Source organism: Aeromonas sp. TW 6, from assembly GCF_013168745.1.
GTDB classification, from domain to species: domain Bacteria; phylum Pseudomonadota; class Gammaproteobacteria; order Enterobacterales; family Aeromonadaceae; genus Aeromonas; species Aeromonas caviae.
On sequence record NZ_JABERS010000008.1, the window covers coordinates 1 to 114,549 of the forward strand.

101 protein-coding genes and 2 pseudogenes (1 of these 103 only partly in view) are annotated in these 114,549 nt (G+C 62.7%); 44 read left to right on the forward strand and 59 right to left on the reverse strand.

The window, feature by feature from the left end; genetic code table 11:
* Nucleotides 1–127 precede the first annotated feature (127 nt).
* The 7 genes and pseudogenes from HKD46_RS05605 to HKD46_RS05635 form a co-directional block, all read right to left on the reverse strand.
* Nucleotides 128–940, reverse strand: a pseudogene (locus HKD46_RS05605) (M48 family metallopeptidase); the annotation flags it as partial.
* A gap of 152 nt (nt 941–1,092) precedes the next feature.
* Nucleotides 1,093–2,067, reverse strand: a complete 975-nt coding sequence (locus HKD46_RS05610; RefSeq protein WP_039039286.1) for a PstS family phosphate ABC transporter substrate-binding protein — start codon at nt 2,065–2,067, stop codon at nt 1,093–1,095.
* 272 nt (nt 2,068–2,339) lie between these two features.
* Nucleotides 2,340–3,635, reverse strand: coding sequence for a phosphate regulon sensor histidine kinase PhoR (gene phoR / locus HKD46_RS05615; RefSeq protein ID WP_161470785.1), 1,296 nt, complete (start codon nt 3,633–3,635; stop codon nt 2,340–2,342).
* Between the two features lie 72 nt (nt 3,636–3,707).
* Nucleotides 3,708–4,397 carry a phosphate regulon transcriptional regulator PhoB gene (phoB, locus tag HKD46_RS05620; protein WP_010673471.1) on the reverse strand — a complete coding sequence of 230 codons (690 nt, stop codon included), beginning with the start codon at nt 4,395–4,397 and terminating at the stop codon, nt 3,708–3,710.
* A 102-nt stretch (nt 4,398–4,499) separates the two neighbouring features.
* Nucleotides 4,500–4,909: pseudogene (locus HKD46_RS05625) on the reverse strand (VOC family protein).
* Nucleotides 4,910–4,977: 68 nt separating this feature from the next.
* Nucleotides 4,978–6,264 carry a diguanylate cyclase gene (locus HKD46_RS05630; protein ID WP_171865011.1) on the reverse strand — a complete coding sequence of 429 codons (1,287 nt, stop codon included), beginning with the start codon at nt 6,262–6,264 and terminating at the stop codon, nt 4,978–4,980.
* A gap of 283 nt (nt 6,265–6,547) precedes the next feature.
* Nucleotides 6,548–8,224, reverse strand: coding sequence for a sigma-54-dependent Fis family transcriptional regulator (locus HKD46_RS05635; protein WP_141116534.1), 1,677 nt, complete (start codon nt 8,222–8,224; stop codon nt 6,548–6,550).
* A 290-nt stretch (nt 8,225–8,514) separates the two neighbouring features.
* Here HKD46_RS05635 and HKD46_RS05640 point away from each other — a divergent pair, with 290 nt between their 5' ends.
* Nucleotides 8,515–10,032 (forward strand): aldehyde dehydrogenase family protein, encoded by a 1,518-nt coding sequence (locus HKD46_RS05640; RefSeq protein ID WP_171865012.1) that lies wholly within the window; start codon nt 8,515–8,517, stop codon nt 10,030–10,032.
* 62 nt (nt 10,033–10,094) lie between these two features.
* On the opposite strand, the gene HKD46_RS05645 is transcribed toward HKD46_RS05640, so the two are convergent.
* A complete protein-coding gene (locus HKD46_RS05645; protein ID WP_171865013.1) occupies nt 10,095–10,901 on the reverse strand; it encodes a helix-turn-helix transcriptional regulator in 807 nt (268 codons plus the stop codon).
* A gap of 96 nt (nt 10,902–10,997) precedes the next feature.
* Between HKD46_RS05645 and HKD46_RS05650 the strand changes: the two genes are divergently transcribed.
* The gene (locus HKD46_RS05650) at nt 10,998–11,885 is read left to right on the forward strand and encodes a DMT family transporter (protein WP_171865014.1); all 888 of its coding nucleotides are present in this window, start codon (nt 10,998–11,000) and stop codon (nt 11,883–11,885) included.
* A 95-nt stretch (nt 11,886–11,980) separates the two neighbouring features.
* Here HKD46_RS05650 and HKD46_RS05655 read toward each other — a convergent pair whose 3' ends face one another.
* Complete coding sequence (locus HKD46_RS05655) at nt 11,981–12,385, reverse strand: carboxymuconolactone decarboxylase family protein (protein ID WP_161470781.1); 405 nt, start codon at nt 12,383–12,385, stop codon at nt 11,981–11,983.
* Nucleotides 12,382–13,365, reverse strand: a complete 984-nt coding sequence (locus tag HKD46_RS05660) for an aldo/keto reductase (protein WP_161470780.1) — start codon at nt 13,363–13,365, stop codon at nt 12,382–12,384. The genes HKD46_RS05655 and HKD46_RS05660 overlap by 4 nt, the downstream gene beginning before the upstream one ends.
* A 99-nt stretch (nt 13,366–13,464) precedes the next feature.
* On the opposite strand from HKD46_RS05660, the gene HKD46_RS05665 reads away from it, so the two are divergent.
* Nucleotides 13,465–14,373 (forward strand): LysR family transcriptional regulator, encoded by a 909-nt coding sequence (locus tag HKD46_RS05665; RefSeq protein WP_161470779.1) that lies wholly within the window; start codon nt 13,465–13,467, stop codon nt 14,371–14,373.
* A gap of 105 nt (nt 14,374–14,478) precedes the next feature.
* Here HKD46_RS05665 and HKD46_RS05670 read toward each other — a convergent pair whose 3' ends face one another.
* Nucleotides 14,479–15,171 carry a response regulator gene (locus HKD46_RS05670; protein ID WP_039039279.1) on the reverse strand — a complete coding sequence of 231 codons (693 nt, stop codon included), beginning with the start codon at nt 15,169–15,171 and terminating at the stop codon, nt 14,479–14,481.
* Between the two features lie 3 nt (nt 15,172–15,174).
* Nucleotides 15,175–16,740: a sensor histidine kinase gene (locus tag HKD46_RS05675; protein WP_041213369.1), complete on the reverse strand. Its 1,566-nt coding sequence runs from the start codon at nt 16,738–16,740 to the stop codon at nt 15,175–15,177.
* 258 nt (nt 16,741–16,998) lie between these two features.
* Between HKD46_RS05675 and slyA the strand changes: the two genes are divergently transcribed.
* From slyA to HKD46_RS05695, 4 genes are all read left to right on the forward strand, one after another.
* On the forward strand, nt 16,999–17,472 hold the full coding sequence (gene slyA, locus HKD46_RS05680; protein WP_053288156.1) for a transcriptional regulator SlyA: 474 nt from the start codon (nt 16,999–17,001) through the stop codon (nt 17,470–17,472).
* A gap of 1 nt (nt 17,473) precedes the next feature.
* Complete coding sequence (locus HKD46_RS05685; protein ID WP_010673458.1) at nt 17,474–18,529, forward strand: HlyD family secretion protein; 1,056 nt, start codon at nt 17,474–17,476, stop codon at nt 18,527–18,529.
* Between the two features lie 10 nt (nt 18,530–18,539).
* Nucleotides 18,540–19,568 (forward strand): DUF2955 domain-containing protein, encoded by a 1,029-nt coding sequence (locus HKD46_RS05690; RefSeq protein ID WP_010673457.1) that lies wholly within the window; start codon nt 18,540–18,542, stop codon nt 19,566–19,568.
* Between the two features lie 183 nt (nt 19,569–19,751).
* Nucleotides 19,752–20,111 carry an MliC family protein gene (locus tag HKD46_RS05695; RefSeq protein WP_161470777.1) on the forward strand — a complete coding sequence of 120 codons (360 nt, stop codon included), beginning with the start codon at nt 19,752–19,754 and terminating at the stop codon, nt 20,109–20,111.
* Nucleotides 20,112–20,169: 58 nt separating this feature from the next.
* On the opposite strand, the gene HKD46_RS05700 is transcribed toward HKD46_RS05695, so the two are convergent.
* The 4 genes from HKD46_RS05700 to nrdD all read right to left on the reverse strand — a co-directional run bounded on the left by HKD46_RS05700 (nt 20,170) and on the right by nrdD (nt 23,665).
* Nucleotides 20,170–20,556 (reverse strand): energy transducer TonB, encoded by a 387-nt coding sequence (locus tag HKD46_RS05700; protein ID WP_053288154.1) that lies wholly within the window; start codon nt 20,554–20,556, stop codon nt 20,170–20,172.
* A 140-nt stretch (nt 20,557–20,696) separates the two neighbouring features.
* On the reverse strand, nt 20,697–20,867 hold the full coding sequence (locus HKD46_RS05705; RefSeq protein WP_010673454.1) for a YqaE/Pmp3 family membrane protein: 171 nt from the start codon (nt 20,865–20,867) through the stop codon (nt 20,697–20,699).
* A gap of 57 nt (nt 20,868–20,924) precedes the next feature.
* The gene (nrdG, locus tag HKD46_RS05710) at nt 20,925–21,434 is read right to left on the reverse strand and encodes an anaerobic ribonucleoside-triphosphate reductase-activating protein (RefSeq protein ID WP_171865015.1); all 510 of its coding nucleotides are present in this window, start codon (nt 21,432–21,434) and stop codon (nt 20,925–20,927) included.
* 113 nt (nt 21,435–21,547) lie between these two features.
* Nucleotides 21,548–23,665, reverse strand: coding sequence for an anaerobic ribonucleoside-triphosphate reductase (gene nrdD / locus HKD46_RS05715; protein ID WP_171865016.1), 2,118 nt, complete (start codon nt 23,663–23,665; stop codon nt 21,548–21,550).
* Nucleotides 23,666–24,103: 438 nt separating this feature from the next.
* Between nrdD and HKD46_RS05720 the strand changes: the two genes are divergently transcribed.
* Nucleotides 24,104–25,087, forward strand: coding sequence for an ABC transporter substrate-binding protein (locus HKD46_RS05720; protein WP_102948799.1), 984 nt, complete (start codon nt 24,104–24,106; stop codon nt 25,085–25,087).
* Between the two features lie 65 nt (nt 25,088–25,152).
* Here the strand turns inward: HKD46_RS05720 and ligA are convergent, their stop codons facing one another.
* The 3 genes from ligA to HKD46_RS05735 form a co-directional block, all read right to left on the reverse strand.
* Complete coding sequence (gene ligA / locus HKD46_RS05725) at nt 25,153–27,159, reverse strand: NAD-dependent DNA ligase LigA (RefSeq protein WP_171865017.1); 2,007 nt, start codon at nt 27,157–27,159, stop codon at nt 25,153–25,155.
* A 98-nt stretch (nt 27,160–27,257) separates the two neighbouring features.
* Entirely contained in the window at nt 27,258–28,394 is a 1,137-nt protein-coding gene (gene zipA / locus HKD46_RS05730; protein WP_111896665.1) for a cell division protein ZipA, read from the reverse strand.
* A gap of 15 nt (nt 28,395–28,409) precedes the next feature.
* Complete coding sequence (locus HKD46_RS05735) at nt 28,410–31,784, reverse strand: AAA family ATPase (RefSeq protein ID WP_113977727.1); 3,375 nt, start codon at nt 31,782–31,784, stop codon at nt 28,410–28,412.
* Between the two features lie 110 nt (nt 31,785–31,894).
* Here HKD46_RS05735 and cysZ point away from each other — a divergent pair, with 110 nt between their 5' ends.
* Nucleotides 31,895–32,659, forward strand: a complete 765-nt coding sequence (cysZ, locus tag HKD46_RS05740; protein WP_052814897.1) for a sulfate transporter CysZ — start codon at nt 31,895–31,897, stop codon at nt 32,657–32,659.
* A 134-nt stretch (nt 32,660–32,793) separates the two neighbouring features.
* On the forward strand, nt 32,794–33,408 hold the full coding sequence (locus tag HKD46_RS05745; RefSeq protein WP_010673446.1) for a trimeric intracellular cation channel family protein: 615 nt from the start codon (nt 32,794–32,796) through the stop codon (nt 33,406–33,408).
* Between the two features lie 102 nt (nt 33,409–33,510).
* Here the strand turns inward: HKD46_RS05745 and HKD46_RS05750 are convergent, their stop codons facing one another.
* The 4 genes from HKD46_RS05750 to HKD46_RS05765 form a co-directional block, all read right to left on the reverse strand.
* Complete coding sequence (locus HKD46_RS05750; RefSeq protein WP_010673445.1) at nt 33,511–33,762, reverse strand: hypothetical protein; 252 nt, start codon at nt 33,760–33,762, stop codon at nt 33,511–33,513.
* Between the two features lie 103 nt (nt 33,763–33,865).
* The gene (locus HKD46_RS05755) at nt 33,866–34,411 is read right to left on the reverse strand and encodes a DUF882 domain-containing protein (protein ID WP_052814334.1); all 546 of its coding nucleotides are present in this window, start codon (nt 34,409–34,411) and stop codon (nt 33,866–33,868) included.
* A gap of 148 nt (nt 34,412–34,559) precedes the next feature.
* A complete protein-coding gene (locus tag HKD46_RS05760; RefSeq protein ID WP_052814335.1) occupies nt 34,560–36,041 on the reverse strand; it encodes a murein L,D-transpeptidase in 1,482 nt (493 codons plus the stop codon).
* 91 nt (nt 36,042–36,132) lie between these two features.
* Nucleotides 36,133–36,900 (reverse strand): ABC transporter substrate-binding protein, encoded by a 768-nt coding sequence (locus HKD46_RS05765; protein ID WP_052814336.1) that lies wholly within the window; start codon nt 36,898–36,900, stop codon nt 36,133–36,135.
* Nucleotides 36,901–37,209: 309 nt separating this feature from the next.
* On the opposite strand from HKD46_RS05765, the gene HKD46_RS05770 reads away from it, so the two are divergent.
* The 5 genes from HKD46_RS05770 to HKD46_RS05790 all read left to right on the forward strand — a co-directional run bounded on the left by HKD46_RS05770 (nt 37,210) and on the right by HKD46_RS05790 (nt 42,733).
* Complete coding sequence (locus tag HKD46_RS05770) at nt 37,210–37,755, forward strand: hypothetical protein (RefSeq protein WP_104454569.1); 546 nt, start codon at nt 37,210–37,212, stop codon at nt 37,753–37,755.
* Between the two features lie 57 nt (nt 37,756–37,812).
* On the forward strand, nt 37,813–38,871 hold the full coding sequence (locus HKD46_RS05775) for a glycosyltransferase family 2 protein (protein ID WP_102948805.1): 1,059 nt from the start codon (nt 37,813–37,815) through the stop codon (nt 38,869–38,871).
* Nucleotides 38,868–39,239, forward strand: coding sequence for a GtrA family protein (locus tag HKD46_RS05780; RefSeq protein ID WP_010673439.1), 372 nt, complete (start codon nt 38,868–38,870; stop codon nt 39,237–39,239). Before HKD46_RS05775 ends, HKD46_RS05780 begins: the two co-directional genes overlap by 4 nt.
* The gene (locus HKD46_RS05785; RefSeq protein WP_029313951.1) at nt 39,239–40,405 is read left to right on the forward strand and encodes a membrane protein; all 1,167 of its coding nucleotides are present in this window, start codon (nt 39,239–39,241) and stop codon (nt 40,403–40,405) included. Before HKD46_RS05780 ends, HKD46_RS05785 begins: the two co-directional genes overlap by 1 nt.
* A gap of 207 nt (nt 40,406–40,612) precedes the next feature.
* Nucleotides 40,613–42,733 (forward strand): alpha-amylase, encoded by a 2,121-nt coding sequence (locus HKD46_RS05790; RefSeq protein ID WP_171865018.1) that lies wholly within the window; start codon nt 40,613–40,615, stop codon nt 42,731–42,733.
* Nucleotides 42,734–42,799: 66 nt separating this feature from the next.
* Here HKD46_RS05790 and HKD46_RS05795 read toward each other — a convergent pair whose 3' ends face one another.
* Nucleotides 42,800–43,426, reverse strand: a complete 627-nt coding sequence (locus HKD46_RS05795; RefSeq protein ID WP_010673436.1) for a glutathione S-transferase — start codon at nt 43,424–43,426, stop codon at nt 42,800–42,802.
* Between the two features lie 158 nt (nt 43,427–43,584).
* Between HKD46_RS05795 and HKD46_RS05800 the strand changes: the two genes are divergently transcribed.
* The 4 genes from HKD46_RS05800 (at nt 43,585) to HKD46_RS05815 (ending at nt 47,162) form a co-directional block, all read left to right on the forward strand.
* Entirely contained in the window at nt 43,585–44,229 is a 645-nt protein-coding gene (locus HKD46_RS05800; protein ID WP_045523565.1) for a response regulator transcription factor, read from the forward strand.
* 143 nt (nt 44,230–44,372) lie between these two features.
* Nucleotides 44,373–44,954: a TetR/AcrR family transcriptional regulator gene (locus HKD46_RS05805; RefSeq protein WP_042864251.1), complete on the forward strand. Its 582-nt coding sequence runs from the start codon at nt 44,373–44,375 to the stop codon at nt 44,952–44,954.
* A gap of 72 nt (nt 44,955–45,026) precedes the next feature.
* On the forward strand, nt 45,027–45,884 hold the full coding sequence (locus HKD46_RS05810; RefSeq protein ID WP_171865019.1) for an alpha/beta hydrolase: 858 nt from the start codon (nt 45,027–45,029) through the stop codon (nt 45,882–45,884).
* Nucleotides 45,885–46,001: 117 nt separating this feature from the next.
* Entirely contained in the window at nt 46,002–47,162 is a 1,161-nt protein-coding gene (locus tag HKD46_RS05815; RefSeq protein ID WP_053288144.1) for a patatin-like phospholipase family protein, read from the forward strand.
* Between the two features lie 27 nt (nt 47,163–47,189).
* Here the strand turns inward: HKD46_RS05815 and HKD46_RS05820 are convergent, their stop codons facing one another.
* Complete coding sequence (locus HKD46_RS05820) at nt 47,190–49,142, reverse strand: monovalent cation:proton antiporter family protein (protein ID WP_171865020.1); 1,953 nt, start codon at nt 49,140–49,142, stop codon at nt 47,190–47,192.
* Nucleotides 49,143–49,329: 187 nt separating this feature from the next.
* On the opposite strand from HKD46_RS05820, the gene HKD46_RS05825 reads away from it, so the two are divergent.
* Nucleotides 49,330–50,256 (forward strand): GGDEF domain-containing protein, encoded by a 927-nt coding sequence (locus HKD46_RS05825; RefSeq protein WP_039039444.1) that lies wholly within the window; start codon nt 49,330–49,332, stop codon nt 50,254–50,256.
* 42 nt (nt 50,257–50,298) lie between these two features.
* On the opposite strand, the gene tilS is transcribed toward HKD46_RS05825, so the two are convergent.
* Nucleotides 50,299–51,633, reverse strand: coding sequence for a tRNA lysidine(34) synthetase TilS (gene tilS / locus HKD46_RS05830; protein WP_171865021.1), 1,335 nt, complete (start codon nt 51,631–51,633; stop codon nt 50,299–50,301).
* A gap of 129 nt (nt 51,634–51,762) precedes the next feature.
* Between tilS and HKD46_RS05835 the strand changes: the two genes are divergently transcribed.
* The 4 genes from HKD46_RS05835 (at nt 51,763) to HKD46_RS05850 (ending at nt 57,030) form a co-directional block, all read left to right on the forward strand.
* Nucleotides 51,763–53,793, forward strand: a complete 2,031-nt coding sequence (locus HKD46_RS05835) for a M13 family metallopeptidase (protein WP_171865022.1) — start codon at nt 51,763–51,765, stop codon at nt 53,791–53,793.
* Between the two features lie 112 nt (nt 53,794–53,905).
* The gene (locus HKD46_RS05840) at nt 53,906–54,343 is read left to right on the forward strand and encodes a PliI family lysozyme inhibitor of I-type lysozyme (RefSeq protein WP_042883192.1); all 438 of its coding nucleotides are present in this window, start codon (nt 53,906–53,908) and stop codon (nt 54,341–54,343) included.
* Between the two features lie 350 nt (nt 54,344–54,693).
* Nucleotides 54,694–56,421: an ABC-F family ATP-binding cassette domain-containing protein gene (locus HKD46_RS05845; RefSeq protein WP_171865023.1), complete on the forward strand. Its 1,728-nt coding sequence runs from the start codon at nt 54,694–54,696 to the stop codon at nt 56,419–56,421.
* Nucleotides 56,422–56,493: 72 nt separating this feature from the next.
* The gene (locus HKD46_RS05850; protein WP_113069825.1) at nt 56,494–57,030 is read left to right on the forward strand and encodes a GNAT family N-acetyltransferase; all 537 of its coding nucleotides are present in this window, start codon (nt 56,494–56,496) and stop codon (nt 57,028–57,030) included.
* 43 nt (nt 57,031–57,073) lie between these two features.
* Here the strand turns inward: HKD46_RS05850 and yjeH are convergent, their stop codons facing one another.
* Together yjeH and HKD46_RS05860 are read right to left on the reverse strand one after the other, a co-directional pair.
* Nucleotides 57,074–58,354 (reverse strand): L-methionine/branched-chain amino acid transporter, encoded by a 1,281-nt coding sequence (gene yjeH / locus HKD46_RS05855; protein ID WP_041211297.1) that lies wholly within the window; start codon nt 58,352–58,354, stop codon nt 57,074–57,076.
* A 125-nt stretch (nt 58,355–58,479) separates the two neighbouring features.
* Nucleotides 58,480–59,772, reverse strand: a complete 1,293-nt coding sequence (locus HKD46_RS05860) for an HAAAP family serine/threonine permease (RefSeq protein WP_049636279.1) — start codon at nt 59,770–59,772, stop codon at nt 58,480–58,482.
* Nucleotides 59,773–60,268: 496 nt separating this feature from the next.
* Between HKD46_RS05860 and HKD46_RS05865 the strand changes: the two genes are divergently transcribed.
* A complete protein-coding gene (locus HKD46_RS05865) occupies nt 60,269–61,174 on the forward strand; it encodes a LysR family transcriptional regulator (protein ID WP_102949239.1) in 906 nt (301 codons plus the stop codon).
* Between the two features lie 106 nt (nt 61,175–61,280).
* A complete protein-coding gene (locus tag HKD46_RS05870; protein ID WP_113977720.1) occupies nt 61,281–62,672 on the forward strand; it encodes an MATE family efflux transporter in 1,392 nt (463 codons plus the stop codon).
* A gap of 80 nt (nt 62,673–62,752) precedes the next feature.
* Here the strand turns inward: HKD46_RS05870 and accA are convergent, their stop codons facing one another.
* From accA to rpsB, 17 genes are all read right to left on the reverse strand, one after another.
* Nucleotides 62,753–63,703, reverse strand: coding sequence for an acetyl-CoA carboxylase carboxyl transferase subunit alpha (gene accA, locus HKD46_RS05875; protein WP_010673419.1), 951 nt, complete (start codon nt 63,701–63,703; stop codon nt 62,753–62,755).
* A 16-nt stretch (nt 63,704–63,719) separates the two neighbouring features.
* Entirely contained in the window at nt 63,720–67,199 is a 3,480-nt protein-coding gene (dnaE, locus tag HKD46_RS05880) for a DNA polymerase III subunit alpha (RefSeq protein ID WP_102949240.1), read from the reverse strand.
* A gap of 53 nt (nt 67,200–67,252) precedes the next feature.
* Nucleotides 67,253–67,843, reverse strand: a complete 591-nt coding sequence (gene rnhB, locus HKD46_RS05885) for a ribonuclease HII (protein ID WP_039039433.1) — start codon at nt 67,841–67,843, stop codon at nt 67,253–67,255.
* 78 nt (nt 67,844–67,921) lie between these two features.
* On the reverse strand, nt 67,922–69,061 hold the full coding sequence (gene lpxB, locus HKD46_RS05890) for a lipid-A-disaccharide synthase (RefSeq protein WP_039039432.1): 1,140 nt from the start codon (nt 69,059–69,061) through the stop codon (nt 67,922–67,924).
* Entirely contained in the window at nt 69,054–69,845 is a 792-nt protein-coding gene (gene lpxA / locus HKD46_RS05895; protein ID WP_010673415.1) for an acyl-ACP--UDP-N-acetylglucosamine O-acyltransferase, read from the reverse strand. The genes lpxB and lpxA overlap by 8 nt, the downstream gene beginning before the upstream one ends.
* Before the next feature lie 2 nt (nt 69,846–69,847).
* Entirely contained in the window at nt 69,848–70,309 is a 462-nt protein-coding gene (gene fabZ / locus HKD46_RS05900) for a 3-hydroxyacyl-ACP dehydratase FabZ (protein WP_010673414.1), read from the reverse strand.
* A 24-nt stretch (nt 70,310–70,333) separates the two neighbouring features.
* The gene (gene lpxD / locus HKD46_RS05905; RefSeq protein WP_039039449.1) at nt 70,334–71,353 is read right to left on the reverse strand and encodes a UDP-3-O-(3-hydroxymyristoyl)glucosamine N-acyltransferase; all 1,020 of its coding nucleotides are present in this window, start codon (nt 71,351–71,353) and stop codon (nt 70,334–70,336) included.
* Nucleotides 71,354–71,356: 3 nt separating this feature from the next.
* Nucleotides 71,357–71,869, reverse strand: a complete 513-nt coding sequence (locus HKD46_RS05910; protein WP_029313943.1) for an OmpH family outer membrane protein — start codon at nt 71,867–71,869, stop codon at nt 71,357–71,359.
* A gap of 147 nt (nt 71,870–72,016) precedes the next feature.
* The gene (bamA, locus tag HKD46_RS05915) at nt 72,017–74,440 is read right to left on the reverse strand and encodes an outer membrane protein assembly factor BamA (protein WP_029313941.1); all 2,424 of its coding nucleotides are present in this window, start codon (nt 74,438–74,440) and stop codon (nt 72,017–72,019) included.
* Nucleotides 74,441–74,474: 34 nt separating this feature from the next.
* Nucleotides 74,475–75,827 carry a sigma E protease regulator RseP gene (rseP, locus tag HKD46_RS05920; protein ID WP_171865024.1) on the reverse strand — a complete coding sequence of 451 codons (1,353 nt, stop codon included), beginning with the start codon at nt 75,825–75,827 and terminating at the stop codon, nt 74,475–74,477.
* 76 nt (nt 75,828–75,903) lie between these two features.
* On the reverse strand, nt 75,904–77,100 hold the full coding sequence (ispC, locus tag HKD46_RS05925) for a 1-deoxy-D-xylulose-5-phosphate reductoisomerase (protein WP_010673409.1): 1,197 nt from the start codon (nt 77,098–77,100) through the stop codon (nt 75,904–75,906).
* A gap of 67 nt (nt 77,101–77,167) precedes the next feature.
* Nucleotides 77,168–78,025, reverse strand: coding sequence for a phosphatidate cytidylyltransferase (locus tag HKD46_RS05930; RefSeq protein WP_171865025.1), 858 nt, complete (start codon nt 78,023–78,025; stop codon nt 77,168–77,170).
* A gap of 27 nt (nt 78,026–78,052) precedes the next feature.
* Nucleotides 78,053–78,829 (reverse strand): polyprenyl diphosphate synthase, encoded by a 777-nt coding sequence (gene uppS, locus HKD46_RS05935; protein ID WP_039039427.1) that lies wholly within the window; start codon nt 78,827–78,829, stop codon nt 78,053–78,055.
* A 72-nt stretch (nt 78,830–78,901) separates the two neighbouring features.
* Complete coding sequence (gene frr, locus HKD46_RS05940; protein ID WP_010673406.1) at nt 78,902–79,459, reverse strand: ribosome recycling factor; 558 nt, start codon at nt 79,457–79,459, stop codon at nt 78,902–78,904.
* Between the two features lie 95 nt (nt 79,460–79,554).
* The gene (gene pyrH, locus HKD46_RS05945) at nt 79,555–80,289 is read right to left on the reverse strand and encodes a UMP kinase (RefSeq protein ID WP_010673405.1); all 735 of its coding nucleotides are present in this window, start codon (nt 80,287–80,289) and stop codon (nt 79,555–79,557) included.
* Between the two features lie 71 nt (nt 80,290–80,360).
* The gene (gene tsf / locus HKD46_RS05950; protein WP_010673404.1) at nt 80,361–81,242 is read right to left on the reverse strand and encodes a translation elongation factor Ts; all 882 of its coding nucleotides are present in this window, start codon (nt 81,240–81,242) and stop codon (nt 80,361–80,363) included.
* Between the two features lie 104 nt (nt 81,243–81,346).
* Nucleotides 81,347–82,075, reverse strand: coding sequence for a 30S ribosomal protein S2 (gene rpsB / locus HKD46_RS05955; RefSeq protein WP_010673403.1), 729 nt, complete (start codon nt 82,073–82,075; stop codon nt 81,347–81,349).
* A 358-nt stretch (nt 82,076–82,433) separates the two neighbouring features.
* On the opposite strand from rpsB, the gene map reads away from it, so the two are divergent.
* The 4 genes from map (at nt 82,434) to HKD46_RS05975 (ending at nt 87,594) form a co-directional block, all read left to right on the forward strand.
* A complete protein-coding gene (gene map, locus HKD46_RS05960; RefSeq protein WP_010673402.1) occupies nt 82,434–83,222 on the forward strand; it encodes a type I methionyl aminopeptidase in 789 nt (262 codons plus the stop codon).
* A 64-nt stretch (nt 83,223–83,286) separates the two neighbouring features.
* Nucleotides 83,287–85,929 (forward strand): bifunctional uridylyltransferase/uridylyl-removing protein GlnD, encoded by a 2,643-nt coding sequence (gene glnD / locus HKD46_RS05965; RefSeq protein ID WP_103858158.1) that lies wholly within the window; start codon nt 83,287–83,289, stop codon nt 85,927–85,929.
* A 178-nt stretch (nt 85,930–86,107) separates the two neighbouring features.
* The gene (gene dapD / locus HKD46_RS05970; protein WP_010673400.1) at nt 86,108–86,935 is read left to right on the forward strand and encodes a 2,3,4,5-tetrahydropyridine-2,6-dicarboxylate N-succinyltransferase; all 828 of its coding nucleotides are present in this window, start codon (nt 86,108–86,110) and stop codon (nt 86,933–86,935) included.
* Nucleotides 86,936–87,210: 275 nt separating this feature from the next.
* The gene (locus HKD46_RS05975; RefSeq protein ID WP_171865026.1) at nt 87,211–87,594 is read left to right on the forward strand and encodes a DUF3461 family protein; all 384 of its coding nucleotides are present in this window, start codon (nt 87,211–87,213) and stop codon (nt 87,592–87,594) included.
* A 163-nt stretch (nt 87,595–87,757) separates the two neighbouring features.
* On the opposite strand, the gene ptsG is transcribed toward HKD46_RS05975, so the two are convergent.
* The 3 genes from ptsG to HKD46_RS05990 form a co-directional block, all read right to left on the reverse strand.
* A complete protein-coding gene (ptsG, locus tag HKD46_RS05980) occupies nt 87,758–89,191 on the reverse strand; it encodes a PTS glucose transporter subunit IIBC (RefSeq protein ID WP_010673398.1) in 1,434 nt (477 codons plus the stop codon).
* Nucleotides 89,192–89,620: 429 nt separating this feature from the next.
* Entirely contained in the window at nt 89,621–90,595 is a 975-nt protein-coding gene (locus HKD46_RS05985; RefSeq protein ID WP_171865027.1) for a MalM family protein, read from the reverse strand.
* A gap of 90 nt (nt 90,596–90,685) precedes the next feature.
* Entirely contained in the window at nt 90,686–92,008 is a 1,323-nt protein-coding gene (locus HKD46_RS05990) for a maltoporin (RefSeq protein ID WP_119197404.1), read from the reverse strand.
* A 315-nt stretch (nt 92,009–92,323) separates the two neighbouring features.
* Between HKD46_RS05990 and HKD46_RS05995 the strand changes: the two genes are divergently transcribed.
* A complete protein-coding gene (locus tag HKD46_RS05995; protein ID WP_154670447.1) occupies nt 92,324–92,464 on the forward strand; it encodes a hypothetical protein in 141 nt (46 codons plus the stop codon).
* Between the two features lie 71 nt (nt 92,465–92,535).
* On the opposite strand, the gene HKD46_RS06000 is transcribed toward HKD46_RS05995, so the two are convergent.
* From HKD46_RS06000 to HKD46_RS06010, 3 genes are all read right to left on the reverse strand, one after another.
* Nucleotides 92,536–92,976 carry a flavodoxin gene (locus HKD46_RS06000; protein WP_039039423.1) on the reverse strand — a complete coding sequence of 147 codons (441 nt, stop codon included), beginning with the start codon at nt 92,974–92,976 and terminating at the stop codon, nt 92,536–92,538.
* Nucleotides 92,977–93,160: 184 nt separating this feature from the next.
* On the reverse strand, nt 93,161–93,937 hold the full coding sequence (gene truC / locus HKD46_RS06005; protein ID WP_373368992.1) for a tRNA pseudouridine(65) synthase TruC: 777 nt from the start codon (nt 93,935–93,937) through the stop codon (nt 93,161–93,163).
* Nucleotides 93,937–94,272 carry a YqcC family protein gene (locus tag HKD46_RS06010; protein ID WP_010673392.1) on the reverse strand — a complete coding sequence of 112 codons (336 nt, stop codon included), beginning with the start codon at nt 94,270–94,272 and terminating at the stop codon, nt 93,937–93,939. Before HKD46_RS06010 ends, truC begins: the two co-directional genes overlap by 1 nt.
* A gap of 197 nt (nt 94,273–94,469) precedes the next feature.
* On the opposite strand from HKD46_RS06010, the gene HKD46_RS06015 reads away from it, so the two are divergent.
* The 5 genes from HKD46_RS06015 to HKD46_RS06035 all read left to right on the forward strand — a co-directional run bounded on the left by HKD46_RS06015 (nt 94,470) and on the right by HKD46_RS06035 (nt 97,418).
* Nucleotides 94,470–95,498, forward strand: coding sequence for a DUF3549 family protein (locus HKD46_RS06015; RefSeq protein WP_049636270.1), 1,029 nt, complete (start codon nt 94,470–94,472; stop codon nt 95,496–95,498).
* Between the two features lie 68 nt (nt 95,499–95,566).
* Nucleotides 95,567–95,863, forward strand: a complete 297-nt coding sequence (locus HKD46_RS06020; RefSeq protein WP_039039421.1) for a DUF3301 domain-containing protein — start codon at nt 95,567–95,569, stop codon at nt 95,861–95,863.
* 59 nt (nt 95,864–95,922) lie between these two features.
* On the forward strand, nt 95,923–96,159 hold the full coding sequence (locus HKD46_RS06025; protein ID WP_039039420.1) for a DUF2789 domain-containing protein: 237 nt from the start codon (nt 95,923–95,925) through the stop codon (nt 96,157–96,159).
* A gap of 158 nt (nt 96,160–96,317) precedes the next feature.
* Nucleotides 96,318–96,623 (forward strand): DNA-binding protein, encoded by a 306-nt coding sequence (locus HKD46_RS06030; RefSeq protein ID WP_052816317.1) that lies wholly within the window; start codon nt 96,318–96,320, stop codon nt 96,621–96,623.
* A 9-nt stretch (nt 96,624–96,632) separates the two neighbouring features.
* Nucleotides 96,633–97,418 (forward strand): Zn-ribbon-containing protein, encoded by a 786-nt coding sequence (locus tag HKD46_RS06035; RefSeq protein WP_045523591.1) that lies wholly within the window; start codon nt 96,633–96,635, stop codon nt 97,416–97,418.
* 86 nt (nt 97,419–97,504) lie between these two features.
* On the opposite strand, the gene syd is transcribed toward HKD46_RS06035, so the two are convergent.
* Entirely contained in the window at nt 97,505–98,053 is a 549-nt protein-coding gene (gene syd, locus HKD46_RS06040; RefSeq protein ID WP_069785577.1) for a SecY-interacting protein, read from the reverse strand.
* Nucleotides 98,054–98,158: 105 nt separating this feature from the next.
* Here syd and queF point away from each other — a divergent pair, with 105 nt between their 5' ends.
* The 7 genes from queF to HKD46_RS06075 all read left to right on the forward strand — a co-directional run bounded on the left by queF (nt 98,159) and on the right by HKD46_RS06075 (nt 107,234).
* Nucleotides 98,159–99,007 (forward strand): NADPH-dependent 7-cyano-7-deazaguanine reductase QueF, encoded by an 849-nt coding sequence (gene queF / locus HKD46_RS06045; RefSeq protein ID WP_010673385.1) that lies wholly within the window; start codon nt 98,159–98,161, stop codon nt 99,005–99,007.
* A gap of 116 nt (nt 99,008–99,123) precedes the next feature.
* The gene (locus HKD46_RS06050) at nt 99,124–101,394 is read left to right on the forward strand and encodes a hypothetical protein (protein ID WP_103858152.1); all 2,271 of its coding nucleotides are present in this window, start codon (nt 99,124–99,126) and stop codon (nt 101,392–101,394) included.
* 85 nt (nt 101,395–101,479) lie between these two features.
* The gene (locus HKD46_RS06055; protein WP_029313929.1) at nt 101,480–103,081 is read left to right on the forward strand and encodes a diguanylate cyclase; all 1,602 of its coding nucleotides are present in this window, start codon (nt 101,480–101,482) and stop codon (nt 103,079–103,081) included.
* A gap of 158 nt (nt 103,082–103,239) precedes the next feature.
* Entirely contained in the window at nt 103,240–104,595 is a 1,356-nt protein-coding gene (gene ppnN, locus HKD46_RS06060) for a nucleotide 5'-monophosphate nucleosidase PpnN (protein ID WP_010673382.1), read from the forward strand.
* Between the two features lie 127 nt (nt 104,596–104,722).
* The gene (gene xni / locus HKD46_RS06065; RefSeq protein WP_103858151.1) at nt 104,723–105,520 is read left to right on the forward strand and encodes a flap endonuclease Xni; all 798 of its coding nucleotides are present in this window, start codon (nt 104,723–104,725) and stop codon (nt 105,518–105,520) included.
* Nucleotides 105,521–105,662: 142 nt separating this feature from the next.
* Nucleotides 105,663–106,670 (forward strand): isocitrate dehydrogenase, encoded by a 1,008-nt coding sequence (locus tag HKD46_RS06070; protein ID WP_049636264.1) that lies wholly within the window; start codon nt 105,663–105,665, stop codon nt 106,668–106,670.
* Between the two features lie 120 nt (nt 106,671–106,790).
* Complete coding sequence (locus tag HKD46_RS06075) at nt 106,791–107,234, forward strand: hypothetical protein (protein ID WP_010673379.1); 444 nt, start codon at nt 106,791–106,793, stop codon at nt 107,232–107,234.
* 66 nt (nt 107,235–107,300) lie between these two features.
* On the opposite strand, the gene rlmM is transcribed toward HKD46_RS06075, so the two are convergent.
* From rlmM to dinB, 6 genes are all read right to left on the reverse strand, one after another.
* Nucleotides 107,301–108,395, reverse strand: coding sequence for a 23S rRNA (cytidine(2498)-2'-O)-methyltransferase RlmM (gene rlmM / locus HKD46_RS06080; protein ID WP_042864272.1), 1,095 nt, complete (start codon nt 108,393–108,395; stop codon nt 107,301–107,303).
* Complete coding sequence (locus HKD46_RS06085; RefSeq protein ID WP_109112117.1) at nt 108,388–108,774, reverse strand: DUF423 domain-containing protein; 387 nt, start codon at nt 108,772–108,774, stop codon at nt 108,388–108,390. Before HKD46_RS06085 ends, rlmM begins: the two co-directional genes overlap by 8 nt.
* Nucleotides 108,775–108,817: 43 nt before the next feature.
* Nucleotides 108,818–109,453 (reverse strand): alpha/beta fold hydrolase, encoded by a 636-nt coding sequence (locus HKD46_RS06090; RefSeq protein WP_069651748.1) that lies wholly within the window; start codon nt 109,451–109,453, stop codon nt 108,818–108,820.
* Nucleotides 109,454–109,465: 12 nt separating this feature from the next.
* Nucleotides 109,466–110,386: a transcriptional regulator GcvA gene (locus HKD46_RS06095; protein ID WP_029313926.1), complete on the reverse strand. Its 921-nt coding sequence runs from the start codon at nt 110,384–110,386 to the stop codon at nt 109,466–109,468.
* Between the two features lie 286 nt (nt 110,387–110,672).
* Nucleotides 110,673–112,808: a methyl-accepting chemotaxis protein gene (locus HKD46_RS06100; RefSeq protein WP_103858146.1), complete on the reverse strand. Its 2,136-nt coding sequence runs from the start codon at nt 112,806–112,808 to the stop codon at nt 110,673–110,675.
* 67 nt (nt 112,809–112,875) lie between these two features.
* Nucleotides 112,876–113,928 (reverse strand): DNA polymerase IV, encoded by a 1,053-nt coding sequence (gene dinB / locus HKD46_RS06105; protein ID WP_171865029.1) that lies wholly within the window; start codon nt 113,926–113,928, stop codon nt 112,876–112,878.
* 192 nt (nt 113,929–114,120) lie between these two features.
* Between dinB and HKD46_RS06110 the strand changes: the two genes are divergently transcribed.
* Nucleotides 114,121–114,333, forward strand: a complete 213-nt coding sequence (locus HKD46_RS06110; RefSeq protein WP_041214674.1) for a hypothetical protein — start codon at nt 114,121–114,123, stop codon at nt 114,331–114,333.
* Nucleotides 114,334–114,413: 80 nt separating this feature from the next.
* Here HKD46_RS06110 and nqrM read toward each other — a convergent pair whose 3' ends face one another.
* Nucleotides 114,414–114,549, reverse strand: partial view of a (Na+)-NQR maturation NqrM gene (gene nqrM / locus HKD46_RS06115; protein ID WP_010673371.1) — the 3' portion only. It continues 89 nt past the right edge of the window; the window shows 136 of its 225 coding nt (coding positions 90–225); its start codon lies beyond the right edge, outside the window; the stop codon is at nt 114,414–114,416.

The following is a 114,549-nucleotide window of genomic DNA, read 5'->3' on the forward strand; positions in this document are numbered from 1 at the left end:
CAGTTGGTTAAGATCTCGACTATTTACAGCTTGGCAACGCAAGGTACAATTAAAATCGTACTTGGAGCCGTTCAACTGATCGAGACTTGATCAACTTGTGCAGAGAATGATCATGCGTCGGCCCTGACGCCTTGCACTGGGGAACCAGCCCTGATGCTTTCGCCTGCTGGTACAGGGGCTGCACTTCGGCCTGCTGGGCCTGCAGGTTGGCGATCCGGCTCTGGTCGCTGGGGTGGGTGGAGAGCAGCTGGGGCGGTGCCTTGCCACCGGAGGCGGCGCTCATGTTCTGCCACAGGGTGACGGCTTCGGCCGGGTTGAACCCGGCGCGGGCCATCAGCTCGAGGCCGAGCCGGTCCGCCTCGCTCTCCTGGGTTCTGCCAAAAGGCAGGGCTATCCCCACCTGGACCCCGAGGCCCAGGGCGGCCATGGTGGCAGCGCCCCCGAGGCTGTCGCTGCTGCCGATGGCGGCGTCCGCCACCGCCAGCCCGATACCGGTCAGCTGATCCCGGGAGAGGCGCTCGTTGGAGTGCTGGGCCAGCACGTGGGTCAGCTCGTGACCGATGACGGTGGCGAGCTGGTCCTGATTCTTGGCGACTTTCAGCAGGCCGCTGTAAACGCCTATCTTGCCGCCGGGCAGGGCGAAGGCGTTGATCTCCTTGGAGTCGAACACCACTACCTCCCAGCTGGTGATGCCATAGCTGGCAGGCACCTGGGCGGTCACCGCCTTGGCCACGCAGCCCACATAGGCATTCATCCTGGCATCCGTGCTCACCTTCTCCTGCTGCTTCATCTGGGTGAAGGAGTCGGCGCCCAGCTGGTTCATCTGCTGGGGGGAGAAAAGCAGCATCTGGTTGCGACCAGTCGGCGACTGGGCGCAGCCGGCCAGCAGGGCGCTGCACAAGGCCGTCAGGGCCAGTCTGGAGAGGGAAGATGCGCGCATGAGAGGGTCCTTTGCCGTGAAGTTGCCCTATTCTCGGAAATGCCGCCGCCCGGCGCAAGCCGGGCGCTGCGCCCTGCGACCAAAAAGATCCTGGGGCGCACCAATGAAAACGAGCCCGCATGGGGCTCGTTTTTCTGCAAGGGCATGTTCTGTTACATGATGCCCAGCTTCTTCAGGTCGGCCTGAACCACCTTGGCCGGGACCGGCACATAGCCGTCCTTGGCAACGATGGTCTGGCCCGCCTTGGAGAGCATCATCTTCACAAACTCCTGCTCCATCGGGGAGAGCGGCTTGTTCGGATGCTTGTTCACGTAGACGTACAGGAAGCGCGACAGCGGGTACTTGCCGGTGATGGCGTTGTCGGAGCTCGCCTCGATGAAGGTCTTGCCATCCTTGGAGAGCGGAACGGCGCGCACGCCGGAGGTGACGTAGCCGATACCGGAGTAGCCGATGCCGTTCAGGGAGGAGGAGACGGACTGTACCACGGAGGCGGAGCCCGGCTGCTCGTTCACGCCGCTCTTGAAGTCACCGTTGCACAGGGCGTGTTCCTTGAAGTAACCGTAGGTACCGGACACGGAGTTGCGACCGAACAGTTGCAGATCCTTGCCGGACCAGCTGCCGTCCAGACCCAGATCAGACCACTTGGTGGCCGCCTTGGCTTCGCCGCACTTGAGGGTGCTGGAGAAGATGGCGTCGATCTGCGACATGGTCAGCCCCTTGATGGGGTTGTCCTTGTTGACGAACACGGCCAGGGCATCGACGGCGACGCGGATGGCGGTCGGCTTGTAGCCGTAGCGCTTCTCGAATGCCTCCTCTTCACCGGCCTTCATGGCGCGGCTCATGGGGCCAAACTGGGCGACGCCCTCGGTCAGGGCAGTCGGTGCGGTGGAAGAACCGGCGGCCTGGATCTGCACGTTGACGTTGGGATACATGCGCTTAAATTCTTCGGCCCACAGGGTCATCATGTTGGCCAGAGTGTCCGAGCCGACAGAGGACAGGTTGCCCGAGATGCCGCTGGTCGGTGTGTATTCCGGCAGGTCTTTATCCACACCGGCAGCCAGAGCGCTGACAGAAAACAGGGTTGCTGCGGTGAATCCGATGACACCAGCCAGTTTGTTGAGTTTCATCCAATCTCTCCAAGTCCAAGGTTGCAGAAGGCAATCGTCAGGTTGACGTCTAACGTGGTTGACACCCGATCGCAATGATCCGTGGGCCAGCACCACTCCTTCTCCAGTGTTACAGAAGGTCCGTTCTTTAAGACGGCGCCAGTATCTGGCCTGGCAGTGACAAATTTATGGAATTTATATGACACTTTGATGACATGGGCCGAGAGTGGCCCGGATGAAAAAAGGGCTGCGATGCAGCCCTTCTATCGTTGCTAACACATTGACACAAAATATTATTTCACCAGCACCATGCGGGCGGGAATAAGAAAGCTGAAGCGGCTGCCCGCACCGACCCGGCTCTCGATATCGAGATGGGCATCGTGATGACTCAGGGCATGCTTGACGATGGCAAGGCCGAGCCCGGACCCTCCGGTGTGGCGCGAGCGGGCCTTGTCGACCCGATAGAACCGCTCGGTGAGCCGTGCCAGATGCTCGGGGGGGATCCCCTCCCCCTCATCCTGCACCGCAAACAGCGCCATGCTCCCCTGCTTGCGCCACTCCACGGTGATCTTGCGCCCCGCCGGGGTGTAGTGGATGGCGTTGTAGACCAGGTTGGAGACGGCGCTGCGCAGCTGATCCTGATCCCCGCGCACCAGCAGATTGGGCTGGACCATGAAGACGATTTCGTGGGCCCGCTCGCCGGAGAGCGCCCGCGCCTCCTGCTCCAGCAGCCCCAGCATGGCGGGCATGTCCACCAGATGGGAGAGATCCACGGTGGGCGCCGCCTCGATGCGCGACAGGGTGAGCAGCTGGTTGACCAGATTGTCCATGCGGATCGTCTGCTCCATCATCACCTTGTGCGCCTTGGCCCACATGGCGGGGGGCGGCAGCTCCTCGGTCATCTCCAGATACCCCTTGAGCACGGTGAGGGGGGTACGCAACTCGTGAGAGACGTTGGAGACGAAGTGCTTGCGCGTCTTCTCCAGGCTGCGCAGCCGGGTCACATCCCGCACCACCAGCATGGCCTGATCCTCCGCATAGGGCATGATGCGAAATTCGAGGAACTTCTCCTCGTTGATGGGGGAGTGCATCTCGAATGGCTCGTCATACTGCCCCTTGCCCAGATAGGCGACGAAGGCGGGGTGACGGATCAGGTTGCCGATGTGCTGGCCGGCATCCTCGGGCCAGCGAAAGCCGAGCAGTTGCTCCGCCAGCCGGTTGCACCAGAGGATGCTGCCGTCGGTGCGAAACACCACGGCCGCATCGGGCAGCGCCTCCGCCCCTTCCCGAAAGCGGCGGATGAGGCCCGCCAGCTCCCGGCGCCGGGCCCGGTGACGCTGCTGCAACTTGTAGATGCCGTTGAAGATGTGCTCCCAGCTGCCGCTGCCGTGGGGCGGCACCAGGCTGCGATCGTGCCACAGCCAGTCCGACAGCCGCTTCTGGAAGCGGTAGTGCCAGACCAGGTGCACCACAGTGGCCACCAGCAGGCAGAGAACGAGATGATCGATTAACCAACCTACCAAGACGAAGGGGCTGTAGAAGAACGCCATTCGCCACAACTGTCGCCGCCAGGCGTAAGGTTGCAACATTAAGATCTCCTAGAGGCAGCAAAGAGCCGGGTCCAATGCCCGCCGGCAGGCGCTGGCGGCACTGGCCCTGACCTAGAGACGGGTCGAGAAGCGGTAGCCGGCCCCGCGCACCGTCTGGATCAATCTGTCGTGCCCCGTCTCTTCGATGGCCTTGCGCAGGCGGCGAATGTGCACGTCCACCGTCCTGTCCTCGACATACACGTTGGTACCCCAGACGTTGTTGAGCAACTGCTCGCGGCTGTAGACCCGCTCGGGGTGGGTCATGAAGAAGTGCAGCAGCTTGAATTCGGTCGGCCCCATGTCGAGGGCCTTCTCCTCGGCACTGACCCGGTGGGAAACGGGATCCAGTTTGAGCCCCTGCACCTCGATCACCTCGTCCACCGAGGTGGGAGAGACGCGGCGCATCACGGCGTGCAGGCGGGCGGTGAGCTCCTTGGGGGAGAAGGGCTTGGTGATGTAGTCGTCGGCACCGGCCTCGAGCCCGCGCACCTTGTCCTCTTCCTCGCCCCGGGCGGTCAGCATCACCACCGGGATCTGGCGAGTCATCTCATCCTGCTTGAGCTGCTTGAGGAACTGGATACCGCTGCCACCTGGCATCATCCAGTCCAGCACGATGAGTTCGGGGTAGGGTTCGCGCACCTTTGCCAGTCCATCGGCGTAATCTTCTGCTTCTACTGTTTCATATCCCTTCTGCTCAAGCACGAAGCAGAGCATTTCGCGGATCGGTGCCTCGTCCTCGACCACCAGAATTCGCTTAGCCATATCCCTTCTCTCTCCTCTGTGAAGATGGGTGCGCCAATTATTAGAACTTTCTGTGACACTTTTATGACTTTATGACGGGCGGGATGATAAACGTTTTCAGATTCAGTTGGCAGCAGCGAGTTGCAGCAGGTCCCAGCGATTGCCACTGATGTCCTCGAACACCACCACGGTGCCGTAGGGTTCGAGGCGCGGCTGTTCACAAAAATGAACACCATAGGCCAGCATCCGCTCGTAATCGCCCCAGAAGTCGTCGGTCTCAAGGAACAGGAAGACCCGACCGCCCCCCTGGCGACAGATGGCGGCGCGCTGCTCCTCGTTGGCCGCGCGAGCCAGCAGCAGGGCGGAGCCGGGAGCCCCCTTGGGAGCGACCCGCACCCAGCGTTTGCCCGGTTTGCCCGGCTCGTCGAGGGGGTGTCTTCCAGTAGCTCGAAGCCCATTCCCCGGGTGAAGAAGGCGATGGCCTCGTCGTAATCCGCCACCAGCAGCGTCAGGGCGCCAATGTGTTGTGCCATGGCATCTCTCCTCGGATAAATGATGGGGCGCATGATAGCCCCGCCCGGCCATGGGCTCCAGCGCCGGATCAGTCGGGCGCCACCTCCACCCGGTTGCGACCATTCTGCTTGGCCTGATAGAGCGCCTCGTCGGCCCGCTTGAGCGCCTGCTCCAGGCTATCCTTGCGCCGCTCGGCCACCCCGAAGGAGGCGGTGATACCGAGCCCCAGCGGCCAGTGCCTGTACCCCTCCAGCGCCCCTCTCAGCCGCTCCGCCAGGGCGGCGGCCCGTCCCTCGTCGTAATGGAGGCAGACCAGCACGAACTCCTCCCCGCCCCAGCGCACCAGTCGGCACAGGCTGTCGCAATGGCGCAGCAGCTCGCTCACCATGTGCTTGAGCACCTCGTCCCCCACCGGGTGGCCGTGACCGTCGTTGACCCCCTTGAAGTGATCGATGTCGATGTAGATGAAGGAGAGCGGCATCTCGCCGAGCTCCCCGAGCAGCTTTTCGCCGCCGAGCCGATTGAGGGCCCCGGTCAGGGGATCGTAACGGGCCTCCTCCTCGGTGCGCCGGTTCTGCTCGCACAGGCTCGCACTCAGGGCTTCAGCCGCGAGGCGCGCCTCCCTGGCCTTGCGCAGCCGATCCCCGAACATCAGGTTCTGGACCAGGAAGAGCAGCACGCCGTAGACAAGCCACCCCAGCAGCAGATAGCGATAGAAGTCCCCCGGCTTGCACCAGCGGCCATAGAACTCCAGCCGCTCGAGCCGCAACCGGTGCTCCCCCGGCAACATCTTGTCATCGGAGGCGATCTCGATGGCGTAAACATGGTGCAGATCCGGCCCCTGCTGGACCAGCGGAATGTCGTACTGCTGCACCCACCAGGAGCTGGGGGCAAAGACATTCAGGGGGACATCCTGCTCACGACCAAAATCCCTGGCGGTGAAGAGCACTTCGTTGAACTTGTGGGAACTCTCGTCTTCCCGCGTCGAGTAGACGGGATCGTAGTTGCGCAGATAAAGGCGCCAGGCCTGTACCCCCTGCCCTTCTACATCCAGCCTCACCCGCACCCCGGTGAAGCCGGAGAGATCCAGCCCCCGCTCGGGGTCGGTCAGGGTCAAAACCAGCTCGCAGAAAGGATAGGCATATTGGCTTCGCAGGGTGCACTGGATGGCGGGTCTGTCGCCCCCCTGACTCAGGGTGGCGACGGAGGAGCCCTTGTGGGCCCTGTCATCCTGGGCACGCACGGACAAACCGGCCTGGCTCAGGATGTCGAGCCGCCGCTCGGGTCCGAATTCGAATAACACCATGGCCAGCAGGCTCGCCGCCAGCAGGCACCAGAACAACAGCGTCGTCATGCGGGAATAGGAAGGGATCATCGGCATCACACCTGAAAAAGGGCTTTTACCCTACACCTTGAAGCGCCGGACCGCGCTGATCCAGATCCAAGGTTATTACACGCGCCGCACCGGGCGCAGACGGGTGCCGACTAACCGGCACGGGCCCCATGGGGCGCAAGCGGCATCGGCCAGCAGCCGGGAGAGAGGCGGGGAGCCTCGTCGGTCGTAAGATGGATCATTGCGCACTCCCTGCGATGGAAACATAACGAAAAAACGTCCTTGCCACCGCAGTCTACACAAGCGCTGGACGGCGCGACACCCTTCACCCCTCCTCCCGCAGCGCCCGATAGAGGGTGGTGCGACTGATGCCAAGACGGCGCGCCGCCTCGCTCACGTTGCCGCCGCACTCTGCCAGGGTCTGTTGCACCCGCTGCCGACTCTGCTCGCGCAGGGTACTCCCTCCCAAAGGTGAGCTCGCTCCCCCCGCCACGGCGGGCAGATGCAGATGGGCAGGTTCAATCCAGCCCTGCCCCTCTGCCAGTACACAGGCCACCTCCAGCGCCTGTTTGAGCTGGCGCACGTTGCCGGGCAGAGGATGGGCCAGCAACCGCTGCTCCGCCTCCCGGCTCAGTTGCAGTGCCGGGTCCATCTGGGCGAGCAGGTTCAGGATCAGCCCCTGACGCTCGGGCACCGACCAGGCCCGCAGGGGTGCCAGTTGCTGGCGCCAGCCGCAGATGCGGTAGTAGAGATCTTCGCGAAAGGTGCCGGCCGCCACCATGGCCGCCAGATCCCGATGGCTGGCGCTGACCAGCCAGAAGTCCACCGCCTCGGGTCTGTGGCTGCCTACCGGGGTGACAACGCGCTCCTGCAACACCCGCAGCAGCCGGGTCTGGGCCTGGAGCGGCAGCTCGCCAATTTCATCCAGCATCAGGATGCCGCCGTGGGCGGCGCGCAGATAGCCCTGGCTGCCCTGGCTGCGGGCACCGCTGAAGGCCCCCCCCACATAGCCGAACAGCTCGGCCTCCACCAGCTCCGCCGGCAAGGCGCCGCAGTTGACGCACACCAGAGGCCGCTCCCGACGGCTCGATCTGGCGTGCAGGGTGCGCACCAGGTGCTCCTTGCCGCTGCCGGTCTCCCCCTCGATGAGCAATGAGATGCCCCGCTCCAGCATCTTGAGCGGCACCTGCTGCGCCTGCGATCCCCCCTCCTCAACCGCGCTCGGCAGGGGGAGCCTGGCGGCGCGCTCCCCCGCCTCCGGCACCAATCGCAGCCCGCGGCGCTCGCGCAGCAGCTGCTTGCCGTCGAAGGGGTGCTGGCCGAGCCAGAGCCGACCGGCCCGGTTGGCCCCGAGCAGCTCGCCCCCTTCCCCCAGCAGCAGACGGGCAGACCAGAGGCTCTGGGGATCGAGATCCACCAGCCAGCCCGGCTGGCGGGCCAGCAGGGCGTTTTCCAGGGTCATGGCCAGGAGGCGCACCGTGCCCAGCATGTCGCCGCCGTGGTGGGACGCATCGGTGGAGATGTCGAGCACGCCGAGCAGTTGCCCGTCCGGCCCGAGCAGGGGGCAGGCGCTGCAACTGAGAAAACTGTGCTGGGCGAAGAAGTGCTGCGCCCCCAGCACCTGCACCTCGTTCTGCTCGGCCAGCGCGGTGCCGATGGCGTTGGTGCCCTTGCTCGCCTCCCCCCAGCGGGCGCCGCTGCGCAAAAAAATGCGCTCGGCATGGCGGGCAAACCGGTCGTCTCCGCTCACCGCGAGGATGGCCCCCTCGCCGTCACACAGCAGCAGACGACAGGGTCTGCCCGCCAGCAACTGGCCAAAGAGCGGCAGCACGAAGCGCTGGAAGCAGGCGATGAGCGTCCTGTGCTGCTCCTGGCGAGCCGACAGCTCCCCCTGGGGCAGCAAGTCCAGCTCGGCGCTCTGCTGGCGGCTCAGCCCCTGATGCAGGCAGCGCTCCCAGGAGCGCTGGATTGGGCTGGCACCGGATTGAGGCAACTCGCTCATCACACCTCCTTCTACACACTCGCGAATAGGGCCGCCTTGGGGGAGCGCCTTCATCACGTCTCCTGTTCACAAACGGCACAGTGTCACACCCGATGTTCAGAAACGGCACAGTTCGGGGGCCGTCCTGGGGGGCACTGGTTAACCAAGATACCCCTTGGCACCCCGTTTGATAACGTTTTTGCAACCTTTTTGTGTAGAGCGCCACCCGCTGGCACGCCCCTTGCGATGACAGGAAGCAACCGGACTGCCCGCCAGGCCGGTCAGGACCACACACACATAAGGATGATGAGATGATTTATACCGCTCCCGGTCAGGCAGGTGCCCTGGTCAGCTTCAAATCCCGTTATGACAACTTCATCGGTGGCGACTGGGTGGCGCCGCGCGCCGGCCGCTATTTCGAGAACATCTCGCCGGTGGATGGCCGGGTGTTCTGCGAGGTGGCCCGCTCCGACGCCGCCGACATCGAGCTCGCCCTGGACGCGGCCCACAAGGCGTTCGCCAGCTGGAGCAAGACCAGCGTCACCGAGCGCAGCAATCTGCTGCTGCGCATCGCCGATCGCATCGAACAGAACATCGAGCGGCTTGCCGTCGCCGAGACCTGGGAGAACGGCAAGGCGGTGCGCGAGACCCTGGCCGCCGACCTGCCCCTGGTGGTGGATCACTTCCGCTACTTTGCCGGCTGCATCCGCGCCCAGGAGGGCTCCGCCGCCGAGCTGGACCAGAACACCGTCAGCTACCACTTCAAGGAGCCCATCGGCGTGGTCGGCCAGATCATCCCGTGGAACTTCCCCCTGCTGATGGCCGCCTGGAAGCTGGCCCCGGTACTGGCGGCCGGCTGCTGCAGCGTGCTCAAGCCCGCCGAGCAGACCCCGGTCACCATCATGCTGATGATGGATCTCATCAAGGACATCCTGCCCCCCGGCGTGGTCAACGTGGTCAACGGCTTTGGCGCCGAGGCGGGTCAGGCGCTCGCCACCAGCAACCGGATCCAGAAGCTCGCCTTCACCGGTTCCACCGAGGTGGGGGCCCACATCCTGCGCTGCGCCGCCGACAAGCTCATCCCCTCCACCGTGGAGCTGGGCGGCAAGTCCCCCAACATCTACTTCGCCGACGTGATGCAGCACGAGAGCAGCTACATCGACAAGGCGGTGGAAGGGATGCTGATGACCTTCTTCAACCAGGGGGAGGTGTGTACCTGCCCCTCCCGCGCTCTGGTGCAGGCCAGCATCTATGACGACTTCATGGACCGGGTGCTGGCCCGCGCCCGCACCATAGTGCAGGGCAACCCCCTCGACACCACGACCCAGGTGGGGGCCCAGGCGTCCCGCGAGCAGTTCGACAAGATCCTGAGCTACATGGAGATCGGCCGCGGCGAAGGGGCAAAAATGCTGATCGGCGGCGGCCCGGCCAAGGTGAGCGGGCTGGAGGGGGGCTTCTACATCCAGCCCACCATCTTCCACGGCCAGAACAAGATGCGGGTGTTCCAGGAGGAGATCTTCGGGCCGGCGCTCGGGGTCACCACCTTCAAGGACGAGGCGGATGCCCTGGCCATTGCCAACGACACCCAGTACGGGCTGGGGGCGGGCCTGTGGACCCGGGACAGCAATCTGGCCTGGCGCATGGGGCGCGGCATCCAGGCCGGCCGGGTCTGGGTCAACTGCTACCACGCCTACCCGGCCCATGCGGCCTTTGGCGGCTACAAGAAGTCGGGGATCGGTCGTGAGACCCACAAGATGATGCTGGACCACTACCAGAACACCAAGAATCTGCTGGTGAGCCACGACATCAACCCCCTCGGCTTCTTCTAAGCCCATCCCGTGATCCACAAGGGCGCCTGCGGGCGCCCTTTTCATTGCTGGTGCGGTCGCGGTCAGAGCTGTGCCTGCCCGGCGCCGATCCCCAGCTGTTGGCGATAGCGCTGGGGGGCACAACCCTGTTCGCGCTGGAACATGGCGATAAAAGCCGAGGTGGAGGCGTAACCGAGGCGCCAGGCGATCTCCTGCACCGGCATCTCGCCCCGCAGCCAGTCCAGCGCCTTCACCAGCCGCAGCCGGGTGCGCCACTGGCCCAGGCTCATGCCAAGCTCCTTCTGGCAGCGCCGCGCCAGGGTGCGCTCCGTGGTGTGCAGCGCCCTGGCCCACTCCACCAGCGTGCGGTTGTCCTCCGGCGCCGCCTGCAATGCCGCCAGCAAGGGTGCCAGCAGGCGATCCCGGCTCTGGGGCAGGTAGCTCGGCTGGCAACGGGTGCGGGCCAGCTTCTCGATGAAGAGCTCACCCTGACGGGCATCCCACTCATCCTCCATGTGGCCGACCCGGCGCTGGGTGAAGTCCTCCAGCAGGGCCCGCAGCAAGGGGGTGAGCGCCAGCAGCTGGGGTTCCCGTGGCAGGCGCGGTGCCAGGGCGTGGCTCACGTAGATGGAGGTGTAATCCAGGGTCTGCTCGTTGAAGGCGGTGTGGGGCAGGTCCGCCGGCACCCAGATGAGGTAGTCCGGAGGCGCCACCAGCCGCTCTCCCCCCACCTCCACCACCATGACCCCCAGGCTGATGAGGCTGAGCTGACCCCAGGGGTGGGCGTGCTCGGCGCAGGCGTTGCCCCCCTGGATCTGGCTGTAGCGAAAGTAGAGGGGGTTGGGGTCGGCCAGCAGGCGATCCTGCTCGGCCAGGGTGAGGGTGCCCATGCAGATTGTCCCAAAGCGGTTATGACATGTCTTATTTACGCTACTTACCTCGTTCAAGACAAGGCTAGACTCTCCCCATCGTACCAAGGAGTGCCTATGCTTTTTCTCTTCCCCCTGCTCGCCATCCTGATCTGGGCCGCCAATACCGTGGTCTCCAAGGCCGCCGCCGGCGTGCTGGATCCCGCCGCCATCTCCTTCTATCGCTGGGTGATCGCCGCCCTCGCGCTCTCCCCCTTCTGCCTGCCGCAGCTCTGGCGCCGCCGGGCCGACATCCGCCCCTGGCTCGGCAAGCTGCTGGTGCTCTCCCTGCTCGGCATGGTGCTCTACCAGTGCCTCGCCTACTACGCCGCCCACAGCACCTCGGCCACCAACATGGGGGTCATCGGCTCCCTGCTGCCCCTGCTCACCCTGCTCATCGGGGCCTGCTGCTTTGGCCAGAAGCCGGGCAAGCAGGCGCTGCTCGGCATGAGCCTCTCCCTGTTCGGGGTGCTCTGGCTGCTGGGTCAGGGCAACCCCCTGGCACTGCTGCACAGCGGCATCAACCCGGGCGATGGCATGATGCTGCTGGGGGCGGCCAGCTATGCCCTCTATGGCCTGCTGATCCGCCGCTGGCAACTGCCGTTCGGCCCCTGGCTCAACCTCTACCTGCAGATCCTGCTGGCAGTGCTGCTGCTCATCCCGGTGGCCCTCTCTGCCGACTCCCTGGCCATTCCCGCCCAGGGCTGGAGCATGGTGCTGTTCGCCAGCCTCGCCTCCTCCATCTTCGCCGCCTACTGCTGGATGCGCGGCCTCGCCACCCTGGGGGCGGAGCGCACCTCGGTCTTCATGAACCTGATGCCCCTGTGCACGGCCCTCATCGCCGTCATCACCCTGGGGGAGCCCATTCACGGCTATCACCTGCTGGGGGGCGGCCTCATCCTGACCGGGGTCATGCTCTCCCAGCTCAAGCCGAGGGTACGCCGTCCTCTGCCAGAAGGGGCTTGAGCCGGCCAGCACCATGAAAGAAGGGAGCCTCGGCTCCCTTCTTGCTGCCCTCGTCAGGGCACACCTGACCTTTTCGCCAGGGTGACGTCTCCACCTTAATCCCTGCCCCCCCGCCCCTTGTCATGGGCGGCGAAGGCGCTGCGGGCCGCACGGATGCCATTCATGCAGGCGGGCACTCCGGCATAGACGGCGACCTGGAGCAGGATCTCGATGATGGTCTCCCGGCTGACCCCCACATTGAGGGCGGCCCGGATATGGAACTCGAGCTGTCCGGGCGCCGTGCCCATTCCCATCAGGGTCGCCACCGTGAGTATCTCGCGGGTGCAGAGATCGATGCCGGGACGGGCGAGCACATCGGCAAAGGCAAACCCCAGCACCAGCTCGGCAAGTTCCGGTGGCAGGGCATCCAGGCTGGCGGCGACTCGCGTGGGTGCCTGGGGATCGAGCCGGGCCAGCAGCGCGAACGCCCGTTCATGGCGATCCGTGTGCGAGCCGCTCATGCGTTCACCCCCTTCATCCCCTCGGCAGTATAGCGCTCCCCCGCCACCGGCAGGGTCCGGATGGCCTGGCCCAGGGCCCCGAGCTCCGCTGGGGAGAGGCGCACCGAGAGGGCGCCGAGGTTATCCTCAAGGTGGGTCAGGCGCCGGGTGCCGGGGATGGGCACTATCCCCTCCCATTGCGCCAGCAGCCAGGCCAGGGCTATCTGCGCCGCCGTGCACCCCTTCTGCCGGGTCAGGGCCATGACCGCCTGCACCAGGGTGCGGTTGGTGGCGAGGTTCTCCCCCTGAAAGCGCGGCAGACTGGCCCGAAAATCCCCTTCCTCGAACACCGCCTCCTGCTGGTAACGCCCGGTCAGAAACCCGCGCCCCAGGGGGGAGTAGGCCACCAGACCAATCCCCAGCTCCCGGCAGACGGGCAGCACCGCCGCCTCCACCTCCCGGGTCCAGAGGGAGTATTCGGTCTGCACCGCCGCCACCGGGTGCACGGCATGGGCGCGCCTCAGGGTGGCCTCGCTCACCTCGCACAGACCGATGCGGGCTATCTTGCCCTCCTGTACCAGCTGCGCCAGCCCGGCCATGGTCTCATCGACGGGATGGGCCGGATCGAGGCGGTGCACATAGTAGAGATCGATCTGCTCGATGCCGAGGCGGCGCAGGGAGCCCTCGCAGCTCTGGCGCGCATAGCGGGCGCTGTTGTCGAGGGTACGCCTGTACTCCCCGTGCTGGCGCACGATGCCAAACTTGGTGGCGACCTTCACCTGCCCCCGCCGGGTCGCGAGAAAACGCCCGATCAGCGCCTCGTTGTGGTGGGGGCCGTACATGTCGGCGGTGTCGAGCAGGTCGATGCCCCGCTCCACCGCCTCCGCCAGCACTCGCAAGGACATCTCATCGTCCCGCGGCCCGTAGAATTCGCTCATCCCCATGCAGCCCAGCACCAGGGCAGAGACCTGCAGGTTGGCTCCCAGTGTTCGTCGTTGCATCGCATTTTCTCCCTGACAAGTTGCAGGGGAGTATGGTCTTCCGAAAATTAATGAGATATAGAGATAACTGGCAACCCATTTTCCGATTATGGAAACACTATGCACGATCCCCTGCTCTGGGACGACGCCCGCGTCTTCCTGGCCATCGCCCGCAGCGGCACCCTGAGCGGTGCCGCCCACGCCCTTCGCATGGGGGTGGCCACCGTCTCCCGGCGCCTGGACAGGCTGGAGGCGGCCCTCGGCCTGCCCCTGTTCAGCCGCCACCAGCAGGGCTATCGCCTGACCGACGACGGGGAGGCCCTGCTTGAGCGAGCCGAGGCGCTGGAACATGCGGGGCTGGCCTTTGGCGAGGCGGGGCAGTTGCAGGGACAGGTGGCCGGCACCGTGCGCCTCGCCACCGCCGAGAACCTGGCCAATCCCCTCATCATCCCCTCCCTGCCGACGCTCTTTGCCCAGCACCCCGAGCTGAGGGTGGAGCTGGTCACCGGGGTGCAGACGGTGAACCTGCACCGGCGCGATGCCGATCTCGCGGTGCGCATGGTCAAGCCCGATGCCGGCCACCTCACCCTGCGGCGCCTGGGCACCCTGGGCTTTGGCCTCTACGGGGCCGGCGCCTACCTGGATGCCCGCAGCCCCGGGGTGGATGCCGCCAGCTTCGATCAGGATGACTTCATCGGCTGGAACGAAACCCAGAGCCACCTGCCCGCCGCCAGATGGATGACCCGCATGCTGCGCGGCCGCCCCTGCCGGGTGGAGACCGGCACCCTGGCGGCCCAGCTCGCCGCCGCCCAGGCCGGTCTGGGGCTCGCGGTGCTGCCCCACTACCTGGCCCGCCAGACGGATCTGGTCTGCCTGCTGCCGGAGCTCGGGGTGGATCAGCCCATCTGGCTGGTACTCCACAGCGATCTCGCCCACTCCCGGCGGGTGCGGGCCGTGGCGGATCACCTCATCGCCCTGTTCGAGCGCGCCCGCACCGCCCTGCACCCCTTCTCGGGCGACCCCAGATAGAGGGGCCTGGTCGCATCGGGGCGAAACAAAAGGGAGCTCAAAGGCTCCCTTTTATCTGCGCGGCATGGTGTGCGCGGCCTCTTCGGCGTTGTGCCAGCGGCGGGGTCACGACTCCCGGCGCCAGTGGTAGCGCCGCTCCGGGCGGCCACGCTGGCCGTAGTTGAGCTCCACGTCCAGCCGATCTTCTGACTCCAGAAACTCCAGGTAACGGCGGGCCGTAGTGCGACTCAGGGAGAGGCGCAGGGCCACGGTGTCGGTGGAGAAGGTGTTGTCCGGCTCCCCCGCCAGCAGGTCCAGCACCTGGCGCAGGGTGATGGCGTCGATCCCCTTGGGGGTTTCCCGCGCCTCCCGCCCCTGGTTGCGCGCCTTGCCCATCAGGCGGTCCAGATCGCTCTGGGCCAACTCCCCCGGCTCGCACAGGCGGCGATGCAGGACCAGGATCTCCTCCAGGCTCTGCTGGATGCGAAACAGCCGCAGCGGCTTGATGACGTAATCCTGGACTCCCAGGTTGAGGGCCTGCTGTATGGTCTCCACGTCGCAGGAGGCGGTCACCATCATCACCATCACCTCCCGGTTGTGGCTGCGCAGCCGGCTCACCCACTCCAGGCCCGAGCCATCGGGCAGGGAGATGTCGACCATCAGCAAGCGGGGCTCGCTCCCCGCCATCAGGCGATCCGCCTCGGCCAGGGTGCCGGCCCGCCCCATCAGGGAGAACCCGGCCGTGGAGGAGACCAGCTCCCCCAACATGGCGCCTATCCGCTCGTCATCCTCGATAATCAGCGTGAAGATTGGCTTCATGACTTACACCAATTGGTTTTTATTCAAATAGATACCGAACAGGGTCGTCTGCTCGGCGGTGCGGCGCCATTCTATCACGCCCCCCCGCCTGGCCACCGTCTTCTTGACCAGGAAGAGGCCGACCCCGTGATCCCCGGTCTGGCGGCTGACACCGTAGTCGAACAGGTGATCCGCCAGCGCCTCGTCCACCCCCTCGCCACTGTCCTCCACCTCGATCACCAGCCGCCGCCCCAGATCATCGAGGGAGAGCAGCACCCTGGGCGCGGCGTGCTCGCGGTTCCCCCAGGCGGCGCGAATGCCGTTGTCCAGCAGGTTGCCGATGCAGGTGATGAGATCCGCCGACACCTCGGCCGGATACTCCCCGAGGGCCGACCCCGCATCCAGCACCAGCTCCACCCCCAGCTCCCGCGCCCGGCTGAACTTGCCGAGGATGAGCCCGGCCACCGGCTTGTTCTCGATGACCCGCAGCAGATCCTGCAACATGTTCTGGCAGGCTTCGTTCTCCTGCTGGATGAGGTCTACCGCCTGATCCACGTGGCCGAGCTGGAGCAGGCCGGAAAGGCTGCTGAGCTTGTTGGCGAATTCATGGGTCTGGATACGCAGCATCTCGCCGTACTGGCGCAGGTGGGTCACCTGCATGCCCAGGCTGCCAGTGCCGTCTGGCCGGCTGAAGATGAGCATGCGCCCCGGCTCGCGACCGCTGAGCTCCTGCCAGTGGCCGACGAAGTCATCCCCCTGCACGGTGAACCTGACCGCCCCCCCTTGCTGCAACGTGGGCACGAGGCCGGGGGCCAGCTCCGCCAGGGAGCGACCCAGCAGGGCGTGGCGCCCGGTGCCGGGCAGTCGCAACTGATAGAAGGCGGCGCTGTTGAGCATGGTGATCCTGTGCTGGTTGTCCAGGGCCACTATCCCCTCCGAGATCCCCTCCAGCACCAGATCCTGCTGGGCGAAGCGATTGGCGATGGTTTCCGGCTCCAGATCCAGCAGGGTGCGGCGCAGCAGGTGCTGCACCCAGAGCGCCAGCAGCAGGCCACACCCCAGCACCGCCGCGATGGCGCCGACCAGCAGGGCGATCCGCTCCTGATAGGTGCCCTCCACGGTGCGCATCAGATAACCTACCGCCACCGCGCCGATGGCCTGGCCATCGGGCCCCACCACGGGAGCGAAGCAGCGGATGGCGGGGCCCAGGGTGCCCACGTCCCGGGAGCAGTAGCTCTCGCGCGACTGGAGTGCAGGCCAGATGTCCTCCCCCCGGAAGGTCTGGCCCACCAGCTCGGGGGAGGGGTGGCTCAGGCGCCTGGCATGTTCGTCGGTCACCACCATGTAGGCGGCGTCGGTGCGGCTGCAGATCCCCTGCACATAATCCCGCAGCCCGGGATCGCTCCCCTTCTCCAGGGCCTGGACCACCCGGCTGTCTGCCGCCAGCACCCGGGCCAGATCGCTCCCCTTCTCCTTCAGGTTGTTCTCCAGCAGGTGGCGCATGAAGAGGGCGAGCAGACAGCCCAGGATCAGGATCAGCAGTAGTGACAAGCCAAGCGAGAGGGTGACTAGCTGGTGGCGCAGTTTCATCGTTCAACCTTGCAGCGGACGGGAAAGCCCAGGGTGAGGGTGTCCCCCGGCCGGGTCAATGGCCAGCCTGGCGCACCTCAAAGGTGGCCACTCTAGCGCCTCCCCCGGCCGTTGTCGGTTAGCTGGCCCGCAAAGCCATATAAAAACTTAAACACCACGGCCCGGGCAAAAAACCTGAACGTGAGCTGTATCACACTATTTACTTAGCCTGCGAAATAAATATAATGCTTCGCAAGCTAAGTAATTGAGGTGCCCGTCATGAAAAAGGATCTGGAGATGTTGCGAGAACTCTCCCTCGCCGAGCAGCTGGGGCGACTGCACCGGCTCTGGCGCACCGTGGCCGATCTCGAGCTGGCACCTCTGGGGCTCACCCATCCCCGCTGGACCGCCCTGTGGAAACTCAGCCGCCTCGGCGGCCACCTCAGCCAGAAGACCCTGGCCGAGGCCCTGGAGATAGAGCTCCCCTCCCTGATGCGAACCCTGGGTCAGCTCGAGGATCAGGGGCTGGTCGAGCGCCACTGCTGCAGCCAGGACAAGCGGGCCCGCATCGTCACCCTGACCCCGGCGGGCAAGGCGCTGCTCGATCAGATCGAGGGCCGCATCATCGCCGTGCGCCGGGAGCTGCTCACCGGCATCAGCCAGCAGGAGCTGGCCCAGTTTGAAGACATTGTGCACCGCATCTCCGCCAACGCCCTCGGCAAGATAGCCGCACAGCATGAAGAGAGAGAATAAGATGACACCGGATCAACAATTCAAGCGCTGGATAAAGTGGGCCATCGTCTGCTTCGTCCTGGTGTTTGGCTACTTTCTGCTGGCCGACATCAAGATGCCCCTGACCCCCCAGGCCATGGCCACCCGGGTCGTCACCCGGATGGCCCCCCAGGTCAGCGGCAAGGTGGTCGAAGTCGCCGTCGCCAACAACCAGCACGTCAAGCAGGGGGATCTGCTGTTCGCCCTCGACCCGGAACCCTTCCAGCTCGCCGTGGATCAGGCCAGGCTCGCCCTGGATCAGGCCAGGCAGCAGAACCGCCAGCTGGACGCGACCCTGACCGCCTACGAGGCGGAGTACAGCTCGCTGCGCACCCAGGCCGACCAGAAACAGCGGGAAGCGGCGCGCATCGACGCCCTCTACCGCCGTCACATGGTCTCTGAACAGCAGAAAGATGACGCCGACAGCGCCGCCCGCACCGCCCGTGCTAACCTGCTCGGCAGCCAGGCCCGGGTAGAGCAGGCCCGCGTCAACCGCGGCTTGCCAGGGGAAGACAACCTGCTGCTGCGCCAGGCCCGCAACCGCCTCGCCCAGGCCGAGCTCAACCTCGCCTACAGCCGGGTTCATGCGAGCCAGGACGGCATCATCACCAACCTGCAGCTCAAGCCTGGCAGCGTGGCCAATGCGGGCTCCCCCCTGCTGGCCCTGGTCTCCGAGCAGGTGGACGTGATCGCCGATTTTCGCGAGAAGAGCCTGCGCCACGTCAGCGCCGGCAGTCAGGCCCTCGTCGCCTTCGACGGCGAGCCCGGTCGCCTCTATCCTGCCCGCGTCGCCAGCCTGGATGCCGGGGTCAGCGCCGGCCAGTTTGACGCCAACGGCCAGCTTGCGAACCCTGTCGAGTCCGATCGCTGGGTGCGGGATGCCCAGCGCCTGCGCCTGCACCTGACCCTGGAGCAACTGCCCGCCCACCTGCCGGCCGGGGCTCGCGCCACGGTGCAGCTGCTGCCGGACAACACCCTGACCGGGCTGCTGGCCCGCGGCCAGATCCGTCTGCTCAGCCTGCTGCACTACATCTATTGAGATGACGACCATGAACCTGTGGCACAGACCCCTCACCCCCAACGAACTGCGCCAGTGTCTGCGCATCGCCTTTGGCTGTACCCTGGGGTTTGTGCTGTGCAAGATCTTCGGCTGGAGCAACGGGGTCTTCTTCACCGTCACCCCGGTGCTGCTGCTCGGCCTGGTGCCGGTGATGAACGGTCACGCCGCCCGCCAGCTCATCGCCTCCGCCGCCATGTGCGGTCTGGAAGTGGGGCTGCTCGGCGGCCTGTTCGGCGGCCACCCTGGGCTCATGACCCCCCTGGTCTTTTTGCTCTTCCTCTACCGTTTCGCCGCCATGTCCCGGGGCAGCCTGTTCCTGTTCGGTGCCAACGGGGTGCTCAGCCTCAGCATCATGCTGCACTTTGCCAGCTACCCCGGGATTGATCTGAACGACCTCATCTTCAGCAACCTCTGGGCCAGCGTCCTGTCGGTGCTCATCGCTTATCTGATGACGGCCCTCATTCCGGACGTGGAGGAGCGCCCCAGGCCGGCCCCCTCCCCCAAGGCGCCGCACCGGATGCGCCACGAAGCCCTGCTGGGGGCGTCCATCGCGACCCTCTCGTTCCTGGTGTTCCAGATCTTCGATCTGCGCGACTCCATGTCCGCCCAGGCCACCACCCTGCTGCTGCTCTTCCCCATGCACTGGAACGGCGCCCTGGACTATGCCCGCAAGCGGGCCATGGGCACCCTGCTGGGGGTGAGTTTCGGCATCCTGGGGCAGCTGGTGCTCTATGACTGGTCCGGCTTGCTGCTGCTGGTGACCCCGGTGCTCTGGCTCGGCGCCATGCTGTTCAGCTATGCCCATGTGAAGGAGGCGAGCGGCTCCGGAGTCGGCTTCGGTGCCCTCACCACCCTCGGCATCCTGTTCGGCCAGTACCTGACCCCGGGTAACGACCTGGTGTTCAGCGCCCTCTATCGGGTGAGCAGCATCCTCTTTGCCATCGTGGTCACCTTGCTCGCCTGCTACCTCATCCACCGGCTGCTCAATCGCTTCGAGGCGACACGGTTCGGCCACTGACCCTTTTCTGCAGCCATTGGACGGCTCCCTTTCGCCCCGCTTGCCTGCCGGGGCGTTTTTTTGCCTGCTCCACGGACCAGAGGGAGACGGACGCATCCCGACGCAGGGCTCCCGCCACGAGGTTGCAGTTGTGCCTCATCCTGTTAGGCTCAAGGCCATATGACACCGTTGTGAGGATCAAACATGAAACACGCCAAGCTCTTTCTACTGGGGGCGGGCGCCATCACCCTGCTCGGCGGCTGCGATCTGGGCAGCGGCAAGCTGGGAGTGACCGGCGGCGATCCCGTCACCTACCTGTGTGAACAGAACCAGAAAGTGCAGGTTCGCTACTTCTCCCTCTCGGACGATAGCCTGAACTTCGTCAAGCTCTCCCTCCCCGATGGCAAGGATTACACCCTGCCCCAGGCGGTTTCCGCCTCCGGCGCCCGCTATACCGACGATCACGAGGTGGTCTGGTGGAACAAGGGCAAAGAGGGGTTCGTCGAGATGCGTGATGACGCCGGGGAGTGGCAGAGCCGCTACAACGACTGCAAGGAGCAGTGATCCGCGCCGTCATGGCACAGAGCCCACACGAAACACCCCGGCCTGGCCGGGGTGTTTGTCATTTCACTTCCACTTCGAATCGGGCCACAACCCGAGCCGGAATGGCTTGCTGATTCTGCTCCGATGGCCGGTAGCGCAGCTGCGCCAGCCCGGAGATGGCGATGAGATCCAGCACGCCGGGAGGCTGGGACTCCAGTACCTCTGGGCTGAACAGCGTGCCATTGGAATCGATGAGGTAGCGAAGGGTCACATACCCCTTGACCGGCCTCTTCGCCGGCAGCCCCCCGACCGGGTTAAAACTGATGGCATCCCCCACCAGCACCCAGTATTCGGGCAGCGTTTCCCAGGTGACATCCACCGGAGGCTGATTCAGCTTGGCGGTGGGGCTGGCACAGCCCCCGAGCAGGGCCAGGACGGCCCACAGCAACAACCCTTTCACTCGCACTCGACATTCCCTCTTCGTTGTATCGCTCGATTCCATGAGCGACGCGCCAGTGTCAGGCAAAGGGGCTCATCCGGGAAGCCCCCATCTGGCAGGCAAAAAAAAGCCAACCCCGGAGGGCTGGCCTTGTGATCTCTCACGGCTCAGGCGCGCTTGTCGCTTACCACCAGCCAGAGGGCATGAACCATGCCGGGCAGACCGCCCAGCAGGGTCAGCACTATGTTGATGAGGAAGTGGAGGCTGAAGCCTACCTGGATAAAGGCGCAGACCGGGGGGAGAAAGATGGCCAGCAGGATCTTGAGCAGATTGTTCATCGGGATTCCTCGTGTAAACAGCGCTTGGGGTTGGCCTAACCATAAACACCCAAGGCCTCAACTGCAAACCAGACAGGGGATCCGCTCTCCTCCTTTTCGCCAGGCGTTGAGGTCGTGAACCATCTGATTGCGGCTGCCACGCCACAGCAGGCCGGGATCCGCCAGGGCCTTCTCGAACCTGCCGTCCACCAGCACGTCCAGCAAGGCCACCAGCTCGCGCTGGGCCGGCGAAAGCTCATCCAGGCGATAGCCGGTCCAGCACCAGATGTCTTTGCCGGGACACTCGGCCCGCACCCGTTTCACCAGCGCCAGCACGTGGGGCACGTTGGCCGGGTGGAGCGGATCGCCGCCGGAGAGCGACAGACCCCGGCGCTTGATGCGGCTGTCGTTGAGATCCTGGATGATGCGATCGCTCATGGCCTCATCGAACGGCCTGCCGCCATCGAGGCGCCAGGTGCTCTGGTTGTAGCAGCCAGGGCACTGGTGCTCGCAGCCCGACACGAACAGGGTGGCGCGGGTGCCGGGGCCGTTGATCACGTCGACCGGGTAGTACTGGTGGTAGTGCATTCGAGTTCTCTGGGTTAACGGCCAACCCCCTCCCAACCTCCCCCTTCGAAAGGGGGAGGAGCTTCTTTGCCCCCTCCCCTGCCAAGGGGAGGGCTGGGGTGGGGTCTGCTCGCTTACATATGCTTGACCCGGCGCTTCACCTCTTCCTGCTTGCCCGCGTTGAAGGGGCGCGCATCCGGGCTGCCGAGATAGCCGCACACCCGGCGGGTCACCGACACCTTGGCCGGGTCGTGGTTGCCGCAGCGCGGGCAGGTGAAGCCCTTGGAGGTGCACTCGAACTCGCCGGTGAAGCCGCAGTCGTAACACTCGTCGATGGGGGTGTTGGTGCCGTAGTAGGGCGCCTTGTCATAGCTGTAGTCCCAGACGTTCTCGAGCGCCTCCAGGTTGTGCTGGATGTTGGGGTACTCGCCGTAGCAGATGAAGCCGCCGCTGGCGATGGGCGGATAGGGCGCCTCGAAGTCCAGCTTGTCGTAGGGGTTCACCTGCTTCTCCACGTCCAGGTGGAAGCTGTTGGTGTAGTAGCCCTTGTCGGTCACCCCGGCCACCACGCCAAACTCCTTGGCGTCGATGCGGCAGAAACGGGTGCAGAGGTTCTCGCTCGGGGTGGAATAGAGGCTGAAGCCGTAGCCGGTCTCCTCCTTCCACTCGTCGGTGGCCGCCTTGAGCCGCGCGATGATGGCGATGGCCTTCTGGCGCAGGGTCTCGCTGTCGAACAGGTGGACGTCTGTGCCATAGAGGGCGTTGATGGTCTCGTGTACCCCGATGTAACCCAGCGAAATGGAGGCGCGGCCATGTTTGAAGATCTCGCTGATGTTGTCATCGGCCTTGAGGCGCACCCCGCAGGCCCCCTCCATGTAGAGGATGGGGGCGACCCGGGCCTTGACCCCGTCGAGGCGCTTGATGCGGTACATGAGCGCTGTCTTGGCCACCCGCAGGGCGGCGTCCAGCTTGTCCCAGAAGTCCGCTTCATCGCGGGATTTCAGGGCAATGCGCGGCAGGTTGAGGCTCACGACCCCCAAGTTGTTGCGCCCCTCGTGGACCAGCTCGCCATTCTCCTCGTAGGCACCGAGGAAGGAACGGCACCCCATGGGGGTCTTGAAGGAGCCGGTGACCTTGACCACCTGGTCGTAGTTGAGGATGTCCGGGTACATACGCTTGGAGGCGCACTCCAGGGCCAGCTGCTTGATGTCGTAGTTGGGATCGCCCGGCCGATGGTTGAGGCCGTCCTTGATGGCGAACACCAGTTTCGGGAAGACGGCGGTCTTCCTGTTCTTGCCAAGGCCGGCGATGCGGTTGCCGAGGATGGCGCGCTGGATGAGGCGTGACTCCCAGCTGTCCCCGAGGCCAAAGCCGAAGGTGACGAAGGGGGTCTGGCCGTTGGCGGTGTGCAGGGTATTCACCTCGTATTCCAGGGACTGGAAGGCGTCGTGGCACTCCTTCTCGGTGCGGGCCATGGCATAGGCATCCACGTCCCTGATCCCCCACTCCTCGGCCACCTCCCGGTGCTTGTGCCAGCTGATGGTCACATAGGGTGCCAGCACTTCGTCGATACGGTTGATGGTGGTGCCGCCATAGATATGGCTCGCCACCTGGGCGATGATCTGGGCGGTCACCGCAGTGGCGGTGCTGATGGATTTGGGGGTGTCGATCTCCGCGTTGCCCATCTTGAAGCCGTGGGTCAGCATCCCCTGCAGATCGATCAGCATGCAGTTGAACATGGGGAAGAAGGGGGAGTAGTCGAGATCGTGGAAGTGCAGGTCGCCGCTCTCGTGGGCCTGCACCACGTCACGGGGCAGCATGTGACTGATGGCGTAATGCTTGGCGACGATGCCCGCCAGCAGGTCACGCTGGGTCGGGATCACCTTGGAGTCCTTGTTGGCGTTCTCGTTGAGCAGGGCCGCGTTGGTCTGCTCCACCAGGCCGCGGATCTCCTGGGCCAGGCGGCCACGGGCCTCGCGGGCCTGATCCCGGTCGTGACGGTACTCGATGTAGGCGCGGGCGATAGCCTTGTCGTCGGATGCCATCAGGTGGTTCTCGACCCGGTTCTGGATCTCGTGGATGTCCACCTCGCCGCGCCCTTCCAACTCCTGGCAGACCGCGTTTGCGATGCCCGCAGCCAGCGCCGGGTTGGCCTGATTGACCGCTTCCGCCGCCCGGCTCACCGCCTCGGCGATCAGTTGGCCATTGAATGGTGCACGACATCCATCGCGTTTGATCACTACCGGTTTCATCGAATATCCCCGCATTAAAGGCCTGGCGGCCACCCTCGGCTCGCCCTATGGAGTCCCCTTCCCCGCACCTGTCCCCGGCGCAAATAAAATCAGCCGGGGCTTGCAACACCTGGGCTGACACTGAGAGGGTGACGACTTATACACAGCTTAACAACACAACATATGGGTATTTTTATTTCACTAACCCCTATATGTGGGGCTATTAGGCACCAAAGCGATACCCTGTTTCTTGATCCAGAACAGGTTTTGGGAGGAGTGGGGCAGTTCACAACCAGCGTCAAAAGGGGCTTTTTGAGCCTACCCCAGACGGGGGGCGGGCTGGCGCCTCATCCGCCCGGCCAGAAAAAGAATTCCCCCTCCGACAGTAGTTGACCGGGACAGCGCTGCACCAAAATGGACATAATGGGTGACGACTCTCCCTGTCCATCTGGAAGCGACATGACCAACCCTCCCTTGCGGCTGTTGTTACTGCTGCTGTGCACCCTCCCGCTGCGGCTGTGGGCCGCCGAGATCCTGGTGATCAGCAGCTACCACCCCGAATACCTGTGGGACAGAAGCTACAGCGCCAGCCTGGAGGCCCACCTGGGTGGCCACCACCGCTTCGACTACTTCTACATGGACACCAAGCGCCGCTCTCCTGACGACTTCGACCGGATCGCCGAGCAGGCGCTCGCCTACTACCGGCAGAGCAAGCCGGAGCTGGTGATCCTCGGCGATGACAACGCCATCAACTACCTGGCCAGAGACATCGCCGCGCTCGGCACCCCTGTGGTGTTTCTCGGCATGAACGAGAATCCGCGCCACAAGGGGCTGGTCGGCCATCCCATGATCACCGGCGTGCTGGAGCGCCCCCTGCTCAAGCGCAACATCAGCGAGATGAGCCAGATGATGGGGGGGATCAAGAAGGCACTGGTGCTGTTCGACTCGAGCAATGTCTCCCTCACCGCCATCGAGGACGAGTTCAGGAGCCAGACCGAGCTGCGCATCGGCCAGACCCTGGTCAACAGTCAGCTGATCGGCAACTACGGCCTGTGGCAGGAGGCCGTGCTCGGCGCCAGGCAGAGTGGCCATGACGCCATCTTCGTCGGCCTCTATCACACCCTCACCGACGATCAGGGCAGGCACGTGGACGAGCAGCAGGTGCTGGCGTGGACCAGCGCCCACAGCCCGGTACCGCTGTTCTGTTTCTGGGAGTTTACGGTGGGCAAGGGCAAGGCCATCGGCGGCCTGGTGCTGGATGGCCGCGATCAGGGGGCCAAGGCAGCCGAGCTGGTCAACGCCATCCTGGCGGGGGCCCAGCCCAGGACTCTGGCACCGCGCGCTGCCCTGCGCGGCGAATATGTCTTCAGCAAGAGCGAGCTGGCCCGCTGGCAACTCACCCTGCCCGACAAGTGGCGCTACAAAATACTCTGGCGTGAGTGACGCGCCGCCCCAAACAAAGAACCCGGCCACAAGGCCGGGTTCTTTCAAGTGAGAGGGAGAGCGCCTCAGCCTTGCAGCGCCTGCTGCAGCTCCTCTTCGGTCCAGATGGTGATGCCGAGCTCCTGGGCCTTGGCGAGCTTGGAGCCCGCCGCCTCACCGGCCACCAGCACATCCGTCTTGGCCGACACCGATCCCGCTACCTTGGCACCGAGCGCCTGCAGCGCCGCCTTGGCGTCATTGCGCGAGAGCTGGGTGAGGGTGCCGGTCAGCACGAAGGTCTTGCCGGCAAACGGCTGCTCTGCGGCTTCTTTCTTCTCGATGGCCGGCCAGTGGATGCCGGCGGCCAGCAGGGCCTCCAGCACCTCCACGTTGTGGGGCTGACGCAGGAAGTAGTAGACGTGCTTGGCCACCACCTCGCCTACGTCCGCCACTGCCAGCAGCTGCTCCACGGACGCAGCGCGCAATGCATCCAGGGTGAGGAAGTGGTTGGCCAGGTTCAGCGCCGTCGCCTCCCCCACCTCGCGGATGCCGAGGGCAAACAGGAAGCGTGGCAGCGTGGTGCTGCGGGCCGCATCGATGGCCGCCACCAGGTTGAGGGCCGACTTTTGCCCCATCCGCTCGAGGCCGGCCAGCTGGATGGCGTTGAGGCTGAACAGATCCGCCGGGGTCTTCACCAGCCCCTTGTCCACCAGCTGCTCGACGATCTTGTCGCCGAGACCGTCCACGTCCATGGCGCGGCGGGCGGCGAAGTGCTTGATCGCCTCCTTGCGCTGCGCCTCGCAGAACAGGCCGCCGGAGCAGCGGGCCACCGCCTCCCCTTCCAGCCGCTCCACCGCGGAGCCACACACCGGGCACTGGGTCGGGAACAGGATTTCCCGGGCATCCGCCGGGCGCTGGGCCTCCACCACGGCCACGATCTGCGGGATCACGTCCCCAGCCCGGCGCACGATCACGGTGTCGCCGACCATGACGCCGAGGCGCGCGATCTCGTCCGCATTGTGCAAGGTGGCGTTGGAGACGGTGACGCCGCCGACGAACACGGGTTTGAGCTTGGCGACCGGGGTCACGGCGCCGGTGCGGCCGACCTGGAACTCGACGTTCTCGAGCAGGGTCATCTCCTCCTCCGCCGGGAACTTGTGGGCGGTGGCCCAGCGCGGGGCGCGGGCCACGAAGCCGAGCTCCCCTTGCAGGGCAATGTCGTCCACCTTGTAGACCACGCCGTCGATCTCGTAGGGGAGCTCGCCACGGCGGGCCAGGATGTCGTCATGGAAGGCTTGGCAACCGGCGGCGCCCTCTTTCAGCTTCACCTCGGGGCTGAGCGGCAGGCCCCAGGCCTTGAGCTGCATCAGGCGACCGTAGTGGGAATCCCCTAGGGCGTCGCCCCCAACTCCGACGCCGTAGGCATAAAAACTCAAACGGCGGTTGGCTGTAATTCGAGAGTCCAATTGCCTCAGACTCCCTGCAGCAGCATTACGTGGATTGACAAAAACTTTCTCACCTGACGCTGATGCTCGTTCGTTCAGATCAACAAAATCCTTCTTTCTCATGAAGGCTTCGCCACGAACCTCCAAACGTACAGGCCAATCCTTACCCTGAAGAGCCAGGGGGACAGATCTAATAGTTCGAACATTGTCAGTAATATTCTCCCCAACTCGGCCATCACCACGAGTTGCGGCTTGAACTAATATTCCGTTTTCATACAGCAAGCTAACTGCAAGTCCATCCAGCTTTGGCTCACAACAAAACTTCAAAGTACTAGTCGACTTTAAGCGCCCTTCAATACGATGAACAAAATCATCAAGGTCTTCATTATTAAAGACATTATCCAAACTGAGCATAGGAACTTCATGTGTCACTTGCCGGAACTCAGGCAAAGGTGCACTTCCAACACGTTGACTTGGAGAAGAAGGAGTTCGTAACGAAGGTTGCTGTTTCTCGATATCAAGCAGTTCACGCATCAGACGATCGTATTCGGCGTCCGGTACAGTGGGCTTGTCCAGCACATAGTACTGGTAGCCATAGTCGGTGAGCAGTTCACACAGTTGACGGTGGCGGGAGAGGGTATCGCTCATGGAAGAGTCTCGAAGTGTGATGGAACATTCAGTCTGGGGCACAAATAAAAATGCGGCACCGGGGTACCGCACTTTTCATGGTCAACGCCCGGGGCGCATCAGTCGCGGCTGGCCTCGTAGGCTGCCAGCTCGTGGCGATAGCGGGCGATGTCGTCGTCGCTCAGCGGGCTGCGCGAGGCGTCGGTCAGCATGGCATCGAGATCGCTGGCCAGCTGATCGGCCGCCTGCAACATGTGCTCGAACGCGAAGGCCGCGTTGCTGCGCAGGGGCAGCTGCATGAAGAGCGACACACCCGGGGTGCTGAACTGCTCCATCCGGTACGGGTTGAAGGTGCCCGGCTTGACCATGTTGATCATGGAGTAGAGCACTTCGCCCTTGCCGCCGAGATCCTCGTGGCGGTGGAAGATGTCCATCTCGCCAAACTTGAATCCGAGCGCCAGCAGGGAGGAGAGCAGGGTCGCCCCTTGCAGATCGTGGCCAGGACGCGCCATCAGGTTGATGACATAGACATCCTGCCAGATCTTCTCGACCGGGGCGGGAGCAGGCTCAGGCTCGACCGCGCGGATCGGCTCTTCGTAGGCCGGCTCGTCATCGTAGGCGGGCTCTTCATACGCAGGGGCAGGCTGGGCATAGCGGGGCGCCTGCTGCGGCGCAGGAGCGGCCTCGCGAGCACCGAAGGTCGGTGCCTGGGCATAGGCAGGCTCCACCAGCGGCTCTTCATCCAGCGGCTGCATCATGGGTTCGCGCTGAGGACGGGAACGGTGCACCGGCGTGCGGCGGATCACCTGGGCAGGCTTGCGCACCGGCGCGGCAGGGGCCTCTTCAACAGGGGCGGCAACCGGCTCGTCATAGTCCTCTTCTTCCTCATACATAGGCTGAGGGGGGACAGGGCGAGCGGCAGGCTTGCGCACCACGGGAGGCGGCAGATCGGCGTCGTCATCTTCATCATCAAAGGCGGGAACGGGGGCGACACGGCGGGGTTCGGGCTGACGGGCCTCGTCGCTGCGCAGTTTGGGCTCGGCACGACGGCCACCGCTCACCACACGCACCTGACCGATGCCATCGCTGTCGAAGGCGTCGTTGTCACGCTCACGGGACTTGGACTCCATCCGACCCAGGGGTTTCTCCTTGATCGGTGCCTGACGATTCTTTCTGTTGCTCCACAACCCGTGAATGAGCAATGCCGCGATGGCAATACCGCCCAGGGCAACCAAGATGTAACGCAATTCCTGCATTAGCTGCTTCTCTTTCTAGTTTTGCTCAGCCAAAGCGACGGCTTCACCGATATCGACCGACACTATGCGCGAAACCCCGGGCTCTTGCATCGTGACGCCAACCAGCTGCTCGGCCATCTCCATGGAGACCTTATTATGACTGATGTAAACGAACTGTACTGTGCTCGACATCTCTTTGACAAGAGAACAGAAGCGACCGACGTTCACTTCATCGAGCGGTGCATCCACCTCATCCAGCAGACAAAATGGTGCTGGATTGAGTCTGAAGATGGCAAAAACCAGCGCAAGGGCGGTTAGCGCCTTCTCCCCCCCGGAAAGCAGGGCAATGGTAGCATTCTTCTTGCCCGGAGGTCTTGCCATGATGCTCACTCCGGCCTCCAAAAGATCATCCGAGGTCAGCTCAAGCCAGGCACTGCCCCCCCCGAACACTTTTGGGAACAGGGATTTTAAATCTTCATTGACCTTATCGAAAGTGTCGCGGAAGCGTATTTGTGTTTCTTTATCAATTCTTTTAATGGCTTGGCTCAAGGTGTCGAGGGCCTGCTCCAGATCCTGGCACTGATTTTCCAGGTAGCTTGAACGGGTTTTCGCCTCCTCATACTCCTCCAGTGCCGCCAGGTTGATGGCGCCAAGCGCCTCCACCTGCGCCTCCAGCGTCTGGATCTCCTGGCGCAGCTTGCCGCGATCAGCGGCAATCAGCACCGCCTGATCGAGGTCCACCAGGCGCACGCCCAGCTCTTCGAACTGCTCGTGCAGTCCCTGCCTGCGCGTCAGGTTGCGCTCGCGCTCGAGCCGCAGAGTCGCCAGCTTCTCCTGAATTTTCACCAGCTGCTTGTGATCGGCGCTTCTGGCCTGCTCCAGCTCGGTCAGCTGACGATCCAGCTCCGCGAGCCGCTGGTGACAGGCCAGTTGCTGCGCCTCAAGATTGCGCTGTTCGACCAGCAGGGGCGACAGATCCTGACTCGGAGCGGCCCCTGGCTCCTTGAGTTCCGCCAGCTCCAGGCCGAGACGGGCCAGCTCCTGCTCGCGCAGCGTGATGAGCTGGCGCTGGTTCTGCTGTTCCAGTTGCAACCGCTGGCAGGCCGCCTGCTGCTGCTCCCGGCGAAGGCGCACCTCTTCCAGCGCCCGCTCCGCCCCGCTCACCTGCTCCTGGGCGAGCAGCAGCGCCTCGGCGAGTACCTCCCCCTGCTCCTGCAGCTCGCCAAGGGCCGCTTCATCCTGCTCAAGCCGCTCCCCGGCCGACGCCAGCCGCTGCGCCTCCTCAGCCTGCTCCTTGTCGAGCCGGGCCAGCTCTTCCCCCAGCTGGCCCAGGCGCTGCAAGCGCTCCTGGCGCTGCCCCTCGCGCAGACTCCAGGCTTCGCGCAGTTGCTGCCACCGCAGCTCCTGCTCGCGCAGGGTGTGCTGAGCCAGCTCATGGGCACTGTGCAGCTGGGCCCGCGCTGCATCGGCGGCGGCAAGCTGCTCGTCGAGTCTGTGCAGCGCCTCCCGACCCGCGGCCAGCTCGGTGTGCAGCCGCTCACGCTCACCGAGCAGCGCCAGCGTACCGAGGGCCATGCCCTCCCCCAGATCCGCCCAGTTGGGGCCGAACCAGTCGCCGGCGGGAGTGAGCAGCGACTCACCGGCAGAGAGGCTGTGCAGGCGGGACAGCGCCTCCTCCCTGCTCTCTGCCAGCCAGATGGCATTGAGGAAAGCCGGAATGTGCTCGCCCCCCAGTTGCGCCGCCAGGGTACCGGCCCTGGCTGGCTGGACCGGGCCAATCCAGAGTCCGGGTTGCGCCAGGTTGCACTCGTCCGCCGGGATTGCGGTGAGCCAGCGGCCGAGCACCTTGTCCAGCCCCCGGGCCCACTCGGGGGGAACCTGCAACCGATCCGCCAGGGTCGCGCCCGCCATCTGCTCCCCCAGGATCTGATCCAGGGTGGCGAGGCGCGCCTCCAGCTCGCGCAGCAGGCCCTGCTGGCGACCCTGCTCTGCCTTGAGCTCTTCATGGCGCGACACACCGGCCTGCCACGCTGCATCGGCTTCCTCATGGCGGGCGCGGGAGAGCGAGAGTTCCGCCGCCAGGGCATCGAGCGCCGGTTGCAGGTTCTCCCCCTCCCCGCCAAGGGGCCCGGCCTGTTCGTCTTCCAGCTTGAGGCGGGCAAGCCGGGTCTTGGCCTGCAGCTCCTGCAGGCCATTCACCTCGGCGCGGGTCTGGTTGAGCCGCCCCTGCAACTGGCCCAGCTGCTGCTGCCACAGCTGCTGACGCTGGCGCGCCTGCTCGAGCCGATCGCCCGCAGCCGCACGCACGCTCTGCTGGTCGGTAAGCAACTGCTCACACTGCTCGAGGCGCGCCGACGCCACCTCCCCCTGCAACGTGCTGTCGCCCAGTTGCTCTAGCTGGCCGGCCAGCTGGGCCTTGAGGCCGTCGATACGCTCGCCGAGGGACTGCCGCCTCGCCTGCCAGTCGCGGCCCAGCTCGCTCTGGTGCAGTTGCTGCTGCTCAAGGCGAGCGATAGCCTGCCCACCGAGAAAAATCTGTTGCTGGCGGCTCGCCTGCTCGGCCTGCGCCTCCTGGCGGGCCACCGACAGGGTGACGTGACGCCCCTCGTCGGCGGTGCGCTTGGCATCGAGGGCCGCCAGCGCCTGTTCAGTCTGGGCCAGTTCGGTCTTGGCTTCGCCAAGACGCGTCTCCAGCGCCCACAGTTCAGAGCCGATCAGTTCGCTGCGGGCCGCGCGACTGCGACTCTTGAGCTGCTTGTAGCGCTCGGCGGTCTCAGCCTGGGCCTTGAGGTGCTCGAGGCGTGAGCCCAGTTCGCCACGGATATCGCCAAGGCGTTCCAGGTTCTCCTGGGTATGGCGGATACGCTGCTCGGTCTCGCGGCGCCGCTCCTTGTAGCGGGAGACCCCGGCGGCCTCTTCCATGAACAGCTTGAGATCGGCGGGGCGGGACTCCACCAGCCGGCTGACGGTGCCCTGTTCGATGATGGCGTAACTGCGGGGCCCAAGGCCGGTGCCGAGGAAGAGGTCGGTCACGTCCTTGCGGCGGCACTTCTGGCCGTTGATCTGGTAGTGATTGGAGCCGTCGCGCAGCACTTCGCGGCGCACCGAGATCTCGGTAAAGCGGCCGAACTCGCCGGGTACCCGGTTGTGGGGATTGTCGAACACCAGCTCCACCGAGGCGCGGCCATGGGCGCTGCGGTTGATGGAGCCGTTGAAGATGACGTCGGTCATGTTCTCGCCGCGCAGATGGCGGGCGGAGCTCTCCCCCAGCACCCAGCGCACGGCGTCGATGACGTTGGATTTGCCGCAGCCGTTGGGGCCCACCACGGCAGTCATGTCGGCGTTGAGTTCGATGCGGGTCGGCTCGACAAACGACTTGAAACCGGCGAGTTTGATCAATTTCAGACGCATGGCGGCCTATGTGGGTAACGAAATAAAGAGGAGGCGGGCAGGCGACTTTACCAAATCAAAGGCTTGTTTGTAATATGCTGGCACTTTCCCCATTCACTGATGGATCTCACATGAGCCAATCACCCCACATGGTCAAAGATTCGGTCAGCGGTGCAGACTACTTCCTGCGCGGCTTCTCACTCATCCGCCAGCCCGGCATCCGCACCTTCGTGCTGATCCCCCTGCTGGTCAACTTCGTGCTCTTTGTCGGTGCCTTCTACGCCCTGTTGCTACAACTGGACGGCCTGTTCGCCTGGCTGCACCAGCAGATCCCGAGCTGGCTCTCCTGGCTTGATTACCTGCTCTGGCCCATCGCCCTCATCACCATACTGGTGGTCTTCTCCTTCATCTTCAGCTCGGTGGCCAACTGGATAGCTGCCCCTTTCAACGGCCTGCTGGCAGAGAAGGTGGAACAGATCCTCACCGGTGAAGCCATGAATGACACCGGCATGCTGGATGTGGTGAAAGATGTGCCCCGTACCTTCGGCCGCGAATGGACCAAGCTGAAATACTATCTGCCCAAGGCCATCGGCTGCCTGATCCTCTTCCTGATCCCGGTAGTGGGCCAGACCCTGGCACCCGTGCTCTGGTTCCTGCTCAGCGCCTGGATGATGGCGATCCAGTATGTCGATTATCCGTTCGACAACCACAAGATCGGCTTCATCACCATGCGCGACGCCCTCAAGCAACGTCGTGGAAAGTGCCTGAGCTTCGGCGCCCTGGTGACCCTCTTCTCCGCCATCCCGGTGGTGAATCTCTTCGTGATGCCGGTGGCCATCTGTGGCGCCACCGCCATGTGGGTAGACCAATACCGCAGCGAGCAACTTGGACGCTGAACCGCGTCATCATGATCAAAAGAGGGGGCGAAAGCCCCCTTTTCATTACTTAATCTAATGCATAGCCAAGATAGCTTGTCGCCCCAGCGCAGGGTTGTTAGGATGCGGGCCTTTCTCGCACCCTGGGATATCTCATGTTACATGCACTCTTCTTGCTCGGCCTGGTGGCCGAAGGGATGACTGGCGCGCTGGCAGCGGGTCGGCGACGGATGGATCTGTTTGGCGTCGTGATCATCGCCTCGGCGACGGCCATCGGTGGCGGTACCATTCGGGATGTGCTGCTGGGCCACTATCCCCTGCTCTGGGTCGAGCACCCCGAATACGTGCTGCTGGTGGCGGGCGCCGCCATGGCCGGGGTCATCTCGGCCCCGCTGATGCGCTACCTTGGCAAGCTGTTCCTGGCGCTCGATGCCCTGGGGCTCGTGGTCTTCTCCATCTTCGGGGCTGCCCGGGCGCTCGAGATGGGCCACGGGGCCGGCATCGCCTGCATCATGGCCGTGGTGACCGGCGTGTTCGGGGGGGTACTGCGGGACTTGCTGTGCCAGCGTATCCCGCTGGTGTTCAAGCGCGAGCTCTATGCCGCCGTCTCGCTGATCACCGCCGCGCTCTACTGCTTTGCGCTGCACCATGGGCTGCCCAACGACTGGGCCGCTTTCGGTGCCATCGGCATCGGTTTCGTGCTGCGGCTCCTGGCGGTACGCTTCAAATGGGGACTGCCCACCTTCAACTATCAGTACGCCACCCATTGAACACGCCAGTTCCTGGCCATATCGCACGGATAACGAGCAACAAAAAAGCGCCATACGGCGCTTTTTTGTTGGGCATCGGCAAATCGGCAAGAGAGTAAAAGGTCAGTTGATCCCTTCCGAGCTGAAGAAGGTCGCCTTGTCGGCGATGAAACGCACCTTGATGTTCTTGCCTTCCCCTCCCCAGACACAGCTCGTGGTGCCGAGAGCATCGTCGCAACGCTCGGCCTTGCCGAGGATGGCGCTCGCTTCGGCATAGCTCATCCCGACTTTCAGCTTGTCGTAGCTCTCGCGGTTGAGCTTGCCGCAACCAGTCAACAACAGGGCGATGAGCCCCCCGATCACAATCTGCTTCATCTTTCTCTCCTCTGGCTGGAGTCCAGAGCCTAGCAGCTTGGTCCCCCTCAATGCCAGCGGCAAAAAGACACAATCGGCACTCAACCCTTGAGGAAATCCCGACTCACCAGCTACGAACGGGGCCTGTGTCCAGGTGCACGAAGTTGTCGGAAGGGTAATAACCCACACCGCCCACCTTGAGGTTCAGGGCGGCCTTGCGCAGGTGCGCCAGCTGCACGCCGGGGATGCGCACGTCAACCGCCTGCCCCAGGGTGTGGTAGCTGTGCTTGGCAACACCGCGACTCTTGCGCCGCTTCTGCTGATTGGTGGTCGGGGAGCGATAACCCGAGATGAGCTGGATTTCGCCGTGGCGCCCCAGCTTGTGTTGCAGCAGAAAGAGCTGATCGAACAGCTTTCTGTCGATGTTGAACACTTCGTTGCGACGGTAGTCACGGAAAATATGGTTGAGCTCCGCCAACCCGTCACTCAGATAGTGGCCATCTTCCCAATAACTGGCGCGTACCCGCTCGCCGGTATTGAGGTTGAAGAAACTCAGTTCCCGTCCCGAAGTGCTGCGGCTCGCAAGCGCAGGGAACGACAGCAGGCTGGTCCCCATCAGGCAACCCGCCCCCAGCAGCAGACGGCGTCGGCTTATCTCTTGTCCCAGCATCCGTTGTCCGTCCATCTCATGGTGAAGTCACACAGGTGAATGAATTTGATACAAGGGCCGAAACTACCTGCCAGAAAAAGCGCTGTCAAACCCCATTCACCCATGAAAAAGCCCGGCACGGGCCGGGCTTGTCACTCTGTGGCGAGGATCACAGCAAGCGGCTTTGATAGCTGACTCTGTCGAATCCGTAGATATCGTTGCGCAGTTGCTGACGTCCCTCTTCATCAATCCAGCTGCTCCAGTAGACGGTAAACACCGGGATAGGGTTGCTCAGGGGCAGCCACTTGGTCTGGGTCTCTTTCAGGATGCTGGCTACCTTGTCCGGCTGATAGCGGGAGTCCGCCAGCAGCAGCTCTGCCAGATCGTCGGCGTGTTCCACCCGGATGCAACCCGAGCTGAAGGCACGGGCCCCCTGCTCGAACAGCGCCTTGCGCGGGGTGGAGTGGAGATAGATGGCATCGTTGTTAGGCAGATAGAACTTGTAGCGACCCAGGGCATTGTGATCCCCCGGCTTTTGCCGCAACCGGTAAGGGAAACCGGAGGCCAGCGCATGGTGCCAGCCATCTTCGCTGAACTGCACCGGATTGCCCTCGCCGTCGATCACCTCGAACTGTTCGCGATCCAGGTAGGCAGGATCGCGCCCGAGCTTGGGCAGAATGTCCTTGCTCAGGATGGAGCGCGGCACGTGCCAGGCCGGGTTCAGCACGATGGAGCGGATCTCGCTGGCGAGGATGGGGGTTGCCCGCTGCTCCTTGCCGACGATGACCCGACTAGTGAAGACCTCGCTGCCCGACTCCACCACGCTCAGGCGGTAGTCCGGAATGTTGACCAGCACATAGCGACCGGCAAGGTGATCCACCAGATCACGGCGCCACAGGTTGCGAACCAGCAGGCTGGCGCGCACCTCGGGGCCGGTATTGAGCCAGCTGCGGGTCTGACGGCCGATGATGCCGTCGGCGGTCAGGCCGTGGCGGCGCTGGAACTGCTTGATGGCCTGTTCGGTCTCGGGATCGTAGAGGCTGTCCTGGTGAGTCGGGGCACTGTCCCCCAGTTCGTTCAGGATGGAGCGGATCTGGCCGAGCTCGGTCGAGCTCTCCCCCGCCCTCAGGGTCGGCATGGAGAGGATGGGCCAGTGCTTGGCCATGGGCATGGCCAGCAGCTTGCGCACTTCTTCGCGCACGGCGTCGTATTCCGCCACCTGTGGCCTGAGTTGCCTGACCTGCTCCAGCAGATTGTCTCCCTGGGGAGCATGGGCCAGGGGGCGGTTCAGATCCAGCTTGAGGGTCTGCATCTGTTCGCGCGCGACCAGATCCATCCCTCGCCAGGCCTGCTGGAACCGGGCCAGCTTGCCAAAGGCCTCATCGTAGAGGGCACCGCGCCGATCCGCCGGGGTCTTTTGCAACTGCTGCCAGAGGCGGTAGAAATCCGGATGCAGCTGGGCCAACACCGCTTCCTGCAACTGCTGTTCAAGCTCATGACGAGCCTGCTCGGCCACCTCGTTCTGATACCAGTCATGCTGGATGCTGGGACTGGCCACTACCGCCTGTTCCGTGCTGGCATGAACCATGCTGGCCGGCCAGCAGCCCAGCCAGATGAGATTCGCCAATGCCAACCAATACTTCTTACCCATGCTTCTTACCACGCTTGCCTCAAATCGGTTCATTTCGGCCTGTCAGGCGCGACGGTCAGGACCCCATGATGCGTGAATGCCGACGACTTTGCTAGCGGACGGAGGTGTAACGACGCCAGATGAGTTCCTGCTCCCCGCTGTCGCCGACGGCCACTATCGCCTCGTTGAACCGCGCTACGAATTCCCCGGACAGGGTCTTCTTGCTCAACATGAAAAAGGTGGGCGTCTCATGGATCGCCATGGTGTGGGGGACGACCGCATCCGACAGCCCCTCTCTCTTCAGACCCCAGGGCGTGGCCAGACTATCCCCGAGAAAACCGTCTATCCGCCCAAGCAGCAGCTTGCGATAGTTTTGCACATCGTTGACCTCGCTCACCTGGTTGCGGTATCGCTGCAGAACCTTGGTGATTTCCGGGCCGTAATAGTAGTCCCTGGTCACACCGAGGCGATGCCCGTGGGCCAGCCAGCTCGCCAGATCCGACTCCTCCCCGGTACCGGATTTGCGTACCCAGAGCGATGTCCGGCCCGGGTTGTAGGGGATGGAGAACCAGGCATAACGCGCCCTGTCATCGGCAAAATACGCCTCCATCACGATGTCCAGCCGACCCCTCTCAAGATCGTGCAACCCCCGCTTCCAGGGACGCTCCACATAGACCAGATGACAACCCAGCCGATTCGACACGGCATTGAGGTAGTCGACCGCAAATCCACGCAGTTCCCGACGTGCTCCCTCTTGCTGGTAATAGTGGTATGGGGGCCAGTCATCGAAACCGACGCGAAGGGGGGAGGAGCAGAACGATTGCGCCCACAACGGTTGGAGGGGCAGACAGCAGAGCACACACAGAGAGAAGAGTCTCATGGGTCATCCTTGACAACGGGACAGGCCATCTTAATTCTGCCCGGGTGAAATGGCGACAGATCCTGCCACAACAAAGCACAATATCAGCCGTTTGCCTGATGCGCCCCAGGTGGCGGCAGACAGGTTGGCGCCGAAAAAGCCACAATCAAGAAGAGGAAGCAAACGACCCCAAAGCCCCTTGGTAAGCAGGGTGATTGAGGGTTAATATGTGAGCAAATATATTTTTGTGATCCACTATGCTTTTTTTGCAATTGGATTAGCATATGCGCGAAATCTGCCTATCAATCTGTCGGGCGTCGAGTGAGTAATATGACCTACAAAAAGTTCGGTTTTCTGGCTGCCATCCTGGCACTGAGCGGTTTCTACCTTTATACCCTCTATCTGGCCGCTCACCCCAACGTGAGCCTGGCTTACAAGCTCTATTACCTGGAAGGCAAGACCCGTTTCTGGGAGCACAACTCCAGCATGACCCTCCAGCCTGGCAACGAACTCAACCTGACCAAGCCGAGCCGCTTCCTCTCAAGCGAAGGCTGGGCCAAGAAGCCCAGCGAGCAAGGCACCGAGCTGAGCGGTCAGGGCGGTCTCTATTTCGTGCTGCCCAAGCAGCAGGCCCAGCCGGAGCAGCTCACCATCCAGGCCAGGATCAACAGCCCTCAGGCTGGCACCCTGCTCAAGGTGGCGCTGGGTCATGATTTCACCACCACGGTCAAGCTGGCCAAGGCGGGCATCAACGAGATCCGCCTCAGCCTGCCGGGCGACTCCCTGACCGCCGATCCCAAGCGTCCCAACTTCCTGGCGCTCTCCGCTCCGACACCGCTCAACGTCCAGTCCGTGCGGCTGACCGTGGCTCAGTGAAGCGGAATGCCCCAAGCATCTGTTCCGTAAAATAATTCTTTCAATAAGGAAGTTCCCATGTCCCGTGCCGATTTTCGACTCTCTCTGGTCGTTCCCGTTTACAACGAGGAAGAGAGCATAGACGCCTTCATCAGCGCGATAGATACCGAACTGGCCCCGCTCAAAGACCAGCTTGAAATCGTGTTCGTCAACGATGGCAGCCGTGACCGCACCCGTGAGGTGGTCGAGCAGGCCATCGCCCGGGATCCCCGTGTGACCCTGGTCAACCTGGCCCGCAACTTCGGCAAGGAAGCGGCCATGACCGCTGGCCTGCACCAGGCCAAGGGCGACGCCATCGTCCCCATGGACGTGGACCTGCAGGATCCCCCCTCTCTCATTCTGGAGTTCGTCAAGCTGTGGCAGACCGGTGACTATGACACCGTCTACGGCATCCGGGTGGATCGCAGCGCCGACACCCCGATGAAACGCCTGACCGCCGGTGGCTTCTACCGTTTCTTCAACGCCCTCTCCACCAGCACCAAGCTGCCGGAGAACGCCGGTGACTTCCGCCTCATCGATCGCAAGGTGGTCGAGGCCATCAAGCAGTTGCCGGAGCGCAACCGCTTCATGAAGGGGCTGTTCGCCTGGGCCGGTTTTCGCGCCGTCGGCGTTCCCTACGAGCGCCCGGCCCGCCATGCAGGCGAAACCAAGTTCAACTACTGGAAGCTGTGGAACTTCGCCCTTGACGGCCTGATGAGCTTCTCCAGCTGGCCGCTGCGGGTGTGGAGCTACATCGGGGTCGGTGTCTCCTTCATCGCCTTCCTCTATATCCTCAAGATCATCACCCAGGTGCTCTTCTTCGGCATCGACGTGCCCGGTTACGCCTCCCTGATGTCGGTCATGCTGTTCCTCGGCGGCATCCAGCTGCTGTCGCTGGGCATCATCGGTGAGTACATCGGCCGCATGTTCGTGGAGGTGAAACAGCGCCCCGTCTACCTCATCGAAGGGGTCTACGGCCAGTACGCCAAGCAGGATGAAGAGCAGAAGCAGGAAGTGCCCACCGCCAGCAAGAAGGGCGCTGGCAAGAAGGCCGCCGCGAAAGCCGCTGATGATCAGCAGGAGCAGGCGTCTCAATGATCTCCCGCGAGGAATTCTGGCGGCTGGTTCGCTTCGGTTTTGTCGGCGGGGGGGCCACCCTCGTCGATCTGGGTACCTCCATCGCCCTGTTTCATACCTGGCCGGCCATCTCCGAGCACCTGGTCACTACCCTGGCCTTTGCCGTGGCGTTCTGGTTCTCGTTCTTCGGCCATCGCTACATCACCTTCCAGAAACAGGGTGCCGCCAGCAAGTTCCTGCTGGTTGCCCTCTTCTCGCTGGCGGTGCGTAATCTCATCCTGAGCGGTTTGCTGTTTGCCGGTCTCTCCGGCCTGTTGCCGGTGGTGATCGCCACCCTGACCGTCACCGTGCTCACCTACGTTCTCTCCCGTATCTGGGTTTTTGCCTGATGAATGATATGACCAATACCGCCCCGTCAACCGGGGCTGCACTCCCCTATCGCCCGTCACTGCGCATCAGCGGCCGCGACTGGCTGATGATCGTCGCCGCCTTCGTACTGAGCCGGGTGGCGCTCTATGGCATGGGCTATTTCGGCGTCCAGCTCTATGGCGCCACCGACATCGGACCGCTGCAAGCCTACTGCCAGTTCGACTGCGTCTGGTTCCAGCGCATCATCGAGAATGGTTACGACCTCTATCCACGCTGGTTGAGCAAGGGCAATGCGGCGAACTGGGCCTTCATGCCCCTCTATCCCATGCTGGCCGGCGGTCTCTCCAGCCTGTTTGACATGGAGAGCCTCATCGGCCTGATGCTGGTGGCCAACATCGCCTTCTTCATCAGCCTGCCCCTGATGCTGCTGGTGCTGCGCCAGCTCAAGCTGGGGGACGACACCGCCCGCTTCGGGGTCTGGCTGCTGGCCTTCTCCCCCTTCTCCGCCTATTTCGTCTCCGGCTATACCGAGCCCATGTTCATGGCCTTGATGCTGGGAATGTTCCTGTTCGCCTACCGCGAACAGTGGCTTATGGTCGCCTTCCTCGGCATCTTCATCTCCGCCACCCGCAACCTGGGGGTGATGATGGTATTCCCGGTGTTGATCCTGGCCCTGCAAGCCTACGGCTGGCGCGAGTTCTTCCGCTTCACCGAGCGGGCCTTCAAGGTGGTGTTCACCCTCTGGCTCATTCCCCTCGGCCTCTTCTCCTACATGGTCTATCTCTATCACCTCACCGGGGATGCCCTGGCCTTCAAGCACATCCAGGTGGCCTGGGGCCGCTATATGGACAGCCCCCTGGACTGGTGGCTGAGCGGCTTCGAGCTGGGGGGGCGCAAGGCCTATCTCTCCATCATGGTGATCTTCGGCTGGTGCCTGAATGGCTACCTGTTCAGCCAGAAACGCTGGGCCGAAGCGACCCTGATGTTCATCTGCTGCACCATCCCCCTGATGACCGGCCTCAACGCCATGCCCCGCTACATGTTCGGCCTCTATCCGACCCTGCTGGCCATCGTGCTGCTGGCCCATCGCTGGCCTGCCATCCGCCCTGCGGTGCTCTGCATCAGCGGCATGGTTGCCTCCTTCATTGCGGTGGCCTTCGTCAACTTCAAGTTCTTCACCGTGTGACGCCACCCCGAATGCCTACAAGCCGGTCAACTGACCGGCTTTTTTCATGGCCGCGACACCCGGTTCACACTTTTCCATTCTTGAAAACGTAACCATTTGAACTGACGTCACAAATCGGTATTTTACCGGTCCAAGCCTGCCCCAGCGCGCCCTAGAATGAGTGCCTTAACGGACCCTGCTCCTCACACTCTGCTCAAGGAATGGCTTATGCGTCTCTCTTCGCGCCCCGCTCTTCGCCCATCACCCCTGTGGCTGGCCGTGCTCGCCACACCGCTGTTCATCGGTCAGGCGATGGCGGCCCCCGAGGTCTATCTCCATGTGGATGGCAAACCGGTGGCCGAGGCGCTGACGCTGGACAAGGGCACCGTCACCCTGACCCACAGACTGGACAAGGGGAGCCACCAGATCCGCATCAGCGATGCGGGCAACAGCTGCGGCACCAGCTTCGGGCCAACCGAGGCCAGGCCCCTTCCCTTCGGCACCGCCCAGCCCATGGACAAGTGCAGCAAGGGGACAGACTTCAATCTGAGGGTGATGCTGGCGGGGGACTACGAGTTCACCTTCAACCCCGATACCCCCAGCCTCAAGGTGTTGCGGGCAACCAAAAAGAGCGAGTTCAAACGCCAGCCTCCGGAAGAGCCCTGCATCAGCTGGGATGGCGGCCCGGTTACGACATCACTCAAGGGCGTCTGGCCCGACGGCACCCGGTTGCGGGATGCCTACTCGGGACAGGAAGCCGTGGTCAAAGGCGGCAAGATCACCCTGACACCGAGCAAGGAGAGCGGCGGCCTGCTGCTGCTCGAGCCGGTCAAGGCCGCCAAGCCTGCTCCCTTCAGCTGGGATCAGGCGAGCGTCTATTTTCTGCTGACCGACCGCTTCCACAACGGCGATCCCGCCAATGATCACAGCTTCGGTCGTCAGAAGGATGGTCAGGACGAAGTGGCCACCTGGCATGGCGGTGACTTCAAGGGGCTGACCGAGAAGCTCGACTACATCAAGCAACTCGGCATCAACGCCATCTGGATCACCCCCATGGTGGAACAGGTCCACGGCTTCATCGGCGGTGGCGAACAGGGGAACTTCCCCTTCTACGCCTACCACGGCTACTGGGCGCTCGACTTCACCAAGATAGATCCCAACTACGGCGACGAAGATAGCCTGAAAACCCTGGTGGACGAGGCCCACAAGCGCGGCATGCGGATCATCCTCGACGTGGTGATGAACCACGCAGGCTACGCCACCCTCGCCGACTTGCAGGATCTGGGGCTCACCGATCTCACCCAGAACACCGGCAAGCTGCCGAGTCGCTGGAACGAATGGCGCCCGAGCGGCGGCCTCAACTGGCATGGCTACAACCAGTTCATCGACTACCAGTCATCCCACTGGGACAAGTGGTGGGGCCCTGACTGGGTACGGGCCGGCCTGCCCGGCTACCCGCAACCCGGCACTGACGACGTCACCGGCTCGGTGGCGGGACTGCCGGACTTCCTGACCGAATCCACCAGATCGGTGGGGCTGCCACCGCTGCTCGCTGCCAAAAAAGACACCAGGGCCAAGGCCCTGCCCAACGCCACCGTGAGCGATTACCTCATTGCCTGGCACACCGACTGGGTGCGCCGCTTCGGCATCGACGGCTTCCGTGCCGACACCGTCAAGCACCTGGAGCCCGCGGTCTGGGCCAGGCTCAAGCAGGCGGGCACCGACGCGCTCAAGGAGTGGAAGGCCGCCAACCCGGGCAAGGCCCTCGATGACCTTCCCTTCTACATGGTGGGCGAGGTGTGGGATCACGGGGTCGCCAAGGACTTCTGGTACCAGCACGGCTTCGATTCCCTGATCAACTTCGACTACCAGCGTGAATTCGCCCTGCCCCAGGCCCAGTGCATGGCGGGGGCAGAGCCCACCTATGCGAGCTACGCCAGCCGCATCAACCAGGATCCCGAGTTCAACGTGCTGAGCTACATCAGCTCCCACGACACCAAGCTCTTCTTCGGCGACTACCAGGACGTGGCGCTGCAACGGCGGGTGGCCAACAGCTTCATGCTGCTGCCGGGGGGCATCCAGATCTACTATGGCGACGAGTCCGGCCGGGGACTGGCCAAGGATGGGGGCGTGTTCGATCAGAGCGTGCGCTCGGACATGAACTGGCAGGAGCTGGCGAGTGGCGAGAAGGCGGAGCTGGTCAAGCACTGGCAACGGCTCGGCCAGTTCCGTGCCGCCCACCCTGCCATCGCGGCGGGCAGCCACAAGAAGATTTCCGATGCCCCCTACGGCTTCGTGCGGGAGAAAGGAGAAGACAAAGTGGTCGTGGTCTTCGCGGGTCGGCAGTAATAGCGACCTGGCCTGAATAAAAAGGGGAGCCGATGGCTCCCCTTTTTTGTCTTGCAGACGCCCGCATCAATCAGACTGGCGGGCCGCCTTTGGCCACTGCAACCTCGCCCTGAGCAGGGTTTCCTGCCACAGGGGCCAGGCCAGCAAGGCCTGCTGATAGGCGCCAGCCTGACCGGGCAGCGAAATGCCATAGCTTGCCAGTCGATAGGCCATCACCGCATAGAAGGCATCCAGAATGCTCGCCTCGTCGAAATAGAAGGGCCCCCGCGCCTGGGACCAGAGGGTCTGCAACCGGGCCAGCTCGTCGATGACCTCCACCGGCGGTTCACTCTGGGTGGGCGCCCCCAGGAAGAAGGGCAGCAGGGTGCGGATCTGGCGAAAACCGGCGTGCAGCTCGGCGCACAGGCTGCGGGCCAGGGCCCGTTCGGCCTTGTCCACCGGATAAAGGTGACGCTCCGGGCAGCACTCGTGGAGATATTCGGCGATGGCCAGAGAGTCGTGAATACGCAGCTCACCGTCGTCGAGCCAGGGCACCAGGCCGGCGGGGGCCGTGCGCTTGAGCCGTTGCAGCTCCTTGGCATCTTCCAGATCGAAGACCTGCTCCTGCCACTTGAGCCCGCTCATGGCCAGCACCAGCGCCGTTCTCATTGCCCAGGTGGAGCCCGTGCCCACCGTCAAAACCAGGGATCCCATCGATTGCCTCCTGCATGGGTAGTTTACTGGCCATCCCGCCGGCCCCGTGGCACGACATCCGATGACCACCTCACATTTGCGTACTGGCGGGTTTGACCCACTTGGGTAGCAGTGCTAGTTTGATTTTTCAAAACAATCAGTTAGCAACAATGTGAGCTATGGACAGCCAATTTACCATCGTCATCGCAGATGACCACCCCCTGTTTCGGGGCGCCCTCTATCAAGCGGTGCACATGGCCATCGACGACGCCAGATTGCTGGAGGCTGACTCCATCGACAGCCTGAGCCACCTGCTCGATGAACATCCCGACGTCGACCTGCTGCTGCTGGATCTCAAGATGCCGGGGGCCAACGGCTTCGAGGGGCTGGCCTATCTGCGCGGACATCACCCGGATCTCCCCATCGTCGTGGTCTCGGCCTCCGAGGATCCCGCCATCATCCAGCAGGTGCTGCGCCTGGGCGCGCTCGGCTTCATTCCCAAGTCCGTCCCCATGAAAGAGCTGGTCAGCGCCCTCAATACGGTGATCGGGGGGGACAACTGGGTGCCGGAAGGCATCTCCCTCCATCCCGAGCCCAGCGAAGGGCCCGATTTCGCCACCAAGCTGGCCAGCCTCACCCCCCAGCAATACAAGGTGCTCATCATGTTGCGGGATGGCAGCCTCAACAAACAGATCGCCTGGGAGCTCAACGTCTCCGAGGCGACCATCAAGGCCCATATCACCGCGATTTTCCGCAAACTCGGGGTCAAGAACCGCACCCAGGCGGTCATCGCCCTGCAGCAAATGGGCATCAAGGACGACTGAGCTCGTCCCCGGCTGGCTTGTATCGAGCCAGCCCCCCTCTCTGGCACCCCGCGGCAGCCGGAAACGGCCTCCCTGCACCATTTGCGGCTCGACAATTAGCACGGTCGTACTTTATGCTGCCAGCCCAGAGAGAGGAGAGCCGGATGAGCAAGGGACGTCTGACCCGCGACACCATTTTGCAGACTGCATTCGAGCAGGCGAGCCAGCAGGGGCTGGAGAGCCTCACCATAGGCTCCCTCGCAACGGCTTGCGAGATGTCAAAAAGCGGTCTGTTCGCCCACTTCCAGTCCCGTGACAACCTGCAGATCGCCGTGCTCACCCATTCCGCCGAGGTATTTCGGGAGCGGGTGATCCAGCCGGTGCGCCAACAGGGACACGCCACCCAGCAGGAGAAACTGCTCGCCCTGTTGCAGGCCTGGCTGGCCTGGAACCAGAGTTTTGCCGGCCGCTGCATGTTCCTCGATGCCTGGACCTCCGCCCAGGAGGGTGAGGTCCAGCAGGCGGCACGCGAGCTGGTCCGTTTCTGGCTCGACTACCTGGCACGCCAGGTAGTGCAGGGGCAGGCCAGAGGGGAGTGGCGCAGCGATCTCGACCCCTGGCGCGCCGTCTATCGCCTCTATGGCCTCTATCTCGGGGATCAGGTGTTCCATGCCCTGGGGCTCAGCGAGGATCCGGCCCGCCACTTCTGGCCCGAGGTGGAACAATTGCTGGCCAGCTGGCGCTGACCCGACGGGCTCTTCCTTTTAAAAATTCGCAAAAAAGCACGACCGTTCGCACACAAAAGACACAGGATGACCATGAGCAGCAAGATCTACTTCAACACACGCCGCTTCAGCCCGAGCAAGTTGCTGCTGGGCCTCGGCACCCGCCTGCATCACGTGCTCGCGCCCACCCACGCCAAGCGCACCGCCAGCAAGCTGCTGCTCACCCCGCAGCGGGCGACCCGGGGCGTCGCAGCCCCGACCGGCCTGGTCGAGCAGGCCATCCACACCAGTGAAGGGACCCTGATGAGCTACCGGCTCGGGCAGGGGCCGGTCTGGCTGTTGATGCACGGCTGGTCAGGCAGTGCCAGCCAGTTCTATCCGTTGATGAGCCACATCGCCGCCCAGGGCTATACGGCCCTCGCCTACGATCACCCCGCCCACGGCCGGAGCGAAGGGAACAGGGGTCACCTGCCCCGCTTCGTGCGCGCTTTCGACGAGATCCTCGAGCGAGTCGGCCCCGTCCAGGGCGTCATCACCCACAGCATGGGGGGCGCCGTCACCCTCAGCAGCCGTCACCCGGCAATCAATACGCTGCCGCTGCTGCTCATCTCCCCGGTGCTCGACTACGTGCCCCAGCTCTACGGCATGGTGGCGCGCTCCGGCTACTCCATCCGGCTGTTCGATGCGGTGGTCAAGGAGATAGAACACGAATACCAGCACCCGCTCAGCACGGTTGACCCCCTTGGCCGGCTCGCCCGGCGCAGCGGCGCCGCCCTCATCGTTCACGATGAGGAAGACCGCTTCGCCCCCCACCGGGACTCCCTGCGCGCGGCCCAGGATGGCAGAACCCGGCTGGTGAGCACCCGGGGGCTCGGCCATGGCCGTATTCTGGCAAGCCCTCCAGCCTTCGCCGCCTTCGATCAACTGAGCCAGACGCCTTTGGCAAACTGAAAATGAAACGGGCCGCAAAAATTGAGCGTGCGGCCCATTTTTATCCGGTATACAACGTCTTATAGTTGAATTGCGCGGTGGCAACCCGCCCTGGCGATCACGATAAGGCGCACCCTCATGGCCAGACCCAATACTGCTCTTCTGCTGACTGGTGGTGGTGCCCGCGCCGCCTATCAGGTCGGCGTACTCAAGGCGGTGGCCGAACTCTACCCCCGCAACATCGGCATCCCCTTCCCCATTTTGTGCGGCACCTCGGCGGGGGCTCTCAACATCACGGCGCTGGCGTGCTACGCCTCCTGTTTCCATCTGGGGGTGCGCAAGCTGGAGTGGGTCTGGCGACGATTCGAGACCCACCACATCTTCGACTTCCACCCTTGCCAACTGCTGTGGCGCACCCTCTATCAGGGCTCTGCCGGCCTCATCACCCCCCAGAGCAACCGAGCCTTTCACCTGTTTGACAACGCCCCCCTGCGCCGTCTGCTGGATCAGCTCATCGACTATCACCGCATCGATGACAACATTCTCTACGGCAGCCTGGAGGCCATCGCCATCACGGCCTCCGACTATGATGACGGCCTCTCCACCACCTTCTTCCAGGGGCGGGCCGAACATCAGCCCTGGGAGCGCGCCAGACGACGTGGCCTGCGTACCCTGCTCACCTCGGATCACCTGCTGGCCTCGTCGGCGCTGCCCTTTGTCTTTCCCGCCACCCCCATCGGCGATCGCGTCTACGGGGATGGCTCCATCCACCAGTTGAGCCCGCTCAGCCCCGCCATCCACCTGGGGGCGGAGCGGATCCTGCTGGTGACCCTGGACTCCCCTCACAGGGAGAACCCGACTCCCCGCCAGGGGCACCTGACCAGCTCCAACATCGCGAGCCATCTGCTCAACACCGTCTTCTCCGACACCCTCAATTCGGATCTGGAGCGGCTCGGGCGCATCAACCAGACCCTTTCCCTCATTCCAGCACGGGAGCGCAGCCGACTGAAACTGCGCCAGGTGGAGACCTGCGTGATCCGCCCCAGCCAGGATCTCGACCTCATCGCCCTCGAATACCTCCCACGGTTGCCGACCCAGCTGCGCCGTCTGCTGCGGGTGCTCGGGGTCAACGGCGAAGAGAGCAGCAGCCTGGCCAGCTTCCTGATGTTTGACCCCGGCTATTGCCAGCGGCTCATCAAGCTGGGATACCAGGACGCGCTGGATCACCGCCAGCGCATCGAGGCCTTCCTCGACCTGCCGGGCAGCGGGAGGCAGCAGCAGTTTCGCGAAGAGGCCTGAGGGGCCTTATCCCATGGCAAGGAGATCCTAGCGTCCCTCCAGCAGGCGCTGCTCCGCCTGTTCCATGGCCACGGCCGTGCCGAAGAGCACCAGGGTATCTCCCGCCGCCAGCACCAGCTCGCGCCTGGGATCCAGGCTGCGCTCCCCGCGATGAATCGCCTTGATGCGCACCTCTCCCAGGGCGAGATCCCGTACCCTGTGTCCCACCGCCCAGGCCTGGTCGTGCAGCAGCACGGGATGCAGCCGCTCGAGCTGTTGATCCGTCTCCAGATTGCCCGCACTCTTGCCGCCCCAGTAGAAACCGTGCAAAAAGCGATACTGGCTGCTGCGCTCGTGCTCCATGCGCCGGATCACCCGGCCGATGGGAATGTCGCAGTTGAGCAGCAGGTGGGAGACCAGCATCAGGGCTCCCTCCTGGGATTCGGGGATCACCTCGAAGGCGCCGGCCTGCTTGTAGTGTTCAAGGAAACTGTCATCCCGGGTACGCACCAGCACCTTGATCTCCCCCGCCAGATCCCGGATCAGCGTCAGCATGGCATCGACCCGCTTTTGATCGTCGAAGGTGATGATCACCAGCCGCGCCCGCAACAGACCGGCCGCCAGCAGGATGTCGCGCCGGCTGGCATCGCCGAACGCCACCTGCTCCCCCGCGAGCTTCGCCTCACTCACCCGCTCGGGATCGAGATCCAGGGCCAGGAAAGGTATCTCTTCGAGCTTGAGAAAGCGGGCACAGGTTTGGCCGGTGCGTCCGAACCCGGCGATGATGACGTGCTGGTGTTTGCTCAGGCCCGACTGGGCCACCTCGGCGCGAGAGAGCAGGGCACTGTCGGTGAGGGAGTGGGCAAGCCCCAGCGCCCGCAACACCAGCCAGGGGGTGAGGGCGATGGAGATGACACCGATGCCGATGAGCAGAGAGACCAGCTGGTGATCCAGCAAGCCGTGATGACTCGCCAGCGCCAGCAGCACAAAACCGAACTCCCCGACCTGGCTCAACATGATGCCAGCGGCCATGGCGTCGCGCTTGCGCTCCCCCATCAGGCGGCCCGCCAGCAATATCAGCAGCGACTTGCACAGGATGAGCCCCGTCACACAGGCCAGCACCTGCCACCAGGCGTCCGCCACCAGCGCCCAGTCCATGGTCATGCCGATGGTAATGAAGAAGAGCCCCATCAACACGTCGCGAAACGGCTTGATGTCCACTTCGAGCTGATGACGATAGTGGGACTCCCCCAGCATCATGCCCGCCAGGAAGGCACCGAGCGCCATGGAGAGCCCCATCCACTGGGTCAGGGAGGCCGCCAGCAATGCCACCAGCAGGGCACTCAGTACGAAGAGTTCGTCTGAACGTGCGCGCGCCACCTCGAAAAACAGCATGGGCAGCAGCCACTTCCCCACCGCCAGCAGCACGGAGAGCGCAAACAACCCCTTGAGGGAGGCCCAGGCGACCTCCGCCAGCAGGGCGCTGCCCTGCACCTCGGGCTGGGCCAGGATGGGGATCATCACCAGCAGGGGCACCACGGCGAGATCCTGGAACAGCAGCACGCTCACCCCGAGCTGGGCTCGCCGGGTATGGAGCTGCTTGAGCTCGCCGAGCTGCTTGATCACCACGGCGGTGGAGGAGAGCGCCAGGGTGCCTGATACCACCAGCGCCTGGGCCAGGCTCAGCCCCCACCACCAGCCGAGCCCGAAAAACAGCAGTGAGGTGAGCAGCACCTGCAGGCTGCCGACCCCCAGCACCAGCTTGCGCATGGCGAGCAGACGCGGCAGGGAGAACTCGAGCCCGAGGGAGAACATCAGGAACACGATGCCAAGCTCCCCTATGGTCTGCATCATGGCCTGACCCGTGACGATGGCCACGCCGTGGGGGCCGAGCAGCATGCCGGCAAACAGATAGGCAAGGATCACCGGCTGGCCGAGGCGCCGGAAAATGGCCACCAGCACAACGGCGAAGATCAGCAGGATCAACACATCGGCGTACACCCATCCCTCTCCTTCATCTGCCCGGCGCCCTCTTCCCTGCAAGCACAGCGCCCGCTCCCCATATGGCACGCCACTCGCTCAGCGGCAGGGATTTCCCCTCCCGTTTCATCCCGTTAAGCCTAGCCAGCCCCCTTGTTTTTCATCGGACATATTTTAGGCACAGGGCTTGCAAGAGCCTGCGCAATGAATGGAGAGGTGTAAGGGCTGTAACGTGGAAAACACATCGTCATTGAACGGCTTCGGACATGGCATAGAGCAGTGGGTACAGCAGATGGAGCGGCTTGCGCCCTTGACCGGGCAGGACCGCTATCAGCAGATAGAGCAGTTGCTGGGGCAACGGGATCTTGACGCCCTGCTGGCAATCTTTGCCGAGCGGGTGGCAAACATTGTCCGGATCCACTCGCTCCAGTTCGACTGTGGCCAGCCCCATCCTCTCATCTCGCACCCGCCCCAGGCCAGGCTGACCCTGCATGCCTATCGCTTCGAGCTGCGGGGACGACACGAGCAGTTGCTCGGCCAGTTGCACTACGAGCTGGAGCACCCTCTGAGCGACGGCCAGAGGCGGTTGCTTGAGCAATATCATCAGCTGTTCAGCCTCCCCCTGCCCCTCTATCTTCGGCTGGATCGGCTGGAGCAGCAGGTGCGGCTCGACCACCTGACCGGGCTTGGCAATCGCGCCTACTTCGACGAGGCCATTGGCCGTGCGGTGGAGCAACACAGCCGGGAACCCCACGGCCTGGTGCTGGTGCTGCTGGATCTCGACAGATTCAAGCAGGTCAATGACACCTGGGGCCACCCGGTGGGCGACCTGGTGCTAAGCCGCTTCGCCCAGTTGCTGCAGGGGTGCATTCGCGGGACGGATCAGGCGTTTCGCCTCGGCGGGGACGAGTTTGCCCTGCTGCTGCAACCCGCGGACCCCGAGGCCTGGCGCCCGGTCTGGCTGCGGTTGCAACATGTGCTCCACAGCCACAAGGAGCTCAGCGCCTTCTCTGTGGGGTGCAGCCTGGGAGCCGCCAGTTGGCAGTCGGGCATGGATGTGCAGCGCCTCTACGAGACGGCCGATACCCATCTCTACGCCCGCAAGAAAGCCGGGGGCTCCGGCCTGCCCGAATAGGGCATCCCCCTTCCCCTCCCGGCCCCCTGTCACTCTGCGATGTCAATCCGCATCCTGGGGGACGGGGGGCCGCCACTCCCACGCCACCCCCTCTTCTGGCGCCAGAAATCCGTCGCAGACAAAGAGCCCGGCCACCAGTGCCACCTGTTCACCGTAGTAGAGGATGGGAATGCGCCCCCGCTGCCAGGAGGGCACCCCGTACTCTTGCAGCAGCTTCTTGAGCCGCCGGCTGCCCACCCGCCCCACCGGTTTCAGCATGACGCCGGGGGCGACCTGAAAACGCACCGAGAGCGGCTCGTCCCCCCTCGGTGTCCGCAACCCTTCACCATCCGTTCTCCAGAGCCTGAACTGCCCGAGCCCGTCCGGCAGGGTGAGCGTCTCTTCCATCCCGATGGGCAGCACCTCCTCGCGGGGGGCGAGATCCGGCGCCACCAAGTACAGGCGCCCCTGATAGCGGCGGCACGCCAACCCTTGCAGGCTCAGCCTGGGGTTGGCGTCATCGCGCGCCAGCGCCACCTCCTGCCACAGCAGGCCCAGCAGCTCGCGAGAGGGCATCTCCCCCCCCTGGCGGCGGATCCAGTGGCGCAGCAGGTTGTTGCGCCGCACGGGGGAGAGGGAGAGGAGTCCGTCAATGCGCAGCCCTTCTCCCTCACCCACCGCCTGCCAGTCCGCCTCGGCCAGCTCGCTGATGAGCGCCTCCTGCTCGGCGCACAGAGCCATGGTGCGCGCCGTCGTCCGGGCCATGGCGGGCCAGCGGTCCTTGAGCAGGGGGATGATCTGCTGGCGCAGGAAGTTGCGGTCATAGCTCGGGTCCTCGTTGCTCTCATCCTCAACCCAGCCATAAGGAAGTGACTGCGCGGCTTCCGCCAGCTCGGCCCGGCTCATGTCGAGCAAGGGGCGCAACAGATGGCCTGCGGCAAAAGGCTGGCTCGCCACCATGCCCGCCAGTCCGCGCAGACCGGTACCCCGCTTGAGCGCCAGCAGCAGGGTCTCCAGCTGATCGTCCTGATGGTGAGCGGTGAGCAGCCACTCCCCCTCCCCCAGGTGGGCGGCGAGTCGCTCATAACGCGCCGCCCGCGCCTGGGCCTCCAGGCTCTCCCCGTTGCCTCGACAGAGCTGCACCCGCTCCACGATGAGGGGCACCGCCAGTTGCCGGCACACCCCTTCGCAGTGAGCCACCCAGTCGTCGGCATGTGGGCTCAGGCCGTGATGAACGTGCAGGGCGTTCAGGGCGAGGCCGTGGGCGCGGGCAAAACGGGCCGCCAGCACCAGCAAGACGGTGGAGTCGAGCCCGCCGCTGAAAGCCACCAGCAGACCGCGGGAACCTTCCGGCGTGGGCAGGGTCTGACAAAAACGAGAATAAATACGAGAAATCATAGGCTTCCCCAATACGACCAGGCCGATCTTAGCAGAGTCGGGCTTATCAAGCGCTAACCCGGCTGCTAGAGTGAATCGCTCCCTGCGTGGGCAAGGAAGCCATATAACCCGAATTGGAATAAAACCATAATGAACAACAAGAAACACATCCTGGCCACCCTCGTCGGGCTGGCCCTGCTGGCCGGTTGCAGTCAGGCACCGAGCCAACCGGACAAACACTCCGGCCTTGCGCTGGCCAACATGGACACCAGCGTCAAGCCTGGTGACGACTTCTTCCGCTACGTGAACGGCCACTGGCTCGCCACGGCCAAGATCCCCGATGACAGGCCCGCCGACGGCGCCTTCTACCTGCTGCGGGACAAATCCCTGGCGGACGTGCGGGTGCTGGTGGAGGGGCTGGATGGCAAAGCCGCCGCCGGTACCCCGGCCCAGCAGATCCACGACCTCTACCAGAGCTATCTGGATCAGGCCGCCCGCAACGCCAAGGGCACCACTCCCCTGCTGCCAATGCTGAGCGAGATAGAGCAGATCAGCACGCCGCAGGATCTCGCCCGCGCCTTCGCCCAGAGCGCCCGCACCGGTGGCGGCTCCCCCTTCGGTTTCTGGATTGACGCCGACGCCAAGGCCCCTGACAGCTATGCCGTCTACCTCTACCAGGCCGGCCTCGGCCTGCCGGATCGGGACTACTACCTCAAGCGCGACCCCAACAGCCAGGCGCTGCTGCACAAGTACGAGCAGCACATCGCCGCCATGCTGGCCCGCTTCGGTGAGACGGATGCCCAGGGCAAGGCGAAACGCATCCTGGCCCTCGAGACCAGGCTCGCCCAGATCCAGTGGGACAACGTGGCCCTGCGAGACAGAGAGAAGAACTACAACAAGGGCCCGGTGAGCGAGCTGGGGCGCCTCGCCCCCGCCATCGACTGGAACGCCTACCTGGCCCAGGCCGGCCTTGCGGGGCAACAGAGCCTGGTCATCGGCCAGCCGAGCTACCTCTCGGCCCTGAACGAGGTGATGCAGCAGACCCCGGTCGCTGACTGGCAGGCCTACCTCAAGTGGCAGCTCATCACCGATTACGCCCCCTACCTCGACAGCCAGACCGATGCCCAGAATTTTGCCTTCTTCGGCACCGCTCTTAGCGGCACGCCCAAGCAGCGCGCCCCCTGGGAGCGGGCCCTTGGGGTGCTGGACAACAACCTTGGGGAGGCGGTGGGCAAGCTCTATGTCGAGCGCTACTTCCCGCCAGCGGCCAAGGCCCGTATGGAGCAGCTGGTGGAGAACCTGCGCACCGCCTACGGCCAGAGCATCCAGGAGCTGGACTGGATGTCCCCGGCCACCAAGACCCAGGCCCTCGAGAAGCTCGCCAAGTTCAGACCCAAGATCGGCTACCCGGACAAATGGAAGGACTACAGCGCCATCACCATTCGCCCCGACGATCTGGTGGGCAACCTGCAGCGGGCCCGCGCCTTCGAATACGCTGACAACCTGGCTCGCCTCGGCAAGCCGGTCGATCGGGACGAGTGGCACATGTCGCCCCAGACGGTGAACGCCTACTACAACCCGAGCAACAACGAGATCGTCTTCCCGGCCGCCATTTTGCAGCCCCCCTTCTTCGACATGACGGCGGACGATGCGGTCAACTACGGCGCCATCGGTGGGGTGATCGGCCACGAGATGGGCCACGGTTTTGATGATCAGGGGGCCAAATCCGACGGTGACGGCGTGATGCGCGACTGGTGGACGCCGGCGGATCTCAAGGAGTTTCGCTTTCGCACCAGCCGGCTGGTGGCCCAGTACAACCGCTTCGAGCCCATCAAGGGCCAGTACGTCAACGGCCAGTTTACCCTGGGGGAGAACATCGGCGATCTCGGCGGCCTCACCATCGCCCACAAGGCCTACCTGCTCTCCCTGGATGGCAAGGAGGCCCCGGTGCTGGACGGTTTTACCGGCGAGCAGCGCTTCTTCCTCGGCTGGGCCCAGGTGTGGAAGGGCATGTATCGCCCCGAGCTGATGCAGATGCTGCTCGCCTCGGATCCCCACTCGCCGCCGGAATACCGGGTCAACGGCGTGGTACCGAACATCCCCGCCTTCTACGAGGCGTTCAAGATCCAGCCCGGCGACAAGCTCTATCTGGACCCGGCCAAACGGGTCAAGATATGGTGATGACAACCCGGGCAGGGGGCGGCCGACCAGCGGCACCCTGCCCGCTTCCGACGTGGCAGGGAAGCGTCCCCTGCCCGTCACAGACACACAAGCAGCAACAAGGGTCCTCTCCATGAAAGCCTTATTCCTTACTCTCGGCCTGCTCACCCTGCCCCTCGCCAGCCAGGCGGCGGACGGCTTCTTCAAACAGCTGACACTCCCCTCCGGCCAGGTGGTGACCGTCAGCGAAGGGCGCGGCGAGCCTGCCTCCACCGGCAGCTACGACGTGCGCCTCTACTCCGGTGCCAACCCGCAGTTTCCGCTGGATCAGTTCATCGACGGCAAGGTGCTGCCGCGCGATGGCAGCATCAAGGAGCTCAAGCTGCTGGATCTCAACGGCGACAAGCAGCCTGAAGTCATCGTCGTGGTGGAGAGCGCCGGCAGCGGCAGCTACCTGAGCGCCGACGCCCTCACCATCAATCCCCAGGAGGGGCTGGAGAGCTTCAACCACGTAGAGGGACTGGCCCCCAGTGACGATGTGATTGAGGCCCTCAAGACCCCCCGCGACTGACCCCCCACGCCCCGTATCACGGGGCGTTTTTTTACCCCGCGCCTCCCGATGCGGTGCCCACGGCCCCCCACAGGGCGGATGGACGACTGTTTTTTTCTGTGCCTATAATCGCCGCACCCTGCCATAACGAAACACAAGGAGGTAAAAAATGGTTATCCAAGCGTGTCCGATGTTCTCGGCTCGCCTGTTCGGCACATTCAAGTGCTCTTGCCTGCATACCATCGCGCTGCGATAGCGGGTTCGAGCAAAGCCGACTCCCTTCCATACCGAGACCTTTCTCGACTTTGCCGTTGTCGCCAGCGCTCCTGATGACAGGGATTTCCCATCCCGCGATTTAAGAGAGCAAGAGCATGACAACCCTGATGAGTACCCATTCCCTGCAGATGAGTGCGGGGCACCTTCCCTTATTTGACCATCTCGAACTCGGCATTCGCGCAGGCGACCGGCTCGGCCTGATTGGCGCCAACGGCTGCGGCAAGAGCACATTGCTCGCGCTGCTGGCGGGCGAGCGCACGCCTCAGGCCGGCCGGGTCGTGCAGGCCGCCGCCTGCCGCTGCGAGTTCGTGGCCCAGCAACTGCCCGCCGGGCTTTCCACCCTCAGCACCCGCGCCGTGCTGCTGGATGCCCTGGGCAACGACCCCGCCGCCGAATGGCAGGTGGACAAGTTGCTGGCCTATCTGCAGCTGGAGGCTCAGGCCACGTTGCCGGTCAGTGCGCTGAGCGGTGGCCAGCACAGCCGGCTGCAGATAGGCCACGCCCTGCTGCGCCAACCCAACCTGCTGCTGCTCGATGAGCCCAGCAACCACCTGGACTTGCCCGCCCTGCTCTGGCTCGAGCAGTTTCTGCTGGGCTGGCGCGGCGCCTTCGTGCTGGTCTCCCACGACGCTCGCCTGCTGGACCGCGTTACGGATCAGACCCTGATCCTGCGAGATGGCCAGTTGCACCGCTTCGCCCTGCCCTGCAGCCAGGCCAGGGCGGCGCTGGCTGCCGAGGATGAGCAGGCCCGCCTGCGCCGGGCGGATGAGCAAAAGGAGATCGACCGCCTGAGCGCCAGCAGCAAGCGCCTCGCCATCTGGGGGCGGGAGCATGACAACGAGAAGCTGGTGCGCCAGGCCAAGTCCATGGAAAAGCGCATCGCCCGCCTGCAGGAGGAGCAGAGCCAGGTGGCGGCGCTGGCCCCCTGGCGGCTCGAGCTGCGCGGAGTGAGCCTGCCTGCCGACACCCTGCTGCGACTGGAGGCCCTCGACGTATCGCCGGCACCGGCACTGCCGCCGCTGCTGCGTGCCGAGGGGCTCTGGCTGCGAGCGGGGGACAGGGTTGCCCTACTCGGTGCCAACGGCACCGGCAAGTCCTCCCTGCTGCGCCAGTGCTGGCGCGAACTGACCATGCAGAGTCCGCAGGCGGGCTGGTACTGCCACCCCGGCGCCAGCATCGCCTATTACGATCAGTCCCTGCAGCAGCTGGCTGACGACGCCACCCTGAGCGACGCGCTGTACCCCCTGGCCCCTCTGCCTGAGGTGACGCGGCGACAGGCGCTGATCCGGGCGGGCTTCCCCTATGCCCGCCACGGCCAGCAGGTGCACACCCTGAGCGGGGGCGAGCGGGCACGGTTGCTGTTCCTCGCCCTGTCCCTCGGCAGCCACCACATGCTCTGGCTCGACGAACCCACCAATCACCTGGATCTGGCGGGCAAGGAGGAGCTGGCCGACGCCATTGCGGCCTTCCCCGGGGGCGTGCTGCTGGTCTCCCACGACCGGGAGCTGATCGAGCGCAGTTGCAACCGCTTCTGGCTGATACAGGACGGGCGCATCCAGGAGGCCCACAGTGCCGAGCGGGCCTATGCCGAGCTGCTGGGCGATGCCCCCTTGCCGCAGGCGGGCAGCCCGGCTCGATCAGGTGACCCGCAGACCGCGGCCGCCACGGGGGATGACGAAGAGGCGCTGCTGGCGCGCTGGTATGAGCTCGATGCCCTGCTCGCCGCCGATCTGGCCCGCAAGCCCAGGCACCAGACCCCGCGCCTGCAGCAGCAGTGGCGTGACGAGCTGGCGCGCCTTGCCGAGCGGCTCGGGTTTGCCTGACGCCAGCCCGGCTCATCCATCTCTTATGACGCAACACACGCGGCCAGCCACGGCTGGCCGCAAGGAGTCATCATGACATCAGCACCACCCCACATCAGGCTGGATCCCGTCACCGACACCGACCTGCCTCACATCTATCGCGGCCTCTCCGATCCCCGGGTCGTCGCCTACTACGGCGTCAGCTACGACAGCCTGGCGGCATGCCGGGCACAGATGGATTGGTATGCCGAGCTGACCCGTACCGGCCGTGGCGCCTGGCACCTCATTCGCGACCGGCACACGGGCGAGCCGCTGGGGGCCATCGGCTACAACGATGCCGACCCGACTCACCGGTGTGCCGAGCTGGGCTACTGGCTCTATCCCGAACACTGGGGCAAGGGGGTGATGAGCGCGGCGCTGCAACTCTGGCTCCCGCTCACTTACCGCACCACCGACCTGCACCGGCTGCTGGCGGTGGTGGAGGAGCCCAACCTCCCCTCCGCCCGCCTGCTGGAGCGGGCCGGTTTTCACTACGAGGGCACGGCGCGTGAGTGCGAGCGCAAGGGGGATGGCTTCATCTCCCTGCGCCACTACGCCATCTTGCGCAGCGACCTGCCCGCCAGCCTGTGACCCGCAACAACAAGCCCCGCACTGCGGGGCTTTTTTTCGGGAGTTACTTGATGGCGCAGACACCCTCATCGGACGCCGAGCGGCGGCGTCTGCGCCGCCACAGGGAGAAGCCGCCATACCCCAAGCTCAGCACGACGGCATAGAGCACCTGGGTAGCGAGGGCCAGCAGCACCAGGGTGCAGAGCAGCACGCTGAGGCCCGCCAGCCCCTTGCCGGTCCCCGACAACAAGCGCCAGCCGGCCGCCATGCAGAGCAGATAGACCAGCACGAAGTTGCCGTTGGCGTAGCGGATCAGCGCATCGAGGGGCAGACGCAGCCAGAGGATCAGGGTGATGGAGACGAAACAGATGGCGAGCACCCAGGCAAGGGCATGCAGGGGAGCGCCCCGGGCCGAGAGGCGAGAGAGGGAGACCGGCAGTTTGCCCTCCCGCGCCATGCTCCAGATAAGGCGCGCAAAACCTTGCAGGTAGATGTTGATGCTGGCGAAGCAGGAGAGATAGCCCAGCACCGCCACCAGCCACTTGGCGGTGGGGCCGAACAACAGGGAGAGCAGGGCCGGAATGGCGGTGGCATTGGTCGCCTCGTCCCCGTAGAGGTCATATTTGAGCACCACCAGCGAGTGCACCCAGTAGATGAGCCCCGCCAGCAGCACGCCCCCCAGCAGGGCAAGGGGGTAGTCCCGCTCTGGCCGCTTGAACTCCTCCCCCATGTGGGCGAAGGCCTCGAGCCCCACGAAACACCAGAACATCACCGCCAGCGCCGAGCCCATGGCGGGCCATTCGCTCGCCGTTGGCAGAGGCTGGGCGGCATCGCGCCAGCTGAGATCCCCCTTGACCCAGATAAGCAGGGTGAGCCCCAGAATGGCCAGGGCGATCAGCAGTTGCAGGTTGCCGGAGGAGCGCGCTCCCCGCAGCCCCAGCAGAAAGACCCCGAGCAGGGTGAGCAGCTGGATGCCCCAGAGGGTCCACTCCCCCATGTCGAACAGGGCGTGCCAGAAACCGGCGGCGATGGTGAGGGCGGCAGGCAGGCCCACCGGCAGCACCGCCAGAAACAGGAAAGCGGAGAAGCGCTCGGCGCCGTTGCCAAAGGCGAGGCCAATCAGATGGGGCGCGCCACCCGCGTGGGGATAACGCCGCCCGAGGCGGGCGAAGGTAAAGGCGATGGGCAGCACCAGGGCAATCAGCAGCAACCAGGCCCACAGCGACGCCCCTCCCGCCAGCGAGGCGGCGGTGGCCGGTACCACGAAGATCCCGGTACCGAGCAGGGAGGTGGCGAGCAGCCCCATCCCCTGCCAGAGCCCGAGATCCTTTTTCAACCCAGACATATCCTGTTGTCCCGTCTAGAAAAACATCCCGCCATGTTAGGCCGCCACCACCGCTTTGTTAAGCATTTGTGCCCATAAAAAAACCGCCCCGGGGGGCGGCTTTCTCACAGGGATGAACGCTGTCATCAGGCAATCAGCTTGTAGATGATGCCGGACATGGCGATGAGGCCGATGAGGGTGACGAAGCCGTTGCTGAGGTTGCCGGCATATTTGCGCATGGCCGGCACCTTGGCGATGGCGTACATCGGCATCAGGAAGAGCAGCATGGCGATGATGGGGCCGCCCAGATCTTCAATCATGCCGAGGATGCTCGGGTTGATGGTGGCCACGGCCCAGGTGGTCAGGATCATGAAGACCGCGGTCACCTTGTTCAGCTGCTTGACGTCGACGTTCTTGCCCTTCTCGCGCAGGGACTTGGCCATCAGGCCGTTCATGCCCTCTTGCGCACCCAGGTAGTGACCCAGGAAGGACTTGCTGATGGCAACCATGGCGATGAGCGGTGCCACGGTGGCGATCACCGGGTTGTCGAAGTGGTTGGCCAGGTAGGAGAGGATGGAGATGTTCTGCTCCTTGGCCGCCGCCAGGTCAGCCGGGGAGAGGCTCAGCACGCAGCTGAACACGAAGAACATTACCGTCATCACCATCATGACGTGGGCGCCCAGCAGGATGTTGCTGCACTTCTTCTCGGCGTTGGCGCCGTAGCGGCCTTTGTTGTCCACCGCGAAGGAGGAGATGATCGGGGAGTGGTTGAAGGAGAACACCATCACCGGGATGGCCAGCCACAGGGTCTTGATGAAGTCGCCGTTGAAGGCCTCACCCAGCGCAGGGGCTTCGGTGATGATGGCACCGTTCCAGTGCGGGATCAGGTAGAGCGCCAGGCCCATCAGGGTGACCACGAACGGGAAGACCAGCACGCTCATCGCCTTGACGATGACCTGGCCGCCCAGGCGAACGATCGCCATCAGACCCAGGATCAGCACCAGGGAGAGGATGGCACGGGGAGGTGCCGTCATGCCCAGCTGGTGCACCATCAGGCTCTCGACGGTGTTGGTAATGGCCACGGAGTACATCAGCAGGATGGGGTAGATGGCGAAGAAGTAGAGCAGGGTGATGAACTTGCCTGCGGTCTTGCCGAAGTGCTCTTCCACCACCTCGGTGATGTCGCCGTCACGGGTGGAGCCGGACAGCACGAAGCGGGTCAGGCCACGGTGGGCGAAGAAGGTCAGCGGCAGGGCCAGGATCAGCATGGCGACCAGCGGCCACAGGCCACCGACACCGGCATTGATCGGCAGGAAGAGGACACCGGCGCCGATGGCGGTACCGTACAGACCCAGCATCCAGACCACGTCGGCCTTGTTGATGCCACGGGAGGAGGCTTTGCTCAAGCTGCCTTCAACTGCAATGTTCATGTCAGACATAGGGGTGTTCCTGTCATCAAGGAAAGTGGGATCTTAACTTGTCAGTGGGCCTGGGCCCGGTTCCTTTCCCTGGAACTCCAGCTATTCGTCCTGTTTGTTCCTCCGCCCCGGCCATCCGGCCGCCACTCCCTGTGGCAACCTGATTGCAACAAACACGGGCGGGGAGTCGTAATACAGAGGGGATCGTGCTCGCTCGTTAACAACGGGATAACGCTCACCTCATCCGATGAGATGACTCTAGTTAAAAGGCCCTATTAATCACAGCGTTTTTTTGAATTAATCAACCAAAGTTTGATTGGAATCGCCTTTCCGTCGCTTCAGATCACACTTGAATCGCCATATTGCGATTTTTTTTTAACATATAAACTTTTTGATGTGATCCACCTCACCCTTGAAACGCGCAACAATTTTGTCACAATCCCCTCATTGCCCCCCGATTGTCTCCCGTCGCCCCATGGCGTACCCTTTGTGTCCGCCCCTTTTCTGCGTACCGACCATGACCCTCTCCCGCACCGATCTCGCCGAGCTGGCCGTGTTTGCCGCCGTCGCCCGTCACCGCAGTTTCAGCAAGGCCGCCCTCGAGCTCGGGGTCTCCGCCTCGGCCCTGAGTCATGCCCTCAAAGGGCTGGAGAGTCGCCTGGCCGTCAGGCTGCTCAATCGCAGCACCCGGGCCGTGGTGCCGACCGAGGCGGGCGAACGGCTGCTGGCCCAGGTACTGCCGACCCTGGGGCAACTGGAGACGGCACTGGCGGAGCTGACGCGCCACGCGGGCGAACCCGTGGGCAGGCTCAGGCTCTGTGCCCCCCGAGCCGCCATCCAGGAGGTGCTGGCCCCGGTGCTCATCGACTATCTGGTGCGCTACCCGCGCATGCAGGTGGAGGTGGAGGAGCTGGAGCTGATGCCCCGCCTCATCGAGGATGGCTACGACGCCGCCCTCTTCTACGGCGACCTGCTGCCCCAGGAGATGATCTCGGTTCCCCTGGGCCCGCAGCAGCGCTATCTGGTGGTGGGCTCCCCCGACTATCTGGCACGGCGTGGCACCCCTCGCCACCCCTCGGATCTGCGCCAGCACGACTGCATCGGTTATCGGCTCACGCCCCATCACCACTATCGCTGGGCCTTTGCCGCCGAGGGGGAACTGCTGGAGATCGAAGTGACGGGCCCGCTCACCACCAGCACGCCCGCGCTCTACCTGGGGGCGGCCGAGGCGGGGCTCGGGCTCGCCTACTGCCACGAAGGGGAGGTGTTCGACGCCCTGGCATCGGGGCGGCTGGTGAGCGTGCTGGATGACTGGAGCCCCAGCTTTGCCGGGTTCAACCTCTTCTATCCGGGCCGGCACCAGCTGGGGCAAGGGCTGCGAGCCCTGATCGACATGCTGAAGGAGTATCACAGGATCCGCTGATTGATGAAATACATTCAGCAATTCATCAAATGAAAGCCTGATTATCAATTAAACCATAAGAAACTAGACTGTCTGCTCGATTCCGGCCCTTTTCCCGAGTACAGATATGTCCGCCTACTTCCGCCTGCGTCAACGGGCCATGGCCCGCCGTTTCTGGGGCTATGCCCTCCCCTCCGTCATGGCCATGCTGGTCTCCGGCGCCTACTACCTGGTGGACGGCATCTTCGTCGGCCACTACGTGGGGGCCGCCGGCCTTGCCGGCATCAACCTGGTCTATCCGGTCATCATGGTGCTCATCGGCCTCGCCGCCATGATCGCCATGGGGGCCGCCACCGCCATCTCCTTCCAGCAGGGCGCCAGGAACCTCGCTCTGGCCCGCCAGGCTCTGGTCAGCGCCCTCTGGCTGCTGCTGATCCTGGGCACGGTAGCGCCGCTGCTGCTGCACCACTGGCACACCGATATCCTGCAGGCCTTGGGAATGGCCCCCGGCACCGACACCTGGCAGCAGGCCAGCGACTACCTCACCTGGATTGGCGGTGGCACCCTGCTGCTCGCCAGCAACCTGGCGGTGCCCTACCTGCTTCGCAACGACGGCCGCCCTCGCCTCGCCATGGTACTGGTGAGCGGCGGCGCCCTCCTCAACATCCTGCTCAACTACATCATGGTGGGCCGGCTCGGGCTCGGCCTCACCGGCACGGCCCAGGCCACCCTCCTCTCGGAGGCCATGGTCAGCCTGCTCGGCCTGGGGTACTTCTTCACCCGCCACGCCCGGTTGCGGCTGACCTGGCGCCAGCTGGTGCCCCGCTTCCCGGCCATGCCCGGCCTGCTCTTCACCGGGCTGCCGAGCCTCATCGCCCAGTTCAATCTGGGGCTGCTGTTGCTGCTGCACAACAGCCAGCTGATGGTGCACGGCACGGTCAAGGATCTGGCGGGCTTCACCGTGGCGGGGTACACGGAGGCGGTCTTCATCGTCATCCTGCAGGGACTGGCGTTTGGCATCCAGCCCCTGGTGAGCCAGGCAGCCGGGGCCGGGCGCCATCGCGACCTCCAGTTCCTGATGGCGATGGGGCTCAAGATCACCCTGGTCTATGGCCTGGGGGTCTGGCTGATTGTCCAGCTGCTGCCGCAGCCGGTCGCCATGCTCTACACCGGGGATCAGGACGCAGAGCTGCTCGCCGCCGCCATCAGCAGCCTGACCCTCAACCTCGCTGCCCTGCCCCTGGAGGGGATCGTCATGTTCGGCATCGTGCTGTTGCAGGCCATGGCCCGCACCCGCCAGGCCCTCGTCATCTCTGTGGCCAAGACGGTGCTGCTGCTGCCCCTCATCTTCCTGCTGCCCCTCTGGTGGGGGCGCGACGGGGTCTTGATGGCACAGCCCGCCACCGTGCTGCTGCTGACGCCCCCCCTGTGCTGGCTGCTGTGGCGGGAGTGGCGGGCCCTGAGCCCTGCCGGAGGGCGTGCTTCCGTCCCCATGCAACGGGCGCTGACCGCCCCCTGAGGCCCGCCCGGCGTCCCCCCACAAACGTCGCCCATAAAAAAAGTCCCCGCATGCGGGGACTTTTTATTGGAAGCGGCAGATCAGCAGTAGCCGTAACCCAGCAGACGCTGGTAGCGCTGCTCCAGCAGTTGCTCGCTGTCGAGGGGGCGCAGGGCATCCAGATCCTGCTTGATGCGCGCTTTCAGGTGCTTGGCCATCTTCTCCACGTCGCGGTGGGCACCGCCGAGAGGCTCCTCGACGATGTTGTCGATGAGCTTCAGCTCCTTCAGGCGCTGGGCGGTGATGCCCATGGCATCCGCCGCCACCGAGGCCTTCTCGGCGCTCTTCCAGAGGATGGAGGCGCACCCTTCCGGGGAGATGACGGAGTAGGTGGAGTACTGCAACATGTTGACCCGATCGCCCACGCCGATGGCGAGAGCGCCGCCGGAGCCGCCTTCACCGATCACGGTGCAGACAACCGGCACGGTCAGGCCGGCCATGACTTTCAGGTTGCGGGCGATGGCTTCGGACTGGCCACGCTCCTCGGCACCGACGCCGGGGTAGGCACCCGGGGTGTCGATGAAGGTGATGATCGGCATCTTGAAGCGCTCGGCCATCTCCATCAGGCGCAGGGCCTTGCGGTACCCTTCCGGGCGCGGCATGCCGAAGTTGCGCTTGATCTTCTCCTTGGTCTCGCGACCCTTCTGGTGACCGATGATCATCACGGGCTCGCCGTCGAGACGGGCGATGCCGCCGACGATGGCCTTGTCATCGGCATAGGCGCGATCCCCGGCCAGCTCGTCGAAATCGGTGAAGATCTGCTCGATGTAGTCGAGGGTGTAGGGGCGCTGGGGATGACGTGCCATCTGGGATACCTGCCAGGCCCCCAGATCGCCGAAGATCTTCTTGGTCAGCTCTTCGTTTTTCTTCTCCAGCCGGCGAATGTCTTCGCTGAGATCCACGGCACTGTTGTGCTCGCTCACATGGCGCAGTTCATCGATCTGTGCCTGCAACTCGGCGATCGGCTGTTCAAAATCCAGAAAAAGACTCATAGGGACAATAGATCCTCTAATCAAAAACCAATTCAACCCGCTCTCGTCCAAGCAGGACTCGCAAGTCATCTATCAGTTGATCGGTGGGCGTCACCCGCCACTCGGTACCGAGCGTCAATCGCACCCGGGAACCGGGGCGACGATAGTTTACCTGAACCGGACAGACTCCGGCACGGGCGGGCTCCAAAATCTCGCACAAACGCGGGAAAAAGCGCTCGTCAATGCGTTGTTCATCGAGGGAGATGCGGATTGCCCTGGCAAAACGCTCCCTCGCATCGTTGATATCCAGCAACTCGCGGGCCGACATTTTAAGGCCACCGGAGAAGTCATCAAAGCTGACCTGTCCAGAAACCACTAAAATACGGTCTTTTTGCATCAATTCTTCGTATTTTTCCAGCGCTTCACTGAACAGGGTCACATCCAGACGGCCGGATCTGTCGTCCAGGGTGAAGATCCCCATCTTGTTGCCGCGCTTGGTCACCATGCTGCGCGCCGCGATCACCAACCCCGCCGCCGTGGTCACCGTATCCCGGGAGGTGGGATGCAGATCGCACAACCGACCCGAGGTGTAGCGCCGCAGCTCGCTGCTGTACTGGTTGATGGGGTGACCGGTGAGGTAGAGCCCGAGGGTCTCGCGTTCCCCTTCCAGCCACACCTTGTCAGGCCAGTGCGGCACGTTGGCGAACGCCTTCTTGACGTCGTCGATCTCCTCCGTGAGCACGCCGAACATATCGACCTGCCCCACCGCCTGGGCCTTGGCGTGCTGCTCGGCGGCGCGCATCGCCTCCTCCAGGGTCGCCATCAGGGCGGCGCGGTGGGGGCCGAGCCTGTCCATGGCGCCGGAGAGGATGAGCTTCTCCATCACCCGTTTGTTGAGCTTCTTGATGTCGACCCGGTTGCAGAAATCGAACAGGTCGCGGAATGGACCGTCCCGATCCCGCGCCTCCAGGATCGCCTCGATGGGCCCTTCCCCTACCCCCTTCACCGCGCCGATGCCGTAGACGATGTGGCCGTCCTCGTTGACGCTGAAGCGGTAGCGGCCGGTGTTGACGTCCGGCGGGATCACGGTCAGCCCCATGCGCTGACACTCGTCCACCAGGGTCACTATCTTGTCGGTGTTGTCCATGTCCGCGGTCATCACCGCCGCCATGAACTCCGCCGGGAAGTGGGTCTTGAGCCAGAGGGTCTGGTAGGAGACCAGCGCATAGGCAGCGGAGTGGGACTTGTTGAAGCCGTAGCCCGCAAACTTCTCCACCAGATCGAAGATCTTCATCGCCAGTTCGCCGTCGACGCCGTTCTTGACCGCCCCCTCCTCGAAGCCCGCCCGCTGCTTGGCCATCTCTTCGGGTTTTTTCTTGCCCATGGCCCGGCGCAGCATGTCCGCGCCACCCAGGGTATACCCCGCCAGGGTCTGGGCGATCTGCATCACCTGCTCCTGGTAGAGGATGATGCCGTAGGTGGGCTCGAGTATGGGTTTGAGGCTTTCGTGCTGCCACTTCTCGTCCGGGTAGGAGATGGCCTCCTTGCCGTGTTTGCGCTCGATGAAGTTGTCCACCATGCCCGACTGGAGCGGGCCCGGGCGGAACAGGGCCACCAGCGCGATCATGTCTTCGAAGCAGTCGGGCTGCAGCCGCTTGATGAGGTCCTTCATGCCGCGGGATTCGAGCTGGAACACCGCCGTGGTCTCGAAGCGCTGCAAGAGGGCGAACGACTTCTTGTCGTCGATGGGGATGGCGGCGATGTCGACCGGCGGCTTGCCCTCTTTGGCAAGACGGGGGTTTATCATGCCAAGGGCCCAGTCGATGATGGTGAGGGTGCGCAGCCCCAGGAAGTCGAACTTCACCAGGCCCGCGTACTCCACGTCGTTCTTGTCGAACTGGGTGACCGGGTGATGCCCCTCGTCGTCGCAATAGAGCGGCGCGAAGTCGGTGATCTTGGTGGGCGCGATCACCACGCCACCGGCGTGCTTGCCGGCGTTGCGCACCACCCCTTCGAGGCGGCGCGCCATGTCGATGAGGTCCTTGACCTCCTCGTCCTGCTCGTAGAGCTCCGGCAACTTGGGCTCGGCTTCGAACGCCTTGGCGAGGGTCATGCCCGGATCCGGCGGGATCAGCTTGGAGATGCGATCCACAAAACCGTAGGCGTGGCCCAGCACACGGCCGACGTCCCGCACCACCGCCTTGGCCGCCATGCTGCCGAAGGTGATGATCTGGGACACCGCCTCCCGGCCGTACATCTCGGAGACGTGATCGATCACCTCGTCGCGCCGGTCCATACAGAAGTCGACGTCGAAGTCGGGCATGGAGACCCGCTCGGGGTTCAGGAAACGTTCGAACAGCAGGTCAAATTCCAGCGGATCCAGGTCGGTGATCTTGAGGGCGTAGGCCACCAGCGACCCCGCCCCCGAGCCCCGGCCCGGACCGACCGGGATGCCGTTGTCCTTGGACCACTGGATAAACTCCATCACGATGAGGAAGTAACCCGGGAAGCCCATCTGGTTGATCACTTTGAGCTCGATGTCGAGACGCTCGTCATACTCGGGACGACGCTCGGCCCGCACCGCCGGATCCGGGAACAGGAAGGCCAGCCGCTCCTCCAGCCCTTCCTTCGACTTCATGACCAGGAAGTCTTCGGTGGTCATGTCGCCGGTGGGGAAGTTGGGCAGGAAATACTCGCCAAGGCGCACCGTCACGTTGCAGCGCTTGGCGATCTCCACCGTGTTTTCCAGGGCTTCCGGGATGTCGGCAAACAGCTCCGCCATCTCCTCCTGACTGCGCAGGTACTGCTGGGGGCTGTAGCGGCGCGGTCGGCGCTTGTCCATCAGGGTGTAGCCGTCGTGGATGGCGACCCGGATCTCGTGGGCATCGAAGTCATCGGCGGTGAGGAACACCACCTCGTTGGTGGCCACCACCGGCAGTTCGAACTCGCTGGCAATGGCCACCGCCATGTGCAGGTAGACCTCCTCGTCCGGGCGGCCGGTACGCAGCAGCTCCAGGTAGTAGGCATCCGGGAAATGGGTCTGGTAGAAGGCGAGGCAATGCTCCACCATCTGGCGGTTGCCCTTGAGCAGGAACTTGCCCACATCCCCCTCGCGCCCGCCGGAGAGGACGATCACCCCCTTGGCATGTTCGCCAAGCCAGGCCTTGTCGATGACGGGGCGCCCCTGCACATGACCGCGCTGATAGCCGCGGGAGATGAGCAGGGTGATGTTCTGGTAGCCGTCGTTGTCCATGGCGAGCAGGGTGAGGCGGAACTGCTCGTCCCCAAGCTCGTCGCTCTGCACCCAGAAATCCGCCCCGACCAGGGGCTTGATCCCCTTGCCGTGGGCAGAGCCGTAGAAGCGCACCAGGCCGCACATGTTCATCTGGTCCGTCAGGGCCAGGGCCGGCATGTTGTTGGCGGCGGCTGCGGAGACGATGGGACCGATCTTCTGCAGGCCGTCGACCATGGAGAAGTCGGAGTGAACCCTCAGGTGGATGAAGCGGGGATCAGCCATGGTCACGCCCTCTCATTGCGCAAGCAGAAATCGTTCAGACAGATCGGCATCGGTTATTCGATCCCCAGGGCGCGGCGCACCGGCTTGAAGCTCTGACGGTATTCGGGCAGCGGGCCCCGTTCGGCCAGAATGGCGAGGTGCTCCGCCGTCGGGTAGCCCTTGTGGCGGGCGAAACCGTACTCGGGATGGCGGCTGTCCAGCTCGGTCATCTCGGCGTCCCGGGTCACCTTGGCGAGGATGGAGGCGGCGCTGATGGCGGCCACCAGGCTGTCACCCTTGACCACGGCGCGGGCCTCCATCGGCAATCTGGGGCAGCGGTTGCCGTCGATGAAGACCAGCTCGGGCGTCACCTTGAGCCCCGCCACGGCGCGCTGCATCGCCAGCATGGTGGCGTGCAGGATGTTGAGCTCGTCGATTTCCGCCGGGCTGGCGCGGCCGATGGCATAGGCCAGCGCCTTCTCTTTGATCTCGCCAAACAGGGCGAGCCGCTTCTTCTCGGAGAGCTTCTTGGAATCGGCGAGGCCAAGGATGGGATTGGCAGGATCCAGGATCACCGCGGCGGTGACCACGTCACCCACCAGGGGGCCGCGACCCACTTCGTCCACCCCGGCAATCAGCTTGTCTTCGGGAATATCGATCGTCATCTCATAGCCTTGAATCAAAACCGGCCCCGCAGGGCCAGTATCAGCACAACATCACGCCTGACACACAGGCAGAGCCCACTAGCGTTCCAGCAGCGCGGCAACCGCTTCCGCTGCCTGCACATCCGCATTGCAGCGGATCTTCTCGTGCAACCGGGTGAAGGTGGCGATGAGCTCGCTGTTGTCATGGTCCAGCAGCTTGCTCACCTCTTCCACCAGGTTGGCCGGGGTGCACTCGTGCTGGATGAGCTCGGGCACCAGCATCTTGTCCGCCAGCAGGTTCGGCAGGGAGACATAATCCGTCTTCACCAGCCACTGGGCCAGCAAGTAGCTGAAGGGTTTGAGTTTGTAACCCACCACCATGGGCTTTTTCACCAGCATGGCCTCGAGGGCCGCGGTGCCGGAGGCGAGCATCACCACATCGGCGGCAATCATGGCCTCGCGGCCCTGGCCGTCCAGCAGCACCATGTCGAGCTCCGGGGCCACCTCGGCCTTGATGGCGAGGAACTGCTCGCGCCGTTTCTGGTTGACCAGAGGCACGATGAAACCGAGATCCGGGTTGTGCACCGTCAGGTGCTTGCACGCCTCGAGGAAGACCGGCGCCATGAAGCCCACTTCCGCCGTGCGGCTCCCCGGCAGCACCGCCAGCCAGCGACGGGCGGGATCGATGCCGAGGGCCTCGCGCACCGCCCCTTGATCCGGCACCAGCGGAATGTCGTCCGCCATGGTGTGGCCGACGAAGCGACAGGGGGCATCGAAACGGTCGTAGAAGGCTTTCTCGAACGGCAGGAAGGCGAGCACCATGTCGGTGGCGGCCTTGATCTTGTGAATGCGGCCCTGACGCCAGGCCCAGACGGAGGGACTGACATAGTGGACCGTCTTGATACCGGCGCGGCGCAGTTTCAGCTCCACCCCGATATTGAAATCCGGTGCATCCACACCGACGAAGATGTCGGGGGGATTGGCGATGAAGTGGCGCAGCAGTTCGCGGCGCACCTGGAGGATGCGGGGCAGACGGCCCAGCACCTCGGTGATGCCCATGACGGAGAGCTCCTCCATCTCGAACAGCGCCTTCACGCCGAGAGCCTGCATCCGCGGCCCGGCGATCCCTTCGAACTGCGCATCCGGGTAGCGGGCTTGCAGTTCGCGCACCAGCCCTGCGGCCAGGATGTCGCCGGAGGTCTCTCCGGCGACGATGCCGATGCGAATGGGATCAGGCACGGATGATCCCGCGCTCGTTGTCCTTGAGGAAATCCACATAGAGCTGGATGGCCGGTTCGCTTTGGGCCATCTCGCTCAGCACGGGCAACACCTCTTCAATGGTCTTGCCGGAGCGGAAGATCTCCTTGTAGGCGCGCTTGACGGCAGAGATCGCCTCGGCGCTGAAGCCACGACGACGCAGGCCTTCGGAGTTGACCCCGAACGGCTTGGCGTAGTTGCCGGCGGCCATCACGTAGGGCGGCACGTCCTTGTTCAGGGCAGCGCAGCCGCCGACGAAGGCGTGGGAGCCGACGCGGCCGAACTGGTGAATGGCAGACAGACCGCCGAAGATCACGAAGTCACCGATGTGCACATGGCCCGCCAGGGTGGCGTTGTTGGCGAAGATGCAGTTGTCACCGATGATGCAGTCGTGGGCCACGTGAACGTTGACCATGAACAGGTTGCCGCTACCCACCTTGGTCAGGCTCTGGTCCTGGGTGGTGCCGCGGTGCACGGTGCAGTTCTCGCGAAACACGTTGTTGTCGCCGATCTCGAGGAAGGTGCGCTCGCCGGCGTACTTCTTGTCCTGGCAATCCTCACCGATGGAGGTGTGCTGGAAGATCTTGTTGCCGCGACCGATCTTGGTCGGGCCCTTGATCACCACGTGGGAGCTCACCCAGGTGTTGTCACCGATTTCCACCTCGGCGCCGATGACGGTGAAGGGGCCGATTTCAACCCCTTTGCCGATGACGGCAGACTCATGGACGATGGCGGTGTCGTGGATGATGGCAGTCTGATCGATCACGGTTATACCTCGCGCTTGGCGCACATCAGTTCGGCAGTACAGACCACTTCACCGTCGACGGTGGCGACACCGGTGAACTTGGCGATGCCGCGACGCTCCTTCAGGAACTCCACATCCAGCACCAGCTGATCGCCGGGACCCACCGGGCGCTTGAAGCGGGCATTGTCGATGGAGGCAAAGTAATAGAGCTCGTTGGGGGACGGCTTGCCCACCATGGTGAAGGCCAGGATACCGGTGGCCTGGGCCATGGCTTCCAGGATCAGCACGCCGGGGAAGACCGGCTTGGCCGGGAAGTGGCCCTGGAAGATCGGCTCGTTGAACGAGACGTTCTTGATGGCGCGCAGGGTCTTGCGCTCATCGCTGATCTCGTAGTTTTCCACCTTGTCCACCATCAGGAACGGATAACGGTGGGGCAGCAGATCCATGATTTCCTGGATGCCCAGGCTCTTCTTTTCAGTAGTCAAAACAGTACCCTATACCAATCGTGATTATTCTTGATCCAGCTTTTTCTCAAGCTTGCTCAACCGCTTGTGCATCTCTTCGATACGCATCACCCGGGCGGCGGTCTTGCGCCACTCTTTATTGGTTTGCAGGGGGATGCCGGAAGAGTAGATACCGGGCTCGGTGATGGGACGCATCACCATGGCCATGCCGGTGACGGTGGCCTGGTCGCAGATCTCCATGTGCCCGTTAAAGACGGAGGCACCACCAATGATACAGTATTTGCCGACCTTGAGACTACCGGCCATCACGGTGGAGCCCGCCACGGCAGTGCCGTAGCCGATCTCGACGTTGTGGGCGATCTGGCACTGGTTGTCGATGATGACGTTGTCAGCGATGCGGGTATCTTCCAGCGCACCGCGGTCGATGGTGGTGCAGGCACCGATCTCGACCCGGTTGCCGATGGTCACGCCACCAAGCTGGGGGATCTTGATCCACTCGCCGCGCTCGTTGGCATAACCGAAACCGTCTGCCCCGATCACGGTGCCGGCCTGTACCAGACAGTCCGTGCCCAGGGTCACGTTGTGATAGAGGGTGACGTTGGCCCACAACCGGGAGCGCGCTCCCAGTCGGGTATCCTTGCCAACGAAACAGCCCGGGCCGATGCGCACATCGTCACCCAGCACGACGCCGGATTCGATCACCGCATTGGCACCGATGGCCACTCTCTCGCCCAGTTGCACGTCCGCCGCGATGACGGCGCTCGGATGGATATCCATGGCCGGCTGCGGGGTGGTGTCCAGCAGTTGGGCAACCCGTGCAAAGCCCACGTAGGGGTCCTTGAGCACCAGGGCGTTGGTGGGGCAAAACGGCAGGTCTGCCTCGGTGATGAGCACGGCAGTGGCCTTGCTCTGCTCCAGAAAATGCCGGTACTTCTTGTTGGACAGGAAGGCTATCTCCCCCTCCCCGGCTTTTTCCAGTGTCGCGACCTTGCGAATTTCCCGGGTCCCATCCCCATGGACCTCGGCCCCCAGTTGCTGGGCCAGCTGTGCGAGAGTGAATGCCATCAATTAGTTGCTCTTGCTAACCTGAGAAATAACCTGGCCGGAGATGTCCAGCTTGCTGGCTGCATAAGGGGCGGCGTTGCGCTCCAGCACCAGATCGTAGCCATTGCTCTTGGCGATGGCGTCGATGGCAGCCTGCACCTTGGTCAGGATCTTGTTGCGCTCTTCGGACTGACGGCGACCGTTGTCCTGTTCAAACGCCTGACGCTTCTGGTTGAACTCCATCTGCAGCTTGGCCAGCTTCTCCTGGCTCTGCTTCTTCTGCTCGGCGCTCATGAAGGCTTCGTCCTTCTTGAACTTCTCGACCAGTGCCTGACCGTCGGACTCCAGCTTCTGCAGTTCACGCATGCGCGGCTCGAACTCACCCTTCAGCTTCTTGGCAACGGCTTCACGCTGGGGCAGCTTTTGGAAGACTTCGCCCATGTCGACCACGGCAATCTTGGTCTCAGCGAAGGCAGAACCCATGCCGGCAGCCATCAGTGCAAAGCTCAAACCAGCTACTTTCAACGCTTTATTCACACTTACTCCTTGGTCCCTCGGTCGAGGGCTACCTGATTTACCTGATTGTGCAAGCGATCCACGAGATCGTCTTGTTACCTGGTGAGGCACGCAAACGCGCGACCCATCATGCTTCCCCCCGCCATGGCGGGGGGGCGTCCGCTCCCCTTAGAAGGTTCGGCCGATGTTGAAGGAGAAGACTTCGGTGTCGTCCCCTTCGTATTTCTTGATTGGTCTTGCCAGCACGAACACCAGCGGGCCCATGGGAGAGAGCCACTGCAGCGACAGACCGGTCGACATCCGGATGTTGCTCGGGTCGGAGTAGTCCATCAGATAGTTGCAACCACTGAAGCAACGGTTCTGATACTGGCTGTAGTCGAAGTGGGTATCCCACACGGAACCGGCGTCGATGAAGAAGCTGGTCCGCAGCTGGGGCTGATAGGTCTCGGAGGCAAAGGGTGTCGGCACGATCATTTCCAGCGAGGCCACCGCCAGGGCGTTGCCCCCGACCGAGCTGTCAGTGCCCTGGATGACGTCGTTACCACTCAAGTTGTAGTAGTAGAGCGCCTTCGGACCGACTGTGTTGCTCTTGAAACCACGCAGGGTATCGAAACCACCGGCGTAGTAGTTCTCGAAGAACGGCAGAACGTGCTCGTAATCGCCATTGGTGCCGTAGCCATCGCCGTAGGAGGCACGGGCCTTGGCCAGCATGACCCATTTGTGATCGGCATCAAACGGGAAGTAGTGGGCATCTTCTGCGTTGAGCTTGAAGTACTGCAGATCCATGCCGGGCACCGTCACCTTGGCGTTCACCCGCTGGCGGTCACCGGAGGTCGGGAACTGACCCTTGTTGAGGGTGGAGCGGGTCCAGCCGGCGGTGACGTCCACGGTGTTGAACACCATGCGGTTGTCGCCATCCAGATTGCCGTTGTAGACCTTCCAGAACTCGTCCACCTGTACATAGGGGTTGGGCTGGGACAGTTTGTTGTTTTCGTAGCCCAGGCTGAAGTCGAGACGGTTGTTCTCGTTGACCGGGAAGCCGCTGGAGAGACGGAAACCGACGGTGGTGTTCTCGTAGTCCACGATGTTGGCGTCGGCCGCACTGAACTTGTTGTAGTAGAGACGGCCGCCCAGGCTCACCCCGTCCACGGTGAAGTAGGGGTCGTTATAGCTCAGGTCGACGCTCTTGGAGTAGTCGTTGGTGCTGGCGTTGATGCCGATCTTCTTGCCGGTCCCCATGAAGTTGTCCTGCTGCAGACCCGCCTGCAGGCTCAGACCCGACTCGGTGCCGTAGCCGATACCGGCGTTGATGGACCCCGCCGGCTGCTCCTTGACCTTGAAGTCCAGATCGACCTGGTCATCGCTGCCCGGCACCCGCTTGGTGTCAACCTCCGCGGTCTCGAAGAAGCCGAGGCGGTTGAGACGGGTCTTGGACTGCTCGACGTTGTCGGAGGAGAGCCAGGTGCCCTCCATCTGGCGCATCTCGCGACGCAGCACTTCGTCCTTGGTGGTGACGTTGCCGCTGAAGTTGATGTTGCGCACATAGACCCGGGGACCCGGCTCCACGTTGACGATGAGCTCCACTTCCTTGGTCTGGTCGTTGATCTGGGGGAAGGTGACCACTTTCGGATAGGCGTAGCCGTAACGGCCGAGGAACTTGGAGAGCACCTCTTCGGTATGGGTCACCTGACTGGCGGAGTAGACGCTGCCCGCCTCGATGGGGATGAGGCCCTTCATCTCGCCGCCGCGGTCGATGAGGTCGCCCTTGAGCTGGATGCCGGAAACCTTGTACTGCTCCCCTTCCTTGACGTTGAGGGTGACATAGACCCCCTTCTTGTCCGGGGTCATGGAGACCTGGGTGGACTCCTGGGTGAAGCGGATGTAGCCGCGGTCCATGTAGTAGGAGCGCAGCACTTCGATGTCACCGGCCAGCTTCTGCTTCTGGTAGCGCTGATCACCGGTGAAGTTCCACCAGGGCACGTCGTCCTTGAGGGAGAGCTGGGCCAGCAGCTTCTCTTCCGGGAAGACGTTGTTGCCGACGATGTTGATCTGCTGGATCTTGGCCGCTTCCCCTTCCACGAAGGTGAACTTGAGGTCGACCCGGTTGCGCGGCAGCGGGGTGACGATGGCCTTGACCTTGGCGGAGTACTTGCCCACACCGTAGTAGAAATCTTCCAGCCCTTTCTCGAGGGAGCTCAGCACGGTGCGATCCAGCGGATCACCCACGCGGATCCCGGAGGATTCCAGGCTCTGGGTCAGTTGCTCTTCCTTGATGTCCTTGTTGCCGGAGAACTCGATGCTGGAGATGGTCGGGCGCTCCTTGACCACCACTTGCAGCACCTGACCGTCGCGATAGACCTTGACGTCCTCGAAGTTGCCGGAGGCATAGAGCTTCTTGATGGCGTTCGCCAGGGACACGGAGTCGACGGAATCACCGACCCGCACCGGCAGATTCAACAGGGCGGCACCCAGGGTCACCCGCTGCAGGCCCTCGACCTGAATGTCTTGCACCACAAAAGAGGCCGGGGCAGCCTGAGCCAGGAAGCTGGCCCCCAGCAGGCAACTCAACACCAATGCTTTTTTAACAGCCATTTTGTTCTTATGTGTCCTTGTTGATGCTCTGGCCTCAGAGGCGAGCGAAATCATTAAACAGCGCAATGCCCATCAGTAACATCAGAATGGCGGCGCCTATCCTGAACCCAACTTCCTGAATTTTTTCCGATACCGGCTTGCCGGTGACCGCCTCGATGAGGAAATAGACCAGATGGCCACCATCGAGCACCGGCAGGGGGAACAGGTTGATGATCCCCAGGTTGACGCTGATGAGCGCCAGGAATCCGAGGAAATAGACCAACCCGTAATCGGCGCTGCTGCCGGCCCCCTTGGCGATGGAGATGGGGCCGCTCAGGTTGTCCAAAGAGACGATGCCACCGATCAGCTTGCCTATCATGTCGAAGGTCAGGGTGATCAGGCTCCAGGTCTTCTGGACCCCATGCCACAGGGCTTGCAAAGGCCCATACTGTAACAGAGTTCGATACTCATCCGGTAATGGAACCAGTTGCGGTGACAAGCCCACAAAACCGACCAGCTGGCCCTTCACTTTCTTCCCGTCCGGGGTCAGGGTCAGGGTCATCTCGCTGCCCCCGCGCTCCACCGTCACCTGCAGCGGCTGCGCCGGTGACTGCTGGACACGCTCGACAAACTGGGTCCATTCGGTGATGGCATCTCCATCGACCCCCTTGATGCGATCCCCTATCTGAAGGCCGGCCTTCTCGCTGGCGCTCGACGGTACCACGGCCTCCACCACGGGCAGCACCTTGCCACCGAGGGGCACTATCCCGAGGCTCCCGATGGGTGACTCTTTGTCCGGATCGAATTTCCAACCTGCCAGCTGCAGGGTCTTGTCCACTGCATAGCTGGTGTTGGCCGCCTTGAGCTTGAGCTGGACCGAGTCATCGCCAAGGTGGCTGATGAGGGCGTAGGTGACGCTCTCCCAGTCACCGGTCTCCTCGCCACCGACGCCGACGATCTCCATGCCTGGCAGGATGCCGGCCTCTGCCACGATGGAGGCGGGACGCACCTCGCCCACCACGGGTTTGACGCTCGGCACCCCTATCATGAACATCAGCCAGAAGGCGAACAGGGCGAACACGAAGTTCGCCATGGGGCCGGCCGCGACGATGGCCATCCGGGCCCAGACGCTCTTGTGGTTGAAGGCCTGCACCTCCTCCCCAGGTTTGAGTGCGTCGACCCGGCCATCCAGCATCTTGACGTAACCGCCAAGGGGGATCAGGGCCAGCACGTATTCGGTGCCATCCTTGCCAAGGCGACGCCAGATGGCCTTGCCAAAGCCGATGGAGAAGCGCTCCACCTTGACGCCGCAACGACGAGCCACCCAGAAGTGGCCAAATTCATGCACCGCCACCAGCAGCCCGAGGGCCACGATGAAGGCGCCGATATTCCACAGAACCCCGCCCATCAGCCGCGTACCCCGCGGTCATGTCCAGTCCTGCGCTCGAGAGCATGGAGAGGGGCTGGCTGCCACCACAGTCCGTTCATACGGCAAGCTCCTTTATCAGTTGCTGGGCACGGGCTCGGGCCGTACCGTCCAGGGCGATGAGATCCGCCAGAGAGCCGGCAGCACTGCTGCCCAGCTCGGCCATGACGGATTCGTTGACTCTGGCAATATCCATAAATCCGATCCGCTCTGCAAGAAAAGCCGCGACGGCCTCCTCGTTGGCGGCATTGAGGGAGGTGGTCGCCCCCTGCCCCTGCTGGCACGCGCTCATGGCCAGCGCCAGACAGGGATAGCGCTCATAGTCGGGCCGGATAAAGCTGAACTCTCCGACACTGAAGAAATCCAAAGGTTCCACACCGGACTCGATCCGTTCCGGATAGGCCAGAGCGTGGGCAATGGGGGTGCACATGTCCGGGTTGCCGAGCTGGGCCAGCACGGAGCCATCCTTGTACTGCACCATGGAGTGAATGACGGACTGGGGGTGAATCACCACCTGGATCTGCTCGGGGGCCGCATTGAACAGCCAGCGCGCCTCGATGTACTCCAGCCCCTTGTTCATCATGGTGGCGGAGTCCACCGAGATCTTGGCCCCCATGGACCAGTTGGGATGGGCAATGGCTTGCGCCGGGGTGACATGGTGCAGTTCACCCACATCGGCATAGCGGAAAGGTCCGCCGGAGCCGGTCAGCAGGATCTTGCTGATCCCCGCCCCGGCCAGATCGCAGAAACCGGGCTGGCGCTGCACGTCGACCGGCAGGCACTGGAAGATGGCGTTGTGTTCGCTGTCGATGGGCAGCAGCTCGGCGCCATGCTCGCGCACCGCCTCCATGAAGAAGGCTCCTGACATCACCAACGCCTCCTTGTTGGCCAGCAGAATGCGCTTGCCGGCGCGCACGGCAGCCATGGTGGGTGCCAGACCCGCCGCACCGACAATGGCCGCCATCACGCTGTGGGCATCGGGGTGAGCAGCCACGTCGCACAGGGCTGCCTGACCGGACAACACCCGGGTGGTGCTGCCGTGGGCCTTGAGCCGACCCGCCAGCTCGCTGGCGGCGCCTTCGTCCACCATGACGGCAAACCGGGGGGAGAATTCGAGACAGTCGCGCAGCATGGCGTCCACGCTGCGGGCAGCGGTCAGCGCCAGCACCTGCCAGCGCCCGGGGTTGTGGCGCAGTACCTTGAGGGTGCTCTGACCGATGGAGCCTGACGCTCCCAGGATCACCAGGTTTTGCATCAAGACTCCTGATTGGGTAACAGACTGATGGAGCGGGACGCTCCCGGGATCATCAGTGCGCGAAACATCAAAACTCCGGGCCGAGCAACAGGTAGCTGAGCAGGAAGACGGGCAGCGCCGCCGTCAGGCTGTCGATGCGATCGAGAATGCCCCCATGGCCCGGCAACAGGGTGCCGGAATCCTTGATGCCGGCTTCCCGCTTGAACATGCTCTCGGCCAGATCGCCGAGCACGGAGGCCAGCACCGCCAGCAGAGAACAGAGCAGCACGGTGCCCATCTTGGCAGGCACGAAGCCCATGAACCAGGTCACGCCGATGGCCAGCAGGCTGGCGGTAAACAGCCCACCCAGCATGCCTTCGATGGTTTTACCCGGGCTCACGGCCGGCGCCAGCTTGTGTTTGCCGAACGCCTTGCCGAAAAAATACGCGCCAGAATCTGCCGCCCAGACCAGTCCCATCACGAACAGCAGGATCCAAGCCCCCATCATGGGGTCGTGGTAGAAGTTGTAACCGCGAATGGCCACCAGGGACCAGAAGAAGGGAACCAGGGTCACCAGACCGAACAGGGATTTGAGCCAGATGGATTCACGCCACAGCCTGGCGCTTTGCGGGTAGCGCAGCACCAGCAGCAGCCCCAGCAGCCACCAGCTGACGGCGGTCCAGAGCACGCCCATCACCAACGGATGCAGTTGGGGGATCCAGAGTTGCTCCACGGGCACCCAGAACAGACTGGCCCCCAGCAGCAGACAGAACACCAGCGGCAACCACTGTTGCGGCTGGGCAGTGACGAAGGCACTCCACTCACGGCTGGCCAGCAGAAAGACCAGGGCGGCGAGCAGGGCAAAGAATTTCAACGGCAGAAAAAACATCGCCCCCAACACCAGGGGTACTAACAGTAATGCGGTAATAATTCGTTGTTTTAGCAAAAGAAACCTCTCTCTTGGGAGCGGGGTTTAGCCGGTCTGTTGCGCGGCGATCAATTCCCGGATCTGTTCACCCGTACACCCGAAGCGACGCTCGCGAGCAACGAAGGAGGCAACTGCCCCACTGAACTCGGCCTCGTCAAAATCGGGCCACAGGACCGGGGTAAAATAGAGTTCGGCATAGGCGAGCTGCCAAAGGACAAAGTTGCTGATGCGATGATCCCCGCCGGTGCGGATCAACAGATCCACGGGGGGCAGATCAGCCATGCAGACATGACGACCCAATGCCGCCTCATCGACCGCCTCGGCATCCAGTTCACCCGCCGCCACGGCCCGTGCTAGGGTCCGGGCCGCCTGGGCGATGTCCCACTGACCGCCATAGTTGGCGGCGATATTGAGGGTCAATCCCTGATTGTTGGCGGTCAGGGCCTCGGCCTTGGCGATCTTGGCCTGCAGCCGCTCGCTGAAGCGGGCAGTGTCGCCAATCACCCGAAGGCGAATGCCGTTGCTGTGCAACTTGCTCACCTCGCGACCCAGCACCGTCATGAACAATTCCATCAGGGCGTTGACTTCCCCTTCCGGACGGCGCCAGTTCTCGCTGGAAAACGCAAACAGGGTCAGCGCCTCCATCTTGGCACGGGCGGCAAAGGCCACGGCCTCACGCACGGATTTCACGCCCGCCTTGTGCCCGGAAACCCGCATCTTGCCGCGGTTCTGGGCCCAGCGACCATTGCCATCCATGATGATGGCGACATGACGGGGCAAGGACGAGCTGGCGCTATCGCCTAGCGCTGCCAAAAGCGACATTCATTTCTCCCACAAAGACAAAAGCGCCGTGCAGGGGCACTACACGGCGCTCGTAATATACCTGTCGGAGGCTTAGATTTCCATTAGCTCCTTTTCCTTCACAACCAGGGCGTCATCCACCAGCTTGATGAAGGTATCGGTCAGCTTCTGGATCTCTTCCTGGGCGCGACGGTCGTCGTCTTCGGAGATCTCTTTCTCTTTCAGCAGGGCTTTCAGATCGGCGTTGGCATCGCGACGGATGTTGCGAATGGCAACCCGGGCACCTTCGGCTTCGGCACGGACGATCTTGGTCAGATCACGGCGACGCTCTTCGGTCAGCGGCGGCAGCGGCACGCGCAGAGTCTGGCCGTTGCTGGACGGGTTCAGGCCCAGATCGGAGGTCAGGATGGCTTTTTCCACCGCCTGGATCATGGAGCGATCGAAGATGGAGATGGAGAGAGTACGGGCATCTTCTGCCACCACGTTGGCCAACTGCTTCAGAGGAGTGGCAGCACCGTAATACTCCACCTGGATGCCGTCGAGCAGGCTCGGGTGAGCACGGCCGGTACGGATCTTGGACATCTGGGTCTTCAGCGACTCTACGCTTTTGCCCATGCGGTCCTTGGCGTCGTTTTTAATCTCGTTGATCACAGTGGTTTTCCTTTTGGCGAACGAGCCGACAGGCGGCTCGTATCTATCTTGTTGACTGGCGTAATGGACAAGCGAGCCTGGGGCTCACACTTGCCTTACTTGCTGGCCTGGTGGATCAGGGTACCTTCCGGCTCACCCATGATCACGCGGCGCAGCGCGCCCGGTTTGTTCATGTTGAACACCCGGATCGGCAGATCGTGGTCGCGGGCCAGGGTAAAAGCAGCAAGATCCATCACTTTGAGTTCTTTTTCAAGAACTTCATCATAACTCAGTTCCTGATAGAGCACGGCATCCGGGTTCTTGACCGGGTCATCGGTGAACACGCCATCGACCTTGGTGGCTTTCAGCACGACGTCGGCTTCGATCTCGATACCGCGCAGGCAGGCTGCCGAGTCGGTGGTAAAGAAGGGGTTGCCGGTACCGGCAGAGAAGATCACCACCTTGCCGGCGCGCAGCTGGCTGATGGCTTCGGCCCAGCTGTAGGAGTCGCAGACCCCTTGCAGGGAGATGGCCGACATCAGGCGGGCATTCACATAAGCACGATGCAGGGCATCACGCATGGCCAGGCCGTTCATGACGGTCGCCAGCATGCCCATGTGGTCACCCACCACGCGATTCATGCCAGCCTTGGCAAGGCCGGCACCACGGAACAGGTTGCCGCCACCGATGACCAGACCGACCTGAACACCCAGCTCAACCAGCTCTTTGATCTCTTGGGCCATCCGTTCCAGCACCGCCGGATCAATGCCGAAACCCTCGGATCCTTGCAGGGCTTCACCACTCAACTTCAGAAGAACACGTCTGTATGCAGGCTTGGGATTGGTACTCATGTCACTGATTCCTGGTCATATAAAGACCGCGACATAAGTCGCGGTCTGGGGAAACGGAAAAACCGGTTCTATTAGGCCTTCTGAGCGGCCGCGATCTGGGCTGCTACTTCAGCAGCGAAGTCGGTCTCTTGCTTCTCGATGCCTTCGCCCACTTCGAAACGGGTGAAGGAAACAACGTCAGCGCCTTCTTTCTTCAGCAGCTCGGCAACGGTCATGGAAGGATCTTTCACGAACGGTTGACCAGTCAGGGAAACCTCACCGGTGAACTTCTTCATGCGGCCTTCAACCATCTTCTCGGCGATCTCTTTCGGCTTGCCGGAGTTGATGGCGATGTCGATCTGGATTTCGCGCTCTTTGGCAACGACTTCGGCAGACACGTCTTCCGGTTTGACGAATTGCGGGCTGTTGGCAGCAACGTGCATGGCCAGATCTTTGGCCAGCTCGTCGGTACCGCCAACCAGCTTGGTGATAACACCGATGCGGGAGCCGTGAACGTAGGTGCCCAGGTTGTCACCTTCAACCAGCATCACGCGACGCAGGTTCATGTTCTCACCGATCTTGGCGATCAGGTTGGTGATGGTCAGCTCGACGGACTCGCCGTTGCCGAAGTCGGCGGCTTTCAGCGCATCAACGTCAGCGATTTTCTGGGTAGCAGCGATCTCGACGATCTTCTGACCCATGGCCAGGAAACCGGCATCCTTGGAAACGAAGTCAGTCTCGCAGTTCAGCTCGATCATGACGGCAACGTTGCCTTCGGTACGGGCGAAGATCACACCTTCAGCGGCGATACGGCCAGCTTTCTTGGCGGCCTTGGCCTGACCGGATTTACGCATGTTCTCGATAGCCAGCTCGATATCACCGTTGGCTTCTTCCAGCGCTTTTTTGCAATCCATCATGCCAGCGGCGGTGCGCTCGCGCAGTTCTTTTACCAGGGCGGCAGAAATGTTTGCCATGTCCAGTATCCTCGGTCTTGAATTGACAAGAAACAGGGGCCACAAGGGCCCCTGCTAACCAATTACATCAGCTTGGTTAATAAGGGCTTTTCAGTCCTTATCAATTACTCAGCTTCAACGAAGCCATCTTGTTCGGCTTGAACAACGATGTCCTGCTCGCGGGCTTCCAGAACGGTGTCAGCAGCAGCGTTCAGGTACAGCTGTACGGCACGGATAGCGTCGTCGTTACCCGGGATGACATAGTCAACGCCGTCCGGGTTGGAGTTGGTATCAACGATGGAAACTACCGGGATACCCAGGTTGTTGGCTTCTTTGATAGCGATGTGCTCGTGGTCGGCATCGACAACGAACAGAACGTCAGGCAGGCCGCCCATGTTCTTGATACCACCCAGGCTCTTCTCCAGCTTTTCCATTTCGCGAGTACGCATCAGCGCCTCTTTCTTGGTCAGCTTGTCGAAGGTACCGTCTTCGCTCTGGGTTTCCAGATCTTTCAGGCGCTTGATGGACTGACGAACGGTTTTCCAGTTGGTCAGCATGCCGCCCAGCCAGCGGTGGTTAACATAGAACTGGTCGCAACGCTCAGCGGCTTCTTTGACGGCTTCAGACGCGGCACGCTTGGTACCTACGAACAGTACCTTGCCTTTCTTGGCAGCTACGGAGCTGATGAAGTTCATGGCATCGTCAAACATCGGAACGGTTTTTTCCAGGTTGATGATGTGAACTTTGCTGCGGGCGCCGAAGATGTAGGACTTCATTTTCGGGTTCCAGTAACGAGTCTGGTGACCGAAGTGAACGCCGGCTTGCAGCATGTCGCGCATAGAAACTTTAGCCATTTTATACCTCTGTATTGGGGTTAGGCCTCCACACATCCCATATAACCGACCCGTTAAGGCACCCCGGCATATGTGTCGATGTGTGTGTGTTGTTGAGTAAGGGTGATGGCATGAGGACACGAGTTCCCCATTCCGGCGCGCTTTATACCATAACTTTGGTCATGACACCACCAGCCCGGGTGCTAAAAATGGATCCCGAACCATGGTGCGACCGCCTGATGACGTTGCGATGACGATCACACTGGAAGTAAACGGGGGTTGGGGATAAAATTTCGCCCTGATTGCAAACGCATCTATTTTTCATTACCTGGTTGTTGGGCATCGGCAGGATGCGCAATCAGGCCCCAAGAGAGATCCCATGTCCATTAAAATCAAGACACCGGAAGAGATTGAGAAAATGCGTGTCGCCGGCCAGCTGGCCGCCGACGTGCTGGTCATGATCGCCCCCCACGTCAAGGCGGGCGTCACCACAGACGAACTGAATACCCTCTGCCACGACTACATCGTCGACGTGCAGCAGGCCATCCCCGCGCCGCTCAATTACCACGGCTTCCCTAAGTCCATCTGTACTTCGGTGAACGATGTCATCTGCCATGGCATCCCGAACCACAAGAAACTGCGGGAAGGGGACATCATCAATCTGGATATCACCGTCATCAAGGATGGTTATCACGGCGATACCTCCGCCATGTTCATCGTGGGCCAGACCACCCCCCTGCGCCGCCAGCTCTGCAAGGTGGCCCAGGATAGCCTCTATGCCGCCATCAAGCGGGTGCGCCCGGGCATGTGCATCACCGAGATCGGCGCCGTCATCCAGCCCATCGTCGAGCAGGCCGGCTTCTCCGTGGTACGCGACTACTGCGGCCATGGCATCGGTGCCGAGTTCCACGAAGAGCCGCAGATCCTCCACTACCGCAACGGCGGCAAGCTGGAGCTGAAAGCGGGCATGTGCTTCACCATCGAGCCCATGGTCAACAGCAAGAAGTACCACTGCAAGGTCAATCCGAAGGATGGCTGGACCGTGACCACCAAGGACGGCGGCGACTCCGCCCAGTGGGAGCACACCCTGCTGGTGACCGAGGATGGCTGCGAGGTCCTGACCCTGCGCCCCGACGACACTATCGAGCGTTTTATCCGCCACGTTTGACATTCAACCCCGGCCGCGCGCCGGGGTTGCTCTTTACCCGGCCCGACCGAGAGTGTGACATGCCATGGATGCCAGCCTGCTTTCTCCCCATCTGCTCCCAGACGATCAGCTCACCCGTGACAACTGCAAGGAGTACCTGAGCCGCTTTCTCGCCTGGCTGCACGAGCGCTTCGACGCCGGTGACAACATCATCGAACTGGTGGCCACCCGCTCCGAATACATGGACGCGCTGCTGACCAGGCTCTGGCACAAGTTCGGCTTCGACAGGACCGAGCTCACCCTGATCGCGGTGGGGGGCTATGGCCGCGGCGAGCTGCACCCCCACTCCGACATCGATCTGCTTATCCTCTATGAAGGGGACGAGCTGGACGAGGTGCTGGGGCTGCGCATCGGCGAGTTCATCACCCTCTTGTGGGATCTCAAGCTGGAAGTGGGGCAGTCGGTGCGCAACGTGGCCGAGTGCATCGAGCAGGGTCGCAACGACATCACGGTTGCCACCAACCTCATCGAGGCCCGTTACATCACGGGTCGCCTGGCGGGATTCGAGCAGTTGCAGGCGGCCACCCAGCCCCAGCACTTCTGGCCGAGCGAAGCCTTCTTTCGTGCCAAACGCGAAGAGCAGGCCCTGCGCCACCAGCAGTTTCTCGGTACCGCCTACAAGCTGGAGCCGGATCTCAAGAACAATCCCGGGGGCCTTCGCGACATCCAGACCCTGGCCTGGGTCGCCCGCCGCCACTTCGGCGCCACCACCCTGTTCGAGATGACCAGCCACGGTTTTCTCAACCGGGCCGAGTACCGGGAATTGCTCGACTGTCAGAATTTCCTGTGGAAGGTGCGCTTCGCCCTGCACATGGCCATCAACAAGGGGGACAACCGTCTCTTGTTCGACCGCCAGCGCACCGTGGCCCAGATGCTGGGGTTCGAGGGCGAGGGCAACGGCCCGGTCGAGCAGATGATGAAGCGCTTCTACCAGACTGTGCGACGGGTGGCCGAACTCAACGAGATGCTGCTGCAACTCTTTGACGAGGCCATTCTCGGCAACACCGCCATGGACGTGCGCCGCATCAGCGACGAATTCCAGCTGCGCGGCCGCCTCATCGATGCGGTGGACTCCGAGCTGTTCGGCCGGGATCCTGCCGCCATCCTGCGACTCTTCTACCAGATAGCCCAGCACCCGGAGATTGCCGGCATCCACTCCGCCACCTTGCGCCAGTTGCGCGAGGCCAGACGCACCCTCAACTGCTGGCTGCAAGATCTACCCGAGTGCCGCCGTCTCTTCATGGCGCTCCTGCGCCACCCCAACGGCATCGGCCAGCCGCTCACCCTGATGCACAAGTACGGGATCCTCGCGGCCTACCTGCCCCAGTGGAACCTCATCGTCGGCCAGATGCAGTTCGACATGTTCCACGCCTACACGGTGGACGAGCACACCCATCGGCTGCTGCAGAACATCCATCGCTTCCCGAATCCAGCCAACCGCCAGACTCACCCGCTCTGCCACGAGGTGTTCACCCAGTTGCGCAAGCCCGAGCTGCTCAGCATCGCCGCCCTCTTCCACGACATCGCCAAGGGCAGGCGTGGCGATCATTCCGAACTCGGGGCCGTGGATGCGCTGGAATTTTGCCAGTTGCACGGGCTGGATCGCTACGAGAGCCGACTGGTCGCCTGGCTGGTGCGCCACCATCTGCTGATGTCGGTCACCGCCCAGCGCCGCGACATCTACGACCCGGACGTGGTCACCGACTTCGCCCAGAAGGTGCGGGATGAATTGCACCTCGACCTGCTCTATTGCCTGACCGTGGCCGACATCTGTGCCACCAACGACAGTCTGTGGAACGACTGGAAGGGCACCCTGCTGCGCGAACTCTACTTCGCCACCCAAAAGGCCCTGCGCCAGGGGTTGGAAAACCCGCCGGACATGCGCCTAAAGATCCGTGAAAACCAGCGCCAGGCCAGGCAGATCCTGACCCAGCGCGAGGTGCCACAGGAGGCGGTCACCGCCCTCTGGAACGACTTCAAGGCCGATTACTTCCTGCGCCACAGCCCGGAGCAGATCGCCTGGCACTGCCGCAAGATCATCGCCCACGGTGACAACCCGGCCCCCCTGGTGCTCATCGGCAAGCATCCCATACGGGGCGGTAGCGAGGTGTTCATCTATTGCCGCGATACCCCCAACCTCTTTGCCACCGTGGCTTCGGCACTGGATCAGAAGAACCTCAGCATCCACGACGCCCAGATCATGAATTCGCGCAACGACTATGTGCTCGACACCTTCATCGTGCTGGAACCGAACGGCGAGCCCATCAGCCCCAACCGTACCGCCACCATCAAGAAGGCGCTGGAGAAAGCCCTTCAGGAGCCGGGCAAGCTGGTCCTGCGCAGCAAGCCCCTGTCTAGACGCCACCGCCAGTTCAGCGTGCCGACCAGGGTGGTCTTCCTGCCCCACAAGGGGGAAAACCGCCACACCCTGCTGGAGCTGACGGCCCTAGACACTCCGGGCCTATTGGCCCGTATCGGTGCCGTGTTCCAGCAGTGCGGCCTCTCCCTCCATGCCGCCAAGATCACCACCATCGGTGAGCGGGTGGAGGACTTCTTCAGCCTCACCACCCTGGCCGGAGAGCCGCTGAACCCGGAGGAGCAACAGGCCCTCGAGGAGAGGCTGGTCAATCAGCTCAACCCCCAGGAACCGGTTGGCGAGAGTGCCTGACACGCTCGGATGAAGCCTCGAAAGAGGCTTTTTGACGTATTGATTCCTCAATCAGAACAAATGGTTGGACCACTCAAGTACAATAAATCGCCCTGATTCTGAAGAAATCGGCGAGAGCCCTTAAAAACGATTGGAAAAGTGTGATACAACAAACAGAATTTTATAAAGGAAACCTGTCATGACCCAGTTGCAACAGACCATCGAAGCGGCCTTCGAGCGCCGTGACTCCATCACCCCCGGCTCCGTCGATGCCGCCACCAAGGCCGCCATTCTGGAAGCCATCGACCTGCTGGACTCCGGCAAAGCCCGGGTTGCCGAGAAGATTGCCGGCGAGTGGGTCGTCCACCAGTGGCTGAAGAAGGCCGTGCTGCTCTCCTTCCGCATCAACGACAACGGCATCATCAAGGGCGACGATGCCCAGTACTACGACAAGGTTCCCCTGAAGTTCTCCAACTACACCGAAGAGCAGTTCAAGGCTGCCGGTGTACGCGTCGTGCCGCCCGCAACCGCGCGCAAAGGCTCCTTCATCGCCCCGAACACAGTGCTGATGCCCTCCTACGTCAACATCGGCGCCTTCGTCGATGAAGGCACCATGGTCGACACCTGGGCCACCGTGGGCTCCTGCGCCCAGATCGGCAAGAACGTGCACCTCTCCGGCGGCGTCGGCATCGGCGGCGTACTGGAGCCACTGCAGGCCAACCCGACCATCATCGAAGACAACTGCTTCATCGGTGCCCGTTCCGAAGTGGTGGAAGGGGTGATCGTCGAGGAAGGCTCCGTCATCTCCATGGGGGTCTTCATCGGCCAGTCCACCCGCATCTATGACCGCGAAACCGGTGAAATCCACTACGGCCGCGTCCCGGCCGGCTCCGTGGTCGTTTCCGGCTCCCTGCCCTCCAAGTGCGGCAAGTACAGCCTCTACGCCGCCGTCATCGTCAAGAAGGTGGATGCCAAGACCCGCGCCAAGGTCGGCATCAACGCCCTGCTGCGCTCCATCGACGAGTAATCCACGCCGATGTCATCAAGGGCACCTCTGGTGCCCTTTTTCATGCCCGCTCTCATGGGTGGACGCCAACTCTCCTGCCCCACCAGCACTGCACACCCCCATGAGACGATACCGCTTATGGCAGTGCTGACAAGGCGTTCACCCCTCCCCCTTGGCTCGCTGATTAAAAAAGACCTTTTTGACACCAATTTGAATTTGGCGCGCCTGTCACAGGCAAGGCGTCCGGACTCGGGTAAGATAGAGGGGTCAGGATCGTTTCAAACCAAGGAAGCCCGATGTACGAGAATCTCAAAAGCCTGGGGATCCAGGAACTCACCTCGGTGGACAGCTACACCCTGCGCCAGGAAGCCAACCACGACATCCTCAAGATCTATTTCAAGAAGCAGAAGGGTGAATTCTTCGCCAAGAGCGTCAAATTCAAATACCCTCGCCAGCGCAAGACCATGCTGGTCGACTCGGGGACCCATGAGTACAAAGATGTCACCGAGATCAACGCCAACCTCAAATACGTGGTGGATGAGCTGGACAATCTGACCCAGGGCGGCCAGCCTTCCGCCGATCCGGACATCAAGCAGAAAATACTGCGCGACTTGCGTCATCTGGAAAAGGTGGTGCAGAACAAGATCAGCGAGATAGAACGGGATCTCGAAAAGCTTTAAGCCGGTCTGATGCAGCAAAGGCGCCCAGGGGCGCCTTTTTCATTGGGTCACACCATGCTGGCGCCGTCAGGAAAGCCCCCGCACATGTCCCGCCACCAAACGCAACCCAGCAAAAAGGGAGGCTTGCGCCTCCCTTTTCGGAACTCGGATATCGGAGCGACAATCAGTTGCTCTTCATCCAGATGTCCATTTCAGTTTTCAGGTTGTCGGACTTGGTGCCGAAGATGGCTTGTACACCGGAACCCGCCACCACCACACCGGCGGCGCCCAGCTTCTTCAGACCAGCCTGGTCAACCTTGGCCACATCCTTCACACCGACACGCAGACGGGTGATGCAGGCGTCCAGAGAGGCGATGTTCTCTTTGCCACCGAAGGCGGAGACCAGTGCAGCAGACATCTCGTCCTTGCTTTGACCGGCAGAGGACTCTTGGGCAGCTTCGTCTTCACGACCCGGGGTTTTCAGGTTCATGGCACGGATGACCACGGTGAAGACCACGTAGTAAATGACCGCGTAGACCAGACCCAGACCCACCAGCAGCAGCATGTTGTCGGCACGCGGAGATTGCACCACGAAGTCGATGAAGCCGTTGGAGAAGGTGTGACCGTGAACGACACCCAGCATGTTGGTCAGCACGTATGCCAGACCGGCCAGCAGAGCGTGGATGGCGTACAGTACCGGGGCCACGAACAGGAAGGAGAATTCGATAGGCTCGGTGATACCGGTCAGGAAGGAGGTCAGGGCAGCAGAAGCCATGATACCTACGATCTTGGCGCGGTTTTCCGGCTTGGCGGAGTGCGCAATGGCAAACGCGGCAGCAGGCAGACCGAACATCTTGAACAGGTAGCCACCCGCCAGCTGACCGAAGCCGTTGCCGGCAGCACGGGAAGCGTCATCAGCAGTCAGGAAGCAGGTCATGATGCCGTGTACGGTTTCACCGGCGGCGTTGACGCAAGTACCAGCCTGATAGAAGAACGGCACGTTCCAGATGTGGTGCAGACCGAACGGGATCAGGGAGCGCTCAACCACGCCGTAGATGCCGAATGCCAGGACCGGGTTCTGGTTGGCAGCCCAGTCGGAGAAGGCACCGATGGCACCACCAATCGGCGGCCAGATGAAGGAGAGCACGACACCCAGACCGATGGAAACGAAACCGGTGATGATGGGCACGGCGCGCTTGCCGGCGAAGAAGCCAAGGTACTCTGGCAGCTGGATCTTGTAGAAGCGGTTGAACGCCCAGGCAGCCACGCCACCGGCGAGGATACCACCCAGCACACCGGTATCGATCTTCTCGACACCCATCACAGGCGCCATCACAGTCAGGGTGGCGGTCATGATGCCGTAGCCGACGATGGCGGACAGGCCGGACACACCGTCGTTATTGGTGAAGCCAAGGGCGACGCCCACGGCGAACAGCAGAGCCATCTGGCCGAATACGGAACCACCGGCCTGCTCCATCAGTTGGGAGACGATTTCCGGCAACCAGCTGAAGTGGGCAGCCCCCACCCCCAGCAGAATACCTGCAACGGGCAAGACCGATACGGGCAGCATCAGCGCCTTACCGACCTTTTGCAGATTAGAGAAAGCATTTTTTAACATGTGTGCGCTCCTGAATGGATTTTTTTCCGACAACGACTCAGTGCAGTTTATTGATGACGGTGTACTTCATCCATGGCTGCATCGAATGCGTTTTCCGGGGTGTTTATTTTGACCTACAGAATATAACCCAGCAGGGTCGGAAATACCTCCATCGAGGCCAAGGGAATAATAAATTTGGAGGAGAGATCACAAGATAATAAATAAGCAGGAAGGGGGCTATCTTGAATATTATTTCGTATTGTTATAGCTTTGCCGCAAAAAGAAAAAAAACACTTCATGATAATTCAAAAGGAAACCAATAAATACCCAAGGAAACCAATTGTAACGATATGTAACTCATTGCAGCTTTATATTATCCAGTCTACCGATTAAAAAGGCCTCCAACAAGGGAGGCCTGCAATAAATATTACGTTGAATAAATCCGCTTATTCAGTTCTTTTGTGAACGTTTAATCGCATCAATAAAGACGGATTTCGCCTTGGTTGAACCTGCACGTTCGGCTTCATTCACCAACTGCATCGCCTTGTCGATATCCCCGGCCTTGACCGCCTTCTCGATCTGGCTGCTGTAGAAGGTCTCTGTTTCGCTCAACATCGCGGGGGCAGGTGTACTGGGGGTTGCTGCCACCGCAGCAGTGGTCGCTGCCGTCGCAGCCACGGCAGTGGTAGCAGGCTTGGCCTGGCTCATCGCCACCTTGTCGGCGTATTCAGGCTTGAACACGGCTTCCAGGCCTTGTCCCTTGGCCATGTCCGTGACCTTGATCTGTACCAGACCCCAGGGCGAATGGGGGATCACGGGGTCCTTGATATCCGGCTCGACCGTGCCGTTGGCACGGGCAAAGGCTTTGGCGGGGTGCAAGATGGTGGTGCTGCCCGCCGTCTCGTTGGCTGGCGCATAGACCACCATATAGGTTTCAGTGGCGGGATTGCCCGGCATGCTGCGGTCCACAAACACACGCCCCTCAATCCTGTCGTTGTCGAGCAGGTGGGCTGGTTGATAGGCAAAGACCGACTCACCCAGCACGCGAGTCACCTTGAACTGGGCATCCAGCATGATCACCTTGGGAACCAGGACCGTCTTGCTGACCTGGGAGGCCAGGGTGATGGCCAGATTGCCGGTATTGGCCGGCAGACGATAGGCGGCAAAATAGCTCATGCCCTCGTCAAACTGATAACTGGGCTGCTTGCCGTCGATGGCCAGCAGCGTCTCGCCTTCCGGCAGGGAGACATAATTGAATTCGTTGAACCCTGTGCAACAACTGGTTGCCTGGGAGAGCGCCTGCTTGGCCTGATCGGCATTACTCAGAATGGAGGCGTGCTCCTGCACGGGCACCACCATGCTACCGGAACAACCGGCCAGCAGCGCGGTAACCATGGCCGCGATAGACATCTTTACCAGTTTCATTCTTCTTATCTCCATAACCCGGTTGCCACATCATGCGAAACAAAACTGCCCCCATAAGGGGGCAGTGACTAACTTAACTGAAGATATTGCTTACCACCAGGCTTCTGCTTGTACGCCAACCTGATAGGTGTCTTTGGAGGTGTTGCCTTCAAAGGCGTTCTGGTCTTCGGTGTTCTTCAGGTAGGTGGCGAACACGCGGATTTCCGGACGGGCCCAGAAGCTGGAGCCGGCAGACCAGGCCTGAGCCAGGGTCAGCTTGTAAGCGCCATCTTTGTCGGTGGTACCGGAAGTGGACTTGCTCTTGTCCTGGAAGTAGCCGCCTTCGAAGATGGTCTTGTTGAAGTCATCCCACTTGTACATCGGGCGAGCGACGACAGACATGGTTTCGTACTTGTCGTTGCCGTTCCACATCTCGTTGCCTACCCCGTAGACCAGCTGGTGACCCATCTCCCAGGAGTTGCCCATCGGGATGACGCCCCAGTTGATGATACGGTAGCCATCGGCACCGGCTTTGGCTTCGGCACCATACCAGGAACCGTCACCGTAGAAGGCCATGGTCTTGGAGTAGCCTTCGGTACCGTACTGCAGCACGGTCTTGTTGAAGCCACCGAAGATGCCTTGAGTCAGTTCGGCAGTCAGCATGACGCCGTTCTTCATGTTGTCGTTCTTCAGATCTTTCTGGGCGTCGGTCTCATTGACCAGGGCATACATGGCGCCCACTTCCAGAGAGCCGTCCTGCCACAGCGGGATGCCGGCATAACGCACGTCCAGGGTGTTGACGTTCAGATCTTCGTTCTTCTGGTAAACCGGATCACCGTTGCCATCTACACCAGTCTGGGTGTACTGACCGAAGACATCACCCGCGCTGCGGTCGTTGCGTACCCAGGCCAGGGAGAGCTTGCCAGGACCAGCCTGGATGCCTTCGATACCGGCGCCGGCACCGGAGATGTTCCAGTAGTAGAAGTCAGAGATGTGGATGTCGTGACGTTGGTAGAAACGCTTACCGGCCCACAGGGTGGCTTCCGGCGCGAAGCCCAGCAGCCCCTTGGCTTGCACGTTGAACTGACGCAGGGCGAAGTCGGAGTCGCCGTTGCACTGCTTGGCATCGAAGTTACAGACGGTGCCGGTACCTTCCCAATCGTTGGAGCCGTTGGACGCCATGGCGAACATGGAGTCTACGTAGAAAGTCTTGCCATCTTTGTTGAAGACTTCCTGACCCAGCTGGACTTCGCCGTAGGTATCATTTTCGTTACCCAGACGACCAACCTTGTTGACGTTGTATTTGACCATGTCCCCGTCACCGGAAACACCGACACCGGAACGGAAGTAGCCGTGGAAATCAACGGCGAAGGCGGCTTGGGAAGCCAGGGCTGCGGTTACTGCTGCAGCGATCGGGAGCCACTTTGCTTTCATTTTCATTTTCCTTATTCCCGCTGAGAGGAGTGTGATCCTGATATTCAAGTTCTTATCACCGGAAAAACGTTTTGGTGATAACCGAGGTCGATTATAGGTACCCAAATTCCCTGCAAACATGAGCTGATTCACAAAACGATGACAAATCGCACGCCACAGACAGCCACAGCAACAAAATGTCAATAAATTTTCATTTTTTGGCACCAACCACCCGAGATAAGCACAAAAAATAAAAACAACAACCAAAGAAAGCGCTTTCAAATATTAATTCGCGACGAGAGTTAAGTGATAAATCCGTGTCGCAGTAGCAAAAACATGACTGAAATCGCTTTCAATGCGGAACTTTTAATTTTTCAATTTGTCGTGGGTGATGATGAATATGGCCAACCGGTTATCATGATTGGCGAGAAAAATAACCGGACGAAAGAGAGGATATATTTGGGGGCTGAGGCGTGACGCCCCAAAAATAAAACACCCCCGTCAGCACACTCACGGAGGTGAATTTATTCTCGGGGAGAAGGGTCTGGCTACAGTCTATTTTCCCAGGTTTTCAACCAGGCCAGCGCCGCCACTTCAGGCTCATCTTCTACCGTCGCATCGATTTCCAGACGCACAACCAGTGGCTCGGCAGCCAGCTCCTGCAACAGAGCATCCAGCGTTCGCCCCGCTCCGCAGAAGTGTTCATAGCTGCTGTCTCCCATGGCGATGAGGGCATAGCGCCATCCCTTCATATAAGGAGCACGATCGGCCAGGGCACTGGCAAAGGGCTGCAAATTGGGCGGTATATCCCCCTGCCCCGTGGTGGCGGTCACGATGAGCAGAAAGCGGGAGGCATCGATGTCGGTCAGCGCCGCGTCATCGAAGATCTGGCAGACATGGCCATTGGCTTGCAGGTGGTCACAGAGGGTCTCGGCCACCAGCATGGCCGAGCCGTAGACGGTGCCGACCAGGATGTCGATCTCGGCCATCAGCGACTCCTCAGGGACAGATATTGGACCCGGCAAGACCGGGATGGGTAGGAAGAGCCCCCCTGAACAGGCGGGGGGCACGCGATTGCGCAGGCGATATCTCGTTGAGCCATAAGTCATTCCTCTGACGTACCTGGGCTACAGCATGCCACAGCCCGGTCAGAGGCAACAGATGGAAAGAGGCTCAGGCGCCGTAGTCTTGCTCGCTGGCAGGCCAGCCCAGACGGGCGAACAGACCCAGCACCTCGGGGCCCAGGGGCGCCTGGATCCGCATCGGCACCTTGAGCACCGGATGCTCGAAGCTCAGACGGTGCGCGATCAGCAGTAGGCGGTCGCACCCGTAATGCTCGCGAAAGAAGCGGTTGTGCCGGCCATCCCCGTAGGTGGTATCACCGACGATGGGGTGGAACAGGTGATCCAGATGGCGGCGCAGCTGGTGCTTGCGCCCCGTCTTGGGAAAGAGGCGGACCAGGCTGTAGCGACTGGTGGGATGCTTCTTGGAGACGGCGAAGGGCAACTCGACCTGATGCAGACGACGAAACGCGGTCACCGCCTCCTGGGCGGGGCGATCCGGGTCGCTGAAGGCATCGGCAATCTTGTCCAGCTGCTCCTTGAGCGGATAGTCGATGAGCCCCTCTTCGGGGGCCCATCCCCGCACCAGTGCCAGGTACTCCTTGTGGACCTTACGGGCAGCAAAGGCCTCGGTCAGGGTGCGGGCCACGGCAGGATCGAGAGCAAACAGCAGCACACCCGAAGTGGGCCTGTCCAGTCGGTGCACGGGGTAGACATGACGACCCCCGATCAGATCCCGGGTCATCTGCATGGCGAAACGGGTCTCGGCCTTGTCGAGCCAACTGCGGTGCACCAGGAGACCGGACGGTTTGTTCACCGCCACCAGCCAGTCATCCTGATAAAGCAGTGTCGGCTGCAAGGCATCCGCTGTCCGGGTCTGCTCGTCCATCATTGTTCGACCACTTTGCCGGAGAGCAGCAGATCGAAACGGGCGATCAGACGAAGCAGGGCCTCGACCTCCGCCAGCTCCTCTTTATAGACCTCACTCGCCATGGGATAGAGGGAGACGCTGGTCGGCAGCGGAGCCTGCAGCAGCACCAGCTGCTCCATGCGCGGGATCAGCACGAACTGCAGCCACTGATCGAAACTCAGGGTATCGACACAAAACGGCAGCTCGCTTGCCAGCGCCTCGCTCCCCGGATGGTCGGCTTGCCAGCGTTCCAGACGTTGCAACTCGGCAGTCAGCTCTCCCAGCAGACCGGCAACCAGCAGATATTGATTCATCTCGCTCACTTCCTCATCGCGGGCCCGGTCTGCGACGGGGCCCCACTCAATACGGCCATCAAAAAGGGGCGCTACTATACACCGACCCCGCAATGGCTGCCATGTTACCGTCACCTTCATCCCCTGCATCACCGCCTCTGGCTATCTGGTGCAGCCCCCTTATAATCGCCCGCATTATCTTCAAGCGGGATCTCTTCATGTCTTCCATCAACACCCTGACCGAGTTTCTGACCCAGGCCGATACCCAGTTCCAGCTGTTCGATCTGGGCCGCCAGGTGCGCCCGCTCCCCAGCGACCTCTTCGTGCGCATCGAGCAGCAGCAGGAGCCCTACCCCTGGCCGTTGCAGCAGCACGCCTGGCTCGGCGTGCACTTCTTCCAGCCGACCGAATCCAGGCACTACCTCTGGTTCCTCAAGTTCGCCCTTGATGAACGCGGCCTGCTCATCTCCAGCGGCCCCAAGCATTTCATGGATCAGGTGGTAGAGACTCTGGGCTACAAGCTCACCGGTGAACTGGACGAAGAGAAGGCCCAGCGTCTGGCGGACAACCCCTACACCTTCCGTCCGGCCGAGGCCAAGATGGCCAGTGTGCACGCCAAGCTGGCCCGCCAGCTGGAACAAGCCCCTTCCGCTTACTACGAGGCCCTCTGCCACTATCTGGCGGCGCCGGGGGAAGAGGGGTGGCAGGCCCTGGGACTGCAAGGGTTTGCAGATCTCGCGGAGCAGCTGCAGGTTGAACGCAACCTGGCACTGGTCTGCAAGGCCTTGCCCGTACTGCCGCAGGCCCCCCTCTACGCCCTGTGCCAGAGCCTGGAGAACGCCCCCCTGCCTCCTGCCCTGCAAGGCGCATTGCTGGAGCGCATCGGCAAGGAGCAGGAGTGCGCCGAGCCTGACCCCGAAACCCTGGCCTATCTGTGCCGGGCACTGGCCTCCTGCCCGGGCAACGGACTGCGCACCAACAAGCTGCTGACCCTGCTGCAAACCCGGCCAAGCCCCTCCCTGCTCCTCGCCATCGCTGGCCGCCTCTGGCCCGATCTGAAACACCCCGAACTGCTCGGCCTGTTTCTGGAGCAGCTCGCCCTGCAACCCACCCAGTTCTTCAACCAGGTATTTGCCGAGCTCGTCACGCTACCGGCATTGCGCAATGATATGCTGGCAAAACTGCGTGACCCCGAACGCAGCGAGGCCCTGGGTCTGGCCATCGGTCGCCTGTTCGCTGCCACCTAGGCCCGACACAACGGCCCTGTTGCCTGAGATGAACAGGGCCCCACACACATCACAGAAGGAACCCGCTGATGGGAGAAATGCTTGGGATCTTGCTGCTCGGCCTCGTTGGCTGGGCCTTCTGGCAACAGCGCCGCCAGGCGGAGTTGGCTTGGCAATACATGCGCCGCTACTGCCAGCACCACGACCTGCAACTGCTGTCGCTGGCGCGGACACACCGTGCCCTGGGGCACAAGCCCCTGCGCCTGCTCACCTACTACCAGTTCGAGTTCTCCAGCGACGGAGAGAGCCATTATCAGGGGCAGCTCTGCATGCAGGGGCTGCATGTCGCCGGTGTCGAACTGCCACCCCATCGTCTCCCCTCCTAGATTTGAGAGCACGGGGGCTGGCTATACTCTTCCACAGCCCCCTTCCAAGGAGTACCGACATGGAATTGCTCACCCATGACATGGCCGCCCTGTTTGCCCAGCTGGGGCTGGCCAGTGACGACATCAGCCAGCAGCGTTTTATCCGCGACCATCCCATCGATCGCCATACCCAGTTGCCCGACGCGCCGTTCTGGACGCCTTCCCAGGCAGGCTTTCTGCGCGATGCCCTCAGCCACGACGCCGACTGGGCGGAAGCCATCGACCAGCTGGATGTGATGCTGCGCCAGGGGACCTGATCCCCGCACTCCCGGCGGCCAGCGTTGGGTAGACGCGGAGCCGCCAATCCCCTCCCTCTCGCCACCCACGCCCTTCGCTCCGCTTTCCTGATGGACAGGCTTTGATTAAGCTCTGTGCCACTATCCACCCGCAGCAAGACGGCCGTGCAGGAGCCAAGATGTCAGCCCAAGAGATCATCCAGATAGCCAACGAACTCAGTGCCAGGGGGATCACCCCCTCTACCGCCATGGTCAAGGCCCGCCTCAGCCATCCCGTGCCCATGGCCGAGCTGCTCAAGGTGTTGAGCCAGTGGAAGCAGCAACCCCAGCCCGCGTCGACAGCGCCCGCCCCCGCCAGTGCCCCCGAGGCGTCCCCCCTGGCCACGGAAAGCGTCACTCTTCAGCAGCTGAGCGAGCAGCTCGCCCGGCTGGAGCAGAAGGTCGATCGCCTCACCGATCTGCTGCTCAACCAGAAGCCGGATTGACCCATCGCCATGTATATCCTCGAACTCACCTTTGAGTGCTACCGCGATACCTCCCTCGGGGAAGCCGAACGGGCCATCGTCCACTACCTCGACATGTTGCGCTATCAGGGGCAGATCCTGGGGCGGGAGTTTCCCACCAGCATGCACGAAGGCTATTTCGTCAGCCGGGTGGTCTGCCCGGAGCAGGACAGCCTGCACCCTGACAACCAGAGCGAGCTGGTCGCCCTTGCCGAGCAAGGTCTGCACCAGGCGGGCCTGCTCGCCCCCAAACTCCACCTGCAAGGGGCGGATCTGCTCTCGGACAGTACGGACCCGTGCGCAGAGCAGGGAGAGCGCCCCAGCTGGATGCTGCTCTACACCAGCTTCCTGCACAGTTGCTCTCCCCTGCGCTGCGGCGACCACTTCGCCCCCATCCCGCTCTATCGGCTGCCCGCCGTCGCCAACGGTGACCACAAGCAGATCATCAAGTGGCAGGAAGATTGGGAAGCCTGCGATCAGTTGCAGATGAACGGCTCCATCGCCGAACACGCCGCCCTGCACGAAATCGGCGAGGTGGGCAGCCGCCTTCATCGCCGGGGCAGCGATCTCGCCAGACGGCTGGAGCTCCTGAGCGGCATCCCCACCTATTACTATCTCTACCGGGTAGGTGGCCTGAGCGCTGCCGAAGAGCGGGCTCGCCCCTGCCCTGGCTGTGGTGGCCCATGGGCGCTGGCCGCCCCCCTGCACGAGATCTTCGACTTCAGGTGCGAGCCTTGCAGGCTGGTCTCCAACCTCTCCTGGGACTTCAAGGAGTAGGTTCCCACCGCGCACAATGGCGCAATAAAATGGCGCAATAAAAAGAGAGGGCCTTGCCAGGTGGCAAGGCCCTCTCTTTTGGGGCATCACTGGGGCAAGGTTTCCAGTCGCGCCAGAAAGGCCGGCAACGAGGGAGCCAGCGTCAGGCGCCGCCCGGAGTCCAGCCACTCCAGCCACACCTGGCCGCTCTCGTTATCGAGGGAGACCAGCGTCATCTCGTTGCGGGTCGTGGCAATGAAGAGTGAAGGGGATCGCTTCAACTTGCGCAGCATCAACAGGTGGCCGATGAGGTTCTCCTTGAGCAGATCCAGATCGGCATCGTTCCACGGCAGGATGAGTTCGATGCGCAACCCCTTGAAAGAGCAGGACAGAGGGCGGCTGAACCAGTGGCCAAACAGGGCGATGGCGCTGGGATGCAGGGTCAGCTCCAGGGCGTTCGCCATGGCCGTGAAGTCGGCTGCCTGCTCCCGCTGGAACGGACGCCAGGCGACCCGCCCCTCCCTGGGTTCATCCAGCTCGCAAGGAGAGCGCCAGTCGGCCTCCCAGTCGCACAGGGGCAGCCCCCGCCTTCCTTCGCCATCGCGCTGCCAGCGTAAAAAGAACTGCTCCAGGGCAGACAGGACTTGATCCGACATCGATATTCCCCACAATAGCGGCCTCTGATGGCCGCAAGTACCTGATCGAAAAATCGGGCCATTGCACCATCAAACCCCTTATCAGACAAGCGTGAGCAAACCAGCATGAGCAAACAAGAGAGATACGCCGGCGCCAGTGCGCTGCAAGGCCTGAGCCTGGGGCAGCAGTCCGCCTACATCAGCCAGTACACCCCGAGTCTGCTGCAGCCCGTGCCACGCAGCCTGAACCGCGACGATCTTGGCCTGAGAGGTGAACTGCCCTTCCAGGGGTGCGACGTCTGGACCCTGTATGAACTCTCCTGGCTCAATGCCAAAGGCAAGCCCGTGGTTGCCATCGGGGAGGTCTTTGTGCCGGCCACCAGCCCGAATCTCATCGAGTCCAAGTCGTTCAAGCTTTACCTGAACTCCTTCAACCAGACCCGCTGCGACTCCCTGGAGGCGGTGCAGGCGCTGCTGGTTCAGGACCTGAGTGGCTGCGCTGGTGCCCCGGTGAGCGTCACCCTCTTCACCCTCGACCAGGCCCCCCACCAGATAGCCCAGCTGCCCGGTGAGTGCATCGACAGCCTGGATATCGAGGTGGACGGCTACGAGTTTGACGAGACCCTGCTGCAAGGGGCCGCCGGTCGCGAGATCGTGGAGGAGACCCTGCACAGCCACCTGCTCAAGTCCAACTGCCTGGTGACCAGCCAGCCGGACTGGGGATCCGTGGTGATCCACTATCGCGGCCCGCGTCTCGACCGGGAGAAGCTGTTGCGCTACCTCATCTCGTTCCGCCAGCACAACGAGTTCCACGAGCAGTGCATCGAGCGCATCTTTACCGATCTCAAGCACTTCTGCGCCCCGGAACAACTGACCGTCCATGCCCGTTACACCCGCCGCGGCGGCCTGGACATCAACCCCTTCCGCAGCGACTGGGAGCCGGTTCCAGCGAACCTGCGCCTCATTCGCCAGTAATCACCGGCGCCACCATCCTGCGGGCTGCGGCCCGCTGCGCATCACCTCAGTAAACTCTGGACGGGCGGGGGTGGGCTTGGATAACATGCCTGCACCTCCGTGCCGTTCTTAATCCAATGAATCAACTGTTTTTTCTGGCAATGATGATGTCCTCCCTGTCGGCTCCTGATCTGGATCTGGCCAAGGAGCAGTTGTCCATCGACCTGCAGCAGGCCCAGACCCTGGTGCTGACCGATCCCGCCAGATGTGCCCAGATTGCCACCTCCTTCCTCGAACGCACGGCCAACAATCCCAAGCAGATCATCAGCAACCGTCAGGAGTACGGCTATCGCGAGCCGATGCTGAACTACGGTACCGCCACCCAGACCACGGGCGCCTATCTGCTCAAGGGGGAGTGTCTGCAGCAGCTAGGGCAGTTCGCCCAGGCACAGGAGTCCTTCGAGCAGGGCATCGCCATGGCCGAGAAAGAGCAGCAGTTCGAGCTGCAGGCCCATGGGCTCTATCTGCTGGTTCGAAGCCGCAACCTGCAACAGCATACCCATGGCGCCGCGGCCCCCCTGCTCGACAAACTCGACAAACTGCTGGCCAATCCCGACCTCAAGGAGAGCCAGTTGCAGGTCTACAGCCGCTTGCTGCGCGTCAACGCCAGCATAGAGGAGCGGCAATTCGATCTCGCCAAACAGCAGCTGGCCGAGACCCGCAAATGGGCGGATCACGCCAAACAGCCTCTGGCCAGGGCCTGGACCAGCGCCGTGGGCGGGGATCTCTATCAGGCTCTGGGTCAGCCCCAGCTTGCACTGGGGGAGTACATCGAAGCACAACAGCAAGCCAAGCCCCTGCAGGATCCCCTCTTCCTCGGCCTGCTCTCGAACCAGATGGTCAGCCTCTATCAGGAAGAGCAGGAGCCACAAAAAGCGCTGCAATACGCCAGCGAGGCGGCCAACTATTTTCATGCCCTCGGCAATTCCTCCATGCTGAGCGACGCCCTGATCGTGCTCGCCCGCCTCAACCGGGATCAGGGCGAGATGAACATGGCGCTGGTCTATTTCTTCAATGCCCTCGACCTGCTGGACGAGAGCAGCAACCGTACCCGCATCGCCCACCTCAAGTTCGAGATAGGCAAAACCTACCTGCAGACCGGCAATCTCAACCTGGCGCGAAACTACCTGAACGCCGCACGCCAGTCCCATGAGCTGGGGGATGACAAGGAGTCGCTCATCGACACCCTGCTGTTGCTGGGAGAGCTGCACCTCAAGCAGCAGGAGGCGGGCATCGCCATCCTGCAGTTGGAGAACGCTCTCACCCTGGCCAACCGGATTGGGGACATCCGGCGCCAATTCGAGATCTTCCGCCTGCTCTCCGTCGCCTATGAGCAGAAGGGTTACCTCCAGCAGGCCCTGGAGAGCTACAAGAATTACCACCAGCGCAGCGAACTGGTTCGCCAGCAACAGCTGGCGCTGGAGCAGGAGGCGGTGCGCGACAACTACGCCCAGGTGGAGCGGGTGCAACAGGTCAAGGAGCTGGAACAGCAACTCGACGCCAGCCAGCACCAGCAGGAGCGATACCTCTGGACCAGCGTCAGCACCGGGCTGCTGCTGGCACTCTTCATCTATCTGTTCTTCACCCTCTGGCTGAAACTGCGGGTCGCACGCCTTCATGCCAAACAGCTGGGAGAAGCCCTGCTGGTAGAGCCGCGCAGCGGCCTGGCCAACTGGCAGCGACTGATGAGTCGCTGGCCGCGGGAGATGGCCAAGCGCCAGCAAAAATCCGAGCGCTGGTACCTGAGCGAACGCCCCACCAGCGAATTTGACGACAAGCTGCACTACCTGCTGTTCCGGGTTCCCTTCCTGATCAACAGTCTGGAACAGCACGGCTATCAGGTCAGCCGCGAGATAGAGCAGGCCTTCGGCCGCTACGTCAACGAACTGACCCCGCAGGATGGCCGCATCTACGACCTGCGCGAAGGCCACCTGCTCTATGTGGTGCCCCAGCGCCACGTGGCCCAGTTGCATCAGCTGGCCCAGACCCTGCTCGACACCCTGGCAGCCTTCCCCTGCGAGCACCCGCTGGACAGGCGCATCAGCCTCGGCATCGTCAGTCATCCCTTCCTGCCCAAGGCGGCCATGGCCCTCGATCACCACGGCCTGTTCGATCTCTGCTACCTGGCCCTCTCGGGTGCCATTCAGCTCAGCGAAAAATGCCAGCAGAGCGTCTGGCTTGAGCTGGCCGCCATCGATTGCCAGCAGGCCGCATTTTTTAACGGAGATGTGTGGCAATGCTGCTTGATGGCAATTGACAAGGGACTGGTAAAAGTAAATTCTTCTCATGAAAAGCAATGGGTTAACTGGCTTGCGCTTTCACGGACGAAGGTTGCGGACAATCCGTGACAAAAAGGTACTCAACGGGGTCCTAGATTGGCTTTCTGTTGCTGGACGAAACAAAAACGATAATGACAACAGGGCGACCTGAAGAATGAATGATATGGCTGCCGTAACAGGACAACTGGCAAGACTCAGGGAATCCCTCCAGCAGAAACAGCAGGAGCTTGACGGCATGGCGAGCTTCTCCGATGCCGAACGCACCCGCAGTATCCAGTTCATCGGCAAGTTGATGCAAGCCTGTCGTGGCCACGATCGCGAGCTCGACAACCGGCTCGCCAAGCTCAAGCAGAAACTTGAAGGCAACCCTCCGCTCACCTCCATCGATGCGGATCTGATCGCCATCGAGAAGCTGTTGCAGCAGCACAGCCACACCATGGAAGAGTCCATCAGCCTGACCCGGGCAGCCATCGATCTCGGCAGCAAACAGCTCAAAACCATCAAGGGGTTTCCGGAAGATACCCGCCGCGCCCTCAAGGAGTTTCTCGCCAGCCCGGAGAGTTACGGCATCGGCGATCACCAGAAGAAGGTGATCCGGCTGCTGGAGTTCTACCAGCAGGCGATCAAGATCCAGCTGCTGCCGCGCAAGCCGCTGATCCCCCCTTCGGCGGAGATCCCCACCGAGCTCTCCAGCCCGGCCCCTACCGACTCCTTTGACATCAAGGCACATGCCCAGATTTCAGACGAGTTGCAGCGTCTCATCACCGAGCTCGACTTTGCCGGCGCCGTGGGCGAGAGCCTCGCAGACATCCGCCGCCAGTTGCTCGGGGGCATCACCCCTGCCCTGCTGGCCGAAGTCTGCCTGCAGATCATCGAGCTCATCATCGAGGGTACCCGGGAAGAGCGCAAAGCCTCCCAGGCGTTTCTCAGCACCCTGAACGAGAGTCTCTCCTCGGTCCATTACAGCTTTACCGAATCCCTGGATGAAGGGCGGGCGCTGCAAAATGCCGCCCATCTCAGCGGACAGGCGCTGGAGCGGGAACTCGCCGCCATCGATCGCGCCATGGCAGCCCATGACTCGCCACAGATACTCAGGGGCGCCATTTCTGGGCATCTGGACACCATCCGCCGGCTGCAGCAGGAGCGGGAGGAGATGGCCAACCGCGAGCGCCACCTGCTCACCCACCTCTCCAACATGGAAGCCAAGCTCAGGTTGATGAAGGACGAGACCGCCGAGTACAAGAAGCGGCTCACCATCCAGAAACACAAGCTCTTCCTCGACAGCCTGACCCAGGTACACAACCGGGCGGCCCTGGACGAGCGGCTCGAGCTCGAATACAAACGCTGGCTACGCTATGGCACCCCCCTGTGCCTGGCCATCATCGACATCGACCACTTCAAGCACATCAATGACAATTACGGCCACATGGCCGGCGACAAGGCATTGAAGGTGGTTGCCAAGGCCCTGCAGAACGCCTTGCGCGACACCGACTTCATCGCCCGCTTTGGCGGTGAGGAGTTCGTGGTCCTGCTGCCGAACATCAATCCGGACAAGTACCAGAAGCCGCTGGAGAACCTGCGTCAGACCATCAAGAGCATCCCGTTCCGCTTTCGCGATGCCAGGGTCGAGATCACCATCTCCATCGGTGCCACCCTGTTTCGGACCGGCGACCATACCACGGATGCGTTCGAGCGCGCCGACAAGGCGCTTTACAGTTCCAAGCACTCCGGCCGGGATCAGGTCAATCTCGCCTGAATCCGCTTTGAGGGGCGGCTAAAAAAGCGGCAAACGCACAGTCCCCCTATTCCCCTGCCCACCCCCTTGCCTCTACTATCGAACCCGAGGGATGCCAAAGCATCCCGTTTTCTCCCCAGGGAAAGCACAACGATAACAAGCGAGTGAAAGGGGAAATTATGATTACACACATCAATCCCGTGGGCAGCATGGACCTGCTGTCCCAGCTCGAGGTGGATCGCCTCAAGCAGACGGCCTCCAGCGATATCTATCAACTGTTTCGCAACTGCTCGCTGGCGGTCCTCAACTCCGGCAGCCATACCGACAGTTCCAAAGAGATACTGGAACGTTTCAAATCCTTCGATATTCACGTGATCCGGCGCGAGCGCGGGGTCAAGCTCGAGCTGTTCAACGCCCCCGAGCACGCCTTCGTCGACGGCGAGATCATCCGCGGCATCCAGGAGCACCTGTTCTCCGTGCTGCGGGACATTCTCTATGTGTCGACCCAGCTCGAGTCCAATCGTCTGGTCAACCTGACCAGCTCCACCCATATCTCCAATGTGGTGTTCGCCATCCTGCGCAACGCCAAGGCGATCCTGCCCGGCGCCGATCCCAACCTGGTGGTCTGCTGGGGCGGCCACTCCATCAACGAGGTGGAATACCAGTACACCCGGGCGGTGGGTAGCGAGCTGGGTCTGCGCGAGCTCAACATCTGTACCGGCTGCGGTCCGGGTGCCATGGAGGGCCCCATGAAGGGGGCCGCCGTCGGCCACGCCAAGCAGCGGGTGCGCAACGGCCGTTACATCGGTCTCACCGAGCCTTCCATCATCGCCGCCGAACCGCCGAACCCCATCGTCAACGAGCTGGTGATCCTGCCGGACATCGAGAAGCGGCTGGAAGCCTTCGTGCGTCTGGGTCACGGCATCATCATCTTCCCGGGCGGGGTCGGCACTGCCGAGGAGCTGCTCTACCTGCTCGGTATCATGATGCACCCGGCCAACGATCGCCAACCCATCCCCATCGTGCTGACCGGCCCGAAAGAGAGCGCCGACTACTTCCGCGCCATCGACGACTTCGTCAAGGCGACCCTGGGGGAAGCCGCCACCAGTCTCTACCGGATCATCATCGGCGATGCGCCCGAGGTGGCCCGCGTGATGAAGGAGGCGATGCCGAAGATCCGCGAATACCGCAAGTCGGTGGGAGATGCCTACTCCTTCAACTGGTCCCTGCGGATCGAGCCCGAGTTCCAGCTGCCGTTCGAGCCGGATCACGCCAGCATGGCCAGCCTGGATCTGCATCGCAACCAGCCACCCCAGCTGCTGGCAGCCAACCTGCGCCGCGCCTTCTCAGGCATCGTCGCAGGCAACGTCAAGGAAGGGGGCATCAGGGCCATCGAGAAGAAGGGTCCCTTCAAGCTGCACGGCGACAAGGAGCTGATGCACCTGATGGACAGATTGCTGGAAAGCTTCGTCAAGCAGCAGCGCATGAAGCTGCCGGGCAGCCAGTACGTTCCCTGCTACGAGATAGTCAAATAGTCGGGACATCACAATGCACCGCACCGGAGGGGCCCATGGGCCCCTCTTTCATTGACTGGTCTTCTACGGGGTTAGCAGGAGACGCCACCATTGTTACAATGGCAATCCCCGACGCCCGGAGTGCCCCATGCCACACCTGCTCATCATCGATGCCCTCAACCTCATCCGCCGACTGCACGCGGTGCAGAGCCAGCAGGGACTGACCCCGGCTCAGGCCCTGCTCGCCACCCGTGCCAACCTCATCAACACCTGCAAGAAGCTCCTGGCGGCCAGCAAGCCGACCCACGCCATCGCGGTCTTTGACGGTGAGGTCCACAGCTGGCGCAAGACGCTCTATCCCCCCTACAAGGAGGGCCGCACCCCCATGCCGGATGAGCTGAGAGAAGGGCTTGCCGACCTGCAGGACGCCTTCTGGGAGTGCGGTGTGGATGCCCTGCTCTCCCAGACCGACGAGGCGGACGATCTCATCGCCACCCTGGCAAGCGGCATTGCCCAGCACGGCGCCAGCGCCACCATCATCTCCACCGACAAGGGGTTCTGCCAGCTCATCTGCCCGCAGATCCGGGTGCGGGATTACTTCAACAAACGCTGGCTGGATGCCGCCTTCGTCCAGCAGCAGTACGGCGTTACACCGACCCAGCTTGTGGACTTCTGGGCCCTGACCGGTATCAGCGGCTCCAACATCAAGGGGGTGCCCGGCATTGGCCCCAAGACCGCCACCCAGTTGCTGCAGCAATACGGGGACCTGGCTGCCATGCTGGAGGCCTGTGAGCGGGAGGAGGCCACCAGACCCCTGCTCAAGCTGCGCCAGCACCGGGAAGAGGCCCTGCTGGCCCAACGCCTGGTCCGGCTGCAGCACGATATCCCGCTCGGGTTCAACCTGCGGGAGATCCGCTACCCTCCCATCCCTGATGCCGGGGCGTGATCCCCAGCACACCATTTCCCAAGACAGGCCGTACCTGTTGACATAAATGGGTAAAATGTAAAGAAACATGGAGGATGTGGTGCAAAAATGGTATAAAGCCGACGAATCCTCCCCCTCTGTTCCCTAGAAGTGGATACGCCTCATGTCAAAAAGAAAGATTACCGTCATCCCGGGCGACGGCATCGGCCCCAGCATCATCGAGTCCGCCATCCAGATCCTGACCCACGCGGGTTGTGACTTCGACTACGAATACGCAGACGCCGGTCTGGTAGCCCTGGAAAAACATGGCGAGCTGCTGCCCCAGGCCACCCTCGACCTGATCGAGAAGAACAAGGTCAGCCTGAAAGGCCCGCTCACCACTCCGGTCGGCGGTGGCTTCACCTCCATCAACGTCTCCCTGCGCAAGAAGTTCAATCTCTACGCCAACGTGCGCCCCGTCCTCTCCTTCAAGGGCACCAAGAGCCGTTACGACAACATCGACATCATCACGGTGCGCGAGAACACCGAAGGCATGTACTCCGGTGCCGGCCAGAAGCGCAGCGATGACAACCAGAGCGCCGAGGCGATGAGCATCATCACCCGGGAAGGGGCCGAGCGCATCGTCACCTTCGCCTTCGAGCTGGCGCGCCAGGAAGGACGCAAGAAGGTCACCATCATCCACAAGGCCAACATCCTCAAGTCCACCTCCGGCCTGTTCCTGGAAGTGGCCCGTCAGGTCGCGGCCCGCTACCCGGACATCCAGAACGAGGAGATGATCGTCGACGCCGCCTGCATGAACCTGGTGATGTACCCGGAGCGCTTCGATGTGATGGTCACCACCAACCTGTTCGGCGACATTCTCTCGGATCTCTGTGCCGGTCTGGTGGGGGGGCTGGGCATGGCGCCAGGCGCCAACATCGGTGAAGGGGCCGCCATCTTCGAAGCGGTACACGGCTCTGCGCCGGACATCGCCGGCAAGAACATCGCCAACCCCACCTCGGTGATCCTCGCCTCCATCCAGATGCTGGAGTATCTCGGCATGCAGGACAAGGCGGAGCGCATTCGCGAGGCCGTGCGGACGACCATCGAGTCCGGCGATCGGGTGACCCGTGACCTGGGGGGCACAGCGTCCACCAGCGAATTCACCCAGGCCATCATCGACCGTCTATAAATAGAATCCAACCATATGATTTTAAAAGGGAGCTTCGGCTCCCTTTGTTTTATGCCAACGCCTCCCTACCTCCCTCGCCAGATGAATACTATGTTGATATGAGGGATAAGGAGATCCACCATGCGTGCTACTTTCATCTTGCTGATTGTCAGCAGCAGTGCCACGGCATTAGACAGGCCAGTCGACAATGCCTGGTTGACGCCGCCTCCCCAGCACGAGGCGCCAGCCAAGCAGACCTGGCAATCCACCCTGGATACCAACGATCTGCTCAAACAGCCCAAGCCGCTCTCCCTGGGGGTGGATATCACCACCGACAGCAACGGTAATCGGCAGATCACCCCCTATCAGAAACTGAACCTCACGGCAGAGAAGAGCGTCAGCCTCTCCTTCGAAAAGCAAAAGCCCAGGATCAAGTTCAACGCTGGCGGCATCAACACCTCGGTCAAGCTTCGCGGGGATGGCGTCAAGATGCAGTTCAACCCCAGTGACAAGACCATTCCCCTGCAAATTGAGCTGAAGATCACCGACGACGAGTCCATGATGCGTCTGGACTACCGCTTCTGATGGCCCAGACACAAAAAAACCGGACGTCACCGTCCGGTTTTTTCATGCCCTGTTCCCGATGCTGCTTCAGGACTTGGGAGACAACTTGGAGACCCAGAACTTGTTGTAGACGTGCACCGTGATCTCTTCGCGATCGTGATAGAGCTGTTTGGCCTGAATGATGAAGCCGCTGTCGATCTCGGCCAGCAGTCCGCGCAACACCTCGATGTTGTGCACCGCCTCGGCGTAGCGCTTCTTCATCGGCAGCTTGAGGTTGAACATGGCTTCCTGACAGTCGTTCTCCCTGAACCAGTCGGCCACCATGTGGGTCACTCGCGCCGGTTTGTCCACCATGTCGCACACCAGCCAGTAGGTATTCTTCTTGCTCGGCCGCCACACGAAACCATCGTCACGGATGTGCTTCACCTGACCTGTGTCCATCAGGGATTGGGCCATCATGCCGTTGTCCACCGCCGTCACCATCATGCCGCGACGCACCAGCTGATAGGTCCAGCCACCCGGGCAGGCACCAAGATCCACGGCCTTCAGGCCGGAGCACAGGCGCAAGTCCCACTCTTCCTTCGGCACGAAGACGTAGAACGCCTCTTCCAGCTTGAGGCTGGAGCGGCTCGGGGCATCGGCCGGGAATCGCAGGCGCGGGATCCCCATGTGGAAGGCAGAGTTGTTGAAGGAGTAGGAGTACCCCAGCATCAGGTGGTCGTTGGCCAGGAAGAAGGCGTGGAACACGGGACGGTTCGGGGTCTCCTTCTTGGTCAGGATCTCGTTGCTGCGCAGCGCCTGGCGAAGCGGCACGGTGAACTTGCGGCAGAAGGCGGAGAGCTCCTTCGCCTCGTTGGTGTCGGCCGTCTCCACCCGCAGATCCCCGCAAATGGCGTAGCCACTCGCCGCCTCCAGGATGGGAGAGACCCGATCGCTTATTTCCAGATCTTTCAGCTCGTGGGTCACCACCAGCATCTGGCGAATGAAGATGAGCTCGCGGAACGGCAGCTTGCGCGCCAGCAGATCGGCCTGCTCCTCGTCATACAACTCGAAGATCACATAGCCGCTGTCGTCCTTGACCCGGGCAAAGCCGTAGCACTGCATGTTGCCGGCACGCTCGGTGATCTCTGCCGCCGCCTCTTTCTCAAAACCCGGGCGGCAATAAAGCAGCAGATTATTCATTCTTTCCTCCAAGACGACAGCCGACCCACATCAGAGCCGCCCATCCCAACATAAAACAGAGGCCACCGGCCGGGGTGATGAGCCCCAGCCCCTTGCTGCCAAGCAGCACCATGGCGTAAATACTGCCGGAGAATCCCAGGATCCCCAGCACAAAGACGGCGCCCGCGAAGGTGATCACCTTGCCGCGCACGCCGCACAACCCCAGCACCAGCAGGGCCAGGGCGTGGAAAAACTGGTATTGCACGGCGGTGTTGAACGCCGCCAGCAACGAAGGGGCGATGCCGGTCGCCGCCAGCCCATGAGCGCCGTAGGCCCCGAGCATGGTGGCCGTCAGGCCGAAGAAACCTGCCAGCACCAGCCAATGTCGTTGGATCTGCATCTTCTCTCCTTGCACGCTTCTTCTCTCGACCCGCTCGAGATGGTCAGGAGCGGCCCACCGCCGCGATAAAATCCTTGATCCGCTCCGCAGCCAGGCGCAGGTTCTCCTGCTCGCTCATGCCGCTCGCCTTTCTCGGTTTGAAACCATGATCCCCGTCGGTCAGCCAGTGGACCGATACGGCGGGTGAGAAGGGGAAATCGGCCAGCTCGGCGCGAGAACCGAAGGTATCGCGCTCCCCCTGCAGCAGCAGCGTGGGCGTCGTGATCAGCTTGAGCACCTCGCCCCGCCATGCGTCGGGCTTGGCCGGGGGGTGGAAAGGATACCCGAGAACGATCAATCCTGCAGCATCCATCTCGTCGTCCCCCTCGCAAAACAGCTCGGCCGCCATCCTCCCCCCCATGGACTTGCCCGCCAGAAACAGCCGGGGATGGGCAAACTGACGCACCATCTCGCGCCAGTGAGCCAGCAGCACGGGTTGTCTGTCCGGCGGCCTGCGTTTGCCGTCCTGAGCCCGTTTGGTCATGTAGGGGAAGTTGAAGCGCACTACCTCGATATCCGGCCCCGCAAGCAGTCGTGACAACTCGGCCAGGAAGCTGTGCTCCATGCCCGCCCCCGCGCCGTGGGCCAGCAGAATGCGAACGGGGGCGTCACTCGCCCCCTCTCTTGTCAGGTCAGTCACCAGGTCAACTCCTCAGGCATCGGCAAGGCGGGCACGCCTGCGGGCCTCTTCCTGCTCCACCAGTTCCAGCATCCAGTCGCGAAAAGCCACTATCTTGCCCTGATCGGACTGCTGCTCCTGACACACCAGATAGAAAGCGTTCTTGCTCACCAGCACCTGTTCGAACGGGCAGATGAGACGACCCGCCTCTATCTCCGGCTGGGCCAGCACGCTGTGGCCGAGCGCCACCCCCTGACCGTGGATCGCCGCCTGGATCACCATGGTGGAGTGGCTGAAGATGGGCCCCTGATTCACATTGGGCGCGTCGATGTCGAGCTGGCGGAACCAGGCCTTCCAGTCGCGCCGGGAGGTGTCGTGCAGCAGGGTGTGACGGGTCAGATCGTCCGGGGTGCGCAGGGGCTTGGGGCCGGTCAGCAACAGGGGCGAGCAGACCGGGATCAGGTACTCGGTGTGCAGCTTGTCCGAACGAAGACCCGGCCAGTTGCCGCGGCCGTAGTAGATGGCCACGTCCACGTCGTCGGTGAGGGAGCCCTCGTCCATGTCCACCGCCTTGATCCGCACATCGATGTCCGGGTGGCGTTCGCTGAACTTGACCAGGCGGGGCACCAGCCACTGGATGGCGAAGCTCGGCTGCAGGGAGACGGTGAGCGCCCCCTTGGCGCTGCGGGCCAGCAGCTTGTCGGTCGCCTCGGAGATGGAGGCAAAGATGTCCTTGATATCGAGGAAGTAGCTTTGCCCCTCCTCGGTCAGTAGCAGGGAGCGATTCTTGCGGCGAAACAGCTTGATGCCGAGATACTCCTCCAGCGCCTTGATCTGGTGGCTGATGGCTGCCTGGGTCACGAACAGCTCTTCTGCTGCGCGGGTAAAGCTCAAGTGACGAGCCGCGGCTTCAAACGCTTTCAGTGCATTGAGCGGAGGTAAACGACGAGACATGGAATCGGCCGACGATGAATTTTTCTAATGGGGCGCATTATAAATTGTCGGTTGCGGGTCGACCAGTGAATAAACATAATTCGCCACGCAATTCGTTGTCATATGGCTCACACCTTCTCTTCCATGTTGGTTTACATGTGGTTTTTGTGAGTGAGTCGACAGTGATTGTGGTGTTGTGTTTCTTCCTCTGCGGGAAGAAGGGCTAAATCAGGTCGATTTAACCCAGTCTGTCATCTGAATGTGTTTGGCGCCTCCGGTTGGATGGCGCCTTTTTTCTTATCCTCCCCTACACCCGGAACTGGCCCACCAGTTGCTGCTGCTTGTCCGCCAGTTGCGACAGCTCGCGCCCGTTGTCAGCGGAGGTCGCCGCTTCCGCCCGAATGGTATGGCTCACGTCGCGAATGTTGCTGACGTTGCGATTGATCTCGTCCGCCACTCCGCTCTGCTCCTGCGCGGCCCTCGCGATCTGCTCGTTCATCTGGTGGATGGTGCCGACAGCCTGGATGATCTGCTCCAGCACGCTGACCGACTGCTCCACCTTGGTGAGGGTCAGATCCGCCTGGTGATGACCGGTCAGGATCGCCTTCACCACCGCCTCCGTCCCCGACTGCAACTGGCCGATGAGGTTCTGGATCTCGACGATGGCGTTCTGGGTTCGGCCCGCCAGGTTGCGCACCTCGTCGGCGACCACCGCAAAACCGCGCCCCTGCTCACCGGCTCGGGCCGCCTCGATGGCCGCGTTCAGGGCAAGCAGGTTGGTCTGCTCGGCAATCCCCTGGATCACCACCAGGATGTCGTTGATGTTGTCGCTGTTGGCGGAGAGGTGTTCCACCACTGGTTTGGCGTCGCTTATCACCGTCATCAGTCTGGACATGGCCTCCTGGGTCTGCGCCACCACGGACTTGCCCTCCTGAGCCGCCGTGTCGGCCTCATCGGCCGCCGCCACCGCCGCATTGGCATTGCCGGCGACCTGCAGGGCGGTAGCGCTCAACTCTTCAAACGCGGTCGCCACCAGATCCACCTCCTGATACTGGGACTGCATGCCGGCGCTGGTACGGGCTGCCCCTTGCGCCGCCAGGGCCGCACTGGCCCGAGTGCCCGCAACGGTGTCGATCACCTGGCTGATGGTGGATTGCAGTTTGTCCAGGAAGTTGTTGAACCACTTGGCCAGCTCGCCTATCTCGTCATCCCTGCGCAGATCGATGCGCTGGGTGAGATCCCCCTCCCCGCTGGCGATGTCCTTGAGGCGTGCCACCACGGCACGGATGGGCGCCACGATGCGCTGGGCCATCAGCCAGATGCAGAGCAGGGCGAGCGCCGAAATCCCGCCACCTATCGTGAGCTGGGTGGCCACGATGCGCTGGGCCTGATCCTCAAGCTCCCCTTGCAGTTGCAGGGCCGAGGCGAGCACCACGGCGCGGGGCAGCTCGATATAGGTGCCCCACTTGCGATCCGTACCGCGCATGCTGACCGGCACGAAGGTCTGCAACAGTGCGCCATCCGGGCTCCAGCGCGTCACCACATCTCCCTTGGTCAGCCACCCCTTGAGATCCTGCGCCAGCCCTTGCTGCTCCAGCAGATTGCCAAGGGCGACGGGGAACCCTTCCACGCCGGCCACCCGCCCTTCACTGCTGAGCAGAAGCACCTTGCCCTGCCCCTTGTAGAGGGTCCGGCCCATCTCTTCCACCAGGCTCTGCAGGGTCCCCAGGGAGATGTCGACCCCCACCATGCCAAGCAGGGAGCCCTGGTCCAGCAGCGGCACGGTTACCGAGGTCATCAACACCTGCTGGGTCCCCACCTCGTCCACATAGGGTTCGAGCAGACAGAGCGCCTTGCTGCGGATGCTGCAACTGTACCAGTCGTTCTCAAGGCCGCCGTGTCCGGAGGGCTTGTCGTTGGCCAGTATCGCCTCGTCCATCACCTCCAGGGTCACCTTGCCATCGACCCTGGCCCAATAGCTGGAGAAACGCCCCTTGTCGTTGGCCCCGAGCGCCGTCGACCCCTGATAGTTGTCATCCTCCCCGTCGAGCTGGTTGGGTTCGAATACCGCATAGACACCGAGCAGGTTCGCTGACGACTCCGCCGCATCCTGCAACTGCTGGTTGACGGCATTGCGCAGCGCCTCGGAGTGAACGAAGTTGTCGGCCGCGTTCTTGCGCTGGAACAAGATGCCCTCGGCAAGCAGGGTCGCCCTGAAGTAAGCCTCATCGAGGTAGCTGGTCACCCGGGCTGCCTGGGTCGCCCCCATGGCCTGCATCCAGTTTTCTGCCGCGTGCTGCCCCTCCAGGGTGGTGGAGGTTAGCACCTGCTCCTGCATGCGGGCCGCGTTGAAAAGAGAAGAAGCCACCAGCGCGACGGCACTGGCCAGCAGACAGCAACCGGCGATCAGGGTGATCCGTCCCTGAACAGAAAGAGAACTCATGCCACTATTTCCTAACGTCTACAGATGTGAACACTGTATCGGTTTTGGATACAAAAACTTAACTAAATCAGCAGAAATCCAGGCTTAATTGATTGATTTCACCCTCTCCGGGCAAACCAACGACCAGACCGAGCAGGCGAATGGGTTTTCCTTGAGCCCGTTGCAGTCCCTCGTGCAGCAGATCGTGGAAACGGGCCGCCTGATAACTCCCCTTGCGATAGACGGTGGTCTGGTGAAAATCGGCAAACTTCAGCTTGATCCCCTGTCCCATCAGCATCTCCGCAGGGCAGGCCTTGGCAAAACGCAGCTCCAACTCGGGAATGAGCCGGCTGAGCACCTGCCAGCAGGCGTCCTCGTCCAGCACGTCGCTGGCGAGCGTCGTCTCTACGCCGATGCTCTTGCGCACCCGCCGGGCCTGCACCGGCTGATCGTCATGCCCCCAGATGCGGCCGGCCAGCATCTCCCCGAGCTTGCCGAAACGGGCGATCAGCTCCTCGTTGCCGAGCTGGCGGGCATCTTCGCACGAATACAGCCAGAGGGACTCCAGCCGCTCTGCCGTCTTGCGGCCGATGCCGGGCAGCTTGCCAAGGGGGAGCTGGCGCACGAACTCGTCCACCTCCTGGGGACGGATGACGAACAGGCCGTCAGGCTTGCGCTGCTCCGAGGCGAGCTTGGCCAGAAACTTGTTCGGCGCCACACCGGCCGAGGCAGTCAGTCCAAGCTCGGCGCTGATGGCGGCACGGATCTCCGCCGCCATCAGGGTGGCGCTGCCACCGCAGCGGGGACTCTGGGTCACGTCGAGATAGGCTTCATCGAGGGAGAGCGGCTCCACCTGCTCGGTGTAGCGCAGGAAGATGGCGCGCAACTGGCGCGAAGTTTCTTTGTAGACGGCCATCCGCCCGGGGATCAGCACCAATGGCGGACAGAGCTTTCTGGCCAGGGCGCTCGGCATGGCAGAGCGCACCCCGAAGCGGCGCGCCACGTAGTTGCAGGTGGAGATGACCCCGCGTCGGTCGGCGGCGCCACCAATGGCGAGCGGCACCTCCCTGAGGGCCGGGTTGTCCCGCATCTCCACCGCGGCGAAGAAGCAGTCCATGTCGATGTGAATGATCTTGCGCATGGCCGTGTCTGTTGCTGTGTCGGTGCCGGTCGCGTGGCCACCAGGGGGACGGCCTGCCGACGACACCACTGTATAGATAATCAGTGGATTGAATCATGCTACCCCACCCCTGTCATTTCTACCAGTCTGCGCGCGGGCGCGGCGGCATAGACTCTCAAGGCCACATCCACACGAGACTCAAGGAGGAGAAGCATGAGCATCATCCGGGCGGGGCTCTGCCTGCTGCTGTTGCCGCTAGCGACCATGGCCAAGGATCATCCGACAGCCGAATGCAGCTGGCTGTACAAGCGCATCGAGATACTGGAAACCGCCATCAGGCAGGGAGATGAACTGGGCACCAGGGAGGAGCTGGCAAAGCGAAAGAAAGAGTTCAAGGAAAAGGCATGCAGCCAATATGACTACTGACCCCATGCCACATAAAAAACGAGCCGACCCAGGGGTCGACTCGTTTCGTTGCAAGGCTGCCTTCAGAGCGATATCCGCCGTTAGATGATGCGGTTGTCCACCAGCATCTTGCGACGGGCCTCTTCTTTGGCCATCTTCTTCTTGCGGTTGTCACAAGGCTCGGGGCAGTCGCACTCCTTCTCGATCCCGATGGAACCCAGGCCGCCACAGGAGCCG

Excerpts from the sequence above, each read along its gene's own strand:
- dapD (WP_010673400.1), top strand. The coding sequence starts at position 86,108 with ATGACCCAGTTGCAACAGACCATCGAAGCGGCCTTCGAGCGCCGTGAC.
- phoB (WP_010673471.1), bottom strand. The coding sequence starts at position 4,397 with ATGGCTAAGCGAATTCTGGTGGTCGAGGACGAGGCACCGATCCGCGAA.
- HKD46_RS06035 (WP_045523591.1), top strand. The coding sequence starts at position 96,633 with ATGTATATCCTCGAACTCACCTTTGAGTGCTACCGCGATACCTCCCTC.
- HKD46_RS05805 (WP_042864251.1), top strand. The coding sequence starts at position 44,373 with ATGAGCAAGGGACGTCTGACCCGCGACACCATTTTGCAGACTGCATTC.
- HKD46_RS06025 (WP_039039420.1), top strand. The coding sequence starts at position 95,923 with ATGGAATTGCTCACCCATGACATGGCCGCCCTGTTTGCCCAGCTGGGG.
- HKD46_RS05985 (WP_171865027.1), bottom strand. The coding sequence starts at position 90,595 with ATGAAACTGGTAAAGATGTCTATCGCGGCCATGGTTACCGCGCTGCTG.
- HKD46_RS05675 (WP_041213369.1), bottom strand. The coding sequence starts at position 16,740 with ATGAAACTGCGCCACCAGCTAGTCACCCTCTCGCTTGGCTTGTCACTA.
- HKD46_RS05665 (WP_161470779.1), top strand. The coding sequence starts at position 13,465 with ATGCACGATCCCCTGCTCTGGGACGACGCCCGCGTCTTCCTGGCCATC.
- HKD46_RS05720 (WP_102948799.1), top strand. The coding sequence starts at position 24,104 with ATGACCAACCCTCCCTTGCGGCTGTTGTTACTGCTGCTGTGCACCCTC.
- HKD46_RS06075 (WP_010673379.1), top strand. The coding sequence starts at position 106,791 with ATGCGTGCTACTTTCATCTTGCTGATTGTCAGCAGCAGTGCCACGGCA.
- HKD46_RS05835 (WP_171865022.1), top strand. The coding sequence starts at position 51,763 with ATGAACAACAAGAAACACATCCTGGCCACCCTCGTCGGGCTGGCCCTG.
- rpsB (WP_010673403.1), bottom strand. The coding sequence starts at position 82,075 with ATGGCTAAAGTTTCTATGCGCGACATGCTGCAAGCCGGCGTTCACTTC.
- HKD46_RS05765 (WP_052814336.1), bottom strand. The coding sequence starts at position 36,900 with ATGAGACTCTTCTCTCTGTGTGTGCTCTGCTGTCTGCCCCTCCAACCG.
- HKD46_RS05785 (WP_029313951.1), top strand. The coding sequence starts at position 39,239 with ATGAATGATATGACCAATACCGCCCCGTCAACCGGGGCTGCACTCCCC.
- HKD46_RS05640 (WP_171865012.1), top strand. The coding sequence starts at position 8,515 with ATGATTTATACCGCTCCCGGTCAGGCAGGTGCCCTGGTCAGCTTCAAA.
- rnhB (WP_039039433.1), bottom strand. The coding sequence starts at position 67,843 with ATGACGATCGATATTCCCGAAGACAAGCTGATTGCCGGGGTGGACGAA.
- rseP (WP_171865024.1), bottom strand. The coding sequence starts at position 75,827 with ATGGGCGGGGTTCTGTGGAATATCGGCGCCTTCATCGTGGCCCTCGGG.
- HKD46_RS06010 (WP_010673392.1), bottom strand. The coding sequence starts at position 94,272 with ATGAATCAATATCTGCTGGTTGCCGGTCTGCTGGGAGAGCTGACTGCC.
- HKD46_RS05635 (WP_141116534.1), bottom strand. The coding sequence starts at position 8,224 with ATGAGCGAGTTGCCTCAATCCGGTGCCAGCCCAATCCAGCGCTCCTGG.
- HKD46_RS05645 (WP_171865013.1), bottom strand. The coding sequence starts at position 10,901 with ATGGGCACCCTCACCCTGGCCGAGCAGGATCGCCTGCTGGCCGACCCC.
- HKD46_RS05750 (WP_010673445.1), bottom strand. The coding sequence starts at position 33,762 with ATGAAGCAGATTGTGATCGGGGGGCTCATCGCCCTGTTGTTGACTGGT.
- ppnN (WP_010673382.1), top strand. The coding sequence starts at position 103,240 with ATGATTACACACATCAATCCCGTGGGCAGCATGGACCTGCTGTCCCAG.
- map (WP_010673402.1), top strand. The coding sequence starts at position 82,434 with ATGTCCATTAAAATCAAGACACCGGAAGAGATTGAGAAAATGCGTGTC.
- HKD46_RS05810 (WP_171865019.1), top strand. The coding sequence starts at position 45,027 with ATGAGCAGCAAGATCTACTTCAACACACGCCGCTTCAGCCCGAGCAAG.
- slyA (WP_053288156.1), top strand. The coding sequence starts at position 16,999 with ATGAAAAAGGATCTGGAGATGTTGCGAGAACTCTCCCTCGCCGAGCAG.
- HKD46_RS06095 (WP_029313926.1), bottom strand. The coding sequence starts at position 110,386 with ATGTCTCGTCGTTTACCTCCGCTCAATGCACTGAAAGCGTTTGAAGCC.
- HKD46_RS05780 (WP_010673439.1), top strand. The coding sequence starts at position 38,868 with ATGATCTCCCGCGAGGAATTCTGGCGGCTGGTTCGCTTCGGTTTTGTC.
- dinB (WP_171865029.1), bottom strand. The coding sequence starts at position 113,928 with ATGCGCAAGATCATTCACATCGACATGGACTGCTTCTTCGCCGCGGTG.
- HKD46_RS05845 (WP_171865023.1), top strand. The coding sequence starts at position 54,694 with ATGACAACCCTGATGAGTACCCATTCCCTGCAGATGAGTGCGGGGCAC.
- HKD46_RS05660 (WP_161470780.1), bottom strand. The coding sequence starts at position 13,365 with ATGCAACGACGAACACTGGGAGCCAACCTGCAGGTCTCTGCCCTGGTG.
- HKD46_RS05800 (WP_045523565.1), top strand. The coding sequence starts at position 43,585 with ATGGACAGCCAATTTACCATCGTCATCGCAGATGACCACCCCCTGTTT.
- HKD46_RS05770 (WP_104454569.1), top strand. The coding sequence starts at position 37,210 with ATGACCTACAAAAAGTTCGGTTTTCTGGCTGCCATCCTGGCACTGAGC.
- HKD46_RS05690 (WP_010673457.1), top strand. The coding sequence starts at position 18,540 with ATGAACCTGTGGCACAGACCCCTCACCCCCAACGAACTGCGCCAGTGT.
- tilS (WP_171865021.1), bottom strand. The coding sequence starts at position 51,633 with ATGATTTCTCGTATTTATTCTCGTTTTTGTCAGACCCTGCCCACGCCG.
- HKD46_RS06020 (WP_039039421.1), top strand. The coding sequence starts at position 95,567 with ATGGGAGAAATGCTTGGGATCTTGCTGCTCGGCCTCGTTGGCTGGGCC.
- HKD46_RS05655 (WP_161470781.1), bottom strand. The coding sequence starts at position 12,385 with ATGAGCGGCTCGCACACGGATCGCCATGAACGGGCGTTCGCGCTGCTG.
- ptsG (WP_010673398.1), bottom strand. The coding sequence starts at position 89,191 with ATGTTAAAAAATGCTTTCTCTAATCTGCAAAAGGTCGGTAAGGCGCTG.
- pyrH (WP_010673405.1), bottom strand. The coding sequence starts at position 80,289 with ATGAGTACCAATCCCAAGCCTGCATACAGACGTGTTCTTCTGAAGTTG.
- HKD46_RS06015 (WP_049636270.1), top strand. The coding sequence starts at position 94,470 with ATGTCTTCCATCAACACCCTGACCGAGTTTCTGACCCAGGCCGATACC.
- uppS (WP_039039427.1), bottom strand. The coding sequence starts at position 78,829 with ATGTCGCTTTTGGCAGCGCTAGGCGATAGCGCCAGCTCGTCCTTGCCC.
- HKD46_RS05870 (WP_113977720.1), top strand. The coding sequence starts at position 61,281 with ATGTCCGCCTACTTCCGCCTGCGTCAACGGGCCATGGCCCGCCGTTTC.
- lpxD (WP_039039449.1), bottom strand. The coding sequence starts at position 71,353 with ATGGCATTCACTCTCGCACAGCTGGCCCAGCAACTGGGGGCCGAGGTC.
- HKD46_RS05860 (WP_049636279.1), bottom strand. The coding sequence starts at position 59,772 with ATGTCTGACATGAACATTGCAGTTGAAGGCAGCTTGAGCAAAGCCTCC.
- HKD46_RS06100 (WP_103858146.1), bottom strand. The coding sequence starts at position 112,808 with ATGAGTTCTCTTTCTGTTCAGGGACGGATCACCCTGATCGCCGGTTGC.
- HKD46_RS06050 (WP_103858152.1), top strand. The coding sequence starts at position 99,124 with ATGAATCAACTGTTTTTTCTGGCAATGATGATGTCCTCCCTGTCGGCT.
- HKD46_RS05990 (WP_119197404.1), bottom strand. The coding sequence starts at position 92,008 with ATGAAAGCAAAGTGGCTCCCGATCGCTGCAGCAGTAACCGCAGCCCTG.
- HKD46_RS05755 (WP_052814334.1), bottom strand. The coding sequence starts at position 34,411 with ATGCTGGGACAAGAGATAAGCCGACGCCGTCTGCTGCTGGGGGCGGGT.
- HKD46_RS05825 (WP_039039444.1), top strand. The coding sequence starts at position 49,330 with ATGGAGAGGTGTAAGGGCTGTAACGTGGAAAACACATCGTCATTGAAC.
- zipA (WP_111896665.1), bottom strand. The coding sequence starts at position 28,394 with ATGCAGGAATTGCGTTACATCTTGGTTGCCCTGGGCGGTATTGCCATC.
- ispC (WP_010673409.1), bottom strand. The coding sequence starts at position 77,100 with ATGCAAAACCTGGTGATCCTGGGAGCGTCAGGCTCCATCGGTCAGAGC.
- glnD (WP_103858158.1), top strand. The coding sequence starts at position 83,287 with ATGGATGCCAGCCTGCTTTCTCCCCATCTGCTCCCAGACGATCAGCTC.
- HKD46_RS05745 (WP_010673446.1), top strand. The coding sequence starts at position 32,794 with ATGTTACATGCACTCTTCTTGCTCGGCCTGGTGGCCGAAGGGATGACT.
- yjeH (WP_041211297.1), bottom strand. The coding sequence starts at position 58,354 with ATGTCTGGGTTGAAAAAGGATCTCGGGCTCTGGCAGGGGATGGGGCTG.
- HKD46_RS06070 (WP_049636264.1), top strand. The coding sequence starts at position 105,663 with ATGTCAAAAAGAAAGATTACCGTCATCCCGGGCGACGGCATCGGCCCC.
- cysZ (WP_052814897.1), top strand. The coding sequence starts at position 31,895 with ATGAGCCAATCACCCCACATGGTCAAAGATTCGGTCAGCGGTGCAGAC.
- HKD46_RS06085 (WP_109112117.1), bottom strand. The coding sequence starts at position 108,774 with ATGCAGATCCAACGACATTGGCTGGTGCTGGCAGGTTTCTTCGGCCTG.
- bamA (WP_029313941.1), bottom strand. The coding sequence starts at position 74,440 with ATGGCTGTTAAAAAAGCATTGGTGTTGAGTTGCCTGCTGGGGGCCAGC.
- nrdG (WP_171865015.1), bottom strand. The coding sequence starts at position 21,434 with ATGCACTACCACCAGTACTACCCGGTCGACGTGATCAACGGCCCCGGC.
- accA (WP_010673419.1), bottom strand. The coding sequence starts at position 63,703 with ATGAGTCTTTTTCTGGATTTTGAACAGCCGATCGCCGAGTTGCAGGCA.
- HKD46_RS05630 (WP_171865011.1), bottom strand. The coding sequence starts at position 6,264 with ATGATCCCTTCCTATTCCCGCATGACGACGCTGTTGTTCTGGTGCCTG.
- HKD46_RS06030 (WP_052816317.1), top strand. The coding sequence starts at position 96,318 with ATGTCAGCCCAAGAGATCATCCAGATAGCCAACGAACTCAGTGCCAGG.
- ligA (WP_171865017.1), bottom strand. The coding sequence starts at position 27,159 with ATGAGCGATACCCTCTCCCGCCACCGTCAACTGTGTGAACTGCTCACC.
- HKD46_RS05775 (WP_102948805.1), top strand. The coding sequence starts at position 37,813 with ATGTCCCGTGCCGATTTTCGACTCTCTCTGGTCGTTCCCGTTTACAAC.
- dnaE (WP_102949240.1), bottom strand. The coding sequence starts at position 67,199 with ATGGCTGATCCCCGCTTCATCCACCTGAGGGTTCACTCCGACTTCTCC.
- HKD46_RS05650 (WP_171865014.1), top strand. The coding sequence starts at position 10,998 with ATGCTTTTTCTCTTCCCCCTGCTCGCCATCCTGATCTGGGCCGCCAAT.
- HKD46_RS05865 (WP_102949239.1), top strand. The coding sequence starts at position 60,269 with ATGACCCTCTCCCGCACCGATCTCGCCGAGCTGGCCGTGTTTGCCGCC.
- tsf (WP_010673404.1), bottom strand. The coding sequence starts at position 81,242 with ATGGCAAACATTTCTGCCGCCCTGGTAAAAGAACTGCGCGAGCGCACC.
- HKD46_RS05670 (WP_039039279.1), bottom strand. The coding sequence starts at position 15,171 with ATGAAGCCAATCTTCACGCTGATTATCGAGGATGACGAGCGGATAGGC.
- HKD46_RS06000 (WP_039039423.1), bottom strand. The coding sequence starts at position 92,976 with ATGGCCGAGATCGACATCCTGGTCGGCACCGTCTACGGCTCGGCCATG.
- HKD46_RS05995 (WP_154670447.1), top strand. The coding sequence starts at position 92,324 with ATGACTGAAATCGCTTTCAATGCGGAACTTTTAATTTTTCAATTTGTC.
- HKD46_RS05840 (WP_042883192.1), top strand. The coding sequence starts at position 53,906 with ATGAAAGCCTTATTCCTTACTCTCGGCCTGCTCACCCTGCCCCTCGCC.
- HKD46_RS05610 (WP_039039286.1), bottom strand. The coding sequence starts at position 2,067 with ATGAAACTCAACAAACTGGCTGGTGTCATCGGATTCACCGCAGCAACC.
- HKD46_RS05705 (WP_010673454.1), bottom strand. The coding sequence starts at position 20,867 with ATGAACAATCTGCTCAAGATCCTGCTGGCCATCTTTCTCCCCCCGGTC.
- HKD46_RS05685 (WP_010673458.1), top strand. The coding sequence starts at position 17,474 with ATGACACCGGATCAACAATTCAAGCGCTGGATAAAGTGGGCCATCGTC.
- queF (WP_010673385.1), top strand. The coding sequence starts at position 98,159 with ATGAGCAAACAAGAGAGATACGCCGGCGCCAGTGCGCTGCAAGGCCTG.
- HKD46_RS05815 (WP_053288144.1), top strand. The coding sequence starts at position 46,002 with ATGGCCAGACCCAATACTGCTCTTCTGCTGACTGGTGGTGGTGCCCGC.
- HKD46_RS05790 (WP_171865018.1), top strand. The coding sequence starts at position 40,613 with ATGCGTCTCTCTTCGCGCCCCGCTCTTCGCCCATCACCCCTGTGGCTG.
- phoR (WP_161470785.1), bottom strand. The coding sequence starts at position 3,635 with ATGTTGCAACCTTACGCCTGGCGGCGACAGTTGTGGCGAATGGCGTTC.
- HKD46_RS05975 (WP_171865026.1), top strand. The coding sequence starts at position 87,211 with ATGTACGAGAATCTCAAAAGCCTGGGGATCCAGGAACTCACCTCGGTG.
- HKD46_RS05695 (WP_161470777.1), top strand. The coding sequence starts at position 19,752 with ATGAAACACGCCAAGCTCTTTCTACTGGGGGCGGGCGCCATCACCCTG.
- rlmM (WP_042864272.1), bottom strand. The coding sequence starts at position 108,395 with ATGAATAATCTGCTGCTTTATTGCCGCCCGGGTTTTGAGAAAGAGGCG.
- HKD46_RS05795 (WP_010673436.1), bottom strand. The coding sequence starts at position 43,426 with ATGGGATCCCTGGTTTTGACGGTGGGCACGGGCTCCACCTGGGCAATG.
- HKD46_RS05760 (WP_052814335.1), bottom strand. The coding sequence starts at position 36,041 with ATGGGTAAGAAGTATTGGTTGGCATTGGCGAATCTCATCTGGCTGGGC.
- HKD46_RS05850 (WP_113069825.1), top strand. The coding sequence starts at position 56,494 with ATGACATCAGCACCACCCCACATCAGGCTGGATCCCGTCACCGACACC.
- HKD46_RS06110 (WP_041214674.1), top strand. The coding sequence starts at position 114,121 with ATGAGCATCATCCGGGCGGGGCTCTGCCTGCTGCTGTTGCCGCTAGCG.
- nrdD (WP_171865016.1), bottom strand. The coding sequence starts at position 23,665 with ATGAAACCGGTAGTGATCAAACGCGATGGATGTCGTGCACCATTCAAT.
- HKD46_RS05735 (WP_113977727.1), bottom strand. The coding sequence starts at position 31,784 with ATGCGTCTGAAATTGATCAAACTCGCCGGTTTCAAGTCGTTTGTCGAG.
- syd (WP_069785577.1), bottom strand. The coding sequence starts at position 98,053 with ATGTCGGATCAAGTCCTGTCTGCCCTGGAGCAGTTCTTTTTACGCTGG.
- truC (WP_373368992.1), bottom strand. The coding sequence starts at position 93,937 with ATGGACGAGCAGACCCGGACAGCGGATGCCTTGCAGCCGACACTGCTT.
- HKD46_RS06055 (WP_029313929.1), top strand. The coding sequence starts at position 101,480 with ATGAATGATATGGCTGCCGTAACAGGACAACTGGCAAGACTCAGGGAA.
- xni (WP_103858151.1), top strand. The coding sequence starts at position 104,723 with ATGCCACACCTGCTCATCATCGATGCCCTCAACCTCATCCGCCGACTG.